The organism is Pedobacter polaris, assembly GCF_005116505.1.
Classification (GTDB): Bacteria; Bacteroidota; Bacteroidia; order Sphingobacteriales; family Sphingobacteriaceae; genus Pedobacter; species Pedobacter polaris.
The window spans coordinates 749,727-865,069 of sequence record NZ_SWBR01000001.1 but is presented as its reverse complement, the minus strand read 5'-3'; the positions used below and the strand labels follow the sequence as shown (position 1 = coordinate 865,069).

Below are 115,343 nucleotides of genomic sequence, written 5' to 3'. Positions count from 1 at the left end.
GTCTTTACCAAAACGATACTGCCCATTTCATAACAGTGATCTCTTGTATATGTATTGTAGCTGTAATGAAGGCCTTGTTATTCTATCTCATTGTTGTTATTCTACATGATAAAAAGCTAAACATGGTTCAACCATTCAATAGTAGCGTGGGGCGTTTTATTTTTAATCTATCATATTTGTCATTGGGTATCGGCTTGTTCTCTTTAGGTGGTGTAAGATACCTAGAGGGGCTGGAAATAGAAGGTAAAGAAATGTCAAATATCGCACAATTACACTTGGGGGGAGGAGATGTGTGGTTGTTTATGGGCGTTGTTTTGCTCGTAATTGCGCAAATTTTTAAAAGAGGGATAGAAATTCAGGAAGAACACGAACTAACAGTATAATTATGGCAATTATTGTAAACCTAGATGTGATGATGGCTAAACGAAAAATGTCATTAAATGAACTTTCTGAAAAGGTAGAAATTACGTTGGCCAATCTTTCCAACCTCAAAACCGGAAAGGCAAAAGCAATTCGATTTACTACGCTAGATTCAATTTGTAAAGCATTAGCGTGCCAACCTGCAGATATTTTAGAGTATACGGATAAATAATAAGATTGATTCATACAAGTAACCGTGCGCAATCGGAATAAAAAAGAGCTGAACTGTAGCGAATCGACGTCTGTCTTCGTTTACCTATAAAACAATGCTGATGAAAAGAAACGCCTATCTGCTCCTCCTGTTAGTTGTAGCAACATTTACGGGATGTAAAAAAGAAAAAATAGAATATAGTAATGAGTTTGAAAAAAGTGCTAAAGTCTGGACAGCTTTTAAAAATGCTTCGAACAATTCTTACAGCTACACTACCAATACCGGATCATGGACTGGCTATTCATCAGAGACTACACTTACTATTGTAAATGGGAAAATTATAGGTAGGACGTTTATTTCAAAAGGTTTTAAAGACAATAGCAATACTGTTGTTGTTTTGGAACAATGGCAGGAAGATGAAAGTAGCCTCAATACACATCAAAGCGGTGCTTCATTATTGACTTTAGACCAGGTATATGAATTAGCCAAAAATGAACTACTGTTAAAAAGAGACAATGCCAAGGTTAGCTTCGAGGCTAAAAATAATGGTTTAATCTCTAGTGCCGGATATATAGAAAACGGTTGTCAGGATGATTGCTTTATGGGAATAAATATTAAATCTATCAGTAAATATGTGCCTTGATTTAACTATCCTAGGTTAGCAAATTGGTGTAATTTTTGTTTTTATCGATAAGTTATAGCTAGAAAACTGACAACATACGTTTTAAATGAATTATGAAGATAGCTGTTCCTGCATATATAGCATTACTATTCCTGACTACGGCATGTAGTCAGCATAAATTGGAATCGAATAATTCGTCTAATGTTGAATTACCGACTAAAGTGCAGCAGGAATGCCTTCCTGGAGAAGAATTAGTGTATCGCGACGATGTACTTTCTACTTTCACCGAAGATAAAATAAGAGGAGAAGGCATCGTTTCTTTCCAAATGAAAATTAACGACAGATTTACTATCTACAACCAAGATGATGCTGTTTTTGGGGAAATGGTTTTAAATGAAGACGGCACATATTTTACACTCAATATGCCACAAAAGACCATAGCCCGTCGAGTGACACCACAGGATGATTTTGCTTCTTTTGATTTTGACGCGGAGACAACAATTGCAGATAAGGATTACCTGATTATCTATGTAAATAAGGAACAAAGAAGAGTAAAAAAAGCGGAACTCAACTATTCATTAATTACCTGGCCTGATTATTTAAAAAACAATAACATTACACTGAAGGCCTGTAATCTTTTGAGAGATAAGGCTCATGAACCAATAGCTGCGAGTATAGATCAGGTATTTGAAGTGACGGCAGTTAAAGGAGATTTGATAAATATTAAGTCTAGCAAAGAATGCCTACCAGATGGAGTTGCTTATAAAGCCATACAGGGCTGGGTAAAATGGAAATCTGGTGATACTTTAATGATTAAGTTTACTGCTTGTGATTAGGTTGCAACCATACTCAAATATCTATTGTGTTGATATCCGAGGCATTAGGCTCCATACAGCTATTAGAGAGATGTCACTATCCATTGTGGTAGGCTTGGTGATAAACCAAAGCCCAATGAAAACAGTTTAATTTCTAGCTCGGGTATGGAGAAAATGGTTGACGGGACTATTGCATTAGGGGAATTAGTATTAAATCTATCAGTAAACTCTATGACTTTCTCCATTCCCAAGGTGCTATTGGATTAATGTCGTGCCAAAGACCTACTTTATTTTTCCTTGCAACTACTTCTAACTTAGCATAAGCCATATCTTTAGAATATCTCTTGAAATGCCAAGCCATACCTTGTTTAATCATTTCTTGATTAACGACTTGCTTTTTGTTATTAACCACAACTGCTATTAGTCTTCGATAACGATCGTATTTCTCTCCATATACTGTTACATTTTGGCCAAAGCACAAGTCTGACAATGCTTTTTTTGCATTAGCCCCAAATGGTTGTTTACCTCTTTTCTCTGGGCAATCGATATGAGCCAAACGGACTTTGATGGGCGTGTTCTTGTATAAAATTTCCATGGTATCACCATCCATAATGCCGATTACTTTGGCGACAAAAGTGTGATTTTTGAAACTTGCTTGTGCCGATAGATGAACCTTATTTTGGCCAAAAGAGAGGTTAAAGAAAAAGCATAAAACAACTAAAATTATTTTTCCCAACCGCATAGTGTCTTTTTATCCTTGTTGGCTTTTTCTAAAGTTGTTTTTACAATTTTATAACTACAATTACTCAATCCACGACAATCGGATTTGTAATGATATTTTTTGGCACTGGGACTATTGCATAGGTAGACTGTAGTTGGGGTTGTTTCTTTGCAGTTGCCGCTGCTTAAGAAAAACAAGAAAAATAATAGGGATTTCATATTGTTCTAATAGTTAATGGGAAGATTATTATTAATGATAAAAAGGAATTTCAACATTAGGGATAAGTGCTCTTAATATCAAAGAAAGCACAGGAGATAAACTAAAAATCAAGCCTATTAACATTATCCCCTTTACTAGGAAGTAACCATAATTATCCTCTTCCATCTCTTCATTTTCATCGGCTTTTATTGGTATGATTTTGCTTAAAAATTTTATTACTAGAAACCATAACATAAACCAAATGAAGCCAATCCCTATAACCAATGATATTGCTTTAATTAGCTCAAAGTAGAATTTTGTAGGCTGGATTTTGACTAGATTGTCTATTACTTCAAAAATTGTGCTTATGATGCTAGAAATTATATTTGCACCAGCCAAGAACATTGCTGCATACCATATCGCAAAAGATATTTTAAGCTTACCATCATTATTAAGTTTTGATTTGAAATTCTTCGTTAAAAAGTAATTTATGAGCATCAAAAGAGTAAATGATGTAATAATGGCACAAGAAATTGTAATTAATTTTAATGAGTTCATATTATTTTGATTTTAAAGATATACGCCAATAGTCTGTATTAGAAAATTCATTTGATAGAATACCAGGTTTAATATTTTGAGCCGTTGTTTCCCAAAAAACATATCGTTGATTATTATATTCATACGCTAGCCCTTCATAAGGTAAATTTATTCCTAGAGTAGAATGCCCATAATGAGCACTACTTAATAAAGCAACATCATAATCATAGTGAGAAAGTATGGTATATAATAGTAAGGTTCTAGTATCGCAATCGCCATTTAAGTTAGCCATAAATTCAACAGGCGTATTAATTCCATATCTTTCAAAACCATCACATCTAGCATCTGGAGTTGATAAGTATTTCGCAGTAAATTCATCCTGATAAATTGATGCGTCACATGATTTTGGAAGGACTAGTGTATAAGGTATGGTTTGCACAAATGAAACTATTACTTCTGCAAAGCCCATAGAGTTTAGTTTATTACTTAATCTTACGGAATCGAACATAGAGTATAATCCATCCAAATTGTTTTTATCGTTTTCTTTTAAAGAAAAAACTATTTTATCGTAGTTGTTTTCACCATCTAAAGAAATATCAAGATTTTCTTTATAAGAATGAGCTTGCTCGAATGAACTTTTTCTAACTGAAAAATCCCCTTCATAAGTTTTTCCACCGTAGTCTTCCCAAACCATGTGATGGGATATAAGAGTGTCTATAATTTTATTGTCAGATAGAGTGTCTAAAACTGGAGTGTATTTAGGATGTTCAATACTTGGTTTTGGTTTTACCTTTCCTTGTTCATTTCTCCTTTGAGTTTTTGTTATAACTGAACCAATTAATGCAAGGATAAAGATTAACCCAAATAGTATTGATGCAATTTTTATTACCCAATTTCCCAATCTAATAGGCAATAGGTTTAATAACCACGGTATTAAAATGAAGGGAAGCAAAAATGCTAGTTGTGGCAATAAGAATAAGAAAAACAAAAAGCTAAAACCTATTCCAATTATACTTCCAAATGACCCAAAGCAACCACTAGAACTTGGTACATTTTTAGTTTGTTTCCAATTGCCCCAATAAGTTGTTTTATTATCATTGTAATAATATTCAGGTCTTGATCTGTTTCCATTCGTCTCTGTTTTTCCAGTTGGTCTAGAAGTAGGTCTTAGATTTTCTGCAATCCAGTTTCCCCAGTATTTACTACAATCGGTATTGTAGTATTCTTTCCTTTGATAGTTTATTCCATTTTCTGTTTTCTGTTCAGTTCTTCCTGTCTCGCCAAAACATTCAGTTACTTCGAAATCTTCCTCATGTAAAATGCTTTTTTTTACATAACCATAAAAAGTTCCTGTAATTGTTCCAAAACTTTCTCCTTCATGTTTAGTTACATCTATAATTTCAGGATTAGGGATAGTGAGGCTTAATATTTCTAATTTATAATTACTAATACTTTTATCCTCATTTGTGACTTTACAATTAATAGGTTGTTTTACCCTTAATGTTATCGGTTTATTTGAATTGAAAATATCTTGAAATTCTTCAGTCAAATTTTGATTATAGATGCCTTCAATTACAGCGTCTGTTTGAGTAACCGTAATTCTATAAAAGGTTTCTCTCAGAATATTTTCTGCTTCTTGTTCATCATGTTTACCAAAGTACTTAATAAAAATTTTTCCTTTTATATAGGTTATTTCATCTACTGTTACAGTTGTGGTTTTTGTATGAGTTCTCTTGTTCTTATTAATTGGGTCTTGTGATTTTGTTTCCTCTTTTACTTTTTTATTTAACAGGTATTGATCATAAGCAAAACGTTCATCTTTATTGCCCAAAACCTCATAGGCCTCATTAATTTCTTTAATTTTATCTTCATACTCCGGATTATCAGGGTGTAAGTCTGGATGATATTTTTTAGCTTGCTTTCTATAGGCAAGCTTAACTTCATCTACTGATGCAGATGAAGTTAAACCTAAAATTTTATAATAGTCCTTCTTAAAGTCGCTCATTACCCAATTAGATTTTTAAAGAAATCTTCCTGAGATAAATAATCCGGAAGAGGATTACGAGTTGTATTAAAGGGGGGATCTAAAAAAGGCTCATGAAAATGAACATTAGATAACTGATATTTTCTTTCAAATAGTGAAGTATATTTAGCCTTAAAATTTAAATATTCATTGACGACTAATTTTTTGTCATTTTCTTTTTTCAATGCATAATATCTACTTGTTCCAGAAATAGAATAAATTAAAAAAATTGGGGTCAGAAAAAGAATTAATACGAGAATAACTATAACGGTTGTTTTTGAATATTTACTAGCGAGCTCTATGCGTTTAATAAAAAAGTTAGAACTTAAAATACTAGCTTTTGCTTTATTATTAGCCAAATCAATTTGATTGTTTATCACGTCAATATTTATATCAATCTTAGCAATTTCATCATCTAAAGTTTCAGATTGGGGCATTGCTTGGTATTTGCTTTTATCATTAAAAAGCTTGTTAAGATCCGTTGAATAAAGATTCTTATTTACGTTGCAAAACTTTAGATATAACTGCTCTTTATATCCCTCTAAATCATTATCTAATTGATGCCTAACCATAAATATTTTTATAGGTTGCGCAAGTAAAAAACCTATCATTAATACAAATCCCAACCTAGTCAAATTGGATAAATTGAAAAATTTAAGCCTGTATTTTGCAGGAAACACTTCTTTTGAGAAGGTTTGAATTAAAAATATGTAGATAGTAAAAAACATCAATGAAAAAAATGAGGAAAGCAGAATTTCTGCGTGCCACATATCAAACATTAAATCAAAAGCATAAAATACAGAACAAAAACTTATTGCCAAAATGCCTAGAACAAGAAAACCAGCTAGATAAAATTTAGGCAAATTATCATGTTCTGATTTTTCAAGAATTGGATAATCTATACCTATTAAACTAACGATTGATCTTCTACTCCAAAACCTTACATATCGTTGTTTAGCCATTACTCTTCACTTAAATATGCATCCGGATTATTATTAATGTCGTTATGCTTTTTATCCTTCCAAGCATTAATTGCTTGATTACTCAAATCACTTTGGGCTTCCAGCAACTGTATTTTCTCTTTTAGAACTCTTATTACTTGATGATTTATTACTAAATCTCTTTCGATACCTTCACCGTCTGGATAATAATTATGCTTTATTTCAATGCCTTTATCTGCCTTAATCAATTCTTTAATATTTTCCTCCATATAGTCATACGGACTCTTAATTAGCATTAATTTAAAAAAGATTGGTGTAAGCTCAATTGTCATAAAAAGAAGTGTTACAAATAATGAGATTACCCAACCTGCCTCTTCATGTGCTAACTTGATCCTTTCTAATAAACCATCTAAACCTGCAGCAACTTTCCCACTTTCCTTTAGTTTATTTAGTTTATCTGCTTCTAAATTTTCAAGGTCCTTTTTTACCTTAATAAATTCTGGATCACTCTTTATCGCTAAAACCTCTGCCTGATTTGAAGCAAGTTGATTTTTGAATTCAACACATTTTAAAGAACATCCACCATGGGAATTTTCATATGCTATATCTGCTTTTCTAACAGTACTAATACTATCTAATCTTGAAATTCTATTAAGCTGCTCTCGAATAATATTCTGTTTCTTATCGATTTCACCATTTGCAACCCTTTCAATTTCTGTTTTATACAATTGTTCTTGCTGAATTTGCTTTGCGTGTAATGCAACATCGATTTCTGTTTTAAACATTCTTATCTCCACTGGTTTTGAAATTGTAAGTGCTATAATTGCACCCATAATAATCCTAGGTAAGGCGCCTACCAATTCTTTTCTCGTTATTGCCTCTGTCCCGTCACCTTTACCTGTTGAGGTAACGATGAACCTGTCGATATTGAAAATGATTGCACCCCATATTATACCAAATACAATTGAAATTAACGCTGTTGGGATATGAGTTGGGTCATAATTGCTTTGAATTCCCTCAACGGCCTTAAAAGAGTCTATCGCGTTTCCTTTTGGAGCAAAAATAGTATAGAAAGCATATCCACCTGCAATGGCAGCCATTACTCCAGTTGCGATAATAATACCTCCCAAACAAACATATTTAATTTGATCTCCGTATGTGCTCCTCTCTAAAATAAAACGATCAGCACCAGCTGCCTTCCAAAAAAGGCGCATAAATTTGCTTGACTTTGGGGATTGATAAAATTCACTGTTCATGAGATGTTAATTAGGGTATGAAATATTTATTATGGTTTTGATTTGTTTTGTCTCTACAATTTTTGCTTTAAATGAATTCATTTTAAGCTCTGAGAATTTAGTTTTTATATTCGGGATACTAAGTTTGGCATCAAATTCCGTTAGCATTGAAACAGGGAATTCTATTGTGTCATCTATTACAACCCCTTTTAATTTTATTGAATACTTTCGACTCCTCCATGAACCATAAACAATGACCTCTATCTTATCATTGTTATCTGCCAAAGCCACATATGCTGAACCGGATTTTAAAATGGATTTAAATTTTATGTTTTTTATTTTTAAACAAAAGGCATTTTTCATTTGCCAACTAAAAACCAAATAGCATTTGCCCTCAACTATATAATCAGCATAATCGAGTTGAGAAAAAACTGGGCTTTTAAAATTGAAAGCATTCTTTATCCAAAGCCAAATGAGGTGCAATTGTTTCATTGTAGGGGAACATTAAAATCAATAAATATTACAATGCTAGAATAAACCAGAATTCTATATTCAATAGTTGAAATCCATATACTGTTGCACAGTATAATCTCAGTAAGATTTTTCATGATTGAGAGTCGTTAAAAAATGTTTACGTATTGTTATTCAGATATTTATAAATATTATGTTTTTATTTTAATAAACCAAGTTTTAAAATTCTAACATTATTAGAATCGATTTAATTATTAAAGTCTTCCTCACTAATTCCATTAGAATTAAAAGTATTATCGGTCGATCCAGAGGTTACATCTAACCGTAAACTAAAACTTGGAATATTATATCCTTCGTTAGTAACTTGCCTATTAAAGTCTAATGTATCCTCTCCCTTTTCATATAGTGCATTTGCTAAAAATTTGCCTTCACAAATACCATTTAAGGTTCTCGTAAACCAATTGCGTCCATAGGCAATTTTTAAATAGTAAGTCCCTTCAGGTATATTTTTAATACTATAAGTATTACCACTGTTAATATAAATATACCTAATACATCGATCAGAACTTAGTGACATCACTTTAACAGCTACATCTGTTCCTCCTCCAACTGTTACAGCAAGTTCATTATCAAGATTTCCATATTTGGGCGTATAATTATAACAATCTGGCATAATTCCATTGTTAATACTTGCTTTATCCCAACCCTCTTTTATTAATTTTTCTTCTTCTGTCAAAGTAGGTGTAGTATTTTCGACCGTATCTTGTTCTAATTTTCTAGGTCTAAATTGGTCAACAATTTCTCCTTGTTGTGGAGGATTTTGATTGGTTTCATTCGTATTACAACCGTAGTTGACAATAGTTAAAACTAGTAAAAGGCTAAACGATATTTTTTTCATTACAAATTAATAAAATATGGAAACTCGCTGATGCTCTTTTTATATCCAAAATGAGGAGATTGTCTCAACCTTATATATGGCAACAACCTCCTTCATTTTTTCTGAGCGTTTAATTTATTTTTCTATCAATAATTAGCCACAGTCTGGTGCAATTGTTGCCTAAAACCATAAATCTCATCCAAACTATTCAGCACTTGCTTTTCTCCTGCATCTTTCCCTTTATGAAATACCTCTATATATTTATTAATGGTATTGAAATGGAAACGACAAATTGGTTTACGGTTATTATCATCTAGCAGTACGCCAAAGTAAGATTGCGTATCTCTTGGTGAAATTCTATCAGCAGGTATCTTTTCTCTTAAAATGGCCTTCACAATCTGAAAGGCTTCTAACTCTTCATTTGTGGTTACAACCTTAACAACCTCATTATTTAGATCGATTGAATTTGTTTTACCATCATCCTTATTTTCAATTTTCTCATTGATATTTAATGCAGACTTTAGTCGGTCGCTGATAGATTCATTGATGGAGATAGCTAACGCCTTTTTTGCATATTCTTTAAATGCAATCATTCTACTTGCTATTAAAGGCTTGTCGAAAAACCTATTTACTAAGAGTTTAACTAATTCATCAGATGGATTTTCTATTTCTTTTTCAAATTCTTTTCTGATCGCCTTGATATATTTTAATGCCTCAGCAGAGTCAAGAATAGTCTCTAAATTATATTCAGTTTTGGTAAAACTTTCTAAGATTTTAATTGAACTGTCTTTCAGATCCTCAATATCTATGGTCAAAAAAGGTTTCTCATCCATGATATTTGGTTTCTCTAAATCTGCATAGAAATTGTAAACGGTTCCATTGGTTAAAACACCAAACCTTGCTTTAGAAACATGATAATAACGATGCAGTTGCGAGTTGTGGGCATCAGCATTTTCTTTCCAGTGTTTACATTCGAAAATCAGAATAGGTTCGTCATTTTTTCTGATCACATAATCTACCTTTTCTCCTTTTTTGGTGCCGATGTCGCAAATATGCTCAGGAACAACTTCTGTAGGATTAAAAATATCATAGCCCAGAATCTGAATAAATGGCATTACAAAGGCATTTTTGGTTGCCTCTTCTGTATTTATCTGATCTTTTAAACCATTTACACGTTGGTGCAGCTGCTCTAGTTTTAATTTGAGTTCCATCGTTTTCAATTAGATCGTTTCATCAATAATCAATGCCTCTGGTGCATTATTTTTAACGGATTCTATTCCATTGTATCTGCCACCTGAAGAAGCATACATTTGGCTTTTTCCAATAATTTCGCCATTACCAGCCTTGAGGTTAAAATAGTAAAGGTCATTTTTTGAGACTTTTCTTTCATAGCGAGAATCTGTTGGCGCATTATTTTTTACAGACTGAATACCATTTTTACAACCTGCTTTATTTGCATAACCTTCGCTTGTTAAAATAACTTGTCCATTTGAAGCTTCCAGATTGAACTGATATTCTTCATTTTTTCTTTTGGTGATTATAAATTTTCCCATTGTTTTTTAAACTTTTATGATAAATAATATGAGCGCTACCAACAGACCTGAAAACATAAATACTGTGAGACAGCCTCTTGATGTTTTATTATATACCCTGTTGTATGCTGCCCTTTTAGGATTGGTTATCCAACCCCATCCTCTAGGCGCTTTCAATCCTAATTGATGACGCACCACTCTTTTTAATGAGGTTCTTGCTGCAATTCTCTTTTTGAGTGAAGGAGTTCTGAATCCAAATTTCATGACTTTGCCAATTAACTCGTATGGCAGCTATCAGAACAATAATAACATCCATTGGCTTTAGTATAACTTTTTTTAGCTTCTGCAACTGCACCAACGCAAGAGTGAAATACGCCTAGGTATTTTCTATTTTGCATGTTTGGTAAATATTTGCAGAATTCGTCATGCACTTCATGATCTCCATTACTTTGTGCTTGGGTGTTTACATAATACTTCTTCATGATCTTGTTTTTTGATTTATATGTCAAATGTAGATTGAGGAAATATTTTTCCCTTACGGGAAACCGTAAAGGCTCAAACTATTTTTGTTGCGTAAGCAAAAGGATAAAGACTAGCAAAGTAGATGTAGATTTTGCTTCGCAATTAGGCAAGTCAACGATAAGGTTTCATGTAGCCACAAATAAATGAGGATTGCTTATAAAGCAACCCTCACATTATAGAGCGTAATTATAAGCAAGAAAATGATGGTAAAGCAGAGATCCTTCAACAAGCTCAGGATTACAAAATTAGGATTAGATGATTTGATTATCCTTACAATGGGCAATAAGCTGCTCGTTATTTGAAATATTAAGTACTGTTTTAATAGTGTTTAAACGTTTCTCTATACTACTTAAACCTGAAGGTTTAATGTTGTTTTTTTCTAGGTAAAACGGGATATCTTTTTGAGGCATTCCATTAGCCAATAGCGAGACAATTGTTTTATCAAAATCTTTAAACTGAAACTCATTTTCTTCTTTCGAAGCCTGTTTTAGATTTGGTGAAATATATTTATTGTTTTTTATAATGGTCTCTATGGCTCGTTTCAAATCTTTGGCATCATGACGTGCCTTAGGCACGTACGCATCAACACCTAAATCTTTAACTAATGACCGAGCGATAGTCGCCCTGTTCTCGATAGAGAATACCAGAATTTTTAAACTTGGTTGAATCTCTTTAACCGCTTTAATGAGTTCAACACCTCCAGAAATCTGTTGAGGCATATCTTCATCAAAAGAAAGATCGGTAATGAGTAATTCATAAGGTTCGCCCTCACGTAATGCCTTCTTTATGCGATTTAAAGCATCATCACAATAATAAACGTAATTTGAATTGTCATGCACAATATCAAGCTCTGATAATGTTTTTTGAACAGAAATACTCACACTCTCGTGGTCTTCGGCAATTAATACTTTTTTGAACATACTTACAGGTAGTTAAGCAATTGGAAAAGAGATTAGAATTTTCAATCCCTTTTCAACATTTGTGTCAAAGGTAATCTCGCCTTGAATATGTTTTATACGGTTTCCCGTATTGGTGAGGCCATTTTTATATTGAACCTGTTTGGTTATGCCAATACCATTATCTCTATAGTTAATATGGATTCTATTGTCTTTTTGTTTAAACCCAATATCAACTTGGGTAGCATGGCTATGTTTTTTCATGTTTACCATCAGTTCTTGAAGGATATGTTCAACCTCGTGCTTAACCTGATTGTTTACTTTTGCCCATAAGTCTCGTGAATTTCCTTTAATTGTTACTGTGGTGTTTTTGGTAGTAAAGGAGTTGAGTAAGTCTGTTATTTTATCTTGAAAGTTTATGGGTTTAAGTTCTTCAACTTCATAAGAGATATCACGAGATTTCTGATACATGTGATCTAACCTGTCTAACATTTCTTCTTTATCTAGCCCTTCTTGGTTTTCAATCTCTGTCATTACCCTATATAATCCATTCGCCACCACATCATGCACTTTTTTAGACGTTTTAAGCTGGTTTTCTCGAATGGTATTTTCAGCCTCTAATGTTAGCTTTTGCTTTCTTTTTTTATACCAAAGGATAGCGATAATTGATCCAGTAATTAATATTAAAAATGTAATACCAAATAATATCTCTCGTCTTGCTATTTGATATTTCTTTTCAGTATTTTCTTTTTGAAGTTTGAGGTTTTCTAACTTGTTTTGTTGTGCATTATAACGGATAAGCGCAAATTGATTCTTATCTGCACTATAGGATATTTCTACACTGTCATCTAATTTGTTATAGATTTCAAAGTATTTTTTTGTTTCCTTATTAGGGCTCAGTATAATAAGCTTTTGGAGTGCTTGTAACTGATCGTTTGCGCTATTAAGTCTTTTAGCAACAAGATACATTCTATTAGCATAATAAAATGCAGAATCTAACCCCTTCCTAGAATAGTAGTCTGAAAGATGAGAGAAACTAGCATTTTGACCTGAAAAATCATTGTTAATAAGACGAATACGAAGAGCTTTGTGCAATTCTGGCGCAGCATTAAAGTTAGGATTTTGTAGCCATTTTGTATAGGCAAAATTTGATAATGTCCTTGAAAACTCTTCCTGATTAAGATCCTCCTTTAAAATATTTTTATAAATTGTTAACGACTTATCATAAGCTTTGGTTCTTCGGTAAGCATTCGCAAGATTGTTTTTCAAAGATAATATTAGCCCAGGAACTTTAAATGACAAAGCTTGTTGATAGAAATCAATTGCTTCGTCATATCTTCCTAAATCTTCAGAAATAAGACCAAGATTATTGAGGTTGTGTTGAATATAAATCTGATGTTTTAAATTCTTTTTATCAAAAAAAGGAATTGCATTTAATGAAAATTCTTGCCCTCCAAAGTAATCTCCCTTCTCTCTATAAAGTATGCCCATTTGCATTAAACATTTTCCAACTCCAAGGCGGTTTTTTTGAAGTAGAAACAATTCCTTTGCTTTATTAAAATAAAAAAATGCGCTGTCTGGTATTTTTGCTTCTTTATAATCATACGCTTTATCGTAAAATACATTGTGCTGTTGTTTTTGCTTGATGGGTTTATCATCGGAGCAAGAAAGCAAACTTAGTATTAAGAGGATTAGTATTAAATTAGAGCGATTCACGATAATGAGTTTAACCCAAATTAATAAAAATAAACCAAAGTGAATATAATAGGCTAATTTTCTTTTGAAATAGATATGAAATAATTACTTGCAAATTTTTTAAACAAAAAAAGGCGATAATATATCGCCTTTTTCCAATTCTATGGTTTTGGTGGTGGAGGTTGACTTCCTTCTCCCCCTGTACTACCACCGCCTGTTCCGCCACCTGTACCAGTACCTCCGCCTGTTCCAGTGCCACCACCTGTGCCGTCGTCACCTGGATCGGGTTCGCCTGGTTCACCCGGCTCATCGCCAGTAGTGCTAACCATTGCTGTATTTGTATGATAATTAGTCGAGTTAGATGGACACACTAATCCCAAGAAAAGTGCAATAAAATAGGGTATAAACATGATTCAAAAATTTAGAAATTGAAATACTATGTAGTTCCCCCCGACCGTTCGAGGGGTTTACTACGATTGTAAATCAGAAGGCCTTCTGAAATTTTTGGGAAGTGTTTTGAGTGTCAATCACGGGAGCTAATTACTGCTTCCCAAACCGGTTACTAACCACCGTGATATCTGCTCATTATTTGAAATCTGTTTCGTACATTTACTATAATTGAGCAAACGACTGTTCCGATTTCTAAAGCAAAGATGTGGGTTGTAACTCGCTTGTTATTAGGCAATTCTGATGTTTCCTTTAATTCCGATAGAATTCCGGAAAACCGTAATAATTCCGAAAATTCCGTCTTATTTTTACATTTAAATTTTTGAGAAAATGCCTGAGGATTATAGAAAAGTAGTATTCGAAGCTTACGAGAAAAGAAAATTAGAAGGAAAACTATCGTCAAACTTATTAGACGCAACTCCCGGAAATTTGAGGGAAGAGTGTCTTATTGTATGTCGTGAAAGATACACTCCTCAAGATCACGAAATTCTTAGATTATTCTTTAGCAATGGGGATAAAGAAAAAGGATATCTCAACATTCTTGAGAATACTGCTGCAGAAACATTTAAGCAAATGTCTAACGTTCTAAGAGGAGGCGTTAAAAAACCAGGGATTAAATACTTTGAACTATTGGCTTGGCTGATGGATTTTCACCCTAAAACAAGTACTGCATACTACAAGAGTTTTTACGAAGTACCGAAAGTAAAAGATGCATCAGTTATTGAAGAAAATCTAGAAACAAATCATGTTAATGGAGAAGTAGAAGAAGTTTTTAGTAAACCCGATAAGGCTATAGCCATAGAAAAAAACGAAACAGGCCCTTCTGCTTTAAATCAGCCTCAAGAGATAACAGATGACGAAAAAGATAAACCGACTACCCCAGTAATCATATTATTTGGTGATAGTGAAGTTAAAGGGGCAGAATTAGAAAACCCTAAAGATCTGTCTAATATTGACGTATCACTTGGCAATCTAAATCCCCCAAGTCAACACTCTGAAGAAACACCGGGTAAACAATCATTGTCAAATAAGAATATTATCGTTACTGGGATTATTGTGTTATTTATTGGGCTTAGCACTTTTTTATTCTGGCAAGATAAAGAAGATAGAGAAACAATTACCAAAGATGAAAAATGTATGTTTTGGACTGGCGATCATTACGAGGCCACGCTTTGTAATCAAAAAACTAATGCACCAAAAATTGACTTAAACATTCAAACACTAAACGGTTTAAAAAAAATTACCCAACCTGATACCTTGACTCAAAACTCACTGGGAAAAGTTTGGTATGCTACAATAAACAATAAAAAAGAATTTTTTACTGACAGCGGTATGCACCCTGTAGATACGGTTAAAAGATTAAAACCTTTAACACCATATATACTAACTAATTATGTTTCTTATTACAGATACCTTTTAACTATTTTAATATGGTCTATTTGCATAATTATTTCCATTGTTATTTTAGTTGTAGCATTAGTATACCAAAAAAGAAGATACCGCATAAGGTTGGGAAGTAAAATGAATGAAAAAGGCTACGACCAGCCAGTGAATTGATTATAGATAAGTACTCAAAAAAATAATCGATAGATATAAATGCTTTGGTAGCAATACCAATGAACTGTTACTACACCAGTAATAACAAATTGCCTAGATTATCATTCAAAGCATACAACCAATGGGTAGAATTGTGATGTGTTGAAATTAAGACACTACTCAAAGGAGTAATAGTATGCTTAGTGTAAGCAATCAAATACCTAAATAGCAGAAATATTTTCCTTTTTAAAATATTAAATTCCCACTAAAAACCCTTAAAAAATCAATCAATCAAACAATGAAAATTTTAAAATGTTAAATCCAGAACCGAAATAAATTAATTTAACATCAAAGCCTACAACCATGAGTTGTTTAGTTTACAGGATAGAGAAAAATGGATGGCACAGATATTGCAACACGAATGTTACATATGAAAAATAAAATTTTAATTGTAGAGGATGAGTTTTTAATGTTGTCTTTCTTGAGACAACGAACAGAAAAGGAAAATTTTAAAGTAGATATTGCTATTGATGGAAATCAAGCTATTGAATGTATTGACAAAAATAAATACGATTGTATTTTAGTAGACCTAATGCTACCCTTTGTGTCTGGCTTCGAGCTCATTGCGCATATTAGAGCTAACAAACAGAATAAAGAGACACCAATAATTGTGTTATCTGCCCTAAGTACAGAAAGCACCATTATAGAGACCCTATCTATTGGAGCAAATGATTTTCTTAAAAAGCCATTTGCATTAAATGTGCTATTAACCAAGCTTAAATTATTAATTGGCGGACATAACTTGTTACGCACCGCTTAATGAACAAACAGAATTACAGCTCCGTTAAATCATTTTATGAATGGTTTAATCAATACCCCTTGTTTATAGAAATCGCAATTGTAATTATTTTATTATCTGTTGTGTTATTCATAATTGGGAATGTTAGCCTTCTTTTCAAGCGCATTTTTGATGCTTATCATGATGTGCGCATTAAAAAAGCGAAAGAATTAGTTACAGCAGAACTTACTGCTGATTTAATGATGGATGATTCATTAACTGATCATGATTTCGATAAATATGCAATACGGATTAGAGAATTAATGTTAAAGAATAGGCTTTTTAAACAAGTGTTAATTGATCAGGTAATTTTTTACCATCGTAATTTTACTGATAGCACAAGTCGCATTCTTCAAAAGCTTTTTAACCAACTAAACTTGGCTGATAGCGCCTTAAAAAAGCTTAAACGAGGAGCTTGGGAACTTAGAGCAAAAGGTTTAAAAGAAATTCAAGAGATGATGACTGGAGAAAGCAATTATGTGCAGCTGCTAAATCCATTACTTAATGACAAGAATAATGATTTGAGAATTGAAGCACAAGCTGCATACATTAGGCTCCATAAAGAAAATCCTTTTAAATTTTTAGCGCACACCACTGAAGAATTATTAGAATGGCATCAGATATTGCTGTGTGAGATTATAACAAATACGCCGAATTTAGAAGTTCCAGAGTTTAGAATTTATTTACGGTCTAAAAACGAATCGGTTTGTTCTTTTTGCATCAAACTTATCGAATATTACCAACAGCTAGATGCTATTCCAGATCTAATTAATTTATTAGACCATCCATCGCAAAAGATTAGGGCAGCAGCTGTTTCGCTATTAGGCAAACTAGATGCTGAACAGGCTGAAAGGTTAATGATCGCTAAGTTTCCAATGGAAGATCTTAAAATCCAGCTTAAAATTTTAGAATCTGTTGGTGAAATTGGAAGTGGAGAAAACTTAACTTTTTTACAAACACAATTTCTAGAATCGGAAGAGTTTACACTGGTAAAAACTGCAGGATGTGCACTCGTTAATTATCCATTTTTTGATAAGGAAGAACTCATACAAGAGGTAAATCAACTAGATGATAGCCCACTAGCAAGGGAAACAATTCTTAATCATTGCACTAACGTTTTAATTAGAAATTAATGTTAAAAAAAGCATTAGACTACCTCATAGCATTTTATGAGGTTTTTATGTTCGATTATGCGTCGGTACTCATGTTTTCTTATTCAATATTGGTGGTATTGTCATTGTTTGAAATTAGAAAATATCTAAAAAGAAAAAGCTACATCAATTTACGTTCTATTTTAACTTCACCACACGCTCCTGGCATTACTGTAATTGCACCTGCATATAATGAGGGTTTAACTATCATCAACAATGTCCACTCCCTTTTATCGCTTAATTATCCAAAGTTCGAGGTTGTAATTATAAACGATGGAAGTACAGACCATACGCTACAAAAGTTAATTGAGAATTTTAATCTTGTAGCCATAGATTATGCTTACAATGAGCAAATCATTACACAACCAGTTAGGCAAATTTATCGTTCAGGAAATCCAGCATTTTTTAACCTGTTGGTGGTTGATAAAGTGAATGGAAAAAGCAAAGCTGATGCGTCTAATGCGGGGATAAATATTTCTTCCTATCCTTATTTTTTATGTACAGATGTAGATTGTATCATCCACAAAGATACTTTGTTAAAGCTAATTAAACCATTTATTGAAGAATCTACCAAGGTAATTGCTACGGGTGCAGCTATTAGAATTTCTAATTCTTGCGAAATCCAAAATGGTTTTATGGTTAAGGTAAAAGTACCCGATAAATTTCTTCCCTTATTTCAAGAACTTGAGTATATCAGGGCGTTTTTACTAGGCAGAATGGCTTGGAGTAAGTTAAATGCTTTAATGCTAGTATCTGGTGGCTTAGGATTATTTGATAAAGAAGTGGCCATTAGTGCAGGGGGCTATGACCATAAATCATTTGGTGAAGACATGGAACTCATTACCAGAATGCGCATTTACATGCATGATATTAAAGAAAAATACTTGGTTAAATATATTCCTGAATCTCTATGCTGGACAGAAGTTCCTGCAACCTTAAAAGTTTTTGGCAATCAAAGAACGCGTTGGTCTAGAGGCTTAGCTCAAAATTTGTGGTTACACAAAAAAATTATATTTAATCCTAAATATGGCATTTTTGGGATGTTGTCCTTTCCATATTGGTTATTTTTTGAATGGTTAGCACCAATTATAGAGGCTACTGGTATAATTTATTATATCTATGTAATTGTAACAGGACAAATTAATTGGGAATATGCCGTGATACTGTTGGTATATGTATATAGTTTTTCTGTAATGATTACCATTTTTGCAGTATTATGGGATGAGATTACCTATAAGCAATATGGGTCTAAAGCCGAAGTATTTAAACTTTGTCTTGCTGCTTTAGTTGAGCCAATTTTTTATCATCCGTTGGTTGTAATTTTTGCCATTAAGGGATATCTCTATTCATTAACAGGCAAGACACTAGTTTGGGGTAATATGCAAAGATCAGGGTTCGAAAAGAAATTGTCTAAAAAACTGCAACAGTTTAAATCAAATGATTCAATAAAAAATGAGAAATAAAGTAATATTTGTGCTATTGCTCTGCTTGGTTACACTCCATGCTTTAGCACAAAAAGTAGATGTAGACGAGCTTCTTAAACAAGCCACTTATCAAACCAATATAAAGCAGAACTATCCTAATGCAATTGTATTGGCTAAAAGAGCATTAGCCATAAGCCCTGATTATACCGATGTTCGTTTATTGTTAGCAAAGCTTTACAAGCTTACCAACCAGCCAGAAAGAGCGAGAGCCGAATACAATCGAATACTTGAAAAATCGCCTACTCATACAGACGCTTTAGCAGGTGTTAAAAGCATAGATAATAATGAGCAGGAACAAAAAATAGCTAATTTAAAAAATCGTTTAACAATTACGTATAATCCAACTTTTTTTGAGAAAGACGGAAAAAAGGCATGGAATTTAATCAGTACCTCTTATGCTAGGGAAGAAAAATTTGGCTCAATTATAGGGAGAATAAATTATTTAGATAGAGCGTATGCAAGTGGTTACCAGTTTGAAGTAGAAGCTTATCCAAAGCACAAAAAGGCCTATTCTTACCTAAATTTTGCTTACTCTAATGCTGCTGTTTTCCAAAAATATAAAGCTTCCTATTCTTATATCAAAAGTTTTCCTAAAGGATGGGAAGGAGAACTTGGCATTCGTTACCAATACAATACCAACTCATTGTTTAGCTATGGTGGTGCTGTAGGGAAATATTTCCAAAACTACTGGGTAAATTTAAAGGCATTTGTAACACCTAGTGAAGGTAAAATAGCACAATCTTACACACTTACTTCAAGGTATTATTTCAACACTGCCGATGATTATGTAACTGCAATTATAGGTACTGGTGTATCTCCTGATGACCGAACTCGTAATTCAAACTTCTCTGAAAGACTAGAAGCAAATGCATTTCGTTTAAGTTTAGGTTACCAAAAATTAATATGGTCTAGAAATACGATAGCTATTTTAGGCACCTACAACAGACAAGAATATATAGTTGGGAAAAAAGAGAATGAGTATGATTTTGCAGTCAGCTTTCAACATCGATTTTAGCACATGGAAAATGGGCAGGTTTATAGGGGCTTTATTGTTAACAATAACGCTTACTTCAGCCTATGCTACACCCTTACTTAACCTTGCGAAAAATGGAAAATCAGCATTTAAAATTATCATTTCTACTCAGGCAACAAATGTAGAATTAACAGCAGCCAATGTTTTACAACAGTACCTTACAAAAGTTGCTGATGTATCTATTCCTATATTAAAAGACAACACAAAAATAGGCCCTTTTGAGATTGTGGTTGGCAATACCAATAGAAATTCTAAAGCAACATTAAATTCTAGCAACGATGGCTTTTTGATTCAATCTAATTCAGCAACTTTGTGGCTAAATGGAAGCGGTAAAAATGGAACTTTGTATGCCGTCTATTCATTTTTAGAAAATTATCTAAACTGCAAAATATATACCTCTACTTTTGAAATTATTCCTAAAAGTAAAACCATCTCGATATCAGCGGCGCTAAATATTAAAGAGCAGGCAGACTTTAGCTATCGTGAAGTGTATTATCCCGATTCGAAAAATCAATTGTATTTAGATTGGTATAGATTAACACGATTAGATGACAACTGGGGATTATGGGTACATAGTTTTGATAAACTAGTACCATCAAAAACATACTTTAAGCAGCATCCAGAATATTATGCATTGGTCGATGGGAAAAGAAAAGACAGTCAATTATGTTTAAGCAATCCAACAGTTTTTAAAATTCTCAGTGCCAGTCTAAAAGAAAGAATGGCCGATGCACCAGCAATGAAATATTGGTCGGTAAGCCAAAACGACGATTCGGGTTACTGTGAATGTGGGTTATGTAGTGCCATAGATAAGAAAGAAGATGGCCCACAGGGTTCAATCTTAAATTTTGTAAATAAAGTAGCGGCTCAATTTCCCGACAAAATAATCTCTACGCTAGCCTATACTTATTCTCAGCGAGCGCCACTTCGCCTTAAGCCTGCAAAAAATGTACAGATCATGCTGTGCAGTATAGATTGTAACCGAAGTAAACCAATTGTAAATGACCCAAGCTCGGCTAGTTTTAGAAGAGATTTAAAAAATTGGAGCCAACTAACTTCTAATCTATTTGTTTGGGATTATAATGTACAATTTACCAATTATGTAAGTCCATTTCCTAACCTACATGTTTTGCAAAGTAACCTGAGCTTTTTTAAAGCTAATGGTGTAAAAGGTGTTTTCTTGCAAGGTAGTGGAGATACTCCTGGAGAATTTTCTGAACTAAGAGCATTCCTTTTGGCAAGGTTAAGCTGGAATACCAATGCCAATGTAAAAAAGCTCACAGCGCAATTTTTAAATGATTATTATGGAAAAGCTGCCCCATTTATTCAACAATATATAGATTTACTGCATAAAAACTTAATCACATCAAATGAGCGGCTTGATATTTATGGAAGCCCAGTTCCAGCTCATCGCTCCTATTTAAGTCCAGAATTACTAGATGAGTATGGCCTTTTATTTGATCAGGCCGAAGATGCAGTAAATAATGAGCGTACCCTATTAGCAAATGTTAAGGCGGCCAGATTGCCTATCGAATTTGCTGTTTTACAACAATCTAGATTTTATGGGATACAAAAGCATGGTGTTTTTGTAAATGAAAATCAGCAATGGATACCCAGAGCAAACTACAAAAGAAAGGTGGCGAACTTTATTAATACGGCAAATAAAGCTGGCATAACTGAACTTGCAGAAGGTGGATTAAGTCCAAATGCCTACCAAAAAGAATGGGACAGCATATTCAAAGCAGGACCGAAGATACATAGTGCTATTGGCGCCAAAGTAATTGCTATTACACCTTTTAGCGATGATTATTTTAACAAAGGAGCCCCCACATTAACAGATGGCAGTAGAGGATATTTAGATTTTCAATACAACTGGCTAGGTTGGTATGGAAAAGATTTAGTGGTAGTAGTAGATTTAGGAAAAGAAACAGCTGTAAATCAAGTAAGCATCAGTTTTTTAGAAGACCAAAGACATTGGGCATTTCTACCTGCCGCTGTTTCATTTAGTTTTTCTACAGATAACATCAACTTTGTATCACAACAAAAAATTGCTGCACCATTTGGCCTTTATGAAAATTATGCGCAATCTGTACAAGATTACATAGCAAAGTTAAATTCACCATTAACTGCTAGATACATTAAAGTAAAAGCCAGCAACTTACGCCAACTTCCGCAATGGCGTTACTATAAAAATAAACAGGCTTGGCTTTTTGCAGATGAGATTATGGTAAACTAGAAGTACTGAAAAAAGTAGGGGAAACCCATCAAGTGATAACTAAGTTTACTTAATGACCTCCCCTTATCTCTCTCTACTAATAAGGCTTAATGACTTGACCCGTATTCGCCCCAAATACACTTGCGCTAAAACCAAATTCTAGTTGCTGCATAGTTACAGGTATATCATTCGGGAAGAAGGGAAAGTATTGAGGAGAAGCTTCAATTACGGTAGGACTAACTGCATTAATGCGGATTTCATTTTCTAATTCAATAGCGGCGGCACGCACAAATGCTTCGATAGCACCATTTGCAACAGAAGCATTTGCAAAGTTTGATACAGGTTCTTGCGTTAATGCTCCAGTAATTAAGGTAAATGATCCTTTTGGATTAATGAAATGCTGACCAATGAGCACCAAGTTAATTTGCCCCATCAGTTTACCCTCAATTCCTTTTCTAAATTCTTTGTCGGTCATGTTTTTCCATGGCCCTACATAAGTTGGTCCTGCTGTGCAAATTAACGCATCAAATGGACCAACCGCTTTAAATAGGTTTGTAATTGATTCTGTTGAGGTAATGTCTACCTGTAAATCTCCCTCTTTAGTTCCTACCCGAACAACTTCATTTTCTTGTTCAAAGGCATTTGCCAAATATTTGCCCATAGTACCTGTGGCACCAATAATTACGATTTTCATTTTTGTGTGTGTTTAATTTTAAAATTCTTCTGCGATGATTTGCCTGTTCACTACAGCCCCCGTAAAGGTTCCTTGCGCCACAGCATTTGCAACAGAGCGCATGCGAGTGGCATTATCTCCACAAGCAAAAACCCCATCTATAGTAGTACGCTGCATGTCATCAATTTTAACATAACCGTCTTCTGTTAGTTTACAGCCCAATGTTTCAATTAAATCGCAGTGCTGTTTAAAAGGTGTTCTGGTATAAATTGCTTTTAGTGGAATTGTTGTATCATCTTTAAAAACAATGTGTTGTAGATTGCCATATACGTGGGCTAATTTTTCTATCTCATTTTCTACAATTTTGATGTTATTCTTCTTCAGTTTTTCTAATTGTGCCATAGTAAATGTAGCAGCACCATTTGTGAATATGGTTAAATCATCAGTCCAATTGTTAATGAGTTGCGCAAACTCATATCCTACTTCTCCATTGCCTAAAATACCTGTCTTTTCGTTGCGCACTTCGTAACCATGGCAATAAGGGCAATGTAATATCGAAATGCCCCAACACTCTTTAAATCCTTCCATTTGCGCCATTTGATCTTTAACACCAGTTGCAAAAATTAACTTTTTGGCATGGAATAAATCGCCAGAAGAAACTTGAACAGAGAAACCGTTTTGTGTTTTGCTTGCTTTGATTGCCAATCCCTCAACAAAGCTGATGGTTGGATAAGCCTGAACTTGTTGTTTGGCAAGTTTAGCAATTGCAGCAGGGGTTTCGCCATCTTGGGTAAGGAAGTTGTGTGAAAAAGGGGTTTGTGCATTACACGGAGCCCCGCTATCAATAATTAGCACTTGTCTTAATGCTCTACCTAAGGCCATCCCTGCAGCTAGGCCGGAGTAACTTCCACCGATGATGATGGCATCAAATTCTTTAAAGTCTTTCATTTTATGGGTATTTAAGGTTTTTGTTAATTTGTAAAAAATGGTAGCGGCTAGCGCAGATCCACTTTGTTTGATAAATTGTCGCCTTGAGTTGCTGGCTAACCTTTTCATCCTTTTAGTTGGTTTTATCTTTTATAAATATGCTGGCGATAAAATCTACCAAGGGAACACCAACAAAAATAACCCAAGGTACTAACGTAAGTGTTAATATGAGGCTCTTTTGGTAAGTTGGCAAAGCTGATATTGATTGACCGAACAGGTAATGAAAAAGTAATATCGATGGATAAATCACTATCCATATTTTAAAGGCCGCTATTAATTTTAATCTTGTTTTCATTTCTAATTAGATTTGATAAAACAAAGATATTGAAGCTAATAGGCAATCAGATAGGACAAAATTGAGGTTAAGTAGGACTTATTTGAAATTGTTTCTAAAAGTTTCTGGCGAAAATCCTGTATGCTTTTTGAAAAATCTAATGAAGTAAGATGCGTCTTCATACCCTAAATGATAAGCGATTTGATTGACTTGATTGGGCGTGGCCAGCAACTGTCTTTTCGATTCTAAAATTATCGTATCATTAATTAGTTCAGAAGGTTTTTTGTCTAATAAGGATTTGGTAATTGTACTCAATTGATATTGGGAGAGATTCATTAACCTCGAATATTCAGCAACTTGCTTATGGATGGTTAAATGAGTCTCTAAAAGCTCTAAAAACTGTTCTAATTTTTCTTGCGCATAACTATTGTTTACTGGGATAGCTGCTTTATTAGCATGGCATTTTCTTAAAAGTTCAATAAAGAAAATGTGCAGACTTGATTTAATGGCATCTTGATAACCTTCTTGCTGATCTGTAAATTCTTGAAGTATATGCGTTAAATGTTTGTCTAGTTTATCGAACTGGATTTGTGGCAGTTTACAAAAATTCCTGTGACTTACCTGTCTTAAAAACTGAGGTGTTAATTTATCTTGTGCATCAAAAAACCCAGGTTTAAACTGGAGTAGGTAACCTGTACTCCCCGCTTTTAAAGTAAGTTGATGTACTTGCCCAGGGCGCATTAAAAACAAGGTGCCATCATCAACACTATGATTGATAAAATCAATTTCATGTGCACCACTTCCTGTTTTCACAACCAATAAGTAAAAGAAATTATGCCCGTGTAACTCTTGCACCATATCGCTTTCATTTAGCAAATTCTCAATTGATTTGATGCTAAAATTGCCAGCAAGATTTGGTTCTTCAATATGTCTGATGGGAATTTTTTTCACCGTTTGGTGTTAGTTCTATTAAGCGTGATTTGTAAATATAGGTAAAGAGTAGTAGTGATCGGCACGATAAAAAATCCTTTACGTTCTGCTAACAAATCCCAATATCGCCGTTCGATACACAAATTTGAATTATTTTAAGAAAATCGCTACTTTTGTAATCAATCAAAAACACCACATGTAGGATTCAATTTCTTTTCGCGAAAAAATCAATAGGCTTAATACAAGCCTTTTTATTATTCATTTTAAAAAAGAAATTATGCTTACAATACAAGGTGTTACTTACGTACACCCAAATAGAGATTTACTGTTCAGTAATTTAAATCTCAGCATTAACAAACATGATAAAGTTGCACTTGTTGGCAACAATGGTACAGGAAAATCTACACTGTTGAAAATATTAGCAGGAGAGTTGCTGCCATCAAGCGGTACCTTAAAATCGCTCGAGAAACCATATTACATCCCTCAACTTTTTGGGCAATATAATGATTGCAGCATTGCCCAAGCTCTTCATGTAACTGCTAAAATAAATGCTTTATACGAAATTTTAGAGGGTAACGTAACGGATGAAAATATGACTCTATTGAATAACGATTGGACAATTGAAGATCGATGTAGAAACGCTTTAACACACTGGGGTTTAAAAGAGTTATCGTTTACGCAGAAAATGGAGACACTTAGTGGAGGTCAGAAAACAAAAGTCTTTCTTGCTGGTCTTCTTGTTCACCAACCACAATTTGTTTTATTAGATGAGCCAACTAATCATTTAGACGTTTACAGCAGAAATATACTGTACGATTACATACAATCTACCAAAGCCACATTAGTTGTGGTAAGCCATGATCGAAAATTGTTAAATCTGCTAAGCCCTGTTTATGAATTGAGCAAAAAAGGTATTGTAGCTTATGGTGGGAATTATGATTTTTATGTCGAGCAAAAATATTTAGGAATAGAAGCATTAAATCAAGATGTAAAAAATAAAGAAAAAATGCTTCGCAAGGCAAAAGAAACGGAGCGGGAAACTTTAGAAAGACAACAAAAATTAGATGCCAAAGGTAAGAAAAAACAGGAAAAGGCGGGTTTACCTACTATTTCCATGAATACCTTGCGAAATAAGGCTGAAAAAAGTACGGCTCAAATGAAGGCTGTTCACACCGGCAAACTAAATTCTATTTCACAAGAATTACATCAATTGCGTGAGGCGATACCAGAACGAGATCAAATGAAAATGAATTTTGATCAGTCAAAATTACACAATGGAAAGATTTTAGCCGAGGCTGAAACTATCAATTTTGAATATCATGATTTGCCTGTTTGGCCTAAAGATTTAAATTTTCAGATTAAAAGTGGTGATCGAATAGCGATTAAAGGAGGAAATGGTTCTGGAAAGACAACTTTAATTAAGGTAATTTTAGGAGAGATAAAGCCTCAATCTGGAACATTTTACAAGGCTAGTTTTAAATCAATCTACATAGATCAGGATTATTCCTTTATCAACAATAGTCTAAGCGTTTACGAACAGGCTCAGCATTTTAATGATGGTAGCCTGCAGGAACATGAAATAAAGATCCTCTTAAATAGATTTTTATTTACAATGGATTATTGGGATAAACCTTGTGTTACCTTAAGCGGTGGAGAGAAAATGCGCTTGATCTTATGTTCATTTACAATAAGCAATCAGACTCCGGACATGATTATACTTGACGAGCCCACTAATAACCTCGATATTAAAAATATAGAAATCCTAACTTCAGCGATCAATGATTATCAAGGCACACTTTTAGTTGTATCTCATGATGAGTATTTCTTGGAACAGATCTATATAGACAAAGTGATTGAATTGAAATAAACATTATAGATTTTATCTATATTAATGATATTCACTCTTATATGCAATATAAATTGACATAAAAAAGCCTTCTGATTTTGCAAAATCAGAAGGCTTTAGTTATACATAAAATGAATTACCTTACTACACTACCATTTTCAAACTTAGTTGATGGTGCTACGAAAGTTAATTTACCAGCAGAATCTTCAGCCATTAAAATCATGCCTTGTGAAACAATTCCTTTAATTTCTCTTGGTGCAAGGTTTACCAACAAACTTACTTGTTGCCCAATGATATCTTCTGGCTTATAATATTCGGCAATGCCCGAAACTACTGTACGTTCATCCAAGCCAGTAATTACCGTTAGCTTTAATAATTTTTTGGTTTTCTCTACTTTCTCTGCAGCAATAATGGTAGCTACACGAATATCCATAGCTCCAAAATCATCAAATTGAATATTCTCTTTCGCTGGAACTAATGAAGTATTTGCTTGCGCATTTTCAGCTTTGCTATTATTTAATTTATCAATTTGAGCTTGTACTTCTTCATCTTCAATTTTAGCGAACAATAACGTGGGTTCGTTTAATTGGTGCCCGCGAGCTAGTAAATTAAGGCCCCCTGCATCTTCCCATTGGTGCCCGCCATAATTTAACATCTTCATTAATTTATCGGCAGTGAAAGGCAAAAATGGCTCAATTAAAACCTCAAGGTTTGCTGCAATTTGTAGAGAGATATGCAAAATAGTTCTTACCCTATCTTCATCGGTTTTAATGGCTTTCCAAGGCTCTGTATCAGCTAAATATTTATTTCCCAAACGAGCAACATTCATTACTTCTGATAATGCCTCTCTAAATCTGTAGTTTTCTATAGAAGCACTAATTTTAGCAGGATAGCTTGCCAATTCGTCAATTACCGCTTGATCTTGGTCTGTAATTTGCATTAGCATTGGCACTTTACCATCAAAATATTTGTGGGTAAGTACGGTAACTCTGTTGATGAAATTTCCTAAAATGGCAACCAATTCATTGTTGTTGCGTGCCTGAAAATCTTTCCAAGTAAAATCGTTATCCTTAGTTTCTGGTGCAGTTGCCGTTAAAACATAGCGCAATACATCTTGCTTATCAGGAAACTCAACCAAATATTCATTTAACCAAACAGCCCAATTTTTTGAGGTAGATATTTTCTGTCCTTCTAAATTTAAAAACTCGTTGGCTGGTACGTTATCAGCTAAAATATAATCGCCATGCGCCATCAGCATTGCTGGAAAAATAATACAATGGAAAACAATATTATCCTTTCCAATAAAGTGCACTAATTTGGTAGAATCGTCTTTCCAATATTCTTCCCAGCCGCACTTATCATCTTCCATTGGGTTGATGTAATATTCTTCAGCCTTTGGATTCCAAACATCAAGTGTAGCGTAATTGCAAAGCTCTTTTGTAGCAGAAATATAGCCAATTGGGGCATCAAACCACACATACAAAACTTTACCATCGGCACCTTTAATCGGCACTTTTACACCCCAATCTAAATCTCTGGTCATTGCTCTTGGCTGTAAACCTGCGTTTAACCAACTTTGGCATTGTCCGTATACATTTGGCCGCCATTCTTTGTGGCTCTCTATATAGGCACGTAATTTGTCTTCGTACTTGTCTAATGGTAAAAACCAATTTTTGGTTTCTTTACGCACAGGAGGTTCTCCAGACAAGGTAGATTTTGGATTAATTAGGTCAGTAGCATTTAAAGTACTTCCACAGCTTTCACACTGATCGCCATAGGCATTTTCATTACCACATCTAGGGCAGGTACCTGTAATGTAACGATCTGCCAAGAAAGTTTGCGCTTTCTCATCATAATATTGCTCGGTAACTTCTTCAGTAAAAACACCATCATCATACAGTTTTTTAAAAAAGCCCGATGCAGTTTGGTGGTGAGTTAATGATGATGTACGGTGATAAATATCAAAAGACACACCAAACTCTTTAAAAGAGTCGCCAATAATTTTGTGGTATTTATCTACAACTTCTTGTGGGCTAATGCCTTCCTTTTTTGCTTTTAACGTAATTGGAACCCCATTTTCATCTGAGCCGCAAATAAATTTAACTGCTTTGTTATTAGAGCGGAGATAGCGCACATAGGTATCTGCTGGCAAATAAACGCCTGCCAAGTGACCAATATGAACCGGACCATTGGTGTAAGGCAAAGCTGCCGTTACGGTATATCTTTTAATTTTACTGTTATCCAAAACTATTTTTTTATTTTGCAAAGATAAGTGATTTATGCATGATTAAACAGCCAACGTATTTAAAAAAAGGAGACAAAATTGCAATTGTATGCCCAGCAAAAAAATTACCCAAAAGTATTGAAGCTGGGATTGCCATTTTAAAAGAATGGGGATTAGAAGTAATTGAAGGTAAAACAGTTACGGGCTCTTACCACCAATTTTCTGGCACAGATGAAGAAAGAACTGCAGATTTGCAACAATACCTAGATGATCCAAGCATCAAAGCAATTATTGCTGGTAGAGGAGGTTATGGTACCATTAGGATAATTGATCAATTGGATTTTACCGCATTTAATAAAAACCCTAAATGGTTAGTTGGCTTTAGCGACATTACGATTTTATTAGCGCACGCCTTTGCAAAATTAAATGTACAAAGCATCCATGCCCAAATGCCTTATACTTTTGAGGAAAGTACACCCGCAGCTTTAGAGAGTTTGCGTAAATCGCTTTTTGGCGAGAACATTTCCTATACTTATACTAGTGATTTTAATAGTAAAGATGGTGCCGCCGAAGGGATTTTAATTGGCGGAAATTTAAGTTTACTTATAACCGTACAAGGTTCTGAATCTGAAATGGACTATACTGATAAAATTCTCTTTTTAGAAGATGTTGGTGAACGTGAGTATGCCATTGACCGGATGATGCGCCTACTAAAAAGAGCAGGCAAATTGGCTAACCTAAAAGGATTGGTAATTGGTGCTTTTAATGAAATTGATGAGGAGAAAATTCCTTTCGGACAAACGCCTGAAGAGTTAATTTGGGAATTGGTAAAAGAGTACGATTACCCAGTGTGTTTTAATTTCCCTACTGGACATATTGATGATAACAGAGCAATGATACTGGGTAAATTAGTATCTTTAAGTGTTAGTAAAAATAACGTTCAATTTAACTATTTATAACATGGCAATTTTCGAAAGTTTAGGTAAATATCGCAACACAGGATTATTAATTCTAAGAGTTGGTTTAGGGGTAATGATGATGGTTCATGGCCTGCCAAAAATTATGGGCGGACCAGATGGCTGGACTCAATTGGGTGGTAGCATGAAGGTTATTCACATTGATTTTCTTCCAACTTTTTGGGGTTTTATGGCTGCAATTAGCGAAGGCTTGGGTGGGTTTTTATTAATCTTAGGTTTGTTCTTCCGCCCTGTTAATATGCTATTATTTTTTACCATGGTTATAGCCGCATTAGTTCATTTCGGTAAAGGTGATGGCGTAAGTGGCGCTAGTCATGCCATAGAATTAGCTATTGTGTTTTTAGGCTTGGTATTTATTGGCCCAGGGAAATATAGTATTGATAAGAAATAAGGTATAAACTCAAATAACACATAAAAAACCCAATCACAATTAAGTGATTGGGTTTTTTATTTTATCTAAATGTTATCAATTTAATTAGCGTATCCAGGGTTTTGTTGAGGCTTTAACAATGGATTTGCATTCAACTCCGCTTGAGGTATAGGAAATACTAATCTATTGTCTCCAACTGGAAGATTTAAAGCTAACCAGTGACCATTAGTTGCTAATCTCACGATAGGTGTCTTTGTTCTTAATAAATCGAAAAACTTGTGACCCTCACCATATAGCTCTTTGTTTCTTTCTGTCAAAATCTCATCAATTAAAGCTTGCCCTGTATTTAATGAAAGAAGAGTACCAGGTATAGCTCTCGCTTGTATCGCTTGTAAAGCAAGTTTAGCTGCTGGCTCATTGGCCACACCTAATCTAGCCTCAGCCTCTGCTTCAATCAAATACATTTCTGATGAACGAATCAAAACAGTATTAGTTGCTGCAGTTGTGGTAAAGTCAAATTTGTTAATTAACCATCCTTCAGTACCTCTTCTATGATAGGTAGCGGTACTTGCTGCTGCTGTTGGGCTAGATTTAACTAAGAATTGTTTCTTACGCTCATCATTAGCTGCAAAAGAATCGAAGAAATTATCAGCAGCTCTAAAAGTTGAGTAACCAATATCATATGGCTCATAGAATGAGTGTACTTGTAGAAAGCCTTGATTATCATCAGTTCTTACATTAAGCGCATAAATCCACTCAGAAGTTGGGTTATTAAAGCCAGTTAATAAAGCAGCTGCAGTATTTAATGGTTTAGAAGCTCTCGCTAATTTAGCATACTTACTTGCTTCAGTATAATTACCCATTGTTAGGTACACTCTAGCTAAATAACCTTGTATTGCAGCTTTAGTAAATCTGTATACACTTGTTTTTGATGTTGGTATGTTAGCTTCTGCATATAATAAATCTGCAACGATTTGCGCATAAACTTCTTTTACTTTATTTCTCAAAGGAGGTACGTCTGTTGGACCTAATGGGGCTAACACCAACGGCACACCTAATGCCTCTGGATCAACAGTGTAAGGTTTACCAAACCATCTCACTAACCAAAAATAAGCTTCAGCTCTTAACGCTCTAGTTTCCGCCAAATAAGCTGTTTTTTCGCCCGCTGTTAATGGAGAAGTCGGTATGTTCAATTCAAACTGATTACAACCTGCAATAATCCTATAGCCTTGGTTCCAATAAGCTAAAGGTTCGGCTGAAGTAAAGTTTTGATTGTATTGGTATCCTGTTAGAAACCTACTATAATTACCTGAACTGATTACCAATATGTCATTCCCTTTGATATCAGCATTTAAGATCATATCATGAGTATATGAGCTAAGGGTTGTTAAATCATAGAGTCCCGTTAAACCCGCTGCAATTCTCTCTGGAGTTGTAAATGCCTCACTTGCTTTAATAGAAGTAGTTGGTGATACCTCTAAGAATTCTTTTTTACACCCAGTAGCTAAGATCGTTGCTACTAATGAGGTATAAATTGCGATTTTATTTATCTTTTTCATATTTATCTTTATTAAAACCCAATATTTAAACCAACAGATAATGTTTTAATATTAGGTATTTCATTATTGCTTGTACCATTAATTGCTTGTTCAGGATCTAAACCTTTGTGTTTTGCTAATGTGAAAGGATTTTCTGCCATGATATATATACGAGCATTACCTAATTTAGCTTTAGCGGCCCAATCCTTTTTAAGTGTATAACCTAATGTAATATTTTTTACTCTTAGGTATGAACCATCATGCAAATATCTTGAAGAAGCACTATTAGAGAGATCTGTGTTTACAGGCATAAATCTAGGAATAGTTGAAGAAGTATTTGTTGGTGACCAAGCGTTTAATACTTCTCGTGACAACTGTGTCCCAACAGAGATACCGTTGTGTGTTAAGGTTTGCTCAAGTGCATCATAAACTTTTCCACCGTAAGAGAAGTAAGTGAATGCACTAAAATCAAACTGTTTGTAAGTTAAAGTATTAGTAATACCTCCGAAAAAGTCTGGTAAAGCAGTACCATGGTTAGTATAGAATTTAGCATTGGCCAAAGTTTTTGTTGTAACCTTATTCCCATTTGCATCATCCATATACCACATTGCTCTACCATCAGTTTGATCGATTCCAGCATATTCTCTTAGATACCAAGCATAACGATCTCCACCAACTTTAAGCATGTATTGACCATCGGCAACTTCTGCTGAGGTTAACTTTTTAATTTTGTTATTGTTAGTAGAAACATTAAATGAAATATTCCAATTAAAATCTGAAGTAACAATTGGCGTACCCCCTAAAGTAACCTCAACACCTGTATTGTTTATCCCAGCTAAATTTGTAGGCAAATTAGCAAACCCAGTCATTCTACTTAATGGTTGTGCGAATAATAAACCATCTGATTGTCTTTTGTAATAAGCAACCTCGCCGTTAATTCGGCGATTTAAGATCGAGAATTCCAAACCTACGTCTGTGGTTTTACTTTTTTCCCATTGTAATACATCATTTGCTAACTGGCTATAAATAGCTGCACCTGCTCCTTCATAAGCTCCTGTTAGAGAGTATAATCCTTGCGCTGCATAACGACCAATGTTGTTATTACCCGTTGTACCCATACTTGCACGTAATTTTAATTCATTAATGAATGTTAAATTACTCATGAATTTTTCTTGGCTTATTCTCCAAGCCGCACCAATAGACCAAAAGTTACCATACTTATTATCTGGCCCAAAAACAGAAGAACCATCACGTCTAAAAGTACCAGATAAATAATATTTATCTGCGTAATCATAATTAAGTCTTGAGAAAAACGAAGAAAATCTCTCTTCTGTAACAGAAGAAGTAGTTCCAGAACCTGGTAAAGATGCATTACCCAATTCTTGTTGGCCAGCTATTGAGAAACCAGTTCTTTCAGCCGCAAAACTATCATATCTATTTTTAAATGCTTCTTGTCCCAATAACACATTAACGCTATGTTGACCTATACTTTTATCATAAGCTAATGTATTGATGTAAGTTGTAGTAATATCTTCTTTTGAATAACGATAAGCTCTTCCTTTTACAGCCACACCATCGCCATGCTCAATGTTGTAAAATTGGTTTTCTCTTATTGTAGTGTAATCTAAGCTAACTAAAGACTTAGCTGTAAAATTTTTCAAGAATTTAACCTGAATATATGGATTTGACGTAATTCTTATTGTTTTAGATAGATATTGATTCAAATCGTTCAATCCAACTGGATTATAATCTGGTGTTACAGGATTGATATAGCTATAGTTTGGTAACCCAGATGCATTAAAAGTTGGATTACCATTTGCATCCCTAACATATAGGCTGTAAATATTTGCCGTTGCATCTGCAAATCTAACGGGGTTAGCGGCACCACCAGCACCAGCTGGTGTATTTTGTACAGAATTACCTATTGTATTATTAATACCAAAAGATAAAAATTTGTTTACCTCATTCGAAAGATTAAACTTACCTGTAAATCTTTTAAAATCAGAACCTATAACAATACCTTTTTGATCAAAATATCCACCTGAAGCATAATATCTTAGCTTTTCAGTACCTCCACTTGCAGATACATTCGCATCTTTAGTAATACCTTTTCGTAAAACTGCATCTCTCCAATCTGTATCATAAAATAAAGCTGCGCCTGGTGCAAGGGTTCCACCTCCTACAAATGGGTTTAACGTATTAAAAGGATTTACAACTAATTTATTTCTTGTATTAGTATTTGCAGTTGTAGCAGCGGCAGCTGGAGTAGCGCCACCCGCTATTGCTGTTGCATAATAACTGTTGAAATATAACCTATAATATTCTTCAGCAGTTAAAACGTCATGCTTATCAACTGCTTGTGAAGAATAACCACCAGAAATTGTAGCACTAAATTTAGTTATACCCGCCTTACCTTGTTTTGTAGTAATTAGAATTACACCGTTTGCTGCTCTTGATCCATAAATAGCAGATGCAGATGCATCTTTTAAAACCGTTACGGATTCTATGTCATTTGGATTCATCGTTGCCAAAAAATCTGCAGTAGCCGCAACACTTGTTAAGTCTCCACCACCAGCTGTATTTGATGCTGTAGAAGAAATTGGAACACCATCAATTACATATAAAGGGTTTGGTGTTTGTGTTAACGAGCCTATTCCTCGTACGCGAACTTGTGTTCCACCTCCAGGTTGGCCAGAAGCACTACTCACCTGAATTCCAGGAGCAGCACCTTGTAAAGATTTTTGGAAAGATGGAGTCGGTCTGCTTTCAAAGTTTTTTGCCCCTACAGTTGATGCAGAGCCAACAAAACTTTCTTTCTTTACGGCACCATAAGCAACTACCATTACTTCTTGTAAGTCGTTTGTACTGTCTTCTAAAGCTACATTAACCACATTAGTTGATCCAATTGCTAATGATTGACTAACATAACCTAATGATGAGAATTCTATTATTGTAACTGAAGAAGGAACACTAATAGAAAAATTACCGTTAGCACTTGTTGATGTTACCGCATTTGAGCCTTTGCTTTTTACAGTTACTCCAGGAACGGGCAATCCTGCTTTGTCAATAACAGTTCCAGTAATCGTTCGGTTTTGAGCGAAGGCTACTGAAAAAAGCAAAGCGAAAATTAGTAAGCTTTGTAAAATTTTTTTCATAATGATTAATTTTTGTGAAAAATTGGTTGTTTTTGTGAAATCGCAAATCAAAAGCGGTGTTATTTAGCTTTTAAAAATCGAGTTGTGAGCAATATTTTAGGAAGAAATAAGGTGAATTGGAAAGGAATTTTACACCTAAATCACTACCCGTTTTTTAAGGTAATAGTACATCCATTGGCAATAAATTTTTAGTTAAAACTTTAGTTAGTTGAAGCAATTGTGCAGAAAATAATCAGCTAAAACAAATAAATTACCTCAATTTGACTACAAAGAAATTCCATTGATTTTAACGACTTTTTTTTAACTAAAACTATATTTTCATATACTTAGGGGTCGTTTTTGTTAGCCTACAAAAATTGAATTACAAAAAAAAGACCACCACATTTTAACTTTAAAAAGTTAAAATGTGGTGGTCTTAAATAGTTTAAAAATTAAAGATTTTGCTAGGTAAGTTTAAAGGAAAAATAGCGTTTAAAAAAGCCGAAACTTAAGCCGTTAATTCACTAAAAAAAGTGCGTTCGTAAACATTTGTTTTCCATTCTCCCAGAAAGAACGGAACAAGACATCTGTACCCAAATAAATAATGCTTCCTTTACCAGATTGTTGAACACCGTATAGCAAACCTGTTGCTAGTTTTTTCTTTACTTTTTCTCCGGCAATACCAGCTACGTAACTATTTGCCTTTAAAGTACCTACATTCCATCCATCCTCTAGTAGTTCGTAAATTTTTTCATCCGTTTTTAGGGTATAGTAAAATTTGCCTAAACCTAATGCTAATGGATGGCTTTGGTCTAAAGAAACTCTATAGATAGCTCCAGGGATTGAGTTTTGCAAATCGTCTTTATCCTTTTCAGCATACTTACGGTCATTGATTTCTTTTTCATCTTTTTTAGGGTATTCCTTTTTCTTAATATCAAAAGGTTTTTTACCGATCATAGCTCCTATTGCATCCTCCATTAAAATTAATTTCCCTCCCAAATTGATCCAACTTGTCAATTGTTCTGCTAATTTATCGTTATAAGAACCGTCAGGTAATATCAATACATTTACCTTGTTAATATCTAGATAAGCAGCGCTTTGGGCACTTATCATTGTTACCGGATAATTTAATTCTTGTTCGAAGAAATGCCAAATTTCACCTACTCCTTGTGATGAAACTTCTTGACCAGTAACCACCGCGATTTTTGGGGCTGTTAATAGCCTATATACAGATGAGCCAAAGTCTTTGCCTTTTTCTACATAGCCACTTGCAATAGGATATAATGAAACGTTAAAATTCTTAGTAACATCTGCCATTACTCTATTAAAATCTCTATTGTTTCTTTCGTTTTCTGTTCTATAGATTAGCAATGAGCCAGCAGGATAAATTTTTGCACCTATTGTGAAACCTTCTTCCGCTATTCGAACCTTAACTTTTTCCTTTTGCAATGCAACTAGCATTTGCGCATCTAACATCGAATTCCATGACATTACCCAAGCATAGGGTTTGTTTATTACTGGCACTACTTCTTTCTTCTCTTCAATGAAAGAAAAACTACCCGACACTGCTTCCTTAACGGCATAGGCATTTAAACCATAGGCATAAGGTAAAGACCAAGCTGTAATGTCATAAGTATTAGAATCTGTAACAAAGGTTTGTGGCTCAAATAATACGTTAGCCAAAGTTGCATGTGGCTGCTGCAGATTTACAATTAGGTCATTTCTTTCTACCTTAAAACTTTCTTGCTTTTGTGTTTCGTAATTGTAGCCATTTAAAGTTCTATCGGCACCAAAAGCGAAAGCAATATTGTTCTTTTTTAACAATTCGGCCATTTTACGTAACCGTGAAATATGTTGTGCCTTTACAATATAAGTTTTATACAGACCAGGTGGATTGGCTACACTTTGCTCAAAGTATTTTTTAAACTCTGATAGTAGTTTTTCTGAATGTGTAGCTACCGTTTCTATGGTTGCCATAGAGGTTGCAAAGTGATGGTCTATTCTATCTTTTAAAGTTAGCGTATCTCCATCTATCGTAATTACAGCAAGGCCGGCTCTAATCCCTCCTTGCTCATAAGTCATTCCAATTGCACCATTGTAAAGTGGATAGGTGTCTCCATAAGATGGATAAAGCAAATCAAATCTTTCTTTGGTAAAATATTGCCACCCATTTTCATCAAAATATTTGGCGTTATTTTTCCCTACAGTTACTTGAAATTCTCTTTGCCACGGTGTAATATCCTGATGAACTGGTTCTGCTGCCGGTGCAAAATAATAAGGTTCATTGTAACTTTGCTCATGAAAATCTACATGAACTTGTGGCATCCATTTATGGTAAACAATTAATCGTTGTTGTGTTTCTATCTGTGTTTGCCAAGCCCAATCTCTATTTAAATCGTAGTAGTAGTGATTTGGTCTACCTCCCGGCCAAGGTTCACTATGTTCGCGAGCAGATGGGTCTGGATTTGGAACTTTTCCGCTTACCATGTTAAAGTTGTTTACATATCTATCCCTACCATCCGGATTTAGGCATGGATCTATAATCACAACTGTGTTTTTTAACCATGCTTTGGTGTTGCTGTCTTTTGCTTGAGCCAAAGTATATAAAACCTTCATGGCTGTTTCTGTTGAGTTAGCTTCATTGCCATGCACATTATAACTTAACCATAAAATTGCTGGCTGTTTGCTCATCCTTACAGCATTTTTCTCTGCATTGGCTAAACTTATATTGTTGGTTCTAATCTGCTCTAGCTTATCTATATTTTCTTTGTCAGAAACTATAGCAAGCAACAGCTCTCTCCCCTCGTATGTTTTTCCGTAAACCTGTAATTGAATATTTTTATTGGTTGATGCTACTTTTTTAAAATAATCTACTACCTTTTGGTGTGGTGTAAAACGACTGCCTAAAGGGTAACCTAAAAATTCATCTGGCGATGGGGCTTGCGCAAATACAGTACTAGTGGCAAAACTTAAAAACAGAAGGGAAAGCAGGTAATTCTTCATACAGGATTGAATATTTATCAATAATACTAAAAAGAATAGTTGTATTTGTCTTTGCATTTGTAATTTTACGATGAATATTATCCGCTTTGTGCAATGACAACAATAGAACAGCTTTACCAACATTTTTTAAAATATCCTGTAATTTGTACTGATACAAGAACCATTACTGAAGGCTGTTTATTTTTTGCACTTAAAGGAGAGCATTTCGACGCCAATACATTCGCAGATAAAGCGATAACTCAGGGTGCAGCTTTTGCAATTATAGACAATGAAGTGTTCGCGAAAAACTCAAATTGTATTTTAGTTCCAGATGTGTTAAGTGCTTTGCAAGATTTGGCAAAACACCATAGGGTACAGTTAAACATTCCGGTTATTGGCTTAACAGGAAGCAATGGTAAAACCACTACAAAAGAATTAATTAGAGCTGTACTTGCAGAGCAATTTAAAACTTTTGCTACCAAAGGGAATTTAAATAACCACATTGGGGTTCCTTTATCTATTCTTTCTATACAGAGTGATGTAGAAATTGCTGTAATTGAAATGGGAGCTAATCACCAAAAAGAGATTGAATTTTTATGTGAGATTGCCCAACCAACTCACGGTTTAATTACCAATGTTGGCATGGCACACCTAGATGGATTTGGTGGATTTGAAGGTGTTAAAAAAGGCAAGGCAGAATTATTTGCTTATTTAAAAGCGCACCATGGTTTTGCTTTTATCAACCGCAACAACCCTTATTTATTAGAAATGAGTGAGGCAGCGGATTTAAATAAAGTAGTTTATTATGGCACAGAAAAAGAAAATACCATTAGTGGAAAGTTAAAACACAGTGACCCATTAATTGAGTTTGAATGGGCAACACATGCAGCAACTTACCAAGCCAAGGCTAACTTAACTGGAACCTATAATTTCGAGAATATTTTAGCTGCTATTTGTATTGGTCATTTCTTTGAATTAACACCCTCACAAATTAACAATGGTTTAGCTAACTACTTTCCAACAAATAATCGTTCTCAATTAACCAAAACTGAGCGCAATACTGTAATCTGTGACTTTTATAATGCCAACCCGAGTAGCATGACCGCTGCATTAAATAATTTAAAAACCTTAAATGCAAAACATAAAACAGCCATAATTGGAGACATGTTTGAATTAGGTTCAGCAGCAGCAGAGCAGCATGAAATGGTAGCGAGACTTGCATCGAATCATCAGATTGATACATTAGTTTTTATAGGTAAAAGTTTCTATGCTTTTAAAGATGAATTTACTGGGCATTTTTTCCCTAGCCCAGTAGAGGCGAAAGCGCATCTACAAGCAAATCCAGTTAAAGATAGTTTGGTGCTTTTAAAAGGAAGTAGAGGGATGGCGCTTGAACAATTGCTACCTTTGCTTTAAACAAAAAATGTTTAGCGAAACACCAACCATTTAAATTCATTAGCTAAAATAAAGGATTAGTTCATTCTTTCTATAGCAGTTTTAAGATCTGCTTTTACAGACTCAGGTGTATCTGCATTAGCTATCATTAAATTTGCTATCTCTTTAAACTTTACAAAGTCTTTGCCTTTTAAATAAATAATTGCTTTAACATAGTTTTTCATGTAAGCATTTTTAACGTTTTCTCCTATTAACTTTATAGCCTCAAACTTTTTTAAGGAAGCATCCAACTTACTTTCTTCTGCCAAAATTGGTGCTATATTCATCATCGCATTACAAGCCTGATCAAAAGTTACTTTATCTGGCACATTACTTAAAATTACATCTAGCGTAGCAACAGCATCATCTATTTTCTTTTCATTTATAGCGAATTGTACTTTGAAATAATTATAGACAAAAAATGCTTTTTCTGGAATGTACTTTTCAGCAAGTGTTTTTAAAACCTCAAAATCCATTTCTTCAGGATTAGTCTGTGCAGCATCAGATAAGGCATAACCTAATGTAAGAGACACTACTTTTTCTTCAACTTCATCTTTAGTGTAAAGTGTTGAGCTTACAATTTTAGCCTTGTTGTTGATTACATATGCTAAAGTCTTTTCATCTGGAAGCGTATTTACATATTCCATAACCAATTTAATTAGGTCATTATTAACCAATACATCTGCCTGCTTTGAAAGGTAATTGTTGCTTAAATCGTCAAAATCATCATCTTCAAAAGCGACTGCAGTTTCTGCAAATTTTAAAAATTGAGCGTTGGTTAGGTTTATAGCATTTTTCTTTAAAGTATAGTATTGTGAGTTAGGGTCTTTAGCTGCTTTACCTAGGGTCACAAAATCAGCCGCTTCATTATAACCAACACCCTTATGTAGCAATACTCCTTCTGGATTGATGAATAATAAATTTGGGTAGGCATTTACAAAATATCGTTCTGCCAACATCGGGCCTTCACCCTTTTCCATGTCGTATTTTACATTGATAAAATTTACATTGTAATAATCAGCAACCGCTTGATCTTTATAGGTTTCTGCATCCATTTTTTTGCAAGGACCACACCAAGTTGCATACCCGTCTAAGAAAATCATTTTATTTTCCTTTTTAGCTTTTTCTAGAACCGTACTCCACACTGGGTTTTCTAAGAATTTAATCTCTGAACTAGCACTTAGGCTTATAAATAGAAGGCAAACAGCCCAAATACATCTTTTCATTTTATAGTTCCTTATTTTCTGATTTGTATTGATTAAAGTACAGCTAGTCTATGTGATTCTAAATACCTAAAACTGGGTATTATTTTGATTCGCTTTTAGTTACGGTTATCCCTATATCACTTATGCCAATTAAAGGATTATCACGCATGTTTTGTTCTATTTCTATTTCATATTTACCTGGTTTCGCAAAGCGATAATCAGTTAATAACGAAAAATCGGAAGTATAAATATCTCCAGAGCCCTTTCCCAACCATTCCCCATCAGCTCGTGCCAATTTAAATTGATAACGAGTGGTTTTATTTAATCCATTTCCTTTAATGTGTGCCAGTACAAATAGGTTTGAATATCGATAATCTGCTGTATTGCGAAGCTTAAAATAGATATCATAAGCTTGGTTAACATCTTTAATTTCTATTGTTGCCTTCGCACTTTTAGCGTAAGTCCAACTGTTTGCCGCAACCGCTTCATTCGTATCAACCAAGTTGTCGTTAAAACAACCTGTAAGCATAAATACCATCGCCAATACTGGCAAAATGTACTTTAGTTTATTCATTTAAGCTATTAATAAGTCCTTTTTTAGGGGTTTGGGGTTTGATCAGTAGGTTTATTTTTATTGCGGTTTTTGTTTCTATTCCTGTTTTTGTTGTTGTTTCTTGGTGCTGTTTCTGTTGGTACTTGTTCAGCCCCTTCTACTACTGGTTTTTGAACTTGGGGATTAGCTTTTTGCTGACTAATAGGCTTATTGGGCTTTTGACCCTGTGGCTTTGGCGCATTTTGCTTTATCGGTTGGTTTGGTTTAGCTTGTTGGTTAGGGTTTGTAGCTTGTGGATTACGGTTTGGGTTACGATCATTTCTTTGGTTTGGATTGTTGTTTTTATTACCCGGATTACCACTTTTATTGCGGTTATTGTTATTACGGTTTTTAGACCTTTCATCCAAACGTGTTAAACTATCCTGACCAACCACATTTTCGTAATCGTGTACTTTTTCTATAATTGTAGTTGTTTTTAATTCAACCGCTTCATCTTTTAAGTTTACTGGTTTTTCACCTTTTTTATTCATTGCCATGATTTCTTTTACACGGTCAACTTTAAGCGGAATCCAATCTTCTTGATTAGCATAGCTAAACCACATTAGCTTTTTAAAGATGTCTGTTTTTTGATGGCGAGCCACACCTACTTCCGTTTGCAAAGATTCGATACGATCCGGAATATCTTTCAAAGCATCTAAATACGTATCTAATTCATAGTTTAAACAGCATTTTAACTTACCACATTGGCCAGCAAGTTTTAATGTATTTAAAGAAAGGTTTTGATATCTAGCCGCAGCAGTAGAAACTGTTTTGAAGTTAGTCAACCAAGTAGAGCAGCATAATTCGCGGCCACAAGAGCCAATACCGCCTAAACGACCAGCTTCTTGGCGCATTCCTATTTGACGCATTTCAATTCTGATACGAAATGTCTCCGCCATTTTTTTTATCAGCTCTCTAAAATCTACTCTACCTTCTGCAGTATAAAAAAATGTTGCTTTAGTTTTATCACCTTGATAATCTACATCACTAATTTTCATAGATAAACGTAAATCTAGCGCTAAAGTACGGGCCTTATGCATGGTTTCCCATTCCATATCTTTAGCCAATTTCCATTTATCTACATCAGCTTCTGTAGCCTTACGGTATATTTTGCGGGTAACTTGATCTAATGGAGTTTTTCGGCGTTTCATCTGCATACGCACCAATTCACCTGTTAAGGAAACATGTCCGATGTCATATCCGCCAGTTGCGCCTTCTACAGCAACAAGTTCTCCTATTTCAAGATAAATGTTATCGTTATTTAAAAAGAATTCTTTTCTAGCGCCTTTAAATTTTACTTCAACAACTTGAAAAGGTATATAATTGGAAGGCATATCCAAATTTGATAGCCAATCGTGAACTTCCATTTTTTGGCATCCTCCAGTAAGGCATGAACCATTACTTTTGCAGCCAGAGGGGGCACAACCGCCTCCTGTTGAACAACTTCCACATCCCATATTAATTGTATATATATTGAGTCCCTTTAGGGAGCGATTTAAACTTAATTATTTTAACTAATTGTAAAGATACATCTAAAAACAGAATTTTAGGATTCGCATTGCGTTCTATGTGGTAATGCGCTTGCTCCAATTCATTAATTAGTGCTTCTACCATTGCTAAATTTAATACATGCGTTGTTAATTTTACCGCTACCTCTAGTGTTTGATGTGGTAATTTCACCAAATCATCAGCCCCGCTTAATAATAAGCTACATTCACGTAAAAAATTAATCCCATATTTTAGGAAGTTCTTTTGATTTTCTCTTCCCCAGCTAGCAGCCGTATCTGTAAAAGCAATCATTGCCGGTACTTTATTTCCAAATCCCATCCGTAACCATTCTGCAAAATAACTGGCGTTGTTATTTGGGGTATCATTCAATAACGCCTTTGCCTCTATTAAGTTCCCATCGGCCAAAAAGCTATATTCAGTAGCCTGATTTTCTGATAACTGCGATTTATCAATTAAGTAATTTTCAATGTCAGTATCTGTTAATTTGGGTATTTTAACAATTTGGGTACGTGACAAAATAGTTGATAAAATTTGTTCTTGATTTTGGGCAACCAGAATAAACAAGGTATTTGCAGGTGGTTCTTCTATAATTTTTAGCAATGCATTCCCTTCCCTGTCTAAAAATTCTGGCAACCACATGATCAAAACTTTAGTGTCGGCTTCGAAAGCTTTATAACTTAATTTTTTGATGATGTCGTGACACTCAGCAATATTAATATTTGCCTGTTTATTCTCTGCACTAAGTTTTGAGCGCCAAATATCCAAATCGAAATAGGGATCTTCTAGCAGCATACTTCTCCATTCTTCGAGTACATCTACTGCAATTTTTACATCCTTTGAAGCAAAAAATGGATAAGAAAAATGTAAATCTGGATGGATATATTTTTCATATTTACGGCATGACGAACATCCGCCGCAACTATCTGTAGTTGTTCTATTTTGACAATTAATGTATTGAGCATAGGCAATTGCTAACGGCAAAGCACCACTTCCCTCTGCTGATAAAAACAATTGAGCATGACTAACCCGGTTTTCTACAACGGTTTGTATCAAATGTTCTTTTAAGCTTTCCTGACCTATAATCTCTTTAAACTGCATTGGTGCAAAATAAGAAATTGTTTGGAGAAAAGAATAAAGAGCAAGGAGTAAAGATTAAGGTAATAGAATTTTCACTTTGTAAAATATTAGTTGATATATCAATTATTGATTAGACATTTTTATTTTTGTATGGCATGGAAAAATTAAACGACACCTTACTTTACACTCTAGACAAGTGTTTTAGAACTTACAATCAGTTTTCGCAACGTAATGTGCGCAAAGCTGGGTATGACATTACGATAGATCAGTGGTTGATTTTAAAAAGCGTTGCCGAAAATCCAAGCATTACACAAAATGATATTAGTAAAATTGTTTTTAAGGATAACGCATCTATTACTCGAATTATTCAGCTCTTAGTAAACGCAGGTTATTTAAACCGAGCAGTTCATGCCTTAGATAGACGAAGAGTAAATTTAACTTTAACCGAAAGCGGCAAAAAAATTACCATTGATGTGAATGAGATCGCCAAACAGAACAGAGCTGCAGCTTTAAAAAACATTGATACTGAACAGGTAGCCCAAATGAAAACCCTATTACAGCAAATAATAAGTAATTGCCATGTTTGAAACATGCAAACACTAAGAAATATTTTTAACAAACACACAAATGAAACTTCTAATTAAATTCGTTTTTATAGCCGTTTGCTTTGCCAGCAATGGGGTTTTAAAAGCTCAAATCGCAAACTCAGATTTTAGTATTACCGTTTTAGACGATCAACAAAAACCCATTGAAAATGCAACTGTAGAATTACGCAAAGCCAATCAGCAAGCATTACTTAAAGCGGCGATTACAAATGTAAAAGGTGTAGCTTTTTTTCAAATTGGAGCAGCGGGAAAGTATACGGCAACGGTAATTGCAGTAGGCCATAACAACAAAACAACAGGATTCGAGAGCCCTATTGCAAAAACCCTAACAGTAAACTTAAATGCTACTACTAAAAACTTAAATGAAGTTACTGTTACTTCCCGAAAGCCCTTTGTGCAACGAACTAATGGCAAAACAGTAGTGAATGTTGATGCATCTATAACCAATGCCGGCACAACTGTTTTAGAAGTTTTAGAAAAATCTCCTGGGGTGATGGTTGATAAAAATGGTGGAATTAGTTTACAAGGCAAGGCTAGTGTTTTAGTAATGATTGATGATAAACCAACTTATTTATCAGGAACTGAATTAAATAACCTTTTGAGTAGTATGAGTTCTTCTCAAGTTAACCAAATTGAGCTGATTACAAGTCCTTCTGCAAAATATGATGCAAGTGGAAATGCAGGTATCATTAATATTAAAACCAAAAAGAACAAACAAGAAGGGTTTAATGGTAACTTTTTAACCAATGTTGGTCAAGGAAAATACATCAAGAACAACAACTCCTTAGTATTAAATTATAGAAAAGGAATGTTTAACACCTTCTTAAATTATGGTTTTAATTACAATAAAGGCTTCACCTCCATTTATGCCCTGCGTAAATATTTCGACAATTCGGGTGCTACTACTGCATCACTAGATCAACCATCTTATTTAGGAAACATTGGAAAAAATAACTCTTTAAAAACTGGATTAGATTTTTACGCATCAGAAAAAACAACTTTTGGTGTAACACTCTCTGGTGTTTTAGTAAAAAGAGATGGAAAAAGTGATGCTATTGCAACTTGGTTAAGCCCAACAAATGTGGTAGACTCCGCAATTTCTACTTATAGCACTTCCGATTTTAAATTAAAGAATGGTTCTGTAAACCTTTATGGTCGTCATAACATTAATAAAACACAAGATATTGGGTTTGATGTAGATTATTTAAAATATAGTGTAGATAATGATCAGGCCTTTAATAATATCCGTACAGGAACTGTATCTTATAACCAAGGGTCAAGGGGTCTTATCCCTTCAGAATTAGAAATATTTGCTGCCAAAGCAGATTATACCGCACAGTTGGGTAAAACAGCTAGGTTAGAAGTAGGGCTAAAATCATCTGTAATTAATACCGATAATACTGCAGCTTACAGCAAGTTTAACGGTACTGTTTGGCAGCCAGATTTATACAAAAGCAATCACTTTTTATACAAAGAAAATATCAACTCCGTTTATACGAGCATTGAGCAAAAGCTAAAAAAGATAAGTTATCAGGTTGGCATTCGTTATGAAAACACGCATTATAAAGCTAATCAATTAGGTAATGTCATTCAAGCTGGGAGCATTTTTAATAAAACTTATCAGGATTTTTTTCCATCTGGTTTTATATCATATGATGTTGATTCTTTAAACTCATTTTCATTAACTGCTGGCAGAAGAATTGATAGGCCAGCTTATCAAAAATTAAATCCTTTCGTTTTTATCATTAATAAATACACTTACCAGAGGGGAAATCCTGCATTTTTACCACAATATACTTACAATTTTGAGCTAAGCCACTCATACAAACAAATGCTTACAACTACCATTTCCTATAGCAATATCAAAAACTATTTCTCTCAATTATTCTTATCAGAAGGAAATGATATTTTAGTTTATACTGAAGGTAATGTTGGGCAAATGCATAACCTTGGTGCTTCAATTTCACTGCAAGTTTCACCTTTCAAATGGTGGTCTTTAATAGCGCAAAGCAATTTCAATTATAAAAGATTAAGTGGTTACCAAAATGTTGATTATAAATCTTCAATTAAGCAATTGCATACCAGTTTAAATAATCAGTTTAAAATTAGTACTACTTTAAATGGTGAAATTTCTGGTTTTTATACAACCAAAAACCGCAATGACTTGCAAGAATTATTATCACCAACCGGGCAATTATCAGCAGGCTTAGCTAAAACTGTTTTAAAAGGAAAAGGAACAATAAGATTAACAGGTCGTGACATCTTCTATACCCAATCTATGGAAGGCGTAACGGATTTTCCGGGAGCTAGTGAGTATTTCATTTTATGGAGGGATAGCCAAGTATTAAACGTTGGTTTTAGCTATCGCTTTGGCAAGCCACTTAAAGCGGCTAAACGCTCTACTGGTGGTGCTGGAGATGAAATTAACAGGGCTGGATCTTAGTCAGTTTTCAGTTGGTGACCAATCACTAATCCGTCATACCCAACTCGATTGGGTATCGTAATGCAAAAAATTAGTAATTTACACGCATTAAGATTTCCGTTTTCACGGGAATGACGATTTTAATCTAAACAGTTAATCTAAATGAAGGAAGAAAAATGGTTGCTTAGAAAGTCATCTGGTTCTAAATCGAAGTATAAAGTTAAAGGTGATTACTCCGATGATAGAGTTGCTGATTTGAATTTGTTAAATGAACTCCCCTTAAGGGAAAGTGTTAAAACTTCAAAATCATTTTTAGATACAGGACTGGTTAAAAAATGGTTGAACAACTATGTTGACCAAGATTTTGATTTTATTTATTCTGAATTTATAAAACGCATTCAGCCTAAATATTTAAATGAATACAAAGAATGTATCTTTTGGTATGCTGAACCAAGAGCAAATGTAAGTTTTGATGAAGAAGGGAATGTTTATGGCGCTTGGAACGGAAAACCTGTCAAGCTTCCTAATTCTCAATCTTCTACTTTTTATGTAGACCCAGCAACTAACTTGCTCAAAAGAATTCCCGAACATCAGTTTAAAAGGGAGAAAATTACTTATAAGGATTACTAGGCCTCTTTCATAACTCGTCATGCTCAGCTTGACTGGGCATCGTAATACATTTGTGCACCATATCTATGTGTGCTGATTATCCTTTTGTTGCATTTACAATTCCCGCTTAACGAGAATGACGGATTAAATAGTTAAGTTATGAAAAAGGCCTAATGATTAAACAGGCTAAAAAATCCTGTTTCGCTAAAAGTCTTATCTTTGGCGATATGGCTCGTATCCTTGCTTTTGATTATGGCACTAAACGCATCGGCGTTGCCGTTACAGATCCTTTACAAATTATTGCAACAGGCTTGGATACTGTGCATCCCAAAGACATTTTAGAATTCTTAAAAAAGTACTTGCTTACTGAGCAAGTTGAAGGTTTTGTAATCGGCGATCCGATACAGATGAATGGCACACCATCTGACTCTAAACAACATGCAAAAGGCTTTGCCACACTGTTAAAAAAGAATTTCCCTACTATACCTCAATATTGGATTGATGAACGATTTACCTCAAAATTGGCAGAGCGTACCATTATGGAAAGCGGCTTAAAAAAGAGTGATAGAAGAGATAAGGAAAGAGTAGATACCATTGCAGCCACTATAATTTTGCAATATTTTATGGAACAACACCGTTTATAAACACAATGATTAGCGAAGAATTACAAAACTTACTCTTAAAATACTGTGAACCTGAAGATAAATTGCTTCAGCAAATAGATAGAGAAACCCATCTTAAAGTTTTAATGCCCCGCATGTTAAGTGGGCATTATCAAGGCAGGGTTTTAAGTTTGTTAAGTAAAATGAACAACCCTAAAAGGATTTTAGAAATTGGGACTTTTACCGGTTATGCTACTTTGTGTTTAGCAGAAGGATTAACAAATGATGGGATCATTTACACACTAGATATTAATGCAGAACTAGAGGATATGGTTCGTGGTAATTTTGCAAAATCTGCATTAAATGATAAAATAAAATACATTATTGGTGATGCGCAACTCAGCTTAAAAACTTTAAATGAAGAGATTTTCGATATTGTTTTTATAGACGCTGACAAAAAAAACAATGGCACATATTATAATTTGATTTTCAACCAAGTAAGACCGGGTGGAATTATCATTGTAGATAATGTACTATGGAGTGGAAAAGTGTTGGATGATGCACAAGATAAAGACACCAAAAACATTAGTAATTTTAATGACCAAATTGCTGCAGATAAAAGAGTTGAGAAATTAATTTTACCAGTACGAGATGGGCTTTTTGTAATAAGAAAAAAATAATTCAATTGGCAATTATCAGTTAGTGGTTTTATTTGGTGCAAACCAGCAATTGAGCAATAAAACAATTTAACAATGAAAAAAACGATTACTTTATTCATTCTATTATTAACCTCTATTTTTGTTAAGGCACAATCTACCGAAGATTACATAGCAGAACATGTAAACCATGCACAAGAGCTGATGCGGGAACATGAAATACCTGCGAGCATCATTCTTGGAGTTGCTATACACGAATCAGCTGCAGGTAAAAGTAAAATTGCCCGTTATTTGAATAATCATTTTGGCGTTAAAGGCAGTAATAACAGTACAGAAATTCGCTCTGCTTATCGCGATTACCCTACAGTAGATTCTTCATACAATCACTTTGTTTCTTTTTTACATAGTAGGAGCTATTTCAATATCCTTTTTGAAAAATACGATCAATATGATTATAAAAACTGGGCAAGAGGAATTCAACGTGGTGGTTATGCGCATAGTCGTACTTGGTCTGCGCAAGTAATTGCTTTAATTAAAAAGTATGAACTTTATCAGTATGACGAAAGACCAGACGATTATATTGAGGTGGTTATTCCTGCTGTTGAATTAGAGAGAAAAGCTGTAGTAAATAGCCGAAAATCGAGATCATCTATTGTCAAGAAAACTTCTTTTTACACGATTAAAAAGGGCGACAATTTAAATAAAATAGCAGAACGAATTGGAACAACATCTGCAGCATTAATGAAAAAGAATAACTTAAAATCAGCTACGCTACAACCTGGACAAAAAATTAAATTATGAAAAACACTACGCTCGTTTTAGTTATTGCTGTTCTATTTTTAAGCGCTTGCAAATCAAGACAATATAGCCGCAATAATAAGCAAATTGAAAAGGCAGCAAACAAAGAAAATCCTAATTATACAACCTATACTACATTAACTTATATAGATGCTTTTAAAGCAGTGGCCATAGAAGAAATGAATAGTAATGGCATTCCCGCTAGTATTACTTTAGCTCAGGGCATTATAGAATCTGGTAGTGGTAGTAGTAGTTTGGCAAAGTATGCAAATAACCATTTTGGTATAAAATGTACAGCAGACTGGAAGGGGAAGGCCTATTATAAAGATGATGATCAAAATAATGACTGTTTTAGAGTTTATAAAGATGCCAGAGAATCATACAGAGACCATTCAGCATTTTTAAAACGCAAACGCTACAGTTTTCTATTTGAGTTAGATAAAAATGACTACAAAAATTGGGCAATCGGATTAAAAAGTGCTGGCTATGCAACCAATCCAAAATATGCAGACATGGTTATTGGGATTATAGAAAAATATAAGCTGAACCAATATGACTCGCCAGAATCTGAAAAAGAAAAAATTGCTCGTGAGGATAAGGTTTTTACAGAGATAAATGCGAATATCCCGGTAGAAAAGAAAAAATTTACCCCTGTAGATGTTGCACCAAAAGACCCACCAACCACAGCCGGAACTACAACGCCAACGGATAATTATTATACAGTTAAGCAGGGCGATACTTTATTTAAAATCTCTCAACTTTATAAACTAACAATTGATGAACTAAAGGCTTTAAACAAAATGATAGATAATAACATTAAAATTGGCCAAAAACTATTGGTAGTTAAATAATGTTAAGATAGCTAAGGTTTAATTACTTAAATTGTAGTTTTGCTTAACAAATGAAATTTTCGGCACTTCTATTATTTTTTATTTTCTGTTGCATACAGCTTTTTGCACAAAATAAACCTGTGCAGGGTTTTGTAATAGATAAAGATAATAAGTTGCGTTTGGCAAAAGTTTACATTTACAATCCTGCAACAGACGAAGGTTTGTATAACAACACTAAAGGCGAATTTACAATAAAGGCTAAAGTAGGAGATACTCTATTTGCTGCTTTGAGTAGTTACGGAATGGATACCGTTGTTTATAAGGGGCAAAGCGCCATCCTATTTCAGTTAAAATCTTTAGCTATTAACTTAAAAGAGGTTAAAATATTTGGCAAGCAACCAACTGCAGCAGAACAATATGCTAAAAAATTACAAGATTATAAATATGCCATTGATAAAGGCAGTTCAAAAGACTTATTGAACATAGGGCCAAGAGGTGTTGGTTTAGGAATTGATGCTATTTATAACCTGCTAAGTAAGTCTGGAAAAAATGCTCGCCACTTGCAAGCAATTTTAGAGAAAGATTACCACGAAGCAATTATAGATTATCGATTTAGACCAGATTATGTAAGAGCAATTGTTGCTGCTAATGATACAGAACTTAAAGATTTCATGCTGCAATACCGCCCAACATATCAGTTTGTTTTAACTGCATCAGATTATGCTTTTGTACAATTTGTAAAAAACAGTTATGCTTCTTACAAAAGAAACCCCAGCGCTTTTCGACTACCTAGCTTGCCAAGAGTAACTTTGCCAAATTTTAGTTATCAAAATCAATGAGATTTTGGTTTATCATATTGCCTAATCTATCAGTAAATGCGATGGCAATATTTCCATTCATCTTGCTAAAAGACAAGGCTCAAAAAAAAGATGCTGTTTTAATTAATCATGAGAGAATTCATTTAAAGCAACAGCTTGAACTGTTGATCATTCCCTTTTATTTTTTGTACCTGATTAACTATCTATTCAATCTTGTTAAGTACAAAAATCATCACAAAGCCTATTTTAATATCTCTTTTGAAAAGGAAGCATATTACTTCGAAAAAGACTTGACTTATCTTACCAATAGAACATGGTATAATTGGATAAATTTTTATTCCGCATAATTTTTGTTTTTATTTGCAATACAAATGAAAAATTTACTGCTTACCTTTTTTGTATTCATTGCGCTTACATTAAATCTTGCTGCCCAAGAGGTAGATACCATTCCGATTCCTACAAAAGATTTAGATATTAAGTTAAAACGTAGCCCACTTCCTTCTAGAATGGGAGTTTTACAATTTAAACCTGTTGATTTGAGCCCTGCTTTAGTAAACGCCAAAATAAATTACTGGAAAACTAAAACCTCTGTAGGTATTAATATTAATCAAGCTGCATTTAGCGACAATTGGAAAGGTGGTGGGGTAAATTCTTTGGCTATTGGTGGCTTGGTAAACTACAAGACAGAATATAGTAAAGAAAGTTATAGCTATGCAAGCGAAGTAATTTTGCAATACGGTAAGGTGAAAAATAAAAGTCAGTTGCAAAAGAAAACTACCGACCGAATTTATTGGGACAACAAAGCTGCTGTACAACTTTCTAAAAACTGGTATTTCTTTGGTTCCCTTAACTTCGAGTCTCAGTTTGATAAGGGTTTTTCTTATAGCAGAGATGCGCAAGGAAATGAACAAGAAAATCTGCTTTCCAAATTCATGTCACCTGGTTATTTAACAGAATCAATCGGTTTTGAGTATAAACCTAGCAAGTTTTTTTCTACACGAATTGGTACAGGTACGGCCCGTCAAACTTTTGTTTTAGATACCACACTTTATAAAACTAATCCGAAAAATTTTGGTGTTGAAGTTGGCAAAAAAATTAGAAACGAATTGGCATTTCAAATCGTTACCAACTTTGAAAAGGAAATATTTACTAATGTAACCTTAAAAACTAAGTACAATATGTTTATTCCCTACGATAACTTTGGACATATAGACCACAGGCTAGATGTTGGTGTAATTGCAAAGATTAATCGTTTCATGAATGTTTCTATAACAGGTGTTGGCCTGTATGATAGAGATACTGATTTGAAAATACAGGGTTCACAAACTTTAGCTTTAGGATTGGTCTTTGCATTTCCTAGATAACCCCCAACCCTAAAGAATATTAAATATTTACCTATGAACCTTAATTTAAAAGCTTTTCTACAAGGATTTTTCTTTTGCCTTTTCCTAACAATAGCCAGCTTAGTAATAAAAATTTATTGGGATAAGCAAATCATTCATTTAGACTGGATTTACTACTTAGGGCACTTCATTATTTGTGTTATCTGTGGTTTGGCTGTTGTATTTATTAAAAAGCAAAAGAGGAAAACGAAGTAACAATATTCAATATCTTCACTAATCAAAACCTGTACCTTTCTACACCTTAAATCTGCGGGCATCTGCCATAATATTCTTTACGCTGATTACACAGAACCTTTTAAGTTTCCACAAATTGCTGATTTTCACTGAAGCAATTTCAGAAATCATAATGTCAAATATTCCCAATGAACGAATGATACTAATTAACTCTTTTTCTTCACTAAATTCAAATAATCTATATAATACAATACTTTAATAGATAAGCTATTGTTTTGTGGTCCAGAAACTATATTGCTAAAATTTCTATTGTATCTTTTTGTTAAGAATTTCTCATTTGTTTCTGCTGCATTTTTATAAGTTATACTTAACTCGCTACCCGGTGCAAAAACCCAAGAATACACTAAATCTATATTAAATACATTATAATTTCTATCTACATTTTGCAAAGCAGGACCAGTATAAGAATCTAATCCGCCCGCATTATTTAAGCCAAAAAACTCTTTGTTTCTTCTATCAGACCAATAATGTCTAACTCCTAGCTGAATACCCATTCTGTTGCTGAAACTATATTTAGCATCCATTGTATTCTCTACCGTATTTCTGTCATATCTAGAAAACACCGATTGAGCCCCATTAAAACCAACCCAGTTCACAAAGTTATAGCTAGGACTAAAATTAAGGTCTAAGCCAAAAGCCAATCTATCACTTACTCTTAAATTTTGGAAAAAGTAAAAGTTGTAGTTTACACCATCAAATAGATTTAGCTTTCTTCTAGTAACATTTCCGCCAAAATTATACGCTTTTGCCCTATTTGGGTTAACAAATATTCCAACTCTGGAGCTTTCTGGAGCTTTATAAATTTGTCCATTCCTCGATTCATAAAAATCATTAGACTCTGCGATCCAATTTGCATTTAACTCTACAGACCATTGGTTTTTAAATTGAACCCATACTCCGGGAAAAATACCTAAACTTTGATAATCACCTGGCTTAAATCTTCTCGAATACTCTACTTCTGTCCATGCTTCAATTGAATTGTACCATTTACCTGGTTTATAAACGTTATAACCAAAATTTAAAGATTGATCAAAAAAGTTATTATTGGTATAAAAGCCCATATCAGATGGATCGAAACGAGTATCAGAAAACTCTTGCTCATACTTAAAGGTAAATGTTCCACTTTTCTTACCCAAGCTCAATTCATAACTGTAGCCATTTCTATTTTCCTTAACAGGATCTGCCGTAACGTAGCTCATTTTACCTGCGCCATCAATATAATAGGCATTCTTTTTATCATTAAAATTGAAAAGAGCTGCACTCACATTCGCATCATAAGCACTCCCTTGTCTTAGTACATTGGTATTAATTACACTTACCGAACTGTTATTTTTTAGGGTTTGATCTAGTACAATAATGTTATAGTTCGTTAAAGGTTGGCTAATAAATCTACTTCTATTGCCCGATTGATCTTCGACCTCAGTATACATTTTATTGGTAATGGCATTAAAAACACCTATACCTAATCCACCAGAAGTACGCCCAGAGATTTTTGTTGCATTTAATACTTTTCCTTCTTGCGGATCCTTAATTATTTTGTCGGTAGATTTTAAACCACTTTTATCAAAGTATGATGGAATAGATCCAATTCTTTTCGAGTAAAATAAATCTCCTTTGTTAAATAGCTCGGTTCCTTCAGTAAAAAACTGACGATTTTCATTAAATTTTACTTCAAAAGGGGTAAGGTTTAAAACCCTATAATCGCTTTGCACTTGACCAAAATCTGGTATCAACGTCATGTCTAGCGTAAAACTTTGGTTAATACCATATTTCACATCCATACCGCCATTTATAGTTGCCTGTGTATTTTTAACTCCGGGTGTATTGTAAGGATAATTAGTAACTAATGTAGATAGATAAGGAGAAAAAGACAATCGCAAAGGTGCTTTTATACTTTTAAAACCTTCTAAAACGCCGCTTTGGTTTATAAATCCATTCACTTTTGGATCAACGTAATTCCAAAAAGTTTGGCGATTTGTTCCTGTACGTTTACGCGTAATATTCATCCCCCAGTTCTGTATATCTTTGCTCGAAAAACGTAGCGCCGAATAAGGAATTTTCATTTCAGCTGTCCAACCTTTATCATCTAGCCTAACAATACTTTCCCAAACTGCATTCCAACTTGGATCTTCATCTCCAATTAATGAATATTTAGCATCAAACTGAACACCTGCTGCGGTAACAAAAAAACCATAGCCATTTACTCCATCTAAAAAAGTATCGAATACCACACCAATAAAATCAGCATTACCAATATTATCCCTTGCTACCAGCTCATGTACAACGCTATCTGGTTTATCATACATTCTTGCAGAAACATAGATAGCATAATCATCATATAAAAATTTTATTTCTGTTCTTCCCTCTTTTGTTTCTACACGACCAGGAACTGGTCTTAATTCTATGAAATCTGTAGCAATTGGAGCGCTATTCCAAACGGCATCATCTAAATAGCCATCTATTTTCGGACTTGTGGTTGTTCTTTGTGCAGCTAATTTCTTTTTTACAGGAGTTTGGGCAAAACTACTTGTTATGCAGAATGCAATAATTAGAGCGCTTAAAATTAGTTTCATTTGTATAGTTTGTTAGGGATAAGACTCCTATATGCAGTGGAATGTTGCACGAAGAGAAAAATATTTTTCTTGTTAAAATTCGGACAAAGCAATTCCATATAAAATACCGGTAGTTATTTTATGAGCAGTAGAGGCTTTTAATATTTCTGTTTATATAGAATGTGCTAGAACAACACTTTCTTTTCTACATATTTATTGATAGTGGTATAGTTATATCCTTTCTTTTGCAACTCTGAAATAAATTTTGGAGTGGTTCCTGTGGCTTTTGCACCCACAACGTCTTCAATAGTTAAGGATTTAAAACCAAGTTTTTTATACTCGTTGTAATCTGTTGCAGTTAAACCGAGGGCTTTCATGGCAGCAAATGATTCAGATGATAATTTTCCTAACCCAAGTACATCAAAGCTTTTACAATATTCTGGCGTAATACCTAAAGCTTTCATTGCCAATAGTTCATCATCTGAGAATTTAAAACCTGCTGCGTCAAATTCTTTTATATATGCTGGTGTAATGTTCATTGCCTTTTTAGCAATTGCCATTCCTAACTCTTCATCATCATCTTCATCATTGTACTCATTGGTTTTGTGATCTGTTCTGGTATTAATTTTTGGAGCTTTAGTTGCTTTTGCTACCGACCCAGCATTATCGCTTTCATTACTGGCATTTTTAGCTGCTTTTAAAAACGCTCCATCAATGCCTTGAGCCTTTAAAGTAATTAATTTACTTGCCGTAATATTGTTATAACCAGAACTTTTAATGTCTTTTATGAACGCAGCGTCTACATCTAAAGCTTTTAGAGGAATAATATTTTGCAGAGACAGATCATCTAATCCAGCATTTTTCAATGATGAAATGTATTCGCCAGTAACATTCATTGCACAAAGCGGAATTAAATCATTTTTTGAAACTTGAGTATAGCCTTGGTTTTTAAGCATTTTGATAAAGTCTCTTTTAAGTTTCACCATGTAAAAAACCATCCCATCTTTCTCTTTATTTGCTTTAATTCCTTCTTTTTCTAGAAAAGCAAAAAAGCTTTCATCAGCATTAAATTCATAGTTGCCCATTCCGGCATTGCCTTCAAACTTTCCTGTAAATTGGATTGTTCCAGCTTCTCTGGTTAATGAAAATGTTCCTTTTTCGGTAGTTGGCAGATTTTTAAATTCAGTTATTAAAAAATCATTATTGCTGTAGTTATTATTGCTTTCTTCGTCTTCGAAACGAATACTTATTTTATCTTTTTTTATGGTTGCAAACCAAGTTCCCTTATTGGAGACTTGCATAAATTTATTGTTGCTTTTTGCATTTGTTTTAGCTGATTTTCCAAAAGCGACAGGCTCGTTAAATAAAGAAACAAATACGAGCAATAGTGGAACAATACATAGATACTTCCATGTAGAGTTAATATTTGATTTTTTTGAGTTCATCATTAGTAATCTTTTTTTAAGAATAGATTGATTGTAATTTGTGGTTAAACTTGCTGGAAAGTTTGGTGCAGAAACCTTTACCAAACTCATTTGATAACTTGAAGGCTCAATGTTTGAGTGTTCTAGCAATTCATTATCAGTTAAAAATTCTAGGTTATCTTCCATTGCTTTTCGATAAAACCAAGCAAATGGATTAAACCATTGAAAGATTAATGCCAATTCTGCTAAAATGATATCGTAACTATGGCCTTGTTGGATATGTATTTTTTCATGGATGATGATTTGGCTGTAAGTATCCCAATCGTATTTATCTGGATTGATAAAAATATTGTTGGCAAATGAGCATGGCGCCTGCTCACCAGAAAGTTCAACAATTCTAAATCTTCCATCCTGAATAAATGGTCTAGAATAACTTTTGTACAATAAAATGCCAAGCTGAAATAAAAAATTAATGCCAAAAACTGCAACACCAAGCCAGTATGCCCAAACTACTACATCTAGTAGCGAAACATCTTTAAAAAATGATTCTTTTGGCGTTTGTGAAACCGTTGATTGAACTGTTTGGGTTGTTGCTGGTTTTACTGCCTGTTCTTTAGATTCAGATGGTGCATTAGCCTCAAATATTGATATCTCCGTATTTGCTTTTCTAAAAGACCATTGTTGTGGAACAGGAATTAAAGGCAAACTAAAAGATAGAAACAAACAGCCTAATAGAATAAATCTATTTAATGGAAAGAAGGTCTCTTTCTGCAACAATATTTTATAAAACAGGAAACATCCGGCTAAAATTAGTGCAACATTTAAGGCATAGAAAATCATGGCTTTTTAGTTTTAATAAGATTTACGATTTCTGTTAATTCTTCTTCAGATAGATTTTGTTCTTTTGCAAAAAAGGCTAACATGCGGGGATAAGAATTATCAAAATACTGACTTACCACATCTTTTAACGCATGCTTTTGGTATTCTTCTCTATTAACTAAAGCGAAGTAACAAAACATATTACCAACTACATCATGACCCAAAAACCCTTTTTCTTCTAGAATTTTCACCATAGTTGCAACACTATTGTAATGAGGCTTAGGCTCTGGCAGCATTGGAATAATATCTCTAATAAATGCTTTTTCTACATCCCAAAACGCTTGCATAATTTGCTCTTCTCTTTTTGCTAGTTTTATCATCTCCATAAATTATATAACGAATGTACTACTAATTAATTAATAACAATACTAATTGATTAGTAGATAAGTAACTTTTTTATTACATTATCAAAATGTAAGCTTTAGCCTGCTCTAAAGACTGTTTTTCGGGTGTTTAGTGTAAGATGGCTTTGCGTTAACGATTGAAGCGGCATCCTTTTTGGCTTTCAATAAATTCTATTTCAAAGAAATAGCCAAAAAGATATAGCGGAAAGCGTGTTAAAACGCCCAAAACAGTTCTCAATTTGCAGTTAACAGTTACTAAGTCATTATGGGCTTTTACCTTAAAAATTAATATCTTTGCAATTAAGAATTAGACAAAATTATGTTTGAAAATTTACAGGATAAGCTAGACAGGGCATTTAAAGTTTTAAAGGGACAAGGAAGTATTTCTGAAATAAACGTGGCGGAAACCATGAAAGAGATTAGAAAAGCTTTATTAGATGCCGACGTAAATTATAAGACAGCTAAAACCTTTACAGATGATGTTAAAGAAAAAGCTTTAGGTTTAAATGTACTTACAGCAGTTTCTCCGGGTCAATTACTAACTAAGGTAATGAATGATGGGCTTGCTGCCTTAATGGGTGGTGAGGTAACAGAGTTAGATTTAAAAAACAATCCAACAATTATATTAATTGCTGGTTTAAACGGTGCAGGTAAGACAACTTTTACTGGTAAACTTGCATTGCATTTAAAAAATAAAGGCAAAAAACCTATCATGGTTGCTGGCGATGTTTATCGTCCTGCTGCTGTAGATCAATTACAGATTTTAGGTGAGCAAATTGGTGTTCCGGTTTATGCAAATATCTCTTCAAAAGACCCTATCGCTATTGCTTTAGAAGGTATTGCTGAAGGTAAAAAGAACAACAACAACGTTATTATTATTGATACAGCTGGTCGTTTATCTATAGACGAAAGCTTAATGAACGAAATTTCTGAAGTTAAGGCACAAACTAAACCTCATGAAATTTTATTTGTAGTTGATGCTATGACCGGTCAAGATGCCGTGAATACCGCTAAAGTATTTAACGACAGATTAGATTTTACCGGTGTTGTTTTAACAAAATTAGATGGCGATACGCGTGGTGGTGCTGCCTTATCAATCAAATCGGTAGTAAATAAACCAATTAAATTTATTGGTACTGGCGAGAAAATGGAAGCGCTGGATGTGTTTTACCCAGATAGGATGGCATCTCGTATTTTAGGTATGGGTGACGTTGTTTCCTTGGTAGAAAGAGCACAAGAACAGTTTGACGAGAAAGAAGCAGCCGAGCTACAAAAGAAAATTCGCAAGAATAAATTCGACTTCAATGACTTTTATAACCAGATTCAACAAATCAAGAAAATGGGTAACATGAAGGATTTGATGGGCATGATTCCGGGCGTGGGTAAAATGATGAAGAATGTAGATATTGAAGATGATGCTTTTAAAAATGTTGAAGCCATCATTCAATCAATGACTCCATTTGAAAAAGAAAATCCTGATAGCATACAACAAAGCCGTCGTTTAAGAATTGCAAAAGGTTCAGGAAATAAAGTTGAAGAAGTAACTAAACTGATCAAGCAATTTGAAGATATGCGTAAAGTAATGAAGCAATTTTCTAATCCTGCAGCAGCAGCTAAAATGATGAAAAATATGCCAAAGATGCCACAAGGCAGAATGTAAGCTTAGCGTATAAAAGAATAAAGCGAAAATAGCGAAATCCCGTTGCGAAAGCTTCGGGATTTTTTGTTGGTTCTATTCTAAAAAGAAAAATCACTTCGTATAAATTAAAGAAATTACCTCTGAGTTTGTATTTTAAAATCTTTGTGGTAATTCCATTTTGCTTTGCATACATTTAAAATTATGCTTGTAAAAACCTATGGAAGCGCCGTTTATGGTGTTGATGCTTTAACAATTACAATTGAAGTTAGTGTAACTACTGGAACCAAATATTTTGTTGTTGGCCTACCAGACAACGCGGTAAAAGAAAGTATGTTTAGGGTAGAAAGTGCCATCAAAACTTCAGGTTATCATATGCCGAGGCAAAGAATTGTGGTTAACCTCGCTCCTGCAGATATTAGGAAAGAAGGATCTGCTTATGATCTACCTATTGCAATAGGCATTTTAGCGGCCTCTGGACAAATAGATGCTGATGAGCTGCAGAATTACTTCATTATGGGAGAACTGTCCTTAGATGGAGGATTACAGAGCATAAAAGGCGCCCTGCCTATTTCCATTCAAGCTAGAAATGCCAACTTTAAAGGTTTCATTTTACCTAAGATAAATTCTAGGGAAGCTGGTATTGTAAATAATGTAGCTGTTTTTGGAATGGAAACTTTGGCTGAGGTAATCGACTTTTTTAAAGGTGGAGAAAGACCTGCGCCAGTTGTAGTAGATACCAGAGAGGAATTTGATCAGCAAATTAATAATTATGAACAAGATTTCTCTGATGTAAAAGGTCAAGAAAACATTAAACGTGCTTTAGAGATTGCTGCAGCAGGTGGTCATAATGTAATTCTAATTGGTCCTCCTGGAGCTGGTAAAACGATGCTGGCTAAAAGGCTACCAACTATTTTACCCCCATTAAATTTGCAGGAGGCTTTAGAAAGTACCAAAATTTATTCTGTTGCTGGTAAACTACCTACAGCAAATGCTTTAATGACAGAAAGGCCTTTCCGTTCGCCCCATCATACCATTTCAGATGTAGCCTTAGTTGGCGGAGGAATGAACCCACAACCTGGAGAGATATCTTTAGCGCATAATGGTGTTCTGTTTTTAGACGAATTGCCAGAATTTAAACGAACTGTTCTAGAGGTAATGCGCCAACCTTTAGAAGATAGAAAAGTAACCATTTCTAGGGCTAGATTCTCTGTTGAGTATCCTTCTAGCTTTATGTTAATTGCCTCTATGAATCCCTGCCCTTGTGGATTTTTCAATCACCCAGAAAAAGAATGTTTATGCGGTCCAGGTATTGTACAAAAATACCTAAGCAAAATATCTGGGCCATTGTTAGACCGGATTGATTTACATGTTGAAGTAACCCCTGTGAATTTTACAGAATTGGCTTCTTCTCGAGAAGCTGAAAAAAGCAGCTCAATAAGAGAGAGGGTAATGAAAGCCAGGGCAGTGCAGGACAAACGTTTTGAAACCAATGATGCCCTGCACTTTAATGCCCAAATGAGCCCGAATATGGTAAGGCAAATTTGTGTAATCGATGAAACCGGTCAAGTATTGATTAAACGGGCAATGGAAAAATTAGGACTATCTGCCCGTGCTTATGATCGTATTTTAAAAGTAGCCCGAACTATTGCAGATTTAGCAGAAAGTGAAAACATTGAACCCGAGCATTTAGCAGAAGCCATACATTACAGAAGCTTAGATAGGGAAAGCTGGGCAGGGTAAAATGGAATAATGACCGGATTACAAAATAGTGCTGTTCGATATGTTCTGAAAGGCATATCGAATAAGTTGATAAAAGGGGTTTTATAAACCTAGAGATTATGGGATTAACATACAGTATAAGAAATCAAACAGGACAGTATTTTGTTACTTGCACCGTCCATCAATGGATTGATGTTTTTACAAGGGAATTGTACAAAGAGACATTATTAGATAGCATAAGGCATTGTCAAAAAAACAAGGGGTTGCAGGTTTATGGTTGGGTTTTGATGAGTAATCATATTCATATGATTATCAGTAGCAATAAAGACAATTTAAGTGACATCATTAGAGATTTTAAAAAATACACCGCCACAAAAATTGTTGAAGCAATTTCTAATAGCGCAAATGAAAGTCGTAAAAGGTGGTTACTCTGGTTATTGGTTAAGGAGAAAGAAATTTCATTTTGGCAGAAAGGCTATCACGGCGAAGAGATATTTAGCGCCTCTTTTTTTGAAACGAAATTAAATTATATACATTTTAACCCTGTTAGGGCTGGTATAGTGGAAAAAGAAGAGGAATATTTATATAGTAGCTGTGCAGATTATTACGGAATTAGAAAAGGGAAACTAGACTTGGCAATTGAGTAAATAATCGGATTACAAATCCTCTTTATCTTTCGTTCGAGATGCGCTTCGCTAACATCTCGAATAGCTGGTCTATACCGCGCTTCTGAGGTACTGGCAACAGACGGGCTTTACAAACCCGATCACTGCATTTAGCTATCAGATTATGGAGATCGCCAAGATCTCCGCGCCGATGACATATAGAAAGTGTCTAAAGGACCTGAGTGATTTTGGCTACTTGAAATATCTACCCTCATACAAAAGTAATCAGGCCAGTAAAATATACCTGCCAGATCACTTTTAAATAATGCAATTAAAGGCACATAAGTGAAGTTGAAAATAAGTGTAAAGTATGTGTGAGTTATGGAAAATCTAATTAAATACACCATAGGTTCTTACCATGGGAAAGTGGTAAGAACCTATGATATCGAACATCCCGATTGCAACAGGGTAATACATGCAAAAAAAACGGTCCTTTCGAAAAAGACCGAAAAAAATTATAAGGTAACGGTGACCTATATCCAGGTAACTGCAATTATTGAAAGTATCATCAAAAAGGGCTATAAACCTTAATGGGAAAGCCCTATCGTTCTGCAGTCATAGGTTATATTCAATGTTAAATGCGTGATCACTGAGTTATCTATTCCTCTTTCTGACTTATTGATTACAAATTTTGACAGTGCACCGGGGGTGGAAAAAAGATTTACATTTTGGGCATTTTGGCCAAGTAGCGCATAGATTAGTGAGGCTTGAAAGGAACTTGGTTGGAATGGAGATATCTGCCCATTTTGGAAAGAGTATCGAGCGCCCCAAAAATTCCGGTCATTTTTCCCGATTGCATTTCGGAAGAGATAGTCTTTGTCATTTTTTTTCAATAACGATGTTCCAGAGTGCTCAATAGTTAGGTCAAGTTCAGCGAATTCAACCGGGTTTTTAGGATTCTTGACTTTGAAGTTGTTGAACGAAACGTCAATAATTCTGATATCCTCCTCATAGGCAGAAAAGAATTTGCCATTATTGAGGTCAAGATTGAGGTAACCATATTCGTTTAAAAATTTTAAATCTTGCCCTTTAATCACAATCACTTTTGTAAGTGTTTTATAGTTTGCATCGTAGTTCAGTTGCGTGAGCACCTGCTCACTGACCTTTAATAGCTGCTGTTCGTGAAGTGTTCTTATAATTGCATAATCTGATTCCGACATTGGCCTATAGCTTTGCATATTGGCGATGATTGTCATCATTGGCTTCTTGTAAAAAAAGGGATCATAAGACTTTGGCGCATCTTGAAGTATTCTGTAACGGTAGGACTTAGTCATTAGGTAATCGAATTTTGCCAACCTGATTTCGCCATCATGAATGATATCACTACACACTTTCAATAAATTGTATTGGAGGAAATCTGATTGCTGAGCAATTTCGGTCCGTATTCCGTTAACTGCTTGCAAATTTCTAATTATCTGATCAAGATTCGAGAAGGTAGCGAATAGTGTGGCCTCGATTTCTTCAGTTATTTTCATTCTTTCATAAACGATTTTTTCAATCCTATTAGCTATGTTTAAATACCGTTTACTATGTTGCTTCAAAGCAAGCAGTTCCTTTTCGTATTCGTTCTGCGGTATCTCTGTCAAGTCTAACTTTTGATTAAATTTCCCATAGTCCTTGTATAGAATTGCGGATATTTCTTTCACAAGCTTTAAACTTTCATTTGCATCCTGAGAGTTTTCAAAGCGACTCCAATTCGCATCAATCGATTCCCAATCAAAGTCTTTATATTCCTGGAATAGCGGCGAAAGGGAATTAAGGAAATTAGATTGTTCAACCTTGTTCATTTTACGAACTTCAGTTAATACATGACCAACTGCCGCTGCATAGGGTTGTCCAACAGGCGACGATTTTAATAAAGTGCTTGCAGTTTTTAGGACTTTGTTCTGCGCAATTTTATGATTTGCTTCACTGACTCTGTCTCTTGCATCCTCCGCAAGTTCCTGTTCAATTAATCTCAACTCCGCTTCCAGGCTTGCTGTTTCCGTTTGTAAATTGGCTAGCTTGCTTTTAATAGTGGGAATTTTTGCAAATAGTGTTACCTGATTTTTGGCAATATTCCGATTATCTAGTTGAAGACTTTCAACCAGATCCGTTGCAGCATCCACTTTATTTTGCAAGTTAGTAGTATGGGAGATGATAAAACTGCTGAGGAACAACTGCTGGGATATTGTACTTATTTCATTTTTGTAATTTAGATAGTTGACCTCGAATGACAATGCTGGCACCCAATTCATTGGATTATTGTAGTAGTCTAATCCTGATGTCAATTGCATTTTGTAATGGCTTAATTCGTTCAAAGCTGTCGACACCTTTGATGAGTCATCTGGAGAGGCATTTTTCAGAAAAATTACGTCAATTTTTGCTAGGTCATCACTTAGTGAGTTTATTTCCCTACCCAGTTGATTGAATTTATCAGAAGTAATATTTTGATAGTCAAAACGTAACTGGTTTACTTTAAAAATTAAATAGTCGCTTGTAATATAAAATTTGGGGTCACTTGAGGATAAGATTTTACCAGACAGGCCTTCTATACTTTCAGCCTGTGGATTATTGACATCTTTGCCGTCTTGGCTCTCTCTATAGACATTAGGTTTGCCTAACTCATACCACCAGGCAGCCCGTCTAGGCATTCCACCTTTGCCACCTTTATAAGGTTCAGATTGAGCGACAGCGCCCGCTTTCCCACCCGAAAGCATGACGTTAGATGCAATCGTTAAGCCATTACAAATCACTGAGCCTCCACTTCCGCCTTCCCCTGGTTTCCCACCGGGAATGCCATTCGCACCATCTCCCGGCCAATCTTTCGTACCAAGTCTCCAATTTCTATTATAGGCATCCCTTACGCCCACCCAAACTAACTGGTCTTTAGAAACTTTGCACCCATGTAGTGAACATTTGGAGTTGACAACAGGTAATGATTTTCCGTCGGCCCCGTTTTCTCCAAAACCAGCCGCCTGTCCGTTTCCTCCACGTACATCAATCAAGATTGCTTTCTCTCCCAGCTGATTGATTAACTTATTGCAATGAAGTGAAATTGTTTTTGCAGCAAGTCCCTGTTTACCATTTTTAAATTGCATTGCTCGTGGAGATGGATTATCTTCTGGTTGAATCGACAGATAACCAGCAGACTTTCCAGAAGATGCAAAGACAACTGAGTCTGCGAAAAGTTCTATCTTTGAATGCGGAAAATGTAACGTGTCGCTAAGCGTAATTTTTTTTGCAGAAATCAAAACATTCCTAACATTTGTGGCTCCGTTGATTGCAAATAATTGGGGAAAATTTTTTCGGTTAATATCGATTTCACTTCCGATTAACTTAATTGTCAAAATCTCCTTATGAAAGATGTAGTTAAGAGTGTCGCCTTTTTCCTTTAAGATATAAAATTTATAATCCCGATTTTGGGCTTGTAGACTAGAGCAAAAGAAAGTAAAAAAAATTATTAGTGTAATGTGTCTCGACATATAAAGCGTTATTTAGTGTTTAAAGATATTCAGATTCAGTTAGATAAAAAATAATTGTTTTTTAGTTTCATCCTTGCAGGACAAAAAAGACTTATAACTTTCGTTTCCATTTTGTGACTATGATATCCTCAAGATTAAGCGCCGCTGATTCCGATCTTTGATCTGACAAAGTGTTAGCATTAAACTACAAGTAATTGTGCTTGCTTAAGCTGATCCGTTCGAAGTCTCACCAATGAAGATGCAAAAATGACGCATGAGTAGAATATTGTACCAGTTTTGGCCAGTTTGCATCTAAAAGCGTGGCTACTTTTACCTGAACACGCATTAAAATGTTGAAAATCAATTAATTTTTTGGTTGAAACCATATGTTTTCATGATTTTTTTTTTAGATTCGAATAAAATAAGAAATCTAATGGGTACTAATGCTCCTGGTCAACTATTAGGTTACACACTGCAATATCCAAGGGCTTTATGGCATCTTTTGAAATGCGGGACTGGGCAGGATGACCATTTTCCCAACTGATACACTTTTCATCACTAGCATTCAATTGTTACGTTATATCTTTTGGGAACAAGCCAAAATCCACCCGTATCTTTCGGAGATGCTCCCCAATTGTTGCAGGGTTGGTCAGATAAGGCAGAGGAAGAGGTTTTGGGTCTGGTTATGGTATCACAAAAAAGCAACGCGACCTATTATTGATTTTACATGTTGAAGTTACTCCTGTGAATTTACAGAATAGGCTTCTTCACAAGAAGCAGAAAAAAGCAGCTCACTAAGAGAAAGGATAATGAAAGCGGGGCAAAATGAAATACTACTAATGTTTCTAGGAGAATTTATTTACATTTAATTATGAAAACGTTTTTTAAATCATCTTTATTAATCACCATATTTTTGTTTATAAGCATCCATCCTCTTTTTGCTCAAGATCGTGCTGTTTCAAATACTGTTATTGGAAATGGCATTGGAATTGGAAGTGCTTTAGCTATAGCAATATGTTGGACAAGAACAAACTCTGTTTTAACCTCAATTCTTGCTGGTTTTTTTGGGTGGTTATACGTAATCTATTTTTTAATTGTTAGGGAAAGAGAAAATTAAAAATCCATTAACTTTTAATCTCTTCCCAAAGCCCTATCAATCAACCTACCTATATCTTCAACCTCTTTATTTTCTTCAAGAATTGGTTCGTCAGTTTTATAGTCAATACGCATCCATTTTTTATTCTTGTTTCTTAAAACCTGAGTGTATTCACTATCGTTTTTAAAAATTGTAAAGGTATTTCCTTCTTCCGGAACAATTTCATAAACGATACCGTTTACCTTAATAAAAAATGAATCTTCCATATAATTTAAACTTCGCTTTGTAAGTTAACCAAATCTGTCTCTTCTAAAACTATTCTCGAAGATTGTTTATTCTCCTGATAGGCCCATTTTATTAATTTTATTTTACCACCTATAATTTCTAAGCCTGTAATATCTCCATCACTAAAACAGCAACAACCCGTATTAAAATAATTTGGCTTATAGGCAGAAAAAGGTGGCACGGTAGCACCCATAATTCGCTCTTTTCGCATCTGATCTAACAGTTGGTCTTCTTCTACCTTATTTTTTGTTTTTCTAGCATCATCAAGCCTAATATATATACGCTCTAAGTGAGTTAATGAATTAAAAACAGGTTGATGCGTGTGCCCTGTAACTAAAACAGACTGCTGAGCTGCCGCCCACTCATACATAAATTGGTTATGTGTAGATTTGAGCTGATTATTAAACGCTGGTGTATTAGGGTTGATATGTAAATATGCCTGCAATGGCGCCCAAATTCTCGATACAAACCATTTACTAAACCAGTTGCCATCGCTTGCTAAATCACCTTGATGTCCGTGGGTTAAAAAAATAGCTAAAGGTTTATCGTTTAGTCTTGTTTGCAGTATAAGTCCTTCATAAATCTTAACTTTCTGGCCATAAATTTTTTCCAGTTGGTAACCCGCTAAAGGATCATTATCCCAATATAAATCATGATTACCAAAAACCTTTACAAACGCGTTTCTCTGTAAGAATAGACTTTCTATTGCAAAAGTCTCTTTGTTATGAGTTTTAACAGCTTCTAATGTGTTTTCCCATAGCTCTTCGCTATCTCCAAGGCTGATGAAAGTATATTGATTTTGATTGTAGTAGCTTAAAGCGGTAATGTAGTTGTTGGCAGCAAAGCCAAAGTCATCTGCATAATTTCTAGCCCCTTTATGCTGGTCGGAGAAAACAATGTATTTGTCATTTTCATCAAAATTAAACAACAAACCTCTCTTACCAGGATTTTTTACAATCTCACTATAAAGTTTTGTTAAGGCTTCATGCACTCTTTCCTTTTTCGGTCTAGATGCATATTTATTAGCCATTTTAATAACAAAGCCACTCAATAATTTTTGTAACAGTTTACGCATCAAATAGAATGGCTAGTTAATTTTTTAGTATTATTCTTCTTCGTCATCATCCTCATCTATTGGAGGATTTTCATGATAAGCAGTTATTAATTTACCAATCTGGTTAGCTTCTTCATCAAAATCAAACTTCGGAATTCCTGTTTCACTATCAAGTTTTATCCATTGCTCAGCAGTATCTTTTTGGATCTGAACATATTCTTTTCCTTCCTTAAAAACTACATAGGTATCATTTCCTTCAGGGAAAATAGCATAATTGATATTTCCTATTTCTATATCAAATGGTTGTTGCATAATTTACATTGTTTAATAGCTCATGGCTAATAGTCAATAGATATACAGGCTATAGACTATCAACTATTGACTAATCTTTCAAATCCTTTAATTGTTTAATAAATGTGATAAATTGTGAGCTTGCGTAATTTGCCGCCCCCTCTCCGTTCAGCGAAACTCTGCCTTGTTTATCCAAAACCACAGTAGTTGGTAACGACCCCTTGAAAAGAGTTTTGGGTATATCACTTCCAAAGGTATATACAGGTAGTTTATAATTTTTTCTATCCATGTAGGCTTGCGCTTTTGGAAAATCACCATCAGCATCAATCATTAAAAAGACAATATCCTTATCATTTTTAAATTGCTCATAGAACATATTTATTGATGGCATTTCTGCTAAACATGGTGGACACCAAGTGGCCCAAAAATTAAGAAAAACTACTTTACCTTTTAAATCTGCAAGACTAATCACTTTACCTGTTGCATCTTTAAATTTTATGGTAGATAAGTCAGCATCTAGTTCCGATTTCTTATCCTCAATAGATGGCTTAAATAAGCCAATTTCCATTAAGCCTTGTATCAATGTTGCCTTAGCAGCCGGAACGAATAGAATTACCAAAACAATGGTAACAAGTATTACCGTTTTGATATGTTTTGTCCAATTACCTTTCATCTAATCTGCTTCTTTTTTACAAAGATAGCCAATCAAACAACAGAAATTTAGTTTAAAAGTCAAACTTTAATTTAACGCCAGTACCTATTAGCTTTAAATTTTCAGTTTTAACTTCCTTCATTGGTAATTTCAAAAATGGTTCTATTGCAAAAGAATTATGTTTAGAGATTTTCTTTTTATAGCCAAAAGAAAGGTTATAAAAACCTAGATAAGAATAGTTATCAATTTTTGCCGGCTCTTCTTTTTCTGTTACCCTTTCTGACACTAAAACATTACTGAATTGAATTGACGCCGCTGATGTACCGGCTGATTGTTGAACCAATTTCTCCTCTATATAAGTGTTATTTCTTTTTTGGTTAATTACAGCAAAGGCAGATACACCAAAATTAGCATAGAAGTTTTTATTTACATGATATTTTATTTCCAATGGGATATCTATTCCAGTTACCCTTTCCTCTACAGATTCTAAACTCTTAGTACTGCTATTTTTAGCTATTGCCGAATTAGTTACAGGCGAATCATAGGACATTGACTTATCCGCTCCTTTTGAAGCCGCCATTTGGTTATATGCTATTCCAGAGTTTAAAGAAAATTTATCAGATAGGCTATAATCCACACTTACTCCGTAACCCATATTTAGTTTTTTAACGTTACCAAAAGATGGAGCCACAACTAAGCCAAGAGTAAATTTACTTTGCTTTTTATCAACTACATTATCTGATTTTTTATCTTTATTATTTTTGGTTTCATTTTCCAGAAAATCCATAGTGCTAACCTTTTGTTCTTCCCCTTTATTTGCCACAATTACTTGTTCTATTGGTTTTGAAACAACTTTCTCAGCTGGTAGTTCAATTACTTTTTGTGCTTGATATAGTTGATTTGAATTGGTTACTATAGGCTGGTTCTGGGAATTAGTTAAGTTGTCTTCAAATCCTTTTTTATCAGCTTCTTGATTAAGGTGGTTAATCTTAACACTTTCCTTAAAAGCATTTAAATTTTCTTCTTTAAATGGACTACTAGTTTCATTATTAGCTATAACTTCTTTGGGTTTAACACTAACTTTTTCAGCAGATTGCGTTTTATTTGTAACAACTTTTGTGTCTTGTTCTGTACTAGGTTTTTTATTAGTAAGTAAAAAGGTGATGAATCCAATCAATAGAATTGCGGCGGCACCTTGTAAAAAAGGCATAAAAACTAGTGGCCTTTGTTTTTTTTCTGATACATTAAATTTTTCCCAAGCCCCCTGCACATAAGCTTCCTCATGCTCCAAAAGGCGCTCTCTTACATGAGCAATTAGCTCAGTATTGAGTGGCTTATTAGGTTCAGTTGGTTTCATATGTATTAATTAGTGTATTGGAGTATAATGTTCTTAATTTCTGTTTGGCTCTTGTTAGGTAAACCCGACTTGAGCTTTCTGGTATTTTAAATATTTTAGCAATTTCTTGATGTGAAAAACCTTCTATTTCAAACAGGTTAAATATCAGTCTTTGTATTTCTGGTAAGTCATCAAGCAATTTTAAAATATCCTTTACATTTAATGCAGAGATGACGTTGATTGATGAAACAGGTTCAGCTTCTTCTGTAAAATCGTCTATTGACAAAAAACTTTTTCTTGTTCTTAAAAAATCTATTGCGGTACGAGAAGCAATCTTCCCAATCCAAGCTTTAAAAGCTTTTTCTGCATAGGGAATTTCGCTTGGGAAAATAAAAAGGTGTATTGATTTAAAGACCTTTATAAAGGTGTCATTTACCAGTTCTTCAGCTTCAGTTCTATTATTAGTATAACGTAAAATAACAGCCATAAGGTAGCCATAAAATGATTTATAAACCATTTCCTTGCTCTTGTTGTCGTTTCTAATACATCCCTTTATGACATCCTCAAATCTGAGCATTTTTCTCTCTAAATTTAAAGACTATACGTTTTTTACCATATATTAAGCTATTAAGTATTCATTTTAAAAGCCATCAGCTTATACTGATGGCTTTGGAGTTTACTATTTGTGTGTAAAAATAGCAGCCCCGAATTTAGTTGCATCTGCAGTTGCTTTTAATCCTTTTGCGTAAAGGGTATATATTTTGCCATCTTCAATTTTGATATCCACAAGAGTTGTTTCTACTGCTCCCGAAGTTTTATTTTTAATGTTAAAACTTACCTTTTCGGCTGGATCTATAGCTACGAACTCACTATATTCTTTAAATGCTTTATTGTCTATCAAGTCTGGCGTTTTACCCACAACCTCTAAATTTAAAGCTCCAGCGTCAGGACTTAAATTCACAAAACGAATTTTTGCTTTTCCAGCTGCTGGTTTTGCTAAATTATCTTGTAACATCAATAAGTCAACCGTTTCAAACTTATCTACAACAAAAACAGAGTAACCTAACCCTGATTCTAATTTCAACAATTTTGAAGTTAATTTGGTAGTTAAGCCTTTTTTGGTAACTGTTAGATTTCTGTCTCCAGAATAGGCATTTAGATAATCTATCTTAGCACCAAATGCAAAATCTTCAACGTTAGCTCTTGTATTGTCTACATATACATCAAGTTTTTCGATTGTAGGTGATGCATGAATAAGACTTAACCCAGAAATCTGAATTGGGGTTTGATCCCCATCAATTTTTGAGCATGAAGCCAAACCAAGTGTGATAAAGAGAGCAGCTATTATTGTTTTAAATTTTAAAGAGATTTTCATGATTTAATTTTAAAAGTAAAATATTTGTTAACGGCCATTAACTGTTTTCTTCTAAAACGAGACAACATGGGCAAACGCTACACTATTTTTATTTTTAATCTGCATCAACTCGAAACGTCTTTCCTCCAAATTTGGATATATTATAACTTAGTCCAAAAGTAAAAACTCGGGTAACCTGATTTGTTCTGCTGTCTATTATCGAATTTCCCATTACATAACGAGATAAGTTATTCCCCTGATTTAATAAATCGTTAGCATTAATATTTAAACTTAACGCTTGATCTTTAAAGAATGTCTTGTTTAAATTTGCATTCAACAAAAGTGGATTTGTGTTTGCAAGAGAGTATCCGGCATTAATTCTTTTAGTCGCATTAAAACCTACATGATAGGATTTTCTTATAGTAGCTCTTGCAGAAAGTGATAGGTTTAGGCTCTTAACTTTCTTTAAATTTTCATTGCTAAAATCTGCATCATTATTGGTGAGGCTATAATTTACATTTGATGTAACAGAAAGTTTTTTTAACCTTAAAGAACTATTTAAATCGGCTCTATAACTATGTGTTTTAAAAAAAGCAGCTCCACTAATTTGACCCAAATTAAAGGAGGCAGCCTCATTAAATGAATTTAAGTTCATCGAATTATTGTTAGAGCTAAAACTATAATTTGTATTTGCAGATATAGAAATTTTTTTAAGGTTTAGATTAGCATTTACCTGTTGTGAAAGATTTAACCCCTTATTATAGCTTTTAATATTATTAATAAATATTGCTCGATTTGAAATCCCAAAATTACCTCCATAAGAAATAGATAACTTATTCTTTTTAATAGGAACGTTAAATACATAATTACTTCCTGCATTATAGGTTCCGTTTGTGTTTTCAAATCGGGTTTCTTGTTTTACGCTATTTAAAGTATCTGGGATTAAAATTACATTGTTAACAATCTCATTCTGAGTAGTAGAAAAGTTTAATCCGGTTTGTGCAGATATTCCGGTTTTAAGATTTACGTAATTGTAGCTTGAAGAAAGGTTATGGTTAAAAAAAGATTTCAAATTAGGATTACCAATTACAATATTCTGTAAGTTTTGTGTGTTTCTAATGGGCTGTAATTGATAAGATGAAGGGTTATTATTGCTACCACTATAATTAACAGACAATGTTTTTCCTTTGGCTATTGTTCTGCTTAAATTAATATTTGGCGCATAATTTAAATTGTTATTTCTTATTTTTTGATGGAGATTAATGTAATTGCTGCTCATAAAACTAGGTTTTGCATTAAAACCAAGATTATACCTCATCTTTTTGTTGTTGTAATTGTAATTTATGCCAAAAGACTGATTAATAGTTACAGAAGTGTACTGTGTACTTAAGGAGTCGACATAACTTGGTCGATTGTTTAAATTATCTAGTACCAAAGTAGAATATCATTACTGCTTCTTCCAATAGACCCATTATAATTAAAGTTTAAGCTTTTGCGGGCCAAGCTATCTTTAGGTTTTTTTAAACCAAGACTAAAATTAAAGCCAATGTTGATATTTTGATTGTTACCGTGTGTAATTAGGTTTCTATTTAACAATGAATCTTTTTCTAAAACTTGCGTTATCTTATTATAATAAAGTGTATTTGTACTAATATTTTGGTTTGAGTTATTCTCTGATGATGAAAATCCAAAATTTGCAGAAAAGCTGTTCTTTTTATTTTTTAAGACTTTTGAAAAATTAATGTTGGCATTTACTCTGGGTGAGCTATTTTTTGACTGATTAATGTTTTTCAAATCTTGTCTAATAATACCTGTTTGGTTGTTAAAAGAAGAACTTAAATTATTGCCACTGTTATATGAAGCTCCTATTGAAGCATTCATGTATATTTTCTTATTGTTAAAATTAAAACTGGTATTTAGGTTGTGGTTATTGTTTTTATTTTCACCACTGCTAGCTGAATTATTATAAAAAGTTCCTAGCGGGTTTAAGGTTTCTATACTTTGTTCTCTAGTAAAAGCGCCATTACTACCTCCAAAATTGTAGTTAACTCCAATTCCTCCATTTTTTCCTAGCTTATTCCTATAACTAGAATTTAAACCTATATTTTGACTTGTTCCGGCTCCATTGTTTGAAGTAGTGTAGTTTATTCCACCATTACTTTGTTTATTGTCATTCCATAGGTTCATATTCGCATTACTCCCCAATTGATCATTGGTTCCGCCATTTAAACTTACGCTACCAAATTTTCCTCTATTCATCCCAGGCTTGGTAACAATGTTTAGCATTTTTGTAGGCTCACCAATCTTTAGTCCAGTAAAATTTGCTTCATCTCCAAAATCATCTATAATTTGTATTTTAGATACAATTCCCACTGGCAGCCTACCAATAAAATCTTTTACATTATTGGTAAAAAAATCTTTTCCGTTAATCCGTAGCTTAACCATTTCTTTACCCATTGTTTTAACATTGTACTCATCATCAACTTCTAAACCCGGAAACTGCTTTAACAAATCTGAAACATTATCTCCTTCTAATACCTGATATGCTGCAGCGTTATACTCTACAGTATCTTGCATTATTCTTATCGGATTAGGCTTAGACTTAATTACAACTTCCTTTAGCATATTGCCTGAAAAACTAAGCTCGATCCCTTTAATATCTAGCTGCCTTTCTTTACCAAATGAATAGCTATGGCTAAACTCTTTATAACCTGTTATGGAGATTTTTAAAGAAAATTGATCTGTTTTAATCTTTGAGAAATTAAAATAACCATCAACATCTGTAGTGGTGCGTAAGGTGTCTTTACCAGCAATTAGTAAAACATTGGCATCACTTATTACAACTTTGCTGCTATCAGTAACTAAACCGCTAACCCTTCTATTGTTCTGTGCAAACAAAGTTGATGTACACAGTATCAATAAAAATAATAGAGAAAATGAGTAGCGTTTTTTCAAAAGACAATAATTACCTGTTACAAACTTAATTCTTAGTTTTCAGCATTTTATGTTTTTCACAAAATTTAACTTAAACTGTAAGTAAGATTAGGTTAATGGTCTTATTCCATAACAGATTGTAGAATTATTAAGGTTATCCTTTTTTCAATTCGATAACTGTAATTTCTGGCCAGATCCCAATTCTTCCAGAAAACCCGATAAAGCCAAAGCCACGGTTTACATTTAAAACTCTTTCATTTTCTTTTTTAATACCTGCCCAATGTTTATATCTCAATTTTACTGGGCTCCATTTAATACCAAAAGCCTCAATGCCAAATTGCATCCCATGGGTATGGCCAGCTAATGTTAAATGTATTTTTGAAGGATTATCCTTAACCTGTGCTTCCCAATGAGATGGATCATGAGATAATAGAATTTTAAATTCTTCTGCAGTTGTTCCTGTTAGTGCTTTTTGCAAATCTCCTCTCTCACCAAATCCTAAGCCCCAGTTCTCTATTCCTGCTAAAATTATTTTCTGCCCATTTTTGGTCAACTCAACATGTTCATCTAGTAAGAGACGAAAACCTAAATCTGAATGATATTTTTTGAGCTGTTGTAAATTTCCTCTCTTAATTAAGTCATTTTCCCACTTCACATAATCACCATAATCATGGTTGCCCAAAACAGAAAACTGACCATATTTAGCTTTAATTTGAGAAAAATGTCCAATCCAGGGTTTAATCTCTTCTGCTTTATTATTCACCAAATCTCCTGTAAATACAAACACATCCGATTCCTGCCTATTAATCAAATCAATCCCTTTTTGTACGGCTGTTGGATTGGCAAAACTTCCAGCATGAACATCCGAGATTTGTGTAATGGTAAATCCGTCAAATGCTTCAGGTAAGTCTTTAAAATACAAAGTATGCTTAATCACTCTGTAGGCATATTTTCCTTTTATTATGCCATATAAAAACAATAAAATGGATACCAAAAAAAGACCAACTCCAAAATTGATTAAAAATGGGTTTCGAATAGGTATCAAAAATTTCCCATCTAAAACAAGGTGAAATAAGCCAGCTATTAATCTATAAATGTCTTCAAGTAGTAAATTGATCGCAAAAATAAGTTCACTTACAAAAAGCATTAAAAAGGCATGAGTAGCAATCTTAAAAAACATTCCCATGCCTCTACTTTGTATCCCTTGAATGGCATAAATTAATGCAAAAACACTTAACGAAATAACTGACCAAAATATAGTTGGTACGTATGATTGGGTAGCAATAACTTGTAAGCCGTTTAACGTGTACCAGTTCAGCAAAAAGAATAATACTATAAAAATGGTTACTGGAAGTAATTGAAGTCTTCTTTTCATATTAAATAAATAAACCACATAGATTCATAGAAAACATAGCCTATCTTTTGCAAAAAACTATGTTCTTATGTTTCTATGTGATTAAAGAAACTTGGTGCTTAGGGTTTAAATTAACTCCACACTTCTGCTTACAAAAGCCGTTAATTCTGCTCCTGTTAACATACCTTGTGACAATAAAGCTAAATCAACTGCCTGTTTAGCAAATTTGCTCTGCTCTTCTTCATTTTCTGAAGCTAAAATTTTGCTCACCAGCTTATGGTTTCCATTAATAGCAACTTTATAGCTATCTGGCATGTTGCCATAGAAACTCATTCCTCCACCCATTTTAGCCATATCTTTCATCCTACGCATAAATTCATCCATCGTTACGGTAACAGGAGAATCATCTGGGTTTAACCCAACTACTTCAACACTGAAATTAGGTTTAGCAATCGCTTTTTCGAAAATAGCCTTAACGCTTGTTGATTGCTCTTCGCTTAAAACAGACTCTAAAACTTCGTCTTTTTCAATTAATTGATTAGCCACACTAGCGTCAACACGTTTCAACTGTGTTTTTTCTAATTTCTGCTCTAGGCTGCTTACAAAGTGATTGTCAATTGGAGAGTTCATTAATAAAACATCATAGCCTTTCTTCTCAGCAGATTGAATAAAACCATCTTGTTTATCAGGATCTGTTGTGTACAAATAAACAACGGTTCCATTTTTATCTGTTTGAACTGGAGCTACTTTTTCTTTGTATTCTTCGAAAGTAAAATGCTCACCTTTGGTATTGGTTAATAAACCAAAGTCTTTCCCTTTATCATAAAATTTCTCTTCGCTAATCATTCCGTACTTAACGAATAAACCAATGTTACTCCATTTTTCTTCGTAAGCTTTACGGTCTTTGTTAAATAATTCTGCCAATTTATCAGCTACCTTTTTAGTAATGTAACTATTGATTTTTTTAACATTACTATCTGCCTGTAAGAAACTTCTAGAAACGTTTAAAGGAATATCTGGAGAGTCAATTACACCATGCAGCAACATTAAAAATTCTGGAACAATGTCTTTTACTTCATCGGTAATGAATACTTGGCGACTAAATAATTTGATTTTGTTGCGTTGCATATCAAAATCATCTTTCACTTTCGGAAAGTATAAAACTCCTGTTAGGTTGAAAGGATAATCAACGTTCAAATGAATCCAGAATAATGGATCTTCTGAGAATGGATATAATTGTTTGTAGAAATCTAAATAATCTGCATCTGACAAATCTGCAGGTGCCTTAGTCCAAATTGGATTAGTGGTGTTAATGATATTATCAACTTCTACTGATTTATATTTTGGTTTATCTTCATCATCAACGCCATCTTCTTCTTGTTCTGTTTTAGTACCAAACTTAATTGGAACAGGTAAGAATTTAGCATATTTATCCAAGATTTCTTGAAGTTTACCTTCATTTAAAAACTCTTCAGATTCGGCATTGATATGTAAAATGATACTTGTACCACGGGCTGTACGGCTACCTTCAGAAATCTCAAAAGATGTACTACCATCACAAGTCCATTTTGCAGGCTCAGCGCCTTCTTGGTAAGACAAAGTTTGAATTTCTACTAAATCTGCAACCATAAATGCAGAATAAAATCCTAAACCGAATTTACCAATAATTTCGTTGGCATCTTTAGCATCCTTAAATTTTTCTACAAACTCACTAGCGCCCGAGAAAGCAACTTGATTGATGTATTTTTTGATTTCTTCAGCAGTCATACCCAAACCATTATCACTTATAGTAATGGTTTTTGCTGCTGCATCTAAACTTACCTCAACTTGTGGCTCACCAAGTTCGCCATTGTATTGACCAAGTGCTGCTAAACGTTTTATTTTTTGAACCGCATCAACTGCGTTAGAAACTAGTTCCCTTAAAAAGATTTCATTATCCGAATACAGGAATTTCTTAATGATTGGGAAAATGTTTTCAGTGTGTATGGAAATACTTCCTTTTTCTGTTGTCATAATTAATTTATAATTTTTGATTATACCTATGCTTATCAATGGCTGTTCCAAAAGTTTTAATAGGTCAAAATGACATAGCCGATGGGAGTTATGAGTAGTTCCGTCATTCCCGTGAAAACGGGAATCTTAATGCGATAGAAAGAAGTACTTACAAACACCTAGCGCCGCATTAAGATGCCCAGTCAAGCGGAGCATGAGGGATTTCTAGTCAAAACCTGTATCTTTGCCATTTAATGGAATATAACGTTCATACTTTACACAACGGCATAAGGCTATTGCATGTACCTTCTGCATCGGCAATTTCTCATGCATGTATCATTATCAATAGTGGTTCTAGAGATGAGGATGAAAAGCAAATGGGCTTAGCTCACTTTATAGAACATTTGATTTTTAAGCGTACTGAAAAGCGAAATACCAATCAGATCTTAACAAGATTAGAAAGTATAGGGGCCGATCTAAATGCATATACCACTAAGGAATATACCTGTATCCATGCTTCATTCTTAAATCCATATCTAGATAGGACTTTAGAGCTTTTTAACGACATCGTTTTTCATTCCGTTTTTCCAGAAGATGAGATGGATAAAGAAAAAGGGGTTATTTTAGATGAAATTACTTCTTATTTAGACCAACCTGAAGAAGCAATAAATGATGATTTTGAAGATCAGCTTTTTGCAGGTCATTCTTTTGGAAGAAACATTTTGGGTACACCAGAAACGGTAAACTCTTTAACAAGAAATGACATCTTAAAATTTATTAAGAAAAATTATAAAACGGATGAAATTGTTGTAGCGGTTATTGGGAATTATCCATTAAATAAATTGGTGAAAATTGGCTCGAAACACTTCGAGTCTGTACCTGCTAATTTAACCCTAAAAAATAGGGTTGCCCCAATACAAAACCCGGCTCAGAAGAATGTTGTGCATAAACAGATTTCGCAAGCACATGTAATGATGGGTACACAAACTTATTCTTTGCATCATCCATATAAAGCAGGTTTGTTGCTACTAAATAACATGCTTGGTGGAACAGGGATGAGCTCGATATTAAATCTTCAGATTAGAGAAAAATATGGTATCGCTTATACCATAGAATCTAATTATAGTCCGTTGAGTGATACAGGAATTTTTGCTTTATATTTTGGTACAGATAAAGAGAAAGTAGATAAAGCATTTCAGTTGATCCATAAAGAATTTAAAAAAATAAAGGATAATCCTTTAACCGAAATTCAGTTACAAAAAGCAAAAAACAAATTTATTGGGCAGATTGCATTAGGTGAGGAAAACAGAATTGGATTGATTATTTCTATGGCAAAAAGCTTAATTGACTACAATAAAATTGATGATTTAGAAACTGTTTTTAACAAGATAAGAGCTGTTACCGTAACGGATATGGCTAATATTTCTAACGAAGTTTTAGATGAAAGCAAATTGAGTTCGTTGACTTTTTATCCGACAGAGAACTAAATCGTATTAATATGTGAGTATTGCTTATCCTCATATCAACAATTTGGCAATAAGCAATCTTAAAATTCGTGTATTTTTGTACTTTTGCATTATGAAATTACCAATAGTAGCATACGGCGACCCTGTTTTAAAGAAGGTTTGTGTCGATATCGAAGAGACATACCCTGATTTACAACAGTTGATAAAAAACATGTTCGAAACCATGTATAATGCAAGTGGTGTTGGTTTGGCTGCTCCTCAAGTTGGTTTACCAATTCGTTTATTCATTGTTGATACCAAAGGTGATGAAGATGAAGAAGCTTATGTTAAAGTATTTATCAACGCCCAAATTTTAGAAGAAACTGGAGAACCTTGGGCTTTTAACGAAGGCTGTTTAAGTATTCCGGAAGTACGTGAAGACGTGATGCGTAAACCAAACATCCTAATTAGATATTATGATGAAAACTGGAAACTTCACGAAGAAAAAGTAACAGGTTTCCCGGCGCGTGTAATTCAACACGAATATGATCACATTGAAGGTAAACTGTTTACCGATAAATTAAGCCTGCTTCGCAAGCAAATGCTAAAAAGCAAGTTAGACAGTATTTCTAAAGGAAATGTACATACAGATTACAGGATGCGTTTTCCTAAACAGAACAAGAAAAGATAAGATTGAATTTTCGGTATGCTTACTGCTTACCTGTCTTCACCGCGACTTTTATCGCCATTGGTAATTAGTTGCATTAATTTACCCCAAGCAAATGGGTTTAAGAAGGGATTAGTTTGGCGCATATTAGAGTTTACCATTCTATCGAAGTTGTATCTGTAATTGCTGTTGCTAATTTCCTGCCCATCTCTTGGTAGGGTTAGCATCATGCCATTGATACTTGTTCTGGAAAGATTTTTCTTTGCAATGGCCATATCATCATCGGCAATTTTCATAGTTAAAAAATCTTTATTAAACTCTTCAATTGTAGCCCAAGGGTTAACACGAACGGTTTGTAAATAAACAATCTCCGATTTTAATTTAATCATTGCTGTATATTTATGTTCGGCTATTTCAGTTGGCAAAATAAAAGTTTTACTCGTAAATCCAACTGCAGAAAAAACAATGGTATCTCCAGGGTTAACAATAAATGAGTAGTAACCTTGGTAATTGGCTGCATACTTTTGCCCGTTATTGCTAAGGTTGGTGATGGTTACATAGGGCACAACCGAATTGCTGTCAACATCGGTAATAATCCCCGAAAGTTGCACTAATTTTGAGCTATTGTCTTTGCTCTGTGCAAAAACAGTAGTAACAAATAATAGCAATATGATTGTTAAGCTATATTTCATTTTACAAAAATACTTGTAAAAGCTTTATTGGCTAGTTAAATTGTGTTAAAAGCAATTAATCTTGTTCGGCCAAATCTACCGCAACAACACCGGTAATTTCTGGTACAGCTTTCATAATCGCTTGCTCAATTCCAGCTTTCATGGTCATAAAGCTCATTTTACAATTACCACAATTACCCAATAATCTCAATTTAACAACATTCTCTGGCGTTATCTCTTCTATGGCAACATTTCCACCATCAGCAATTAAGTAAGGTCTGATCGTTTCTAATGCTTGCTCCACTTGTTCTGTTAAACTCATCTTATATTTTTTAAAGTATAAAAATAGTAAATTTTTAGCAATTAGCTGTTTGTACATTATTTATAGAAATCTGTTGCGCCATTCTTCCGGCAATTTCTTTAAATGCTGCAGCTAATGGGCTAGTCTTATCCATCGAGATTGGCTCCCCCTTATCTCCAGCAGCTGTAATACTCTGTACCAAAGGAATTTCTCCCAAAAACGGAACGTCATATTTTTCCGCCAATTCTTTGCCGCCATCTTTACCGAAAATGTAATATTTGTTTTCGGGTAATTCTGCCGGTGTAAAGTAAGACATGTTTTCTACCACTCCTAAAACCGGAATGTTAATTCCTGGCATTCTAAACATGGCTAAACCTTTTCTTGTATCAGCCAATGCTACTTGTTGAGGAGTAGTTACAATAACAGCTCCCGCAATAGGAAAACTTTGACTTATAGTAATGTGTATATCTCCGGTTCCTGGCGGAAGATCTACAATTAAATAATCTAATTCGCCCCAATCTGCATCATTAAATAACTGTTTGATTGCATTTGAAGCCATTGGCCCTCTCCAAGGCACAGGCTGGTCTGGATCTGCAAAAAAGCCTAATGACAATAATTTTATACCATATTTTTCAATTGGCAATATTAAGCTTTTACCATCTGCTGTTTCCCTTGCACTTGGCTTTGCTCCAATTAAGCCAAACATAATGGGCACTGAAGGGCCATAAATATCTGCATCTATTAAGCCTACTTTTGCACCGTCGGCGGCCAATGTTACTGCTAAATTACTCGCTACTGTAGATTTACCTACCCCACCCTTACCAGATGAAACGAGTATAATATTTTTAATCGCTTTCAGTTGGGTTGTATCTAAAGGTTTTGTTACTCTAGAGGTGATGTTGATATTTACTTCTGCATCTATTGCAACAAAATGTTTAATCGCATTTGTACATGCATTTTTCAACATCTCCTTCATTGGGCATGCTGGTGTAGTTAATTCTAAAGTAAACCCAACTTTTCTATCTTCAATTTTAACGTCTTTTATCATGTGTAGTGTTACCAAATCTTTCTTCAAATCTGGATCTTCTACATTTCTCAAAGCTGCTAAAACTTGCTCCTCAGTAATTATCATTCCTCAAAATTAACAAAACATAGCCATAAAAAATTTTCTATCACCGTTTTTGTTGTAATTTTAACACGAACTGAGACGAAACTGACAATTGTTTGTCAGTTCGCCGAAATCCACGTGACAGATGAAAAACAATTAATATCTTCACGCGAAATAAACATTTGCTTGTAAGCGTTTGTTTAACAATAATTTCTACTTTAGTTTATGCAGCTACCAAAAATTAAAATCCCTAAAAAATATTTGAAGATTGGCGCTTGGGTTTTAGGTGTTTTTTTACTTCTATTTATATCTGTTGGCGTTTATGCTTATAGCAAAAGAGAGGCTTTGCTAAAAAAAATGATGGCAAAAGCTATTTCAAAAGCAGATAAAGATTATGGTTTAAAAATTAAAATTGGCTACGCTGGTTTTAGTGGCCTGAGCACAGTAAATATGAAAGAGATTTCTGTGGTACCTAAGGACAGGGACACTTTATCGACGATAGATGACATTACTATTGGTGTAAAATTGTTTCCCTTAATTTTCGGAAATGTAAAACTCTCAGAAATCAACCTTAACAAAGGGTCTTTAAATGTGGTATTAAAAGATACTTTAACCAATCTAGATTTCATCCTTAAAAGAAAAAAGAAGGACAGTGCCACTACTACAAAAAGCAAGGTTGCATTGAGCGATTTAGCAAATGAATTATTAAACGAAGTTCTTTATAAAATTCCTGACGATATGGAGGTTAAGGACTTTGTAATGAAATTGAATGACAATGATACTGCCTCATTAAAATTTTTAACTACAACTGCTACAATAGATGGTGGAGATCTAAAATCTACCATTGTTGTAAATGATACCGCCGCTACTTGGCATGTTAATGGAAAAGTTAACCCAGGAAGAAGAAAATTTGATATGATGCTTTTTGCAGATGGCCATAAAAAAGTTGAACTGCCTTATCTGGAACGGAAACTACATACCAAGGTAAGTTTCGATACGGTTAGAACACAGATGGAGGATGCTGATTATAGTGGGGATGATTTTAAAATTTCTGGTTCGTGGTCTGTTAAAAATCTATTAATTAATCAGCCAAGAATTTCTGCAACAGATGTAATCATTCCTGATGCAAAGGTTGATGCAGATATGCTAATTGGTGAAAATTATATCTGTTTAGATAGCACGTCAACAGTGTTTTTGAAACAGGCAACCGTTCATCCTTACCTTAAATATACTTTGTCTCCTAATAAAATTTATGAGATGAAAATTAACGCCGAAGAACAGGATGCGCAAGCTATTTTTGATTCGTTTCCATTGGGGTTATTTGAGTCTTTAGAAGGGATGCAGGTAAGTGGCAAGCTTAAATATAACTTGGATTTTTACCTTGATACTTCAATTCCTGATAGCGTAAAATTCGAATCAACATTAACTCCTACTAATTTCAAGATCGTAAAATGGGGGAAAACAGATCTTCAAAAAATTAATTCAGATTTTATTTATACACCATATGAATATGGAAAACCAATGCGAAATATTACCATTGGTCCATCAAACCCTAACTTTACCAGATTAGGAGAGATATCAGATAATTTTAAAAATGCACTTTTAACATCCGAAGATCCATCTTTTTTTAGGCACAAAGGTTTTGTTGAGGAATCCATTCGAAAATCCATTGCTGTGAATTTTAAAGAAAAGCGTTTTAAGCGGGGTGGGAGTACAATTTCTATGCAACTGGTTAAAAATGTTTTTTTAAGTAGGCAAAAAACATTAGCCCGAAAAGCGGAAGAAATACTAATTGTTTGGTTAATTGAAAACAACAAACTAATCAGTAAACAACGCATGCTAGAAGTTTATTTCAATATCATAGAAATGGGCCGAAACGTGTATGGTATCGGCGAGGCCGCTCAACATTATTTTGGAAAAAATCCTTCAGAACTAACTATAGGTGAAGGCATTTTTCTAGCGAATATTGTTCCTAAGCCTAAATCTGCAATGTATAAATTTATGAGTGACGGTAGCCTAAAACCTTATTTATTGCCCTGGTTTAGGTTTATTGGTGGTACAATGGCTAGAAGAGGTTTAACACCATCAGATTCTAGTGGTTATGGCTTTTATAACGTTCGCTTAAGAGAAGGGCTAAGGCAGTATCTATTGCCAGACTCAATAGTAATTGATACCAATAAAATTGAGATGATGGATGAAGATGAAGCCATGCCTCCAGGTGGAATGCAAGATCAACCTAAAAACTTATTCGACCGCTTATTTAGTGGTAAAAAAGATACAGTAATTAAGGTAGTCCCAAAAACAGATACCGTAAAAACCCGTAAACAATTACGGCAAGAAAGAAGGGAACAAAAGCGAAAAGAGAATGAGGATGGAGGTTAAATAAATCTAAATGAACAAAATTCAAATACATGAAAAGGGTTTCGAAATTTTTCTAGAAAACGAAACCATAAGTAAGCGTACAAGATTGATTGGCATACAGTTAAATGTTGATTATGAAGCAAAATGTCCTGTTTTTATTGGCGTGTTAAATGGTAGCTTTTTGTTCATGGCAGATTTGCTAAAGGAAATAGACATCTCTTGTGAAGTTGGTTTCATTAGAGTCGCCTCTTATCATGGTACAGAAAGTACAGGAAAAATTAAAGAGGCCTTTGGTTTGCCAGATGATTTAAAAGATAGAGACGTTATTATAGTGGAAGATATTGTTGATTCTGGCTTAACACTTCAATACATCCTAGAAAAAGTCCATGCCCAAAAGCCAGCTTCAGTAAGAGTTTGTAGCTTATTGTTTAAGCCTGCCGCTCTTTTACAACCAATTGAAGAGCTAGCCTATGTGGGCTTCGAAATTCCTAATGAATTTGTTGTTGGTTATGGATTAGATTATGATGGATTAGGCAGAAACTTAAAAGATATTTATAGAGCCATATAGATTTAAAATTACAATCTAAAATTGGCATAGTTAACAGTAATTCGTCAATCTAAAATCGCTATTTTATCAGTTTTTTTTCCGATTTTTGCCTCACTAAAAATAAAATCAATGACTATACATAAAGAAGGCTATACCACCATTGCGCTTACAGTATTATTTATAATGTTACTTAATGCCTTTGTAGATTATAAATTTGCTGATTTGGCTTGGCTACGTTGGGCTGTTTACATTTTATCACTTGCTTTATTCGTTATCGTTTTACAATTTTTTAGAAACCCTAAAAGAACTTTCACTAACGGAGAAAACTTAGTGATTTGCCCAGCAGACGGTAAAGTTGTAGTTATTGAAGAGACTGAAGAAGGTGAATATTTTAAGGATAAACGTTTACAGGTTTCCATCTTTATGTCTCCAGTTAATGTGCATATTAACCGTAATCCAATTTCTGGCGTGGTTAAATTCTTTAAATATCATCCAGGTAAATACCTTGCTGCTTGGAACCCAAAATCTAGTACAGAGAACGAGCGTACCACTACGGTTGTTGAACATAAAAATGGCACTCCAATATTATATAGACAAATTGCTGGGGCATTGGCTCGTAGAATTGTATGGTATATAAAAGAAGGTGACCAAGTTGTACAAACTGAACAATTTGGGTTTATTAAATTTGGTTCTAGGGTAGACATTTTTTTACCTGTTGGCACTAAAGTAAATCTACAATTAGATCAAGTAGTAAAAGGCGGAATTACAGTTTTAGCAGAATTAAGCTAGCAAAAATCGTCATTGCGAGGCAAGAAGCAATCTCATTCGTTGACTTTTATAAAAACATTGTCAGTAACTCTTGGGAATTGTAGTCCCGCTTTGTATTTCAACCAAATGAAGAATTTGGTTTCCATTTCAATCGGGTTTAGTTAATAAAGTTGCAGGTCTTGACAGTTTGCAGCCCTAAATAGTTGCAAAGCATTTCGCTAATAAAAACTTAATGAATTACGTCATTTCGAGGTTCATTCTCTGATTCTTCATCGTAATGACCGTGGCGCAATCTCCTTTTTGCCAAATTATATCCGCAATGACGAGCAATTTAGTAAAGCTTGCAGGTCTGGCGGTTTGCAGCCCTAAATAGTTGCCCAAAGCCAAGTTCTCTAAACGGGATTGTAGCGGTATCCTTTTTGTTTTTCTTAAGCTTTGACAGCTTTAATATTAGGGCAGAAAGAAAGTTGCAAAAGCTAAAAACAAAAAGATTTAGCATAAAGCCCGACTAACGTTAAGAATAGCACAGTAATTGCTTTTCAAATAATTATTGACTCTCGACTTAGTACTCTTTATTTAAGATTTCTTCTCCGAACTTACTGTTCTTTGCGTTGGGTATGCGAAGTCTGAACCATGTTTTTGTACAATGTCTATAATCTTAAAGTTAACCTCTTCCTTAACTTTTAAATAGTCATTAAATTCAATATTTTCTACCAAGTATAAAATTTGGATGCTTAAAGAAGAATCAGCAAAACTATCAAGCGTAACTGCAGCATCTGTAGTGTGGGGGTTTTCAATTAAACACTGATTGATATCTTCTATTATGCTTCTGATACTTTCGGCATTGGTTTCATAAGTAATCCCAATATTGAATTTAACCCTACGGTAATTCCTACGAGTCATATTCTCTAAAACACCATCAATCATCGCCCTATTGGGAATAATAATTGTTGTTTTATCTGTGCTTCGTAAAACTGTACTTCTAAATCCAACCTTTTCAATTGTTCCCTCAACGCCATCTACTTTTACCAGATCGCCAACAGTAAAAGGTTTGTCAATGAATATGGTAAATGAGCCAATTAAGTTCTCTAAGCTTTCTTTAGCAGCTAAGGCAATGGCGATACCGCCAATACCTAAACCTGTAATTAAACTAAGCGCATTTACTTCAAAAACGTAGCCTAATAATACAAAAAAGCCTATAAAGTAAATGATAAACTTAAACAGTTCTTTTAAAAACGGAACCAGTTGATCATCTGCCTTGTTCTCAGATTTTATTGCTCTATAAGTAAATACGTGAGCTATAAAGTCTATTATTCTTAAAATAATCCAGAAGAATGAAAGTATGATTAAAAAAAGAAAGATCTTATCTAGCAACTCACCAAAAGTAAAAATCTCTCTAACTTTTACTTTATCAACCAATCTATTATAATGGAACACCGTAACCTCAAGCGGATGCTTTAATTGGTTAATGGCTAAATATAAAGAAGTTAACGTAATAAAAAACTCAAATGGTTTTAAAAGCAAGGCGATGAAAGTGTCTATTTTAACTTCGTCTGCAAATTTCTTGAATAACTTAAATAGCAACTGGCTAATTACTTTAGACACGAACTTCTTCAATAAAAGTCCGATTAAAATAATGCCCACAAACATGCAATAAGCCTGAATTGTATTTCCCCAAATAACCTGTTCAAAAAATTTATTATCCATTTATACCAATTGCTTTAATGCGATTTCGAATGCCGTACTTGATAAGTTTGTTCTTTTATTAGAGGTTACATAAACCGCCTGCAAAGCATCTTTAATTATAGAGGAAGCATCAGAAAAAATAGCATCATCACTCATTTCTACATTACGCTGCATTAAATAGGCAAAAACTCTAGCCATGCCACAATTTGCAATAAAATCTGGAATTACCGCAACATGATTATCTGCATGCTCCATGATACTTCCAAAGAATATCTCTTTATCGGCAAAAGGAACATTAGCACCGCATGCGATTACTTCTAAGCCCCCATTAATCATTTTATCTACTTCGGCTTGCTGAACTAATCTAGATGAAGCAGCGGGCACAAAAATCTCTGCTCCTACATTCCACACCTTCTCACTAGCTTCATCAAAAGGAATTAAATTATCCGCTACCAAAGTATTATTTACTCTATTGTTAAATAGTGTTTTTATCTCCGCTTCTGTAAATCCTTCTTCTTTAATTAAACCTCCAACACGATCAATAATACCTACAATTTTAACGCCCTGTTGCGCTAAATAATATCCGGCAGCAGCCGCAACATTTCCCCATCCTTGTATAATTGCCTTTTTGCCCGCTAATTCTCCACCCCAGATATTGTAATAATGTCTAATAGATTCTGAAACACCATAACCGGTAATCATATCTGCAACTTTATACTTTCTTTTAATGTCTGGTGTATAATCTAAATCTTCTAATACTTTAGAAACACCATATCTTAACTGCCCGATTTGGTGAATACGTTCATTTTCTCTCGCCTGATAGTGACCACTAATTACACCTTCTTGAGGATGCCATAAGCCATAACTTTCTGTAATTGGGATCACTTCATGAATTTCATCAATATTTAAATCTCCACCAGTACCATAGTAGCTTTTCAACAAAGGCATTACTGCTTTATACCAACGCTCTAAAACTTCTTTTTTACGAGGGTCTGCAGGGTCAAAATTTATTCCAGATTTAGCACCACCAATTGGAGGACCAGAAACAGTAAACTTAACCTCCATTGTTTTAGCAAGAGATTCTACCTCACGCTTGTCTAATCCTTTACGCATGCGGGTACCACCACCAGCAGCACCTCCTCGCAAAGAATTAATCACAACCCAGCCTTCAGCTTCCGATTCTTTGTCTTTCCATTCAAAAACAATCTCTGGTTGCTTTTCTTCGTATTTCTTAAGTAATGCTTTCATTTTTGATTTCTATTTGGTGGCGCAAAGATATAAACAAAAAAACCTCCACGAAACTAATCGTGAAGGTTATATTTTCTTAGAAAGAATATTATTTTCTTAAAGATTTGATACGAGCAGCTTTACCAGTTAATTCACGTAAATAGAACAATTTAGCTCTACGCACTTTACCGTGACTGTTAACTTCTACTTTATCAATATTTGGAGAATTAATTGGGAAGATACGCTCTACACCAACACCATTACTCATTTTACGAACAGTAAACGTTTCGTTTGCACCAGCACTGTTACGTTGAATAACAACACCTTGATAAATTTGAATACGTTCTTTATTACCCTCGCGAATTTTATAGTGAACACTCACTGTATCTCCTGATTTGAAAGAAGGAAACTCATTTTTCGCGATTACCTGCTCTTCTACAAATTTTACTAAATCCATGATTTTAAGCTATTAAGCCGATTTTTGGTTGTTTAAAATCGGACTGCAATATTAGGAAATTTATTTTAAAAATAAAAGTCCATTTTAAAAATAATTTATTTTCTAACAAATCACGTGTTTTCCACATTGATAAATCATTTCAAAAGATCGGGTCTACGCTCTTGAGTGCGCTTTAATGCCTCGTCATGGCGCCAGTTATTTATTTTTGCTTCATGACCACTTAACAGGATGTCGGGCACCTTATGTCCACGCCAATCTGCCGGCCTCGTATAATTAGGCGCATCTAGCAACTCTCCCTGAAAACTGTCAGAAAGCGCAGAAGTCTCATCATTTAAAACCCCCGGAATTAAGCGAACTACTGCATCTACCACCACCGCAGCCGGCAACTCTCCACCACTTAGTACATAATCGCCGATAGAAATTTCCCTGGTTACAAAAATGTCTCTAATCCTTTGGTCTATTCCTTTATAATGGCCACATAAAATGATAACATTTTTTAGCGTTGACAGTTGGTTGGCAATAGTTTGATTAAGCGTTTCCCCATCAGGACTCATAAAAATTACTTCGTCGTAATCTCTTTCGCTTTTTAGCTTCTCTATACATAAGGCAAATGGTTCAATAGACATAATCATTCCACTCCCACCACCATAAGGATAGTCATCAACACTTTTTTGTTTGTTAGTAGCGTAATCTCTTAAATTATGCACCACAATTTCTGCAACTCCTTTTTTTTGTGCCCGCTGTAAAATAGAATGAGCAAAAGGACTTGTTAATAAATCTGGCAAAACTGAAATGATATCGAAACGCATGTTGCAAAGGTAATAATTGTTTGGCGTTATGCGATGAACGTTAAATTGCTTACCGCATAGCGTCAAACGCTAATCTTTTAATCCCCTTCTTCCAAATCGAAAATCTCTTCTACCCGAACATTAAAAACCCTTGCCATTTTTAATGCCAACACAGTTGATGGCACATATTTACCAGACTCAATCGTATTGATAGTTTGTCTTGAAACTTGAATTAAGTCGGCTAACTCGGCTTGAGTTATATTTTTGATTGCTCTTTGTACTCTTAAATTATTTTTCATAACCCATTCCTTCCTCCAAAGCATTCAATTGTTTATTGTTTTTGTAATTGACATATTCCATTCTAATGATGAAAAATAATAGTAAAGAAAATTGTGCAAAAAGCAGTACTACTAAGTAACTAAATGAATAGAAAAAAATAGTAGCCAACAAAAGCACTCCGTAATTAAAATAAACAGCCAGTTGCAGGCTTTCTAGTCTAAGTTGCATAGTCATTTCATCCTCAACCCTGTTTTTAACATATACCCATACTAAAGAGCATAAAATCATTAATGAGTAAACCCCTTTGATAAGGGTATCACTTAGCTCTGATTTTACTAAAAACAAAAATACTGTAAAAATTAAAGCAGATGATAAGGCGCCAAAAACAGCAATTCTTTTAAAGGGTCTGTTCGGAAGAAATTTGGGCTCGCTCATTAAATAACTTTCCTTGTTAAAGTACTTTAAATAATAATACCTAAAAATAAAGATGAGCAATGGCGTAAAGATATTAATCTCTGAAGCATGATCACCTATAAAAGGAATTTCTCCGACGGTAATACTAAGTAATAATACCAAAATATAGCATACATAATAAACCATTATACCCCAATACAGGGCATTTAGCCTTAATTTGGCACTTAATTCATCTTCTCTTTTACTTTTTGAAAAAGCAATTAAAACCAGCCCAATAACTACTAAAAAGATGGCTAGCTCATTGGTAAAGTTTTCGAAAACAGGTTCGAATAATCGATTCTGTTCTCTCATTTGAAAGCCAAAACCTGGGATTTTATAGTTTTTAAATGTATAACAATAACCCAAGATAAATCCCGGGATTGTCATTAGGTAACCAACAATACCACACCATGCTGGAAACAAGAATTTACTTTTCATTTTTTAAATCTTTTAAGTTCTACAATAGACTACAAGATTGCGCATCAAGTTTGTTTGAACAAATGTAAAGCAAAATTGACATTAAAGTCAAGTTTATTTTACAAAAAGATTAAATTATTTTACAAATTGTTTAAAAAGGGCTAAATTGTCCACTGATCGTGGATTATTGCTGTCAAAAAATATTGGCCATCTTCTTTTTCAAAGACCAATCTAAGGCTTGTCCAATCCATTCCTTGATTTTTTTGGTCGAATCCACTAAAATGATAGTCTATAAAATGATGACGGGGATAAAGCTCTTTTATATTGTTTCTCGAATTTCCTTGTTTCATAATTGCATCATATCCAACTGCTTCGGCATTTAAATAATCAGCATTATAAACAAACTTTTTAAGATAGGCAGGAATAGTAAGTTTAATAGGATCGCCTGTACCATCGAAGTTTCCCCAGGTAAGCACCCACTTTTTACCAATAGATTCTAGAAAGTCTTCTGGCGTGAGTTTTTTAGACTTAGCGGTATCAATAAAACCATATGGCGAAAATCGAACACCCATGCTCGAAAAATATTTGCTGAGTTCTTGAAAGTTATTTTCTTTAAGGAAAACTAAAACTTGTCTTCCAGTCGCTTTGATAGAGTCTTGCTGTGATAAACCATCACCATCATCTTTTGGCGAGTCTTCTTTAATAGTATCTACAACTTTAGTGGTTGTTTCTTCTTTATTATCTTTCTGATTATTACAAGCAGAAAACAGAACAATTAATAGGGCAAATAGCGTTAGGCGTTTCATTTATATTCAACGAAAAAATCTATTTATTGTTTCAATTTTTATGCGTTAAGGTAAAGATCTAGCAATCCTTCTGGTAAATCTACCAGCAATGTTTTCTCATCCTCGTCAATTTCTATAATCATATCTTCATTTAAAGGGAATAAAATCTCTTTCTCTTTATATAAAACAGTTGCTACAAATTGTTGTGGATATTCATTGACTTCAAGTATTTCTCCAAGCTCACCCTGGGTTTCATCAGACACAATAAATCCTTTCAAATCCTCGTAAGTGAAATCATCTTCACCTCTCTCCGGCATTTTAGACAATGGTAAGTAAACCTTTTTCTTAACCAAAGCTTGCGCCTTATCAATATGGTCCAAATCATCAAAATAAAAAAGACCGGTACTGTTAGGATATAATTTATGACTTGCTACAAAAAAAGGGACCATTTTACCATTCATATCTGCAAATAGCACATCTAAATCTAAATCCTCGTAAGCATCAAAATCAAAATACAATTGCAATTCGCCTTTTAAGCCTTTTGTTTTGGTAAAATAGCCGATGTAAAACGCTTCTTCCTTAGTCATAGTTAAATTCCCGATAGGGGATTTGAGTGTAGGTTAAATAAAAATAGCGTCCCGAAAACCGGAACGCTATTATAAGTTAAAACAAATCTATGATTATGCTTCTTCTTTTGTTTCTTCAGTTGAAGCCTCAGCAGCAGGAGCTTCTTCAGCAACAGCAGGAGCTTCTTCAGCAACTGGAGCTTCTTCAGCTACAGCAACCGTTTCTTCAACAGCTGGAGTTTCTGCTACCACTTCTTCAGTTGCAGCTTCAGCAGCAGGAGCCTCTTCAGCAACTACTTCTTCTTCAACAACCTCTTCAGCTACAGGAGCATTTTTCAATGCAATTGCAGCAGCACGGTCAGCATTTTTCTTAGCTTCAGCAGCTAAAGCAGCTTTTCTAGCTTCACCTTTAGTTGCAGTTAAACTGTCTTTTTTACCTTCAATTTGACCACCTTTAGCATCTAACCATTGAGCAAATTTAGCGTCTGCTTGTTCAGTTGTTAAAGCCCCTTTTTTTACGCCACCTTCTAAGTGTTTTTTGTACATAACACCTTTGTAAGAAAGGATAGCACGAGCGGTATCCGTAGGTTGTGCACCTTTGTTAACCCAGTCTAAAGTTTTTTCGAAGTTAATTTCGATAGTTGCAGGATTGGTGTTTGGGTTATAAGAACCTAAACGCTCAATAAATTTACCATCTCTTGGAGAGCGAGCATCTGCTACTACCACGTGGAAAAAAGGTTTCCCTTTTTTACCGAATCTTTGCAATCTGATTTTAGTTGCCATTTTCTTTTATATTTATGTATTCAACATAGTTCCCGGAGCTTCGTGCTTGCGGGGATGCAAAAGTAAGTAAAATACTAATAACTAGCAAACTGCAATAATTTTATATTCAAATAACATTACTGTAACCGCAATTTTGGATATTTGAAGTATGAAGATAGCCATAGATATGGACGAGGTCCTAGCCGATCCCATTGTTAAATTTATAGAATTATATAACCGAGATTACGGAGTTCCATTAGACCTAAAAATAGAACCAGGAAATGAAATGTTTCAGCATGTGCCAGAACAGATCAATAACAAATGGTTTGATTATATAAATGAGAAGGGCTTTTTTAGAAATTTACCTTTGATAGAAGGTAGTGTTGATGCCGTAAAAAAGCTACAAGAAAAATATGAGGTTTATATAGTTTCTGCAGCTATGGAATTTCCAAACTCATTAGAAGACAAATACCATTGGCTTGCTGAGCATTTCCCTTTTATAGGCTGGAAAAACATTATATTCTGCGGTGAAAAAATTGTGAATACAGATATTATGATAGACGATAGGGCGAAGAACTTTATTGACTTTAAAGGCAGAACTTTACTTTTTACATCACCACATAACCTTTTGCTAACAGATTACGAACGCGTAGATAACTGGCGACAAGTTTTGGATAAATTGATGTAAGTAGAAAGTCAGGAGACCGAAAGGCCGGAAGATTTCCACGATTTGAAAGGCAAATACTCTGTTTCAATTAAAGTTAGCCGGGCTTTTTGCTACAATCTTTTACCCCTAAATCCCCTGAAGGGGACTTTGAGTAAAAGGATTTTCGCTTCAATCCCGCTTAACCACGGAAACCTGTGCTACTATTTAAGTTTACATCTGCTATAACTAAAAACCTACAAATTCGCCCAGCATAATCCCTCTAACTTCTTAAGTCTTGCCACCAATAATCGGTGTAATCTTCTTTAATCTGTGATCATCTCCCTAAAACCTAAACTCTCCAATTAAATGTCCCTTATTGCCATTTCGCTCCTCTAAAGGCAATACAATAATTTTACGTTCTTGTTTACCCGTAGCATATCTGGTATAAATTTCAGCTGTAACAGTGGTAGGACCACCTATCGAAACTTGTCTATCTCCATAATAATCTACTTCGATCTTATACTTTCCCTTAATTGCCTTTTTTAGCATAAACTGTTCTGGACCATAACCATCAGTAAAATCATTACTTATTCTGCCTCCAATAGCTGTGCTTTTATGGCTATAATAACATTTTTCGCCATTTGGGTCTGTTAACCACAAATCGATATCGGTATCGTTCTTATTCCAGTTCAATACCACCCTAATATCAACAGGTAAAGGTAGGATTAGCTTTTTATCAATACCTTTTGTATTTAATAGACTCCCATATTTTGTGATTAGGTTGTTTATTTCTGCAATTATAATCTCCTCAATGCCCTCATCTCTATCGGCTGTTTGATTGTTATAACTCTGAGTAAGCACCTTGTACAAATTATCTAAAGCTTGTTGATAAGCGCCATTATCAGCCAATGCCAAGGCATAATCACGATAACTCTGCGCATCCATTGGTCGCCATTGTAATACTTTTTCTGTTATGAATAGCGCCGACCTGTAGTTGCCTGTTTGTTTTAATTTATAAGCCATTACTTTAAACAGGTCTGCGTTCTCTAAATCTAAATCGGCAATGTTACTTAAGATTGTTAAAGCTCTTGTACTGTCTGCCTGTTGATAAAACCAATTGGCAACATCAAAGTAAAAGCTTGGTGTACTTAAATATTGTGGCCTAATGGTTAGGTATTTTTCATAAGCTTCTTTCGGTGTTCCGATTAAAACCTTCATATAATCTTTATCGCTTTTAAACTCTGGAACAATAATTACAGCTTGTTCAACAACTTTTGTGCCTGTATAGTTTACTTGTACTCCAGCAGCTCTTCCTTGTAATGTCGTTGCTGACTCTACGGAACCAACTAAACTTCTTTTCTGTTGACTGCCATATCCTACAATCATAACTTCTTGCAATGCTGCTTTATCTTTCTCAGTTTCAGCTCTTGCCCTGGCTTCTGTTTGCTGTCTGGTTGATTGTGATGCAGCTGGAGATGAATTAGTGGTTGGTTGCGGCATTCTAATCGCATCGTAAACTCTGTTATCTTCTGATACAGGCCTTGGATATTCTTCATTTTTTTGTTTAGTCTGATGATAAATAAAATCTGTATTCCACCATGTTTTTAAAACTTTGCTCATCGCTAAAGCATCATTTATTAAATCAGTTTTTCTTTCCAGCATATCTGCTCTACGCTGTTTAATTACTGCATCATATTCTGCTCTTAATTCTGCGGGCGGGATAATATCATATCTCAAATAATCATCAACATTTTCTAATACAATTAGACTTGTATTTCTGGTTACTATTCCGAACTGTTTGCTTAACTGACTAATTTCAACTTTGTTAATTTCATATTGAATATCCATTTCAGCAATTTTCTTTTGCGCCCAAATTCTGTTTACATCAATTGTGCTTAAAGCTTGCGCATTTGGATCTAAGCGAACTATTTGCTCGCTTACTACGTTATTACCATAGCCAAACTGTAAGGTAATGTTGGTCGCGTATTGACTTAAAATAACTGCAACTGATACATGCCCATTTACATTAACATGCATCGAAGGATAAGTTTGGCGCACTTCTCCGCTATTCTTGATGCCTAAATATTGAAGTTGCTCTTCATTTAATTGTCTAAAGGCCTCAGCAACACCTGTATTGTTTAGATTTACAAACTCACCTCCTGATTTTAAACTGATATACTTCAGCGTGCTATAATCTGCTTTGATAGCAGAATTAACAGTATGAATAGTTTTGTTTAAAAAAACTGAATTTTTACCAAAAGTAGAAAGGCCGTCAGTAAAGAAAATATATTCGTTGCCAATTAGCGCTCTTTGGTTTATAGCACTATAATTTGTTCCTCCGTCATATATTACGCTTTCTAGTTTTTCTTTTAGTAAGGTCCAATTTCCGTTAGTAATTGTATAAGATCCTGCATTTTTAAATGTATTGTTTAGTAAACCTAAGTTGATGGTAAGGTTTTGTTTTTGCCTAATAATCATTCCTAGTAATTCCAATTCTTTTTTAATATCTCGTAGCAAACCACTTAACGAGCAATCCCAAATTAAGCCTATTTGATTACTCCATGTACGAGATCTACTCTGGCTTTTTGGAAAAACATTAACCAAAAAGTAATATCCATTACTTGCCTTCTGCATTTGTACTTCTGGCATATCTGTACGTTTCGGCAAATTGATTGTAAGTCCATTTTTTGGTTGGTAGTTTATTTTTTTCATTTCTGCCAAATAAGTATTACCAACATTTTTTAAACTGAAGCTTCCATCTGGTTGCTCTGTTAATTCTGGTTTAATAACACTCTCAAAAACTGTTGTTTTAAGTGAAAAATCTGCAATAGTTTGGTTATAATTTAAAGGCAAGTGGTAGCGAATGATGTTATTTTTATCAAGCTTCAACTCTTCTTCATAGCCTACAATTATTGTTCTTTTACCTTTTGCAGGCATTGGATAAATGCGAGTTCTGAAATTATTTCCTTCTACTTTCTCTAGCAATCCGGGATCAACTCTTCTATGTTCAATACTTTCAAACACCTCGGTTGCTCTTGCCTTTTCCACAGGAACTGCTTCCCGCATTTTCCCATTGATATCTAATGCATACCTGCTAACCGTTACTCCTTCTGGCATTGGAAAGGTCAACTCTCCTTCTAAAACCCTATCGCTACTATTGTAAAAAGTCATCGTCATAACAGTCTTTGCGATATTGCCTGTTATCTGTACATCAATGCTTAGTTTCTGTAGCGCAACGTTTTCTTGCTGCGCAGCAGAAGTTTTTATTTTAAGTACTGGCATTTGAGCACTTACAGTAATTGAAAAGAATAAAAGTATAGCTATAGAAAGTTTAAGTGGTTTCATAGTTTGTCCGTTTTACTATTGATGCTAAACTAGACGATATTTCATAAATGGATTAGTACAATTCGTAAAATACCTAGATTTAGGTAGTTAAATAACCTGTAACAATTTTCATATTATTTTATCGAAATATAAAAACCTAAAACCATGTTAATTACAACTACAAACACAATAGAAGGCAAGAGAATTGTTAAATACATAGGTCTTGTTAGCGGCGAAACCATTATTGGAGCCAATATATTTAAAGATTTATTTGCAGGTATCCGCGATATCGTAGGCGGACGTTCTGGTTCTTATGAGCAAGTATTACGCGAAGGTAAAAATACTGCTGTAAGTGAAATGCAGCAATACGCTGCCGCGATGGGCGCCAATGCAATTATTGGGGTAGATTTAGATTATGAAACAGTAGGAAGTGGTGGAAGTATGTTGATGGTAACCGCCTGTGGAACTGCTGTTGTTTTAGAAGACTAGCTATAAAAAAGGCCTCCAGATTAGGAGGCCTTTTTTACATTGAAAGTATCTCTACCAACCTTAGCCAAGCTGGCGTAATTTTTTCTGCATCAATATGTTTAATGGTTTGAGAAAATGGGGTAAAAACGATTTCCTTGTTGATTTGACCCACCATAACATCTGTTTTTCCTTCTAATAAACCTTCTACCGCAGCAACACCAAGGCGACTAGCTAATACCCTATCCATGCAACTTGGCTTTCCACCTCGCTGAATGTGTCCTAGAACAGAAATACGAATATCGTATTTAGGGAATTTCTCTTTTAAAGCTTCGCCAACAACATAAGCGCCACCAGCTTCGTCTCCTTCTGCAACGATGATGATTTTAGATGCTTTGTCTTTACGGCCTGTTTCTAAACGATGAATCAATTCTGGAACCCCAACTTTTGCTTCTGGAATTAAAATGGCTTCTGCACCTACACCAATTCCACTTCTTAACGCAATTAGTCCAGAATCTCGTCCCATAACTTCAACAATAAAAAGTCTGTCATGAGATTCTGCGGTATCTCTAATTTTATCTACTGCATTTACAACAGTATTGATTGCGGTATCATAACCAATTGCAAAATCAGTCCCTACCAAATCATTATCAATTGTACCCGGCAACCCAATTACCGGGAAGTTGAATTCTCTTGAAAAAACATCCGCTCCGGTAAAAGTTCCATCTCCTCCAATTACAACTAAGGCATCTATTTCACTTTCCAGCAAATTTTTATGTGCTAATTCTCTACCTTCTTTTGTTCTAAAAGTATCACACCTAGCGGTCTTTAATATGGTACCACCACGTTGGATAATGTTGGCAACAGATTTACCATCCATCGGAATAAAATCAGCTTGAATTAATCCTTCATAGCCCCTTAAAACCCCCGTAACCTTTAAGTTGTGATATAAACTTGCTCTAACTACAGCTCTAATTGCAGCATTCATGCCTGGTGAATCTCCACCAGAGGTTAAAATGCCTATGTTCTTTATTGTACTCATTTATTTATTTCTTTTTGCAAACTCCGCTAATCCCTTATCTAAGTAAGCGAGATAATTTTCTATGTTATATTCTACTCCAATTGGAGGTGAAACTAATTCTACTCCCTCAGTATCTAATAACACGTAATATGGTTGAGATACCGTATTGAATTTTTCAGCCTGTAATTGTTGAAACTTTTTCCCAACCGTATTAACCGTTGTTTTTAAAAGTTTCGATTCAAATTGCTCTTCAGCTGGTAAATCTGTTTTATCATCAGTATATAGAGATACTACGATATAATCTTCTTTTAACTTTTTAAGTACCCTAGGATCAGACCAAACTTTAGCTTCCATTTCACGGCAATTCACACAACCATGACCTGTAAAATCTAAAAACAAAGGTTTTTTAACCGTTTTTGAATACGCTAATGCCTCCTCATAATCAAAAAAACCATCTATATTAAGTGGAATATGCAAGAAATCACTATATTTTCTTTTAGATTTAGTTGAATCATTAGTTTTTACTTCTGTACCATTTCCCTGACCAATAACAAAATCTTGTGTAGATAGTGGTGGCACCAATGAGCTTACGGCTTTTAGCGGAGCACCCCATAAACCCGGGATTAGATAAACCGCAAAGACAAAACATCCAGTTGCAATAAATAACCTTGTTACCGAAACATAAGGCAGATCACTATCATGAGAAAATTTTATTTTACCCAATATGTAAACCCCCAAAAGAATTGATAGCACAATCCAAATGGCTAAGAAAATCTCTCTATCTAAAATCCCCCAATGATAAGCCAAATCTGCTGTAGACAAGAATTTTAGCGCTAATCCCAATTCTAAAAACCCCAAAAAAACTTTTATTGAATTTAACCATCCACCAGACTTAGGCAAACCCGTCATTAGACTTGGAAAAATGGCAAACATGGTAAATATAATAGCTAGGGAAAGGGAAAAGCCAAACATCACAACAGTAGGTGTAAGCAAATCTGTATTTATTGCCACCAAAGATGTACCAATAAGAGGCCCAGTACAAGAGAAGGAAACTACCGCAAGTGTTGCAGCCATAAAAAAGATCCCACTTAACCCCTTAGAATCTGACTTTGCATCTAATTTATTTACAAAAGAACTTGGCAAAGTAATTTCAAAAGCGCCTAAGAAAGATATTCCGAATATTATAAGGATTAAAAATATTAAGATGTTAAAAAATCCATTTGTTGAAATTTGATTTAATGCTGTTGCTCCCCAAATTATGGTGATTAGAACACCTAGACCAACATAAATTACAATTATAGATAACCCATATATGATTGCACTTCGAATCCCTTTTCCTTTTGTTTCTGCCCTTTTGGTAAAAAAACCAACTGTTAGTGGCACCATTGGGAATATACAAGGAAGAAAAAAGGCAGCAATACCTGCTAATAATCCTAAGCCAAAAGTAACCCAAAGTGAAACTGGCTTTTCAGTTTTTTTTGCAGCAGTTGTAATTTCTTTTTTAACAGTATCCGTTGGTGTTGGTTTTACAGCGCTATTCGCCACACTATCTTCTGCAGAGCCAACCGTGGTAAAATCTAAATCATCTGGAGCAGTACTTGCAGCAGTATCTGTCTGAAGTTTTAATGCAAGGCTTTGATTAGGGTTTATCAGTAAAAAAATGCCGACAAAAAATAATAGGAAGCTTATCTTTTTCATTAGTGTTTTTTAAAAGCCGTGAAATTAGTCATTATTTTTAATTTAAGACATGGAGGTTGTTATCTATAAGGCTTATTTTACTTTTAGTGTATATTACTTAACGAGAATGCTAAGCATAATCTCGTCTGATGGTAAGCACTGCTTGTCGTTGCAAACCATAAACTCTACTTTGGTCTTAACAATTGTTGATGCCTTGTTAAGCTTAATCCTCTGTTTAAAAACTACTTCTTTTTCAAAATATGCTAGATCTAGTTTAACCGTTTTATCATATTTTTTGATCGGCTGTGGTTCTTCCGTTTTTCCAACTAAAATAAAATCTTTTGATGGAGAAAAAGTAAACCTCATCCTCATTGCATCAGACTTAATGTTTTGAGCGTAAACGTGCCAATTTCTATCCAGTTTTGCTTTTAAATATAAAATAGCCTCTGTTTTATTTACACGAGTAGCCTGGTAAGACCATGTTATGGGTTTTTCTAATTGTGCAAAAGCAATGTAATTAAAAAACATAAATACAAAAACGAGTGCTGTTTTTTTCATGAGAGGTTTATGTTTTAGTAAATAAAAAGCCTTCCAGCTTATGCTAAAAGGCTTTCAGTATTAATTTAGTCTTTTACTTAACAGGTATACTAAAGGTAACATCGCTTGGCGGTAAGCATTGCTTATCATCACAAAGCTGAAAATTAACCACAGCTTTTACAACTGTTGTCGCTTTGTTCAATTTTACTTTCTGCGTAAACACTACTTCATCTTGAAAATATCCAACATCCATTTTAAATACTTTTTCATATTTAATAATTGGTTTTGGCTCTACTGTAGAACCTACAGCTGTATAATCTTTTGATTTTGTAAAAGTGAATGTGGTTTTACTTGGCCCCCCTGGTTTTATATTTTGAGAGTACAAATGCCAGTTATCTTCAATAGTAGCTTTTATATAAATTGTAGCTTCCGTTTTACTTGTTTTTTTTGCCACGTAAGACCAAGTTACTGGGCTTTCTAACTGTGCAAAAGCACCAACTGCACTAAAAAAAACTAAAGTTAAAATTAAGGTTATTTTTTTCATGGATTTATGTGTTTAAAAATTCTATCTCTTTAAAATTAAATTGGGTTATTTCCCCGTTTCGTTCTACATTAAGTAGCCCAAAATCTGTTATTCCCTTTATAGTACCTTCAAAAACCTCGCCATTTTGTCGGTATAATGATGGTTTGTTAATTTTATACAACCTATCAACGTAAGCAGCTCTTAAAAATGTATATCGCTCTGCTTTGAGTTGTAAATATAAACTTTCTATCTGACTGCAAATTTCTGCCAAAAGCAATTCTAAATTAACATCTTGTTGTAAAATTTGATGTAACGATGTTGCTTTACTACTCAATTCTTCTGTAAAAAATTGCTGATTAACATTTAATCCTATGCCAACAATGGCTGTTTTTATGGTATTTCCAACTATCGCATTTTCAATTAATACACCTCCGAGTTTCTTATCTCTAAAGTAAATATCATTTGGCCATTTGATGTGTACATCCGTTGGTAAAAAGACAGTTAGCGCGTTGTTTATAGAAATACTAACAGCCATATTTAACATAAACTGCTTATTTAAAGGCAGGAATGACGGCTTAAGTAAAATACTGATGGTTAAATTTTTGCCAGGTTCGGCGTGCCAAGTGTTTTCTTGTTGTCCTCTCCCGGCAAATTGATCGTCTGCCATAATTACAGTTCCTTCTGGTAATGGCTCGGATTTTGACACCAAAGTCTTCAAGAAGTTATTAGTAGAATCGACAGCTAATAATTTGATAAGATTTTGACCAACAAATAATGTTGAAAAAGTGTTATTTTGCAAGTGTTGATTTTATATTTGTTGATTATCAAAATTAAAAATTTTTAATGGTAAAAAAGAAAACAGTAAACCTTTCTACATACCTCTCAGAAATAGCCATCCATGGCATACAAGAAAAAAAAGGACATGACATTGTTCGTTTAGATTTGAGAGAGCTAAACAGCTCTGTTTCTGATTATTTTATTGTATGCAATGCCGATTCTTCTACTCAAGTTAAAGCAATTGCCGATAGCGTTGAGGATGAGATTTATAAACAAACCAAAACAAACCCTTGGCATAAAGAGGGTCAAGAAAATGCAGAGTGGATTATTTTAGACTACTTTGATATTGTAGTTCACATTTTCAAAACCGAAAAACGTGAGTTTTTTGGAATAGAAGATTTATGGGGTGACGCAGAGACCACTACCTACAAAAGTGCCTAACCCAATTATTTAAACACACATTTAAACTAACATGGAAGATAACAAGAATACAAAACCAAAACTAATAAAACGCATTCCTAACATACCAAAGAAGCCTCAAAAAGGATCAAAATTTAATATTTTTTGGGTTTATGCCGCCATTATTATTGGACTTTTAGTTGTACAATATTTATTTAGTGCCGAAAATAGTCAAGAAGTAAGCTATTCTGCTTTTGAAAAAGATATGTTGCTTGCGGGTGATGTAGAAAAGATTCAGAGTTATAAAAGTGATGAAATAGCTAGAGCTGATGTTTATATTAAAAAAGATAGACGGGGATTAGCAAAATACAAAAAATACCTTCCTAAAAACTCACTTAATACATCTACAAAAGGTCCACTAGTATTTTTTAACGGAAACTCATTAGACGATATTAGCAAGAAACTTGAGAAATCACAAACGCAGGCTAAAATCCCAGTAGAACAACAAATTTCTGCAGTTCCTGTATCAAAGTCTAATGCATGGTCTGCAATTTTAATTAATTTCATTTTACCGCTTGTGCTTATCGTAGGTCTTTGGATTTTTATGATGCGCCGTATGGGCGGTGGTGGAGGTGGTGGCGGTGGCCAGATCTTCAATATTGGTAAATCTAAAGCTACTTTATTTGATAAAGAGAGCCAAGTAAGCATTACATTTAATGACGTTGCAGGCTTAGAAGAGGCTAAACAAGAGGTTATGGAAATTGTAGATTTCCTTAAAAACCCAAAAAAATATACAAACTTAGGAGGTAAAATTCCTAAAGGAGCATTACTTGTTGGTTCTCCTGGTACAGGTAAAACATTACTGGCAAAAGCTGTTGCTGGAGAAGCTCAAGTCCCTTTCTTCTCTTTATCTGGTTCTGACTTTGTAGAGATGTTTGTTGGGGTTGGTGCTTCTAGAGTACGTGACTTGTTTAAACAAGCAAAGGATAAGGCGCCTTGTATCATATTTATTGATGAGGTTGATGCTATTGGCCGTGCTCGTGGAAAAAACAGCATGATGGGTGGTAACGATGAGCGTGAAAACACATTGAACCAGTTATTAGTTGAAATGGATGGTTTCGGAACAGACTCCGGCATCATTATTTTAGCAGCTACCAACAGGCCCGATGTTTTAGACTCTGCATTAATGCGCCCAGGAAGATTCGATAGACAAATTTCTATTGATAAACCAGATTTAATTGGCCGTGAACAGATTTTCAAAGTTCACTTGAAACCAATTAAAACAGCTGAAGTTGTTGATGCTAAAAAATTATCAGCACAAACTCCAGGTTTTGCAGGTGCAGAAATTGCCAATGTTTGTAATGAAGCAGCATTAATTGCCGCTCGTCGCAACAAAGAATATGTAGATATGCAAGACTTCCAAGATGCGATTGATCGTGTAATTGGTGGTTTAGAAAAGAAAAATAAAATCATCTCTCCAGAAGAGAAAAAGATCGTTGCTTATCATGAAGCTGGTCATGCGATAGCTGGATGGTTCTTAGAACATGCCGATCCATTAGTTAAAGTTTCAATCGTGCCTCGTGGCGTTGCCGCATTAGGTTATGCGCAGTATTTACCTAAAGAACAGTTCTTATATACTACGGAACAGTTAACCGATGGTATGTGTATGACAATGGGTGGTCGTGTTGCTGAAGATTTAGTTTTTGGTAAAATTTCTACTGGAGCTCAGAACGATTTGGAACGCATTACTAAACTATCATACGCTATGGTTACCATTTATGGTATGAATAAAACCATTGGCAATGTTTCTTTCCATGATCCTCAAAATGAATACAACTTTAACAAACCATATTCTGAGAAAACATCAGAAATGATTGATAACGAGGTTAGAATATTGATCTCTGAAGTTTACGAAAGAACAAAAGAATTGTTAACCGTTAATCGTGAAGGTTTAGAAAAATTAGCGCAGAAACTGATAGAAAAAGAAATCCTTTTCCAAGCAGATTTAGAAGAAATCTTAGGTAAACGTCCATTTGATAACAGAACTACTTATGATGAGTTTGTAAATGGAACTGGTGATCAAACACCAGCTGCACAAGGTTTAATTCACGACGGTGTTGGACCAACTACAGATCCAAGTGCTCCTGCCGCAAATGCGAAAGAAGAAGCAAATTAATTTTTAAATTAAATATCTAGACAGCAACCTTGGTTAACAAGGTTGCTGTTTTGTTTATATGAGACAGGTTGAGTATTTTTGACCATCATCCACTATGAAAGAAAATATTTCTTCGAAAGAACTTATGCTTAAAAAGATTAGAAAGGCATTGCTCGAAAAACGAGACAATCCCTATCCTAATTTAGAAGAAAGTCAGCTGTATAAATCCAATACAGAAGAATTAGAAATTTTATTTGCTGAACAATTAACGGCAGTTTCTGGTAACTTTATTTTTTGTGAAAACGGCGTAGATTTTATAGAAAATATTCTAGAGTTGGCTGATAAGTTTAAATGGAGAAAGATTTACTGCTGGGAGCCAGAACTACAAGCCTTATTAGCTCATTACGAATTTCCTTTTTACCAAACTGATAAAGATTTTGAGCAAGCAGAGGTTGGGATTACCTTATGCGAATCACTAATTGCTAGAAATGGTTCTGTTATGGTTAGTAATCAGCATGCCGCCGGACGTAGGTTAAGCATATATCCCCATCATCATATTGTAATAGCAAGAACGGGTCAATTGGTTTTAGATTTGAAAGATGCTTTTCAAATGCTGAAAAATAAATACGGGAACCAGATTCCCTCAATGGTTAGTACAATCACAGGACCAAGCAGAACTGCAGATATTGAAAAGACCTTGGTACTTGGTGCACATGGACCAAAAGAATTATTTGTATTTTTAATTGACGATTTTAGTTAACTACCATTCATAATAAGCTTGAAGGTTAACCCATGAATGCCAGCGTTCAAATTCGCTAACCGTTTTAAATTCAGGCGATCTTCCTACGGCCATTGCCGAAAGTCTTAAGGCTTTCTTTGTTGAAAATGGTATTTTCCCACCTACCCCAATGTTCCAGTCGAGTGTGCCTTTTCTTAGCTCACTAAAACTCATCTCATATTTATTTGCTTTAAATTGCCCCATTAAGAGTGCATTATATATCCAAGCATTAGCTTTAACGCCACCCATTAAATAAAGTTCACTTAAGTTTTTTTGAGTAGCCAATCTTTTTGTTGCATTGCCCAAAGGCAAAGTATTTACCATCCAGTTTCTTGTATCTAAAAGGCCAATGCGTGTATTAAGCCCTATACCTGTACTGGTATAATAACCTGCTCTAAGCTCTGCATTTGAACTTAACTGAAAATACCCTCGGCCATCCGCTTTCCCTAGCAGCAACCAATCCTTTTTGCCTGCCAGTAAGACTGTTGGCTCTCCTCCAATAGAAATCTGATCTTCCCATCCATAGGGTATGGGTGAACCTTTACGGCCTTCATGGATGGTAGTTTGAACCCAATTAGAAACATTTAAGCCTATTGCACCAACATTTAATGAAAGTGTAAATAGTCCATCGCCTGTGGCATTGGCTAAACCAACGCTTGTACCGATAAAATTTAAGCTGGCAAATGGCCTATCATTATTACGCTTATAAAGACTACCTGGATCTGTTAAATTGCCTAAGTAATCTGGTGTAAAAGTAGTATTAGCCAAGAAAATACCAGCATCAACAAGTTCATGATTCTTATATGATTTGCCCAAGAAAATCTTGGATAAAAATCTGTGCGGTGCATAAACCCATCCTTTTTCAGCCATTTTTGAATATTGAAAAGCAGGTAAAGCGGCGCCCATGGTATAGTTTAGATCCCTATTTAAGGATGGTTTAACAAACTTCATGAAATAGTCTTGGTCTACAACCAGTCCTACGCGATGAATATCGCTTGTTGATACTTGTGCCTTGTTATTAAGTGCAAGTACCATTACTAGGATAAGTAATTTAATTGCCTTGTTCATTTGGTAAAAATTTAGGGATGAAATTAAGGTTTCTATTTTACTTCTGAAGACTTAAAGTTTTTAACGATATCGAAGGTATAGCAAATCTTGAATCCAAAAGTAGTCATCATTTTTGTACGAAAGACATCATTATCATTAGGATCGAAAGACAATTGTGTTAATCCATTTACATTATATTGTCGATCATTAGTTTGGTATTGTGCGATAAACCACTCCTTTGGTTGCCTCACACCAAAAAACTCAGAAGTAGCCATTACTAAGACATTCCCAGCAAACTTATAGCCCAAACCTACGCCAAAATCAGCCATGCTAAAAAAAGACCGATTCTCAGAAGCCTTTGACAAAGTAACAGGATTAATAAAGGTAGACAATGAAATCCCATGGGTAACGATTTCAGATTCTCCGTCCTTATTGGAAAATTTCTTAATCTAGGGGGTATAAACAACTCCAAAGGTTACATTTGTTTTAACCTTTTGGGCCTTTTCGATAATCACATTATTATTATTTAAGTTTACCGATGGGTTTTGATGAAGGGTGTTTGCCACATAACTTGCCCCAATGCCCAAAACAAAAGAGATCCGATTGTTCTTTGGTTCAGTCGATCCAAGTTGATTTATTTTTTGGTCCAATTCGCTTTTTTGTTTATTAAGATCTCTCAGTAGTGTGAGCTTGTTTTTTTGATCAATTACCAAAAGTGAGTCTAGCTTGGCCTGCTGTTTTTGTTTCTCGGCTTCTGCGTGCTTGATCGCTTCTTTTATTTCGCTGGGGCTTTGAGCATAACAAATTGTTGTTATGCTCAAACAAATAAGAGAAATTAGATTTTTCATGTTTACTTTTTTTACGTTTGGAAACTATTAATGATTAACATTTAATACCGTATTTGAAATTAAATTAAAGCTAAGTGATTGATTTTTATAGGTATATACCGAATACTCGGTATATTTAATGCTTGATTTATATAGTACTTTTATGAAGTCAATTCAGCAGAATGCGATTAAATACTCTAATGAATGAAAAGTAACTTTTTTATAATTGCGGTTTCTTTTTTCATGCTACCATCTAGCAGCAGCTTTGGTCAAAGCAATAATCCGGTTCTAATTGATACCGCTAGAAAATATAGTATTAGTAAACACGGTTACTTCTATGAAGACAGAAATCTAACAGCAACGATAGATTCGCTTATCAGGTATAAAAATGATCAAAGGTTAACTAAACTTAGCCCAGACAAAGTATTTAGTAAAGGTTATACACAATCATATTACTGGATTGTATTTGATTTAAAAAACACCTTAAATCAGGCTGTCCATTTAATGTTTAAAGAACAAAGTTCAAGCGTCAACAGGCTGGAACTTTTTAAGGTAGATAGTACCGGAAAAATTACATCGATGGGGCTTACGGGCGATCACTTTAAGTATAAACACCGACCCTATCCAAACCGGAGTTTTATTTATCCCATTGTATTATCTGCAAATGAAAAAGCTTCCTTTTTTTTGTGGGCGGACAAGCGTGGACAAAATATGTACATGCCCATTTCGCTCGGAAAAGATGTAGATATTATTCAGGCTGAGATTCCAAAGCACACCTTATTTGGTTTTTACACAGGTATATTTGTTTTCGCAATTATTTTCAATATACTGTTGTTTACTTCTCTGAGAGATAAGATACATCTTTATTATGCAGCATACATTTTTTGTACGCTTATTTTTATTCTAGAAGAAGAAGGATTGGCGTTTCAATGGTTTTATCCCAATTTACCCCACCTACAAGATTATATGAGGCTAATCATGGCTTCTTTAAGCTGTGGGTTATTAGTTCAGGTTATGCAGCTTTTTGTTGATCAGAATAAATCAAATAGCAGAATGTATGATTTTACACAATACTACAAGCGATTTTGTTGGGTTATGGCCCTCATTCCAGCCTTAATGTTGATTAAGTCAGATATTACTTTAGAGAAGATTGTATTTTATATTAATAATTTTCTTGCTTTACTTACTGTAATTGTGCTTATTATCTGTGTGGTTGAAAGAATAAAAGGAGGGTATAAATTAGGTTGGTACTATTTCATTGCGACGGTAATGCTTCTATTGGGTGTTTTCAACTATGTTTTTAATACCCTAGGCCTCACTAATTTCAATCTATTAAAGCCAAATGGGCTGGTAGTAGGTTTAACTGCAGAAATTGTCTTTCTTTCGTTTGCCTTAACTCAAAGATATAATTTTCTCAAAAAAGAAAAGGAGATATTGTTAGAAGAAAAAGGCCGTCATCAGATCGATTTAGCAGACGGCATTTTTAATGCACAAGAAGATGAAAGAACGCGTTTAGCTAGGGATTTACATGATGATTTGGGCGGAACACTTTCTTTAATTAAGTTAAATGTAACTGCATTTCAATTCAAGGCCCATCAGTTAACTACAAAGGAAACGGAGTTTCTCGATCAAACCATTAATATGATCGAAAAAGCTTGTACAGACTTAAGGGAGATTTCTCATAACTTAATGCCAAAAAATTTCGAGACTTATGGTCTAATAGAAACGCTTAAAGAGCATTTTAGAGTTTTAAATACTTCCGGAAAGATAAGTTTTGATTTTGTACATCAGTTAGATCATGAAATTGAAACACCTGTAGAAATTACAATTTATCGTATCATAAATGAACTGGTAAATAATATCATCAATCATTCTTGCGCTTCAAAAGCAACTATTCAGCTGTTATATTTTAGTAATACCATAACAATTATGGCAGAAGACAATGGCATTGGCTTTAATCCTGAAAAAAATAGCAAAGGGCTAGGCATTCAAAATATTACCTCCAGAGTTAATTACCTCGATGGAAAAATTCTTGTAGACAGTAATCGTACAGGCACAACAACAACAATAGAAATTCCTTTAAAATGAATGACGCTACAATAAATCCCATAACCTTAATGATCGCTGATGATCATCAACTTTTCGCTGACGGATTGCATTCGATTCTCTCAGAACAAGGAGATTTCAAAGTGATTGGCAAGGCTGCCAATGGAAAGGAGATTCTTCATTTGTTAAACCATTCTCTATCGGATATATTAATTATCGATTTGAATATGCCTGTTTTAGATGGGGAAATTGCCTCTGAGAAGATTAGTCGATTATTCCCAAGTGTTAAAATAATTGTGTTGTCTATGTATTATACCACTAATTTAGCCATTAGGTTAAAAGAAATGGGCGTAAAGGCATTTATTAAGAAAGACACTGACGCTCAGTCGCTTTTCAAGATAATTAAGGATGTTGCACAAGGAAATACCTATTTTCAAAAATTAAAACCAGAAATTCAAGAAGTAAATTCTTTTGATGATGATGATAATTTTCAAAAAAAGCATAACTTGACCTACCGAGAATTGGAAATTTTGCAGTTAATTAGTGAGACTTATTCCTCTAGCCAAATAGCAGATAAATTATGTATTAGTATTTATACCGTTGATACGCATCGTAAAAATATGATACAGAAACTAAATGTGAACGGAAAGACTGGTTTAATCAAGTTTGCTATTGAAAATAAACGCTAATTAAAATAGCTTCATTTCTCTTTTTAAATAAAATTTAATATTTTTATACTAAATACCAAATTAGTATACGGTACGAAATGAACAACATGAACAAAATTTACTCAGTTATTACTGGCACAGGAAGTTATATACCTGAAAACATTATATCCGGCGACCACTTTATGGAAGCTTCGTTTTTCGATAACGGCGTAAAGCTGGACAAGGAAAATATCGAGATCATTAATAAGTTTAGTGAAATTACAGAGATTGTAGAACGAAGATATGCATGTTCTGATCTGGTAAATAGCAATATTGCTACTCTTGCGGCTAAAAAGGCCATTGAAGCGGCTAATATTGACAAAGAAACACTTGATCATATTATTTTCTGTCATAATTTTGGTGACGTAAAAACAGGTTCAAATCGAATGGATATGTTGCCTGCTTTAGCTGCAAAAGTTAAAGCGGCTTTGGCTATTGAAAATCCAGACTGCGTAGCTTATGATATTATTTTTGGCTGCCCAGGATGGGTTCAGGGTGTAATCCAAGCAGATTATTTAATTCGTAGTGGAGACGCTAAAAAAGTAATGGTAATTGGTTCAGAAACACTTTCTCGAATTATTGATCCTCATGATAGAGATAGTATGATCTTTTCTGATGGAGCAGGCGCTACAATTTTTGAAGCAAAAGAATCTGAAGAGCCAACTGGAATTATTGCCCATAAAAGCCAAACATTTGCAAGCCATGCTGCATTATTAACTATGGGAAGCAGCAATAATCCTGCTGAAAAAAACGGCAATACTTACCTCAAAATGAATGGCCGTAAGTTATATGAATTTGCTGTAATTAACGTACCACAAGTTGTTAAGAGGGCCATAGATAAATCTGGCATTTCCATAGATAAAATCAAAACTGTATTTATTCACCAAGCAAATGGTAAAATGGATAATGCAATTATGAAGCGTTTATTTAAGCTTTATGACTTAGATTCGGTTCCAGAAAACTTAGTGCCCATGACCATTTCATGGTTAGGGAATAGTTCTGTAGCCACTATTCCAACTTTGATTGACTTGGTGTTGAACGGTGAAGTTGAAGGTTATAAAATTGAAAAAGGACAGTATGCTGTTTTTGCTTCGGTTGGCGCCGGAATGCACATTAATGCAATAGTTTATAAGTTTTAAACCTTTTAGATAAGTTTGTCATTCCGACTTTGGAGGAATAAATCTAGAGATTCTTCGCAAGCTCAGGATGACATTCGTAATTATCCACCAATCCTTCTTAACCCCTGTTTAGCCTCGTTTTCGATGCTATTCTCTTGCTCGTGATCTCTCATGCCTATGGCAAGGTTAAAGCTTGATTTAGCTTTGGCTGGATTTTTCTTCTTCTCATAAATCTTACCCATTTGAACCGCAGCCTTTGCAGCATAATAATATTTGAAAGTCTTCCCATTATTAATGGCATTCTGATAATTGGAAAGGGCGGTGTCATCTTTGCCTAAATCGTCGTTTACCCTCCCTAAGCGATAAAAGTATTCTGCTTTATCTTTCAGAGAACTAAAATCTTCAACCTTGCTGTCATTTAAATGGTCTAATGCTTTTGTTAAATATCCTCCATCAAACAGGAGTCTTGCTTTTAACAAATCTTTATTAGGCATTGGAGAGTTTGCCTCATTAAGGGCCTGCTTATCTCTTCCATGGTAAGTATATCCATTATTTTTTGCTTTAACCATAAAGGCCGAATAGCTAGAATCATCCCCTTTAAATAGGGCGATCCAGCCCAAATGCAAGTAAGTATCTTTAACATAATTAACACCTTTGTTTGTTTGCAAGTACCTATCAAAATAGGTTGATGCTGTTAAATCTAATTTGTTCAACTTAGCAATTCCCATTAAATAATCTAGGTATGGAAAAGCCTGATAAGCTGATCCACTTGGCTTATTTGCTAGGATACTGATTGCTTCATCTGTATGACCGTTTCTAGAACATACATACGCCTGTAGATAACATTTAAGTAAGCTACTATCCGCTATGCGAGCTGTATATTTCATGGTTTTTGCATATGCTGAAGGGCTGTGGGCTACATCAGATAATACATAGGCATAATTAAAAACTGTTTCTTCATAAAAAGGTTCGTATGTAGACTTGGGCAAGTTTTCGGCTAATTTATCTAGCATATTTAAGCCAGTTTGTAAGTTTCCTTTCAATCCAAATGTCGAAAGCGAAGATTTTAAAAATCCATCTGGTAAAGCGCCTATAACCGCATTAATTAATCCCAATCCCATACTGTTCAAATGAAAACCAGGAAATTTTTTAGCGTTTTCTTGCAGCAACGTGTTTGCTTTATTAATTTCTCTTGCAGCACTAAAATAAGAGCCATAGCGCCCTCTAATTAAAGCCCATTGCAAATTGATCTGCGCTTGAGCATAAAGACGGTATGGTGAGTTTTTATCATCTTCATTGATTTGATCTAATCTGTCATCCTTATTTGACTCTAAACGCTCAAATTCTGATTTACTTTCTGTAGTTAACAAATAATAATAATCTACATAATTTTCTAAAAATGGAACGATAGAATTATTTGGATGCGCTTTTTTTTCAGCAGCAATTAGTTGACGTGCAGTATTTAGTTTTAACTCGAAAATGCTTTGATATGCTTTTAAGCAGTTTGCATTAAAATCGAAATTAGCTTTAGCTATAGAAGATGAAAGTAAAAGAGCAAAGAGCGCAAAACAGAAAATTCTATTGATAGCGGATAATTTAATCTGAGGCATGTATATATACGTCGGTTTGAAAATGGAAGTTAGCAATTTTATATAACGTTAAAAAACCATTGATGTTTTGCCCTTAAAACAAAAAAGGCCAGATTTTCATCCGGCCTAGTATTATATTTGGTTTTGGTTCTATGCTTCAGCTAACTCTTGAGTTAACGCTTCATCAACTAAAATTCTTCCGCAATGCTCGCAAACTATTACTTTTTTACGTTGACGGATATCTAATTGACGTTGTGGTGGAATTTGGTTGAAACAACCTGAGCACGAATCTCTATCAATCGTTACAACAGCTAATCCATTTACTGCGTTACCTCTTAATCTGTGGTAAGCCGTTAATAAACGCTCTTCAATTTGAGTTTCTGCTTTATCTGCTTTTTTAACCAGGCCTTGTTCTTCTTTTTCAGTTTCTGAAGTAATTGTTGCCAACTCCCCTTTTTTAACTTCTAAATCACCTTTTCTAGCTTCGATGTTAGCTAATGCTTGATCGTAGATTTCTGTTTTAGAAGCAATTTCGAAACCATGTTCTTTAATTTTTTTCTCAGAAACCTGAATATCTAAATTTTGAATCTCAACTTCTTTAGTTAAAGCATCGTATTCGCGGTTATTTTTTACGTCTTCTAATTGTTTTTCGTATTTTTTGATTAAAGCTTGCGCTTCTTTAATCATGTTTTTACGGTTAACTATAGCGTCTTCAGTATCGTCTAATTCAGCTTTGATTTTTTGTATACGTGTTTCTAATCCAGCTACTTCATCCTCTAAATCAGCTACTTCCATTGGTAATTCACCTCTAACTTGGCGAATTTTATCAATCTTAGTGTGTATGTTTTGTAATTCGTATAAAGCTTTTAGCTTTTGCTCTACTGTTTGTTCCATTAAATGAAATAATTTATGGGGTTTGTATTATGCTCCGTTAAACGGATTGCAAAGTTAGGAAATTTTTCTTGAATATTATCTATCAACAAATTAGATGTAAATTGTTCACTTTCATAATGTCCAATATCTGCTATAATCAGCTTATTTTCTGCATCAAAAAATTCGTGGTATTTAAAGTCCGCCGTGATAAAGGCATCAGCACCAGCAGCAATAGCATCTTTCAACAAGAAACTACCAGAACCGCCACAAACTGCAACTTTTTTAATCCTTTTAGGTAAAAGAGCGGTGTGTCTAATTACCTTAGCCTGCATTTTCTCCTTAACTAAATTTAAAAAATCTACATTTTCCATTTCTTGTGGCAGCCATCCTATCATACCTGCACCAACATTTTCTAGCTTGTTGGTTAAAGCATAAATATCATAAGCCACCTCTTCATAAGGATGATTTTCTAACAAAGCCAACAGCACCTTGCGCTCATCTTGAACCTTAAATATAGTTTCAATTCTAGTTTCGGCTTCATGGTGTTGAATTCCTACTTCGCCAACAAAAGGGTTTGTGCCATCACCACCCTTAAATGTTCCCATACCCTCTGTGTTAAAACTACATTCACTATAATCACTAATATCTCCTGCACCAGCTGCAAATAAAGCATTTCTTACTTCTTCTGCATTTGTGGTAGGACAAAAAGTAACCAGTTTTTTTAACAAATTACTTTTAGGAGATAGAATTTTAGCATTTTGTATGCCTAATCTTTTACATATTTCTCCGCTTACACCATGAGCAACATGATCTAAATTAGTGTGGATGGCATATAATGCGATGTTATTTTTTATCGCTTTTAGCACAACTCGCTCTACATAAGTTTTGCCATTGAACTTTTTTAATCCTTTAAAAACAATAGGATGGTGCGTGATAATTAAATTGCAGTTTTTAGCTATGGCCTCATCTACAATTTGTTCTGTACAGTCTAATGCAACTAAGGCCGCGTTAACTTCATCATTTCCACTCCCTACAATTAAACCCGAGTTATCATAGTCTTCTTGATAGTTTAGCGGGGCAATTTTTTCCAGAAAATTGGTAATCTCAGATAACTTCATGCTATAAAAATAACAAATCCTTATCCGCTTTTAAACAGATAAGGATTATTTATATAGTTTACGTGTATGTTTATTGGAAATTTCCCATTCTAACCATTTGTAAGCTTTCAAAAACCATTTTTTGGTTATGCTCAAATGCTAGTTCTTTGTGGTTTATAATATCTACAATTGAACCAATTAAACATAATCCAGCGGTAAATAAATATAAAATACCCATTCCTATCTGTCCAATTATAAACCTTTGTAAACCCGGAACCAAAAAGAGGCCAATTACACAGAACAGTAACATGTCGCTAGGATTTTTCCTTTTGCCTGAGTAAATCATT

107 protein-coding genes and 1 pseudogene (2 of these 108 cut by a window edge) are annotated in these 115,343 nt (G+C 34.4%); 42 read left to right on the top strand and 66 right to left on the bottom strand.

Features of this window, described 5'->3' with window-relative positions; genetic code table 11:
- The 4 genes from FA048_RS03895 to FA048_RS03880 all read left to right on the top strand — a co-directional run.
- Nucleotides 1-383, top strand: the 3' portion of a protein-coding gene (locus tag FA048_RS03895; RefSeq protein WP_136838895.1) for a DUF2975 domain-containing protein. 169 nt of this gene lie to the left of the window's left edge; the window shows 383 of its 552 coding nt (coding positions 170-552); its start codon lies beyond the left edge, outside the window; the stop codon is at nt 381-383.
- Nucleotides 384-385: 2 nt separating this feature from the next.
- A complete protein-coding gene (locus tag FA048_RS03890; protein ID WP_136838894.1) occupies nt 386-592 on the top strand; it encodes a helix-turn-helix domain-containing protein in 207 nt (68 codons plus the stop codon).
- A 100-nt stretch (nt 593-692) separates the two neighbouring features.
- The gene (locus tag FA048_RS03885; RefSeq protein ID WP_136838893.1) at nt 693-1,214 is read left to right on the top strand and encodes a hypothetical protein; all 522 of its coding nucleotides are present in this window, start codon (nt 693-695) and stop codon (nt 1,212-1,214) included.
- 92 nt (nt 1,215-1,306) lie between these two features.
- Entirely contained in the window at nt 1,307-2,029 is a 723-nt protein-coding gene (locus tag FA048_RS03880; RefSeq protein WP_136838892.1) for a hypothetical protein, read from the top strand.
- A 208-nt stretch (nt 2,030-2,237) separates the two neighbouring features.
- Here FA048_RS03880 and FA048_RS03875 read toward each other — a convergent pair whose 3' ends face one another.
- The 14 genes from FA048_RS03875 to FA048_RS03805 all read right to left on the bottom strand — a co-directional run bounded on the left by FA048_RS03875 (nt 2,238) and on the right by FA048_RS03805 (nt 14,066).
- On the bottom strand, nt 2,238-2,750 hold the full coding sequence (locus FA048_RS03875) for a thermonuclease family protein (protein ID WP_136838891.1): 513 nt from the start codon (nt 2,748-2,750) through the stop codon (nt 2,238-2,240).
- 228 nt (nt 2,751-2,978) lie between these two features.
- Nucleotides 2,979-3,485, bottom strand: coding sequence for a hypothetical protein (locus FA048_RS03865; RefSeq protein ID WP_136838889.1), 507 nt, complete (start codon nt 3,483-3,485; stop codon nt 2,979-2,981).
- Between the two features lies 1 nt (nt 3,486).
- Nucleotides 3,487-5,469: a J domain-containing protein gene (locus FA048_RS03860; RefSeq protein WP_136838888.1), complete on the bottom strand. Its 1,983-nt coding sequence runs from the start codon at nt 5,467-5,469 to the stop codon at nt 3,487-3,489.
- The gene (locus tag FA048_RS03855; RefSeq protein WP_136838887.1) at nt 5,469-6,449 is read right to left on the bottom strand and encodes a DUF4407 domain-containing protein; all 981 of its coding nucleotides are present in this window, start codon (nt 6,447-6,449) and stop codon (nt 5,469-5,471) included. The genes FA048_RS03860 and FA048_RS03855 overlap by 1 nt, the downstream gene beginning before the upstream one ends.
- Nucleotides 6,449-7,642 (bottom strand): DUF4407 domain-containing protein, encoded by a 1,194-nt coding sequence (locus tag FA048_RS03850; protein WP_225872496.1) that lies wholly within the window; start codon nt 7,640-7,642, stop codon nt 6,449-6,451. Before FA048_RS03850 ends, FA048_RS03855 begins: the two co-directional genes overlap by 1 nt.
- A 48-nt stretch (nt 7,643-7,690) precedes the next feature.
- Nucleotides 7,691-8,155, bottom strand: a complete 465-nt coding sequence (locus FA048_RS03845) for a hypothetical protein (RefSeq protein WP_136838885.1) — start codon at nt 8,153-8,155, stop codon at nt 7,691-7,693.
- Between the two features lie 226 nt (nt 8,156-8,381).
- Nucleotides 8,382-9,032 (bottom strand): hypothetical protein, encoded by a 651-nt coding sequence (locus FA048_RS03840; protein WP_136838884.1) that lies wholly within the window; start codon nt 9,030-9,032, stop codon nt 8,382-8,384.
- Between the two features lie 125 nt (nt 9,033-9,157).
- Nucleotides 9,158-10,222 carry a type I restriction endonuclease gene (locus FA048_RS03835; RefSeq protein ID WP_136838883.1) on the bottom strand — a complete coding sequence of 355 codons (1,065 nt, stop codon included), beginning with the start codon at nt 10,220-10,222 and terminating at the stop codon, nt 9,158-9,160.
- 9 nt (nt 10,223-10,231) lie between these two features.
- Nucleotides 10,232-10,564: a YegP family protein gene (locus FA048_RS03830; RefSeq protein ID WP_136838882.1), complete on the bottom strand. Its 333-nt coding sequence runs from the start codon at nt 10,562-10,564 to the stop codon at nt 10,232-10,234.
- Between the two features lie 6 nt (nt 10,565-10,570).
- Entirely contained in the window at nt 10,571-10,807 is a 237-nt protein-coding gene (locus FA048_RS03825; protein ID WP_136838881.1) for a hypothetical protein, read from the bottom strand.
- Between the two features lie 11 nt (nt 10,808-10,818).
- Nucleotides 10,819-11,025, bottom strand: coding sequence for a hypothetical protein (locus FA048_RS03820; protein ID WP_136838880.1), 207 nt, complete (start codon nt 11,023-11,025; stop codon nt 10,819-10,821).
- A gap of 291 nt (nt 11,026-11,316) precedes the next feature.
- A complete protein-coding gene (locus FA048_RS03815) occupies nt 11,317-11,985 on the bottom strand; it encodes a response regulator (RefSeq protein ID WP_136838879.1) in 669 nt (222 codons plus the stop codon).
- A 12-nt stretch (nt 11,986-11,997) separates the two neighbouring features.
- On the bottom strand, nt 11,998-13,635 hold the full coding sequence (locus FA048_RS03810) for a tetratricopeptide repeat-containing sensor histidine kinase (protein ID WP_225872468.1): 1,638 nt from the start codon (nt 13,633-13,635) through the stop codon (nt 11,998-12,000).
- Nucleotides 13,636-13,817: 182 nt separating this feature from the next.
- A complete protein-coding gene (locus FA048_RS03805) occupies nt 13,818-14,066 on the bottom strand; it encodes a hypothetical protein (protein WP_136838878.1) in 249 nt (82 codons plus the stop codon).
- Between the two features lie 367 nt (nt 14,067-14,433).
- Between FA048_RS03805 and FA048_RS03800 the strand changes: the two genes are divergently transcribed.
- The 6 genes from FA048_RS03800 (at nt 14,434) to FA048_RS03775 (ending at nt 22,381) form a co-directional block, all read left to right on the top strand.
- Entirely contained in the window at nt 14,434-15,660 is a 1,227-nt protein-coding gene (locus tag FA048_RS03800) for a hypothetical protein (RefSeq protein ID WP_136838877.1), read from the top strand.
- Between the two features lie 409 nt (nt 15,661-16,069).
- Nucleotides 16,070-16,459, top strand: coding sequence for a response regulator transcription factor (locus tag FA048_RS03795; protein WP_169306807.1), 390 nt, complete (start codon nt 16,070-16,072; stop codon nt 16,457-16,459).
- Nucleotides 16,459-17,610 (top strand): HEAT repeat domain-containing protein, encoded by a 1,152-nt coding sequence (locus tag FA048_RS03790; RefSeq protein WP_136838875.1) that lies wholly within the window; start codon nt 16,459-16,461, stop codon nt 17,608-17,610. Before FA048_RS03795 ends, FA048_RS03790 begins: the two co-directional genes overlap by 1 nt.
- Nucleotides 17,610-19,091, top strand: a complete 1,482-nt coding sequence (locus tag FA048_RS03785; RefSeq protein WP_136838874.1) for a glycosyltransferase family 2 protein — start codon at nt 17,610-17,612, stop codon at nt 19,089-19,091. The genes FA048_RS03790 and FA048_RS03785 overlap by 1 nt, the downstream gene beginning before the upstream one ends.
- A complete protein-coding gene (locus FA048_RS03780; protein WP_136838873.1) occupies nt 19,081-20,127 on the top strand; it encodes a YaiO family outer membrane beta-barrel protein in 1,047 nt (348 codons plus the stop codon). Before FA048_RS03785 ends, FA048_RS03780 begins: the two co-directional genes overlap by 11 nt.
- Complete coding sequence (locus tag FA048_RS03775) at nt 20,093-22,381, top strand: DUF4838 domain-containing protein (protein ID WP_169306806.1); 2,289 nt, start codon at nt 20,093-20,095, stop codon at nt 22,379-22,381. The genes FA048_RS03780 and FA048_RS03775 overlap by 35 nt, the downstream gene beginning before the upstream one ends.
- Before the next feature lie 76 nt (nt 22,382-22,457).
- Here the strand turns inward: FA048_RS03775 and FA048_RS03770 are convergent, their stop codons facing one another.
- From FA048_RS03770 to FA048_RS03755, 4 genes are all read right to left on the bottom strand, one after another.
- The gene (locus FA048_RS03770; RefSeq protein ID WP_136838871.1) at nt 22,458-23,054 is read right to left on the bottom strand and encodes a short chain dehydrogenase; all 597 of its coding nucleotides are present in this window, start codon (nt 23,052-23,054) and stop codon (nt 22,458-22,460) included.
- 18 nt (nt 23,055-23,072) lie between these two features.
- Nucleotides 23,073-24,089, bottom strand: a complete 1,017-nt coding sequence (locus tag FA048_RS03765; protein ID WP_225872467.1) for an NAD(P)/FAD-dependent oxidoreductase — start codon at nt 24,087-24,089, stop codon at nt 23,073-23,075.
- Between the two features lie 4 nt (nt 24,090-24,093).
- Nucleotides 24,094-24,315 carry a hypothetical protein gene (locus FA048_RS03760; protein ID WP_136838870.1) on the bottom strand — a complete coding sequence of 74 codons (222 nt, stop codon included), beginning with the start codon at nt 24,313-24,315 and terminating at the stop codon, nt 24,094-24,096.
- Nucleotides 24,316-24,393: 78 nt separating this feature from the next.
- Nucleotides 24,394-25,245 carry an AraC family transcriptional regulator gene (locus tag FA048_RS03755; RefSeq protein WP_136838869.1) on the bottom strand — a complete coding sequence of 284 codons (852 nt, stop codon included), beginning with the start codon at nt 25,243-25,245 and terminating at the stop codon, nt 24,394-24,396.
- 256 nt (nt 25,246-25,501) lie between these two features.
- Here FA048_RS03755 and abc-f point away from each other — a divergent pair, with 256 nt between their 5' ends.
- Nucleotides 25,502-27,091: a ribosomal protection-like ABC-F family protein gene (gene abc-f, locus FA048_RS03750; RefSeq protein WP_136838868.1), complete on the top strand. Its 1,590-nt coding sequence runs from the start codon at nt 25,502-25,504 to the stop codon at nt 27,089-27,091.
- A 115-nt stretch (nt 27,092-27,206) separates the two neighbouring features.
- Here abc-f and metG read toward each other — a convergent pair whose 3' ends face one another.
- Nucleotides 27,207-29,315: a methionine--tRNA ligase gene (metG, locus tag FA048_RS03745; RefSeq protein ID WP_136838867.1), complete on the bottom strand. Its 2,109-nt coding sequence runs from the start codon at nt 29,313-29,315 to the stop codon at nt 27,207-27,209.
- Between the two features lie 38 nt (nt 29,316-29,353).
- Here metG and FA048_RS03740 point away from each other — a divergent pair, with 38 nt between their 5' ends.
- Together FA048_RS03740 and FA048_RS03735 are read left to right on the top strand one after the other, a co-directional pair.
- A complete protein-coding gene (locus FA048_RS03740; protein WP_136838866.1) occupies nt 29,354-30,253 on the top strand; it encodes a S66 peptidase family protein in 900 nt (299 codons plus the stop codon).
- Nucleotide 30,254: 1 nt separating this feature from the next.
- Complete coding sequence (locus FA048_RS03735; protein ID WP_136838865.1) at nt 30,255-30,662, top strand: DoxX family protein; 408 nt, start codon at nt 30,255-30,257, stop codon at nt 30,660-30,662.
- Between the two features lie 80 nt (nt 30,663-30,742).
- Here FA048_RS03735 and FA048_RS03730 read toward each other — a convergent pair whose 3' ends face one another.
- The 3 genes from FA048_RS03730 to FA048_RS03720 all read right to left on the bottom strand — a co-directional run bounded on the left by FA048_RS03730 (nt 30,743) and on the right by FA048_RS03720 (nt 38,316).
- A complete protein-coding gene (locus FA048_RS03730; protein ID WP_136838864.1) occupies nt 30,743-32,200 on the bottom strand; it encodes a RagB/SusD family nutrient uptake outer membrane protein in 1,458 nt (485 codons plus the stop codon).
- A gap of 11 nt (nt 32,201-32,211) precedes the next feature.
- Nucleotides 32,212-35,334: a SusC/RagA family TonB-linked outer membrane protein gene (locus tag FA048_RS03725; protein WP_136838863.1), complete on the bottom strand. Its 3,123-nt coding sequence runs from the start codon at nt 35,332-35,334 to the stop codon at nt 32,212-32,214.
- 495 nt (nt 35,335-35,829) lie between these two features.
- A complete protein-coding gene (locus FA048_RS03720; RefSeq protein WP_136838862.1) occupies nt 35,830-38,316 on the bottom strand; it encodes a M14 metallopeptidase family protein in 2,487 nt (828 codons plus the stop codon).
- A gap of 93 nt (nt 38,317-38,409) precedes the next feature.
- On the opposite strand from FA048_RS03720, the gene FA048_RS03715 reads away from it, so the two are divergent.
- Nucleotides 38,410-39,711, top strand: a complete 1,302-nt coding sequence (locus FA048_RS03715) for a UDP-N-acetylmuramoyl-tripeptide--D-alanyl-D-alanine ligase (protein ID WP_136838861.1) — start codon at nt 38,410-38,412, stop codon at nt 39,709-39,711.
- A gap of 56 nt (nt 39,712-39,767) precedes the next feature.
- Here FA048_RS03715 and FA048_RS03710 read toward each other — a convergent pair whose 3' ends face one another.
- The 4 genes from FA048_RS03710 to FA048_RS03695 all read right to left on the bottom strand — a co-directional run bounded on the left by FA048_RS03710 (nt 39,768) and on the right by FA048_RS03695 (nt 44,133).
- Complete coding sequence (locus FA048_RS03710) at nt 39,768-40,955, bottom strand: thioredoxin family protein (protein ID WP_136838860.1); 1,188 nt, start codon at nt 40,953-40,955, stop codon at nt 39,768-39,770.
- Nucleotides 40,956-41,034: 79 nt separating this feature from the next.
- On the bottom strand, nt 41,035-41,508 hold the full coding sequence (locus tag FA048_RS03705; protein ID WP_136838859.1) for a gliding motility lipoprotein GldH: 474 nt from the start codon (nt 41,506-41,508) through the stop codon (nt 41,035-41,037).
- A 23-nt stretch (nt 41,509-41,531) separates the two neighbouring features.
- Nucleotides 41,532-42,983 carry a PSP1 domain-containing protein gene (locus FA048_RS03700; RefSeq protein ID WP_136838858.1) on the bottom strand — a complete coding sequence of 484 codons (1,452 nt, stop codon included), beginning with the start codon at nt 42,981-42,983 and terminating at the stop codon, nt 41,532-41,534.
- Between the two features lies 1 nt (nt 42,984).
- On the bottom strand, nt 42,985-44,133 hold the full coding sequence (locus FA048_RS03695) for a DNA polymerase III subunit (protein WP_136838857.1): 1,149 nt from the start codon (nt 44,131-44,133) through the stop codon (nt 42,985-42,987).
- 134 nt (nt 44,134-44,267) lie between these two features.
- Between FA048_RS03695 and FA048_RS03690 the strand changes: the two genes are divergently transcribed.
- From FA048_RS03690 to FA048_RS03645, 10 genes are all read left to right on the top strand, one after another.
- Nucleotides 44,268-44,699, top strand: coding sequence for a MarR family winged helix-turn-helix transcriptional regulator (locus FA048_RS03690; RefSeq protein WP_136838856.1), 432 nt, complete (start codon nt 44,268-44,270; stop codon nt 44,697-44,699).
- 40 nt (nt 44,700-44,739) lie between these two features.
- A complete protein-coding gene (locus FA048_RS03685) occupies nt 44,740-47,160 on the top strand; it encodes an outer membrane beta-barrel family protein (protein WP_136838855.1) in 2,421 nt (806 codons plus the stop codon).
- Between the two features lie 141 nt (nt 47,161-47,301).
- Entirely contained in the window at nt 47,302-47,769 is a 468-nt protein-coding gene (locus FA048_RS03680) for a hypothetical protein (protein ID WP_136838854.1), read from the top strand.
- Nucleotides 47,770-47,975: 206 nt separating this feature from the next.
- On the top strand, nt 47,976-48,392 hold the full coding sequence (ruvX, locus tag FA048_RS03675; RefSeq protein ID WP_136838853.1) for a Holliday junction resolvase RuvX: 417 nt from the start codon (nt 47,976-47,978) through the stop codon (nt 48,390-48,392).
- Between the two features lie 5 nt (nt 48,393-48,397).
- Entirely contained in the window at nt 48,398-49,030 is a 633-nt protein-coding gene (locus FA048_RS03670) for an O-methyltransferase (RefSeq protein ID WP_136838852.1), read from the top strand.
- Between the two features lie 72 nt (nt 49,031-49,102).
- Nucleotides 49,103-49,807, top strand: a complete 705-nt coding sequence (locus tag FA048_RS03665; RefSeq protein ID WP_136838851.1) for a glucosaminidase domain and LysM peptidoglycan-binding domain-containing protein — start codon at nt 49,103-49,105, stop codon at nt 49,805-49,807.
- Entirely contained in the window at nt 49,804-50,655 is an 852-nt protein-coding gene (locus FA048_RS03660) for a glucosaminidase domain-containing protein (RefSeq protein ID WP_136838850.1), read from the top strand. Before FA048_RS03665 ends, FA048_RS03660 begins: the two co-directional genes overlap by 4 nt.
- Before the next feature lie 50 nt (nt 50,656-50,705).
- Nucleotides 50,706-51,473 carry a peptidase associated/transthyretin-like domain-containing protein gene (locus FA048_RS03655; RefSeq protein WP_136838849.1) on the top strand — a complete coding sequence of 256 codons (768 nt, stop codon included), beginning with the start codon at nt 50,706-50,708 and terminating at the stop codon, nt 51,471-51,473.
- Entirely contained in the window at nt 51,470-51,799 is a 330-nt protein-coding gene (locus FA048_RS03650) for a hypothetical protein (protein WP_136838848.1), read from the top strand. The genes FA048_RS03655 and FA048_RS03650 overlap by 4 nt, the downstream gene beginning before the upstream one ends.
- Before the next feature lie 24 nt (nt 51,800-51,823).
- Nucleotides 51,824-52,816 (top strand): DUF3078 domain-containing protein, encoded by a 993-nt coding sequence (locus FA048_RS03645; protein WP_136838847.1) that lies wholly within the window; start codon nt 51,824-51,826, stop codon nt 52,814-52,816.
- A gap of 419 nt (nt 52,817-53,235) precedes the next feature.
- Here FA048_RS03645 and FA048_RS03640 read toward each other — a convergent pair whose 3' ends face one another.
- From FA048_RS03640 to FA048_RS03630, 3 genes are all read right to left on the bottom strand, one after another.
- Nucleotides 53,236-55,662, bottom strand: a complete 2,427-nt coding sequence (locus FA048_RS03640; protein ID WP_136838846.1) for a DUF5916 domain-containing protein — start codon at nt 55,660-55,662, stop codon at nt 53,236-53,238.
- Between the two features lie 164 nt (nt 55,663-55,826).
- On the bottom strand, nt 55,827-57,905 hold the full coding sequence (locus FA048_RS03635) for a M56 family metallopeptidase (protein WP_225872466.1): 2,079 nt from the start codon (nt 57,903-57,905) through the stop codon (nt 55,827-55,829).
- On the bottom strand, nt 57,902-58,264 hold the full coding sequence (locus FA048_RS03630) for a BlaI/MecI/CopY family transcriptional regulator (RefSeq protein ID WP_136838845.1): 363 nt from the start codon (nt 58,262-58,264) through the stop codon (nt 57,902-57,904). The genes FA048_RS03635 and FA048_RS03630 overlap by 4 nt, the downstream gene beginning before the upstream one ends.
- Nucleotides 58,265-58,607: 343 nt before the next feature.
- On the opposite strand from FA048_RS03630, the gene ffh reads away from it, so the two are divergent.
- From ffh to FA048_RS03610, 4 genes are all read left to right on the top strand, one after another.
- Nucleotides 58,608-59,948, top strand: a complete 1,341-nt coding sequence (ffh, locus tag FA048_RS03625) for a signal recognition particle protein (RefSeq protein ID WP_136838844.1) — start codon at nt 58,608-58,610, stop codon at nt 59,946-59,948.
- Nucleotides 59,949-60,128: 180 nt separating this feature from the next.
- Nucleotides 60,129-61,667 (top strand): YifB family Mg chelatase-like AAA ATPase, encoded by a 1,539-nt coding sequence (locus tag FA048_RS03620; protein WP_136838843.1) that lies wholly within the window; start codon nt 60,129-60,131, stop codon nt 61,665-61,667.
- Nucleotides 61,668-61,765: 98 nt separating this feature from the next.
- Nucleotides 61,766-62,293 carry an REP-associated tyrosine transposase gene (locus FA048_RS03615; RefSeq protein WP_136838842.1) on the top strand — a complete coding sequence of 176 codons (528 nt, stop codon included), beginning with the start codon at nt 61,766-61,768 and terminating at the stop codon, nt 62,291-62,293.
- Between the two features lie 339 nt (nt 62,294-62,632).
- Nucleotides 62,633-62,842, top strand: a complete 210-nt coding sequence (locus FA048_RS03610; protein WP_136838841.1) for a hypothetical protein — start codon at nt 62,633-62,635, stop codon at nt 62,840-62,842.
- Here the strand turns inward: FA048_RS03610 and FA048_RS03605 are convergent.
- Nucleotides 62,839-65,775: a hypothetical protein gene (locus FA048_RS03605; protein WP_136838840.1), complete on the bottom strand. Its 2,937-nt coding sequence runs from the start codon at nt 65,773-65,775 to the stop codon at nt 62,839-62,841. The genes FA048_RS03610 and FA048_RS03605 overlap by 4 nt on opposite strands.
- Before the next feature lie 850 nt (nt 65,776-66,625).
- On the opposite strand from FA048_RS03605, the gene FA048_RS03600 reads away from it, so the two are divergent.
- A complete protein-coding gene (locus FA048_RS03600; RefSeq protein WP_205943412.1) occupies nt 66,626-66,871 on the top strand; it encodes a hypothetical protein in 246 nt (81 codons plus the stop codon).
- 14 nt (nt 66,872-66,885) lie between these two features.
- Here FA048_RS03600 and FA048_RS03595 read toward each other — a convergent pair whose 3' ends face one another.
- The 11 genes from FA048_RS03595 to htpG all read right to left on the bottom strand — a co-directional run bounded on the left by FA048_RS03595 (nt 66,886) and on the right by htpG (nt 78,123).
- A complete protein-coding gene (locus tag FA048_RS03595; protein ID WP_136838839.1) occupies nt 66,886-67,116 on the bottom strand; it encodes a hypothetical protein in 231 nt (76 codons plus the stop codon).
- Nucleotides 67,117-67,121: 5 nt separating this feature from the next.
- Complete coding sequence (locus FA048_RS03590; RefSeq protein WP_136838838.1) at nt 67,122-68,210, bottom strand: metallophosphoesterase; 1,089 nt, start codon at nt 68,208-68,210, stop codon at nt 67,122-67,124.
- Between the two features lie 30 nt (nt 68,211-68,240).
- Entirely contained in the window at nt 68,241-68,501 is a 261-nt protein-coding gene (locus FA048_RS03585; protein WP_136838837.1) for a hypothetical protein, read from the bottom strand.
- A gap of 70 nt (nt 68,502-68,571) precedes the next feature.
- Nucleotides 68,572-69,153 (bottom strand): TlpA family protein disulfide reductase, encoded by a 582-nt coding sequence (locus FA048_RS03580; RefSeq protein WP_136838836.1) that lies wholly within the window; start codon nt 69,151-69,153, stop codon nt 68,572-68,574.
- A gap of 52 nt (nt 69,154-69,205) precedes the next feature.
- Nucleotides 69,206-70,489, bottom strand: a complete 1,284-nt coding sequence (locus FA048_RS03575; protein ID WP_136838835.1) for a porin family protein — start codon at nt 70,487-70,489, stop codon at nt 69,206-69,208.
- Nucleotides 70,476-71,045 (bottom strand): RNA polymerase sigma factor, encoded by a 570-nt coding sequence (locus FA048_RS03570; protein ID WP_136838834.1) that lies wholly within the window; start codon nt 71,043-71,045, stop codon nt 70,476-70,478. The genes FA048_RS03575 and FA048_RS03570 overlap by 14 nt, the downstream gene beginning before the upstream one ends.
- 102 nt (nt 71,046-71,147) lie before the next feature.
- Entirely contained in the window at nt 71,148-71,843 is a 696-nt protein-coding gene (locus tag FA048_RS03565) for a DUF4397 domain-containing protein (protein ID WP_136838833.1), read from the bottom strand.
- Between the two features lie 94 nt (nt 71,844-71,937).
- Nucleotides 71,938-73,257 carry an outer membrane beta-barrel protein gene (locus FA048_RS03560; protein ID WP_136838832.1) on the bottom strand — a complete coding sequence of 440 codons (1,320 nt, stop codon included), beginning with the start codon at nt 73,255-73,257 and terminating at the stop codon, nt 71,938-71,940.
- On the bottom strand, nt 73,248-74,777 hold the full coding sequence (locus tag FA048_RS03555) for a TonB-dependent receptor (protein ID WP_169306805.1): 1,530 nt from the start codon (nt 74,775-74,777) through the stop codon (nt 73,248-73,250). Before FA048_RS03555 ends, FA048_RS03560 begins: the two co-directional genes overlap by 10 nt.
- 133 nt (nt 74,778-74,910) lie before the next feature.
- Nucleotides 74,911-76,131 carry a metallophosphoesterase gene (locus FA048_RS03550; RefSeq protein WP_136838830.1) on the bottom strand — a complete coding sequence of 407 codons (1,221 nt, stop codon included), beginning with the start codon at nt 76,129-76,131 and terminating at the stop codon, nt 74,911-74,913.
- A gap of 105 nt (nt 76,132-76,236) precedes the next feature.
- Nucleotides 76,237-78,123 carry a molecular chaperone HtpG gene (gene htpG, locus FA048_RS03545; protein ID WP_136838829.1) on the bottom strand — a complete coding sequence of 629 codons (1,887 nt, stop codon included), beginning with the start codon at nt 78,121-78,123 and terminating at the stop codon, nt 76,237-76,239.
- Between the two features lie 233 nt (nt 78,124-78,356).
- Here htpG and FA048_RS03540 point away from each other — a divergent pair, with 233 nt between their 5' ends.
- On the top strand, nt 78,357-79,589 hold the full coding sequence (locus FA048_RS03540; RefSeq protein WP_136838828.1) for a M16 family metallopeptidase: 1,233 nt from the start codon (nt 78,357-78,359) through the stop codon (nt 79,587-79,589).
- A 91-nt stretch (nt 79,590-79,680) separates the two neighbouring features.
- Complete coding sequence (gene def / locus FA048_RS03535; protein WP_136838827.1) at nt 79,681-80,238, top strand: peptide deformylase; 558 nt, start codon at nt 79,681-79,683, stop codon at nt 80,236-80,238.
- A gap of 26 nt (nt 80,239-80,264) precedes the next feature.
- Here the strand turns inward: def and FA048_RS03530 are convergent, their stop codons facing one another.
- The 3 genes from FA048_RS03530 to FA048_RS03520 are packed head-to-tail and all read right to left on the bottom strand — an operon-like array spanning nt 80,265 to nt 82,318.
- A complete protein-coding gene (locus tag FA048_RS03530; protein WP_136838826.1) occupies nt 80,265-80,906 on the bottom strand; it encodes a peptidase associated/transthyretin-like domain-containing protein in 642 nt (213 codons plus the stop codon).
- Nucleotides 80,907-80,961: 55 nt separating this feature from the next.
- Nucleotides 80,962-81,207, bottom strand: coding sequence for a NifU family protein (locus FA048_RS03525; protein ID WP_136838825.1), 246 nt, complete (start codon nt 81,205-81,207; stop codon nt 80,962-80,964).
- A 34-nt stretch (nt 81,208-81,241) separates the two neighbouring features.
- Nucleotides 81,242-82,318 (bottom strand): Mrp/NBP35 family ATP-binding protein, encoded by a 1,077-nt coding sequence (locus FA048_RS03520; RefSeq protein ID WP_205943411.1) that lies wholly within the window; start codon nt 82,316-82,318, stop codon nt 81,242-81,244.
- A 201-nt stretch (nt 82,319-82,519) separates the two neighbouring features.
- On the opposite strand from FA048_RS03520, the gene FA048_RS03515 reads away from it, so the two are divergent.
- From FA048_RS03515 to FA048_RS03505, 3 genes are all read left to right on the top strand, one after another.
- Entirely contained in the window at nt 82,520-84,676 is a 2,157-nt protein-coding gene (locus FA048_RS03515; protein WP_136838824.1) for a transglycosylase domain-containing protein, read from the top strand.
- A 10-nt stretch (nt 84,677-84,686) separates the two neighbouring features.
- Complete coding sequence (hpt, locus tag FA048_RS03510) at nt 84,687-85,223, top strand: hypoxanthine phosphoribosyltransferase (protein ID WP_136838823.1); 537 nt, start codon at nt 84,687-84,689, stop codon at nt 85,221-85,223.
- Between the two features lie 108 nt (nt 85,224-85,331).
- The gene (locus FA048_RS03505; RefSeq protein ID WP_136838822.1) at nt 85,332-85,991 is read left to right on the top strand and encodes a phosphatidylserine decarboxylase family protein; all 660 of its coding nucleotides are present in this window, start codon (nt 85,332-85,334) and stop codon (nt 85,989-85,991) included.
- Nucleotides 85,992-86,546: 555 nt separating this feature from the next.
- On the opposite strand, the gene FA048_RS03500 is transcribed toward FA048_RS03505, so the two are convergent.
- The 9 genes and pseudogenes from FA048_RS03500 to FA048_RS03460 all read right to left on the bottom strand — a co-directional run.
- Nucleotides 86,547-87,677: a mechanosensitive ion channel family protein gene (locus tag FA048_RS03500; protein ID WP_136838821.1), complete on the bottom strand. Its 1,131-nt coding sequence runs from the start codon at nt 87,675-87,677 to the stop codon at nt 86,547-86,549.
- Complete coding sequence (locus FA048_RS03495) at nt 87,678-88,904, bottom strand: Glu/Leu/Phe/Val dehydrogenase dimerization domain-containing protein (RefSeq protein ID WP_136838820.1); 1,227 nt, start codon at nt 88,902-88,904, stop codon at nt 87,678-87,680.
- An 88-nt stretch (nt 88,905-88,992) separates the two neighbouring features.
- Nucleotides 88,993-89,340, bottom strand: a complete 348-nt coding sequence (gene rplS / locus FA048_RS03490) for a 50S ribosomal protein L19 (protein WP_055133060.1) — start codon at nt 89,338-89,340, stop codon at nt 88,993-88,995.
- A gap of 134 nt (nt 89,341-89,474) precedes the next feature.
- A complete protein-coding gene (gene trmD, locus FA048_RS03485; RefSeq protein ID WP_136838819.1) occupies nt 89,475-90,149 on the bottom strand; it encodes a tRNA (guanosine(37)-N1)-methyltransferase TrmD in 675 nt (224 codons plus the stop codon).
- A gap of 77 nt (nt 90,150-90,226) precedes the next feature.
- Nucleotides 90,227-90,427 carry a helix-turn-helix transcriptional regulator gene (locus FA048_RS03480; RefSeq protein WP_136838818.1) on the bottom strand — a complete coding sequence of 67 codons (201 nt, stop codon included), beginning with the start codon at nt 90,425-90,427 and terminating at the stop codon, nt 90,227-90,229.
- A complete protein-coding gene (locus tag FA048_RS03475) occupies nt 90,417-91,298 on the bottom strand; it encodes a hypothetical protein (RefSeq protein WP_136838817.1) in 882 nt (293 codons plus the stop codon). The genes FA048_RS03480 and FA048_RS03475 overlap by 11 nt, the downstream gene beginning before the upstream one ends.
- 140 nt (nt 91,299-91,438) lie before the next feature.
- Nucleotides 91,439-92,083 (bottom strand): hypothetical protein, encoded by a 645-nt coding sequence (locus FA048_RS03470; RefSeq protein WP_136838816.1) that lies wholly within the window; start codon nt 92,081-92,083, stop codon nt 91,439-91,441.
- A gap of 38 nt (nt 92,084-92,121) precedes the next feature.
- A complete protein-coding gene (gene rimM / locus FA048_RS03465; RefSeq protein ID WP_136838815.1) occupies nt 92,122-92,649 on the bottom strand; it encodes a ribosome maturation factor RimM in 528 nt (175 codons plus the stop codon).
- A gap of 231 nt (nt 92,650-92,880) precedes the next feature.
- Nucleotides 92,881-93,411: pseudogene (locus tag FA048_RS03460) on the bottom strand (30S ribosomal protein S16); the annotation flags it as partial.
- Between the two features lie 148 nt (nt 93,412-93,559).
- On the opposite strand from FA048_RS03460, the gene FA048_RS03455 reads away from it, so the two are divergent.
- Nucleotides 93,560-94,078 carry a 5' nucleotidase, NT5C type gene (locus FA048_RS03455; RefSeq protein ID WP_225872465.1) on the top strand — a complete coding sequence of 173 codons (519 nt, stop codon included), beginning with the start codon at nt 93,560-93,562 and terminating at the stop codon, nt 94,076-94,078.
- A gap of 300 nt (nt 94,079-94,378) precedes the next feature.
- Here FA048_RS03455 and FA048_RS03450 read toward each other — a convergent pair whose 3' ends face one another.
- The gene (locus tag FA048_RS03450; protein ID WP_136838813.1) at nt 94,379-97,381 is read right to left on the bottom strand and encodes a VIT domain-containing protein; all 3,003 of its coding nucleotides are present in this window, start codon (nt 97,379-97,381) and stop codon (nt 94,379-94,381) included.
- Nucleotides 97,382-97,525: 144 nt separating this feature from the next.
- Here FA048_RS03450 and FA048_RS03445 point away from each other — a divergent pair, with 144 nt between their 5' ends.
- Nucleotides 97,526-97,849, top strand: a complete 324-nt coding sequence (locus FA048_RS03445; protein ID WP_136838812.1) for a heavy metal-binding domain-containing protein — start codon at nt 97,526-97,528, stop codon at nt 97,847-97,849.
- A gap of 34 nt (nt 97,850-97,883) precedes the next feature.
- Here FA048_RS03445 and pfkA read toward each other — a convergent pair whose 3' ends face one another.
- The 5 genes from pfkA to FA048_RS03420 form a co-directional block, all read right to left on the bottom strand.
- Nucleotides 97,884-98,867, bottom strand: coding sequence for a 6-phosphofructokinase (gene pfkA, locus FA048_RS03440; protein WP_136838811.1), 984 nt, complete (start codon nt 98,865-98,867; stop codon nt 97,884-97,886).
- Nucleotides 98,868-100,544: a protein-disulfide reductase DsbD family protein gene (locus tag FA048_RS03435; protein WP_136838810.1), complete on the bottom strand. Its 1,677-nt coding sequence runs from the start codon at nt 100,542-100,544 to the stop codon at nt 98,868-98,870.
- A gap of 93 nt (nt 100,545-100,637) precedes the next feature.
- Entirely contained in the window at nt 100,638-101,081 is a 444-nt protein-coding gene (locus tag FA048_RS03430) for a protein-disulfide reductase DsbD domain-containing protein (RefSeq protein ID WP_136838809.1), read from the bottom strand.
- A 73-nt stretch (nt 101,082-101,154) separates the two neighbouring features.
- The gene (locus FA048_RS03425; RefSeq protein WP_136838808.1) at nt 101,155-101,604 is read right to left on the bottom strand and encodes a protein-disulfide reductase DsbD N-terminal domain-containing protein; all 450 of its coding nucleotides are present in this window, start codon (nt 101,602-101,604) and stop codon (nt 101,155-101,157) included.
- 4 nt (nt 101,605-101,608) lie between these two features.
- Nucleotides 101,609-102,382, bottom strand: coding sequence for a biotin--[acetyl-CoA-carboxylase] ligase (locus FA048_RS03420; RefSeq protein ID WP_136838807.1), 774 nt, complete (start codon nt 102,380-102,382; stop codon nt 101,609-101,611).
- A gap of 44 nt (nt 102,383-102,426) precedes the next feature.
- Between FA048_RS03420 and rsfS the strand changes: the two genes are divergently transcribed.
- The 3 genes from rsfS to FA048_RS03405 all read left to right on the top strand — a co-directional run bounded on the left by rsfS (nt 102,427) and on the right by FA048_RS03405 (nt 105,674).
- The gene (gene rsfS, locus FA048_RS03415) at nt 102,427-102,801 is read left to right on the top strand and encodes a ribosome silencing factor (protein ID WP_136838806.1); all 375 of its coding nucleotides are present in this window, start codon (nt 102,427-102,429) and stop codon (nt 102,799-102,801) included.
- Nucleotides 102,802-102,832: 31 nt separating this feature from the next.
- A complete protein-coding gene (gene ftsH, locus FA048_RS03410; RefSeq protein ID WP_136838805.1) occupies nt 102,833-104,935 on the top strand; it encodes an ATP-dependent zinc metalloprotease FtsH in 2,103 nt (700 codons plus the stop codon).
- A 94-nt stretch (nt 104,936-105,029) separates the two neighbouring features.
- Nucleotides 105,030-105,674 (top strand): LutC/YkgG family protein, encoded by a 645-nt coding sequence (locus FA048_RS03405; RefSeq protein WP_136838804.1) that lies wholly within the window; start codon nt 105,030-105,032, stop codon nt 105,672-105,674.
- Here FA048_RS03405 and FA048_RS03400 read toward each other — a convergent pair whose 3' ends face one another.
- From FA048_RS03400 to FA048_RS03390, 3 genes are all read right to left on the bottom strand, one after another.
- Entirely contained in the window at nt 105,675-106,760 is a 1,086-nt protein-coding gene (locus tag FA048_RS03400) for a lipid A-modifier LpxR family protein (RefSeq protein WP_136838803.1), read from the bottom strand. It abuts the gene before it with no gap.
- Nucleotides 106,761-106,792: 32 nt separating this feature from the next.
- Nucleotides 106,793-107,068 (bottom strand): hypothetical protein, encoded by a 276-nt coding sequence (locus FA048_RS03395; RefSeq protein ID WP_136838802.1) that lies wholly within the window; start codon nt 107,066-107,068, stop codon nt 106,793-106,795.
- A gap of 120 nt (nt 107,069-107,188) precedes the next feature.
- Entirely contained in the window at nt 107,189-107,587 is a 399-nt protein-coding gene (locus FA048_RS03390) for a hypothetical protein (protein ID WP_136838801.1), read from the bottom strand.
- 183 nt (nt 107,588-107,770) lie between these two features.
- On the opposite strand from FA048_RS03390, the gene FA048_RS03385 reads away from it, so the two are divergent.
- The 3 genes from FA048_RS03385 to FA048_RS03375 all read left to right on the top strand — a co-directional run bounded on the left by FA048_RS03385 (nt 107,771) and on the right by FA048_RS03375 (nt 111,458).
- On the top strand, nt 107,771-109,654 hold the full coding sequence (locus tag FA048_RS03385; protein WP_136838800.1) for a sensor histidine kinase: 1,884 nt from the start codon (nt 107,771-107,773) through the stop codon (nt 109,652-109,654).
- Nucleotides 109,651-110,301 (top strand): response regulator, encoded by a 651-nt coding sequence (locus FA048_RS03380; RefSeq protein WP_136838799.1) that lies wholly within the window; start codon nt 109,651-109,653, stop codon nt 110,299-110,301. Before FA048_RS03385 ends, FA048_RS03380 begins: the two co-directional genes overlap by 4 nt.
- Before the next feature lie 86 nt (nt 110,302-110,387).
- A complete protein-coding gene (locus tag FA048_RS03375) occupies nt 110,388-111,458 on the top strand; it encodes a 3-oxoacyl-ACP synthase III family protein (RefSeq protein WP_136838798.1) in 1,071 nt (356 codons plus the stop codon).
- Between the two features lie 80 nt (nt 111,459-111,538).
- Here FA048_RS03375 and FA048_RS03370 read toward each other — a convergent pair whose 3' ends face one another.
- The 4 genes from FA048_RS03370 to FA048_RS03355 form a co-directional block, all read right to left on the bottom strand.
- Nucleotides 111,539-113,047, bottom strand: a complete 1,509-nt coding sequence (locus FA048_RS03370; protein WP_136838797.1) for a YfgM family protein — start codon at nt 113,045-113,047, stop codon at nt 111,539-111,541.
- A gap of 129 nt (nt 113,048-113,176) precedes the next feature.
- Nucleotides 113,177-113,920, bottom strand: coding sequence for a zinc ribbon domain-containing protein (locus FA048_RS03365; RefSeq protein ID WP_136838796.1), 744 nt, complete (start codon nt 113,918-113,920; stop codon nt 113,177-113,179).
- Nucleotides 113,920-115,017, bottom strand: a complete 1,098-nt coding sequence (locus FA048_RS03360; protein ID WP_136838795.1) for a Nif3-like dinuclear metal center hexameric protein — start codon at nt 115,015-115,017, stop codon at nt 113,920-113,922. The genes FA048_RS03365 and FA048_RS03360 overlap by 1 nt, the downstream gene beginning before the upstream one ends.
- A 70-nt stretch (nt 115,018-115,087) precedes the next feature.
- Nucleotides 115,088-115,343, bottom strand: partial view of a TM2 domain-containing protein gene (locus FA048_RS03355; protein ID WP_136838794.1) — the 3' portion only. Its footprint extends 107 nt past the window's final position; the window shows 256 of its 363 coding nt (coding positions 108-363); its start codon lies off the right edge, out of view; it ends in the stop codon at nt 115,088-115,090.

Bases quoted from the DNA above. Each gene is read 5' to 3' on its own strand.
- FA048_RS03890 (WP_136838894.1), top strand. From the start codon at position 386: ATGGCAATTATTGTAAACCTAGATGTGATGATGGCTAAACGAAAAATG.
- FA048_RS03885 (WP_136838893.1), top strand. From the start codon at position 693: ATGAAAAGAAACGCCTATCTGCTCCTCCTGTTAGTTGTAGCAACATTT.
- FA048_RS03880 (WP_136838892.1), top strand. From the start codon at position 1,307: ATGAAGATAGCTGTTCCTGCATATATAGCATTACTATTCCTGACTACG.
- FA048_RS03875 (WP_136838891.1), bottom strand. From the start codon at position 2,750: ATGCGGTTGGGAAAAATAATTTTAGTTGTTTTATGCTTTTTCTTTAAC.
- FA048_RS03865 (WP_136838889.1), bottom strand. From the start codon at position 3,485: ATGAACTCATTAAAATTAATTACAATTTCTTGTGCCATTATTACATCA.
- FA048_RS03860 (WP_136838888.1), bottom strand. From the start codon at position 5,469: ATGAGCGACTTTAAGAAGGACTATTATAAAATTTTAGGTTTAACTTCA.
- FA048_RS03855 (WP_136838887.1), bottom strand. From the start codon at position 6,449: ATGGCTAAACAACGATATGTAAGGTTTTGGAGTAGAAGATCAATCGTT.
- FA048_RS03850 (WP_225872496.1), bottom strand. From the start codon at position 7,642: ATGCGCCTTTTTTGGAAGGCAGCTGGTGCTGATCGTTTTATTTTAGAG.
- FA048_RS03845 (WP_136838885.1), bottom strand. From the start codon at position 8,155: ATGAAACAATTGCACCTCATTTGGCTTTGGATAAAGAATGCTTTCAAT.
- FA048_RS03840 (WP_136838884.1), bottom strand. From the start codon at position 9,032: ATGAAAAAAATATCGTTTAGCCTTTTACTAGTTTTAACTATTGTCAAC.
- FA048_RS03835 (WP_136838883.1), bottom strand. From the start codon at position 10,222: ATGGAACTCAAATTAAAACTAGAGCAGCTGCACCAACGTGTAAATGGT.
- FA048_RS03830 (WP_136838882.1), bottom strand. From the start codon at position 10,564: ATGGGAAAATTTATAATCACCAAAAGAAAAAATGAAGAATATCAGTTC.
- FA048_RS03825 (WP_136838881.1), bottom strand. From the start codon at position 10,807: ATGAAATTTGGATTCAGAACTCCTTCACTCAAAAAGAGAATTGCAGCA.
- FA048_RS03820 (WP_136838880.1), bottom strand. From the start codon at position 11,025: ATGAAGAAGTATTATGTAAACACCCAAGCACAAAGTAATGGAGATCAT.
- FA048_RS03815 (WP_136838879.1), bottom strand. From the start codon at position 11,985: ATGTTCAAAAAAGTATTAATTGCCGAAGACCACGAGAGTGTGAGTATT.
- FA048_RS03805 (WP_136838878.1), bottom strand. From the start codon at position 14,066: ATGTTTATACCCTATTTTATTGCACTTTTCTTGGGATTAGTGTGTCCA.
- FA048_RS03800 (WP_136838877.1), top strand. From the start codon at position 14,434: ATGCCTGAGGATTATAGAAAAGTAGTATTCGAAGCTTACGAGAAAAGA.
- FA048_RS03795 (WP_169306807.1), top strand. From the start codon at position 16,070: ATGAAAAATAAAATTTTAATTGTAGAGGATGAGTTTTTAATGTTGTCT.
- FA048_RS03790 (WP_136838875.1), top strand. From the start codon at position 16,459: ATGAACAAACAGAATTACAGCTCCGTTAAATCATTTTATGAATGGTTT.
- FA048_RS03785 (WP_136838874.1), top strand. From the start codon at position 17,610: ATGTTAAAAAAAGCATTAGACTACCTCATAGCATTTTATGAGGTTTTT.
- FA048_RS03780 (WP_136838873.1), top strand. From the start codon at position 19,081: ATGAGAAATAAAGTAATATTTGTGCTATTGCTCTGCTTGGTTACACTC.
- FA048_RS03775 (WP_169306806.1), top strand. From the start codon at position 20,093: ATGATTTTGCAGTCAGCTTTCAACATCGATTTTAGCACATGGAAAATG.
- FA048_RS03770 (WP_136838871.1), bottom strand. From the start codon at position 23,054: ATGAAAATCGTAATTATTGGTGCCACAGGTACTATGGGCAAATATTTG.
- FA048_RS03765 (WP_225872467.1), bottom strand. From the start codon at position 24,089: ATGAAAAGGTTAGCCAGCAACTCAAGGCGACAATTTATCAAACAAAGT.
- FA048_RS03760 (WP_136838870.1), bottom strand. From the start codon at position 24,315: ATGAAAACAAGATTAAAATTAATAGCGGCCTTTAAAATATGGATAGTG.
- abc-f (WP_136838868.1), top strand. From the start codon at position 25,502: ATGCTTACAATACAAGGTGTTACTTACGTACACCCAAATAGAGATTTA.
- FA048_RS03740 (WP_136838866.1), top strand. From the start codon at position 29,354: ATGATTAAACAGCCAACGTATTTAAAAAAAGGAGACAAAATTGCAATT.
- FA048_RS03735 (WP_136838865.1), top strand. From the start codon at position 30,255: ATGGCAATTTTCGAAAGTTTAGGTAAATATCGCAACACAGGATTATTA.
- FA048_RS03730 (WP_136838864.1), bottom strand. From the start codon at position 32,200: ATGAAAAAGATAAATAAAATCGCAATTTATACCTCATTAGTAGCAACG.
- FA048_RS03725 (WP_136838863.1), bottom strand. From the start codon at position 35,334: ATGAAAAAAATTTTACAAAGCTTACTAATTTTCGCTTTGCTTTTTTCA.
- FA048_RS03720 (WP_136838862.1), bottom strand. From the start codon at position 38,316: ATGAAGAATTACCTGCTTTCCCTTCTGTTTTTAAGTTTTGCCACTAGT.
- FA048_RS03715 (WP_136838861.1), top strand. From the start codon at position 38,410: ATGACAACAATAGAACAGCTTTACCAACATTTTTTAAAATATCCTGTA.
- FA048_RS03710 (WP_136838860.1), bottom strand. From the start codon at position 40,955: ATGAAAAGATGTATTTGGGCTGTTTGCCTTCTATTTATAAGCCTAAGT.
- FA048_RS03705 (WP_136838859.1), bottom strand. From the start codon at position 41,508: ATGAATAAACTAAAGTACATTTTGCCAGTATTGGCGATGGTATTTATG.
- FA048_RS03700 (WP_136838858.1), bottom strand. From the start codon at position 42,983: ATGGGATGTGGAAGTTGTTCAACAGGAGGCGGTTGTGCCCCCTCTGGC.
- FA048_RS03695 (WP_136838857.1), bottom strand. From the start codon at position 44,133: ATGCAGTTTAAAGAGATTATAGGTCAGGAAAGCTTAAAAGAACATTTG.
- FA048_RS03690 (WP_136838856.1), top strand. From the start codon at position 44,268: ATGGAAAAATTAAACGACACCTTACTTTACACTCTAGACAAGTGTTTT.
- FA048_RS03685 (WP_136838855.1), top strand. From the start codon at position 44,740: ATGAAACTTCTAATTAAATTCGTTTTTATAGCCGTTTGCTTTGCCAGC.
- FA048_RS03680 (WP_136838854.1), top strand. From the start codon at position 47,302: ATGAAGGAAGAAAAATGGTTGCTTAGAAAGTCATCTGGTTCTAAATCG.
- ruvX (WP_136838853.1), top strand. From the start codon at position 47,976: ATGGCTCGTATCCTTGCTTTTGATTATGGCACTAAACGCATCGGCGTT.
- FA048_RS03670 (WP_136838852.1), top strand. From the start codon at position 48,398: ATGATTAGCGAAGAATTACAAAACTTACTCTTAAAATACTGTGAACCT.
- FA048_RS03665 (WP_136838851.1), top strand. From the start codon at position 49,103: ATGAAAAAAACGATTACTTTATTCATTCTATTATTAACCTCTATTTTT.
- FA048_RS03660 (WP_136838850.1), top strand. From the start codon at position 49,804: ATGAAAAACACTACGCTCGTTTTAGTTATTGCTGTTCTATTTTTAAGC.
- FA048_RS03655 (WP_136838849.1), top strand. From the start codon at position 50,706: ATGAAATTTTCGGCACTTCTATTATTTTTTATTTTCTGTTGCATACAG.
- FA048_RS03650 (WP_136838848.1), top strand. From the start codon at position 51,470: ATGAGATTTTGGTTTATCATATTGCCTAATCTATCAGTAAATGCGATG.
- FA048_RS03645 (WP_136838847.1), top strand. From the start codon at position 51,824: ATGAAAAATTTACTGCTTACCTTTTTTGTATTCATTGCGCTTACATTA.
- FA048_RS03640 (WP_136838846.1), bottom strand. From the start codon at position 55,662: ATGAAACTAATTTTAAGCGCTCTAATTATTGCATTCTGCATAACAAGT.
- FA048_RS03635 (WP_225872466.1), bottom strand. From the start codon at position 57,905: ATGATTTTCTATGCCTTAAATGTTGCACTAATTTTAGCCGGATGTTTC.
- FA048_RS03630 (WP_136838845.1), bottom strand. From the start codon at position 58,264: ATGATAAAACTAGCAAAAAGAGAAGAGCAAATTATGCAAGCGTTTTGG.
- ffh (WP_136838844.1), top strand. From the start codon at position 58,608: ATGTTTGAAAATTTACAGGATAAGCTAGACAGGGCATTTAAAGTTTTA.
- FA048_RS03620 (WP_136838843.1), top strand. From the start codon at position 60,129: ATGCTTGTAAAAACCTATGGAAGCGCCGTTTATGGTGTTGATGCTTTA.
- FA048_RS03615 (WP_136838842.1), top strand. From the start codon at position 61,766: ATGGGATTAACATACAGTATAAGAAATCAAACAGGACAGTATTTTGTT.
- FA048_RS03610 (WP_136838841.1), top strand. From the start codon at position 62,633: ATGGAAAATCTAATTAAATACACCATAGGTTCTTACCATGGGAAAGTG.
- FA048_RS03605 (WP_136838840.1), bottom strand. From the start codon at position 65,775: ATGTCGAGACACATTACACTAATAATTTTTTTTACTTTCTTTTGCTCT.
- FA048_RS03600 (WP_205943412.1), top strand. From the start codon at position 66,626: ATGAAAACGTTTTTTAAATCATCTTTATTAATCACCATATTTTTGTTT.
- FA048_RS03595 (WP_136838839.1), bottom strand. From the start codon at position 67,116: ATGGAAGATTCATTTTTTATTAAGGTAAACGGTATCGTTTATGAAATT.
- FA048_RS03590 (WP_136838838.1), bottom strand. From the start codon at position 68,210: ATGCGTAAACTGTTACAAAAATTATTGAGTGGCTTTGTTATTAAAATG.
- FA048_RS03585 (WP_136838837.1), bottom strand. From the start codon at position 68,501: ATGCAACAACCATTTGATATAGAAATAGGAAATATCAATTATGCTATT.
- FA048_RS03580 (WP_136838836.1), bottom strand. From the start codon at position 69,153: ATGAAAGGTAATTGGACAAAACATATCAAAACGGTAATACTTGTTACC.
- FA048_RS03575 (WP_136838835.1), bottom strand. From the start codon at position 70,489: ATGAAACCAACTGAACCTAATAAGCCACTCAATACTGAGCTAATTGCT.
- FA048_RS03570 (WP_136838834.1), bottom strand. From the start codon at position 71,045: ATGCTCAGATTTGAGGATGTCATAAAGGGATGTATTAGAAACGACAAC.
- FA048_RS03565 (WP_136838833.1), bottom strand. From the start codon at position 71,843: ATGAAAATCTCTTTAAAATTTAAAACAATAATAGCTGCTCTCTTTATC.
- FA048_RS03550 (WP_136838830.1), bottom strand. From the start codon at position 76,131: ATGAAAAGAAGACTTCAATTACTTCCAGTAACCATTTTTATAGTATTA.
- htpG (WP_136838829.1), bottom strand. From the start codon at position 78,123: ATGACAACAGAAAAAGGAAGTATTTCCATACACACTGAAAACATTTTC.
- FA048_RS03540 (WP_136838828.1), top strand. From the start codon at position 78,357: ATGGAATATAACGTTCATACTTTACACAACGGCATAAGGCTATTGCAT.
- def (WP_136838827.1), top strand. From the start codon at position 79,681: ATGAAATTACCAATAGTAGCATACGGCGACCCTGTTTTAAAGAAGGTT.
- FA048_RS03530 (WP_136838826.1), bottom strand. From the start codon at position 80,906: ATGAAATATAGCTTAACAATCATATTGCTATTATTTGTTACTACTGTT.
- FA048_RS03525 (WP_136838825.1), bottom strand. From the start codon at position 81,207: ATGAGTTTAACAGAACAAGTGGAGCAAGCATTAGAAACGATCAGACCT.
- FA048_RS03520 (WP_205943411.1), bottom strand. From the start codon at position 82,318: ATGATAATTACTGAGGAGCAAGTTTTAGCAGCTTTGAGAAATGTAGAA.
- FA048_RS03515 (WP_136838824.1), top strand. From the start codon at position 82,520: ATGCAGCTACCAAAAATTAAAATCCCTAAAAAATATTTGAAGATTGGC.
- hpt (WP_136838823.1), top strand. From the start codon at position 84,687: ATGAACAAAATTCAAATACATGAAAAGGGTTTCGAAATTTTTCTAGAA.
- FA048_RS03505 (WP_136838822.1), top strand. From the start codon at position 85,332: ATGACTATACATAAAGAAGGCTATACCACCATTGCGCTTACAGTATTA.
- FA048_RS03500 (WP_136838821.1), bottom strand. From the start codon at position 87,677: ATGGATAATAAATTTTTTGAACAGGTTATTTGGGGAAATACAATTCAG.
- FA048_RS03495 (WP_136838820.1), bottom strand. From the start codon at position 88,904: ATGAAAGCATTACTTAAGAAATACGAAGAAAAGCAACCAGAGATTGTT.
- rplS (WP_055133060.1), bottom strand. From the start codon at position 89,340: ATGGATTTAGTAAAATTTGTAGAAGAGCAGGTAATCGCGAAAAATGAG.
- trmD (WP_136838819.1), bottom strand. From the start codon at position 90,149: ATGCGTTTCGATATCATTTCAGTTTTGCCAGATTTATTAACAAGTCCT.
- FA048_RS03480 (WP_136838818.1), bottom strand. From the start codon at position 90,427: ATGAAAAATAATTTAAGAGTACAAAGAGCAATCAAAAATATAACTCAA.
- FA048_RS03475 (WP_136838817.1), bottom strand. From the start codon at position 91,298: ATGAAAAGTAAATTCTTGTTTCCAGCATGGTGTGGTATTGTTGGTTAC.
- FA048_RS03470 (WP_136838816.1), bottom strand. From the start codon at position 92,083: ATGAAACGCCTAACGCTATTTGCCCTATTAATTGTTCTGTTTTCTGCT.
- rimM (WP_136838815.1), bottom strand. From the start codon at position 92,649: ATGACTAAGGAAGAAGCGTTTTACATCGGCTATTTTACCAAAACAAAA.
- FA048_RS03455 (WP_225872465.1), top strand. From the start codon at position 93,560: ATGAAGATAGCCATAGATATGGACGAGGTCCTAGCCGATCCCATTGTT.
- FA048_RS03450 (WP_136838813.1), bottom strand. From the start codon at position 97,381: ATGAAACCACTTAAACTTTCTATAGCTATACTTTTATTCTTTTCAATT.
- FA048_RS03445 (WP_136838812.1), top strand. From the start codon at position 97,526: ATGTTAATTACAACTACAAACACAATAGAAGGCAAGAGAATTGTTAAA.
- pfkA (WP_136838811.1), bottom strand. From the start codon at position 98,867: ATGAGTACAATAAAGAACATAGGCATTTTAACCTCTGGTGGAGATTCA.
- FA048_RS03435 (WP_136838810.1), bottom strand. From the start codon at position 100,544: ATGAAAAAGATAAGCTTCCTATTATTTTTTGTCGGCATTTTTTTACTG.
- FA048_RS03430 (WP_136838809.1), bottom strand. From the start codon at position 101,081: ATGAAAAAAACAGCACTCGTTTTTGTATTTATGTTTTTTAATTACATT.
- FA048_RS03425 (WP_136838808.1), bottom strand. From the start codon at position 101,604: ATGAAAAAAATAACCTTAATTTTAACTTTAGTTTTTTTTAGTGCAGTT.
- rsfS (WP_136838806.1), top strand. From the start codon at position 102,427: ATGGTAAAAAAGAAAACAGTAAACCTTTCTACATACCTCTCAGAAATA.
- ftsH (WP_136838805.1), top strand. From the start codon at position 102,833: ATGGAAGATAACAAGAATACAAAACCAAAACTAATAAAACGCATTCCT.
- FA048_RS03405 (WP_136838804.1), top strand. From the start codon at position 105,030: ATGAAAGAAAATATTTCTTCGAAAGAACTTATGCTTAAAAAGATTAGA.
- FA048_RS03400 (WP_136838803.1), bottom strand. From the start codon at position 106,760: ATGAACAAGGCAATTAAATTACTTATCCTAGTAATGGTACTTGCACTT.
- FA048_RS03395 (WP_136838802.1), bottom strand. From the start codon at position 107,068: ATGGCTGATTTTGGCGTAGGTTTGGGCTATAAGTTTGCTGGGAATGTC.
- FA048_RS03390 (WP_136838801.1), bottom strand. From the start codon at position 107,587: ATGAAAAATCTAATTTCTCTTATTTGTTTGAGCATAACAACAATTTGT.
- FA048_RS03385 (WP_136838800.1), top strand. From the start codon at position 107,771: ATGAAAAGTAACTTTTTTATAATTGCGGTTTCTTTTTTCATGCTACCA.
- FA048_RS03380 (WP_136838799.1), top strand. From the start codon at position 109,651: ATGAATGACGCTACAATAAATCCCATAACCTTAATGATCGCTGATGAT.
- FA048_RS03375 (WP_136838798.1), top strand. From the start codon at position 110,388: ATGAACAAAATTTACTCAGTTATTACTGGCACAGGAAGTTATATACCT.
- FA048_RS03370 (WP_136838797.1), bottom strand. From the start codon at position 113,047: ATGCCTCAGATTAAATTATCCGCTATCAATAGAATTTTCTGTTTTGCG.
- FA048_RS03365 (WP_136838796.1), bottom strand. From the start codon at position 113,920: ATGGAACAAACAGTAGAGCAAAAGCTAAAAGCTTTATACGAATTACAA.
- FA048_RS03360 (WP_136838795.1), bottom strand. From the start codon at position 115,017: ATGAAGTTATCTGAGATTACCAATTTTCTGGAAAAAATTGCCCCGCTA.